104 protein-coding genes, 1 other RNA gene and 1 pseudogene (1 of these 106 only partly in view) are annotated in these 114,951 nt (G+C 67.7%); 45 read left to right on the top strand and 61 right to left on the bottom strand.

Annotated elements, in window-relative coordinates; all coding sequences use genetic code 11:
- The 4 genes and pseudogenes from OXR08_RS02700 to OXR08_RS02715 all read left to right on the top strand — a co-directional run.
- Positions 1–150, top strand: a pseudogene (locus OXR08_RS02700) (molybdopterin molybdenumtransferase MoeA); the annotation flags it as partial.
- 56 nt (positions 151–206) lie between these two features.
- Entirely contained in the window at positions 207–893 is a 687-nt protein-coding gene (lexA, locus tag OXR08_RS02705) for a transcriptional repressor LexA (RefSeq protein ID WP_112382463.1), read from the top strand.
- 193 nt (positions 894–1,086) lie between these two features.
- Positions 1,087–3,441, top strand: a complete 2,355-nt coding sequence (locus OXR08_RS02710) for a TonB-dependent receptor (protein WP_267347477.1) — start codon at positions 1,087–1,089, stop codon at positions 3,439–3,441.
- Positions 3,442–3,517: 76 nt separating this feature from the next.
- A complete protein-coding gene (locus OXR08_RS02715) occupies positions 3,518–3,886 on the top strand; it encodes a DUF4440 domain-containing protein (protein WP_149681652.1) in 369 nt (122 codons plus the stop codon).
- Positions 3,887–3,906: 20 nt separating this feature from the next.
- Here OXR08_RS02715 and OXR08_RS02720 read toward each other — a convergent pair whose 3' ends face one another.
- Positions 3,907–4,665, bottom strand: coding sequence for a molybdopterin-binding protein (locus OXR08_RS02720; RefSeq protein ID WP_112382466.1), 759 nt, complete (start codon positions 4,663–4,665; stop codon positions 3,907–3,909).
- A gap of 52 nt (positions 4,666–4,717) precedes the next feature.
- Here OXR08_RS02720 and map point away from each other — a divergent pair, with 52 nt between their 5' ends.
- Positions 4,718–5,545: a type I methionyl aminopeptidase gene (gene map, locus OXR08_RS02725; protein ID WP_149681654.1), complete on the top strand. Its 828-nt coding sequence runs from the start codon at positions 4,718–4,720 to the stop codon at positions 5,543–5,545.
- A gap of 36 nt (positions 5,546–5,581) precedes the next feature.
- On the opposite strand, the gene glsA is transcribed toward map, so the two are convergent.
- Complete coding sequence (gene glsA, locus OXR08_RS02730; RefSeq protein ID WP_267347478.1) at positions 5,582–6,505, bottom strand: glutaminase A; 924 nt, start codon at positions 6,503–6,505, stop codon at positions 5,582–5,584.
- A gap of 255 nt (positions 6,506–6,760) precedes the next feature.
- On the opposite strand from glsA, the gene purL reads away from it, so the two are divergent.
- Positions 6,761–9,004, top strand: a complete 2,244-nt coding sequence (gene purL / locus OXR08_RS02735; RefSeq protein WP_112382468.1) for a phosphoribosylformylglycinamidine synthase subunit PurL — start codon at positions 6,761–6,763, stop codon at positions 9,002–9,004.
- 44 nt (positions 9,005–9,048) lie between these two features.
- Here purL and nhaA read toward each other — a convergent pair whose 3' ends face one another.
- Positions 9,049–10,428, bottom strand: a complete 1,380-nt coding sequence (nhaA, locus tag OXR08_RS02740; RefSeq protein ID WP_240313471.1) for a Na+/H+ antiporter NhaA — start codon at positions 10,426–10,428, stop codon at positions 9,049–9,051.
- Positions 10,429–10,506: 78 nt separating this feature from the next.
- On the opposite strand from nhaA, the gene OXR08_RS02745 reads away from it, so the two are divergent.
- Positions 10,507–11,730 carry a DUF418 domain-containing protein gene (locus OXR08_RS02745; RefSeq protein WP_267347479.1) on the top strand — a complete coding sequence of 408 codons (1,224 nt, stop codon included), beginning with the start codon at positions 10,507–10,509 and terminating at the stop codon, positions 11,728–11,730.
- Here OXR08_RS02745 and OXR08_RS02750 read toward each other — a convergent pair.
- The 6 genes from OXR08_RS02750 to OXR08_RS02775 all read right to left on the bottom strand — a co-directional run bounded on the left by OXR08_RS02750 (position 11,720) and on the right by OXR08_RS02775 (position 17,079).
- Positions 11,720–12,142, bottom strand: a complete 423-nt coding sequence (locus OXR08_RS02750; RefSeq protein ID WP_267347480.1) for an Hpt domain-containing protein — start codon at positions 12,140–12,142, stop codon at positions 11,720–11,722. The genes OXR08_RS02745 and OXR08_RS02750 overlap by 11 nt on opposite strands.
- Before the next feature lie 115 nt (positions 12,143–12,257).
- Positions 12,258–13,628, bottom strand: coding sequence for a ribosome biogenesis GTPase Der (gene der, locus OXR08_RS02755; protein WP_149681659.1), 1,371 nt, complete (start codon positions 13,626–13,628; stop codon positions 12,258–12,260).
- 75 nt (positions 13,629–13,703) lie between these two features.
- Positions 13,704–15,026 carry a PQQ-binding-like beta-propeller repeat protein gene (locus OXR08_RS02760; RefSeq protein WP_267347481.1) on the bottom strand — a complete coding sequence of 441 codons (1,323 nt, stop codon included), beginning with the start codon at positions 15,024–15,026 and terminating at the stop codon, positions 13,704–13,706.
- Positions 15,023–15,724, bottom strand: coding sequence for a tetratricopeptide repeat protein (locus OXR08_RS02765; RefSeq protein WP_267347482.1), 702 nt, complete (start codon positions 15,722–15,724; stop codon positions 15,023–15,025). The genes OXR08_RS02760 and OXR08_RS02765 overlap by 4 nt, the downstream gene beginning before the upstream one ends.
- A 109-nt stretch (positions 15,725–15,833) precedes the next feature.
- Positions 15,834–16,694: a 3-methyl-2-oxobutanoate hydroxymethyltransferase gene (gene panB / locus OXR08_RS02770; protein WP_267347483.1), complete on the bottom strand. Its 861-nt coding sequence runs from the start codon at positions 16,692–16,694 to the stop codon at positions 15,834–15,836.
- 40 nt (positions 16,695–16,734) lie between these two features.
- On the bottom strand, positions 16,735–17,079 hold the full coding sequence (locus OXR08_RS02775) for an ArsC family reductase (protein ID WP_267347484.1): 345 nt from the start codon (positions 17,077–17,079) through the stop codon (positions 16,735–16,737).
- A 130-nt stretch (positions 17,080–17,209) separates the two neighbouring features.
- Here OXR08_RS02775 and OXR08_RS02780 point away from each other — a divergent pair, with 130 nt between their 5' ends.
- From OXR08_RS02780 to OXR08_RS02815, 8 genes are all read left to right on the top strand, one after another.
- Positions 17,210–17,479, top strand: a complete 270-nt coding sequence (locus OXR08_RS02780) for a hypothetical protein (RefSeq protein ID WP_112382477.1) — start codon at positions 17,210–17,212, stop codon at positions 17,477–17,479.
- A 173-nt stretch (positions 17,480–17,652) separates the two neighbouring features.
- Entirely contained in the window at positions 17,653–19,707 is a 2,055-nt protein-coding gene (locus OXR08_RS02785; protein WP_267347485.1) for an NAD(+) synthase, read from the top strand.
- Between the two features lie 54 nt (positions 19,708–19,761).
- The gene (locus OXR08_RS02790; protein WP_267347486.1) at positions 19,762–20,634 is read left to right on the top strand and encodes a CDP-alcohol phosphatidyltransferase family protein; all 873 of its coding nucleotides are present in this window, start codon (positions 19,762–19,764) and stop codon (positions 20,632–20,634) included.
- Positions 20,631–21,722: an inositol-3-phosphate synthase gene (locus tag OXR08_RS02795; protein WP_112382480.1), complete on the top strand. Its 1,092-nt coding sequence runs from the start codon at positions 20,631–20,633 to the stop codon at positions 21,720–21,722. Before OXR08_RS02790 ends, OXR08_RS02795 begins: the two co-directional genes overlap by 4 nt.
- Positions 21,723–21,727: 5 nt before the next feature.
- Complete coding sequence (locus OXR08_RS02800) at positions 21,728–22,429, top strand: NTP transferase domain-containing protein (RefSeq protein WP_267347487.1); 702 nt, start codon at positions 21,728–21,730, stop codon at positions 22,427–22,429.
- A 93-nt stretch (positions 22,430–22,522) separates the two neighbouring features.
- Positions 22,523–23,170 (top strand): GntR family transcriptional regulator, encoded by a 648-nt coding sequence (locus OXR08_RS02805; RefSeq protein ID WP_149681667.1) that lies wholly within the window; start codon positions 22,523–22,525, stop codon positions 23,168–23,170.
- A 27-nt stretch (positions 23,171–23,197) separates the two neighbouring features.
- Positions 23,198–24,610, top strand: coding sequence for an amino acid permease (locus OXR08_RS02810; protein WP_112382483.1), 1,413 nt, complete (start codon positions 23,198–23,200; stop codon positions 24,608–24,610).
- A gap of 58 nt (positions 24,611–24,668) precedes the next feature.
- Positions 24,669–26,993, top strand: coding sequence for a hypothetical protein (locus tag OXR08_RS02815; protein ID WP_267347488.1), 2,325 nt, complete (start codon positions 24,669–24,671; stop codon positions 26,991–26,993).
- Here OXR08_RS02815 and OXR08_RS02820 read toward each other — a convergent pair.
- From OXR08_RS02820 to OXR08_RS02865, 10 genes are all read right to left on the bottom strand, one after another.
- Positions 26,987–27,529: a hypothetical protein gene (locus tag OXR08_RS02820; RefSeq protein WP_267347489.1), complete on the bottom strand. Its 543-nt coding sequence runs from the start codon at positions 27,527–27,529 to the stop codon at positions 26,987–26,989. The two genes, OXR08_RS02815 and OXR08_RS02820, sit on opposite strands and share 7 nt — an antisense overlap.
- Positions 27,530–27,541: 12 nt before the next feature.
- On the bottom strand, positions 27,542–28,882 hold the full coding sequence (locus OXR08_RS02825; RefSeq protein WP_267347490.1) for a transporter: 1,341 nt from the start codon (positions 28,880–28,882) through the stop codon (positions 27,542–27,544).
- On the bottom strand, positions 28,882–29,571 hold the full coding sequence (locus tag OXR08_RS02830) for a hypothetical protein (protein WP_267347491.1): 690 nt from the start codon (positions 29,569–29,571) through the stop codon (positions 28,882–28,884). The genes OXR08_RS02825 and OXR08_RS02830 overlap by 1 nt, the downstream gene beginning before the upstream one ends.
- Positions 29,568–30,296 carry a C39 family peptidase gene (locus OXR08_RS02835; RefSeq protein ID WP_267347492.1) on the bottom strand — a complete coding sequence of 243 codons (729 nt, stop codon included), beginning with the start codon at positions 30,294–30,296 and terminating at the stop codon, positions 29,568–29,570. Before OXR08_RS02835 ends, OXR08_RS02830 begins: the two co-directional genes overlap by 4 nt.
- Positions 30,293–30,679, bottom strand: a complete 387-nt coding sequence (locus OXR08_RS02840) for a hypothetical protein (protein WP_112382488.1) — start codon at positions 30,677–30,679, stop codon at positions 30,293–30,295. The genes OXR08_RS02835 and OXR08_RS02840 overlap by 4 nt, the downstream gene beginning before the upstream one ends.
- Before the next feature lie 71 nt (positions 30,680–30,750).
- Positions 30,751–32,430 (bottom strand): hypothetical protein, encoded by a 1,680-nt coding sequence (locus OXR08_RS02845; protein ID WP_267347493.1) that lies wholly within the window; start codon positions 32,428–32,430, stop codon positions 30,751–30,753.
- 201 nt (positions 32,431–32,631) lie between these two features.
- Entirely contained in the window at positions 32,632–33,771 is a 1,140-nt protein-coding gene (locus OXR08_RS02850; protein ID WP_267347494.1) for a PAS domain-containing protein, read from the bottom strand.
- Positions 33,772–33,888: 117 nt separating this feature from the next.
- Positions 33,889–35,145 carry a hypothetical protein gene (locus OXR08_RS02855; RefSeq protein ID WP_267347495.1) on the bottom strand — a complete coding sequence of 419 codons (1,257 nt, stop codon included), beginning with the start codon at positions 35,143–35,145 and terminating at the stop codon, positions 33,889–33,891.
- 61 nt (positions 35,146–35,206) lie between these two features.
- On the bottom strand, positions 35,207–35,788 hold the full coding sequence (locus OXR08_RS02860) for an alpha/beta hydrolase (protein ID WP_112382492.1): 582 nt from the start codon (positions 35,786–35,788) through the stop codon (positions 35,207–35,209).
- Positions 35,789–35,849: 61 nt separating this feature from the next.
- Positions 35,850–37,808, bottom strand: coding sequence for a CocE/NonD family hydrolase (locus tag OXR08_RS02865; protein WP_267347496.1), 1,959 nt, complete (start codon positions 37,806–37,808; stop codon positions 35,850–35,852).
- Positions 37,809–37,950: 142 nt separating this feature from the next.
- Between OXR08_RS02865 and OXR08_RS02870 the strand changes: the two genes are divergently transcribed.
- A complete protein-coding gene (locus tag OXR08_RS02870) occupies positions 37,951–38,670 on the top strand; it encodes a DUF4163 domain-containing protein (protein WP_267347497.1) in 720 nt (239 codons plus the stop codon).
- Between the two features lie 68 nt (positions 38,671–38,738).
- On the opposite strand, the gene OXR08_RS02875 is transcribed toward OXR08_RS02870, so the two are convergent.
- From OXR08_RS02875 to OXR08_RS02910, 8 genes are all read right to left on the bottom strand, one after another.
- The gene (locus tag OXR08_RS02875; RefSeq protein ID WP_267347498.1) at positions 38,739–39,359 is read right to left on the bottom strand and encodes a hypothetical protein; all 621 of its coding nucleotides are present in this window, start codon (positions 39,357–39,359) and stop codon (positions 38,739–38,741) included.
- A gap of 134 nt (positions 39,360–39,493) precedes the next feature.
- Positions 39,494–39,820 carry a YnfA family protein gene (locus OXR08_RS02880; protein ID WP_267347499.1) on the bottom strand — a complete coding sequence of 109 codons (327 nt, stop codon included), beginning with the start codon at positions 39,818–39,820 and terminating at the stop codon, positions 39,494–39,496.
- A 109-nt stretch (positions 39,821–39,929) separates the two neighbouring features.
- Positions 39,930–42,956: a TonB-dependent receptor gene (locus OXR08_RS02885; protein ID WP_267347615.1), complete on the bottom strand. Its 3,027-nt coding sequence runs from the start codon at positions 42,954–42,956 to the stop codon at positions 39,930–39,932.
- Between the two features lie 159 nt (positions 42,957–43,115).
- Complete coding sequence (locus OXR08_RS02890; RefSeq protein WP_267347500.1) at positions 43,116–44,747, bottom strand: DUF5597 domain-containing protein; 1,632 nt, start codon at positions 44,745–44,747, stop codon at positions 43,116–43,118.
- Positions 44,744–46,171 (bottom strand): mannitol dehydrogenase family protein, encoded by a 1,428-nt coding sequence (locus OXR08_RS02895; protein WP_267347501.1) that lies wholly within the window; start codon positions 46,169–46,171, stop codon positions 44,744–44,746. The genes OXR08_RS02890 and OXR08_RS02895 overlap by 4 nt, the downstream gene beginning before the upstream one ends.
- The gene (locus tag OXR08_RS02900; protein ID WP_112382499.1) at positions 46,168–47,496 is read right to left on the bottom strand and encodes an MFS transporter; all 1,329 of its coding nucleotides are present in this window, start codon (positions 47,494–47,496) and stop codon (positions 46,168–46,170) included. Before OXR08_RS02900 ends, OXR08_RS02895 begins: the two co-directional genes overlap by 4 nt.
- Positions 47,497–47,725: 229 nt before the next feature.
- The gene (gene manD / locus OXR08_RS02905) at positions 47,726–48,937 is read right to left on the bottom strand and encodes a D-mannonate dehydratase ManD (RefSeq protein WP_267347502.1); all 1,212 of its coding nucleotides are present in this window, start codon (positions 48,935–48,937) and stop codon (positions 47,726–47,728) included.
- Positions 48,938–48,946: 9 nt separating this feature from the next.
- Positions 48,947–51,316, bottom strand: coding sequence for a glycoside hydrolase family 3 N-terminal domain-containing protein (locus OXR08_RS02910; RefSeq protein WP_267347617.1), 2,370 nt, complete (start codon positions 51,314–51,316; stop codon positions 48,947–48,949).
- A gap of 183 nt (positions 51,317–51,499) precedes the next feature.
- Between OXR08_RS02910 and OXR08_RS02915 the strand changes: the two genes are divergently transcribed.
- The gene (locus OXR08_RS02915; protein ID WP_267347504.1) at positions 51,500–53,647 is read left to right on the top strand and encodes an alpha-glucuronidase family glycosyl hydrolase; all 2,148 of its coding nucleotides are present in this window, start codon (positions 51,500–51,502) and stop codon (positions 53,645–53,647) included.
- Positions 53,648–54,939: 1,292 nt separating this feature from the next.
- Here the strand turns inward: OXR08_RS02915 and OXR08_RS02920 are convergent.
- From OXR08_RS02920 to OXR08_RS02935, 4 genes are read right to left on the bottom strand one after another with little or no spacing between them, the layout of a single operon-like run.
- On the bottom strand, positions 54,940–56,313 hold the full coding sequence (locus OXR08_RS02920) for an FAD/NAD(P)-binding protein (protein WP_267347506.1): 1,374 nt from the start codon (positions 56,311–56,313) through the stop codon (positions 54,940–54,942).
- 45 nt (positions 56,314–56,358) lie between these two features.
- A complete protein-coding gene (locus OXR08_RS02925) occupies positions 56,359–58,527 on the bottom strand; it encodes a TonB-dependent receptor (RefSeq protein ID WP_267347508.1) in 2,169 nt (722 codons plus the stop codon).
- A 20-nt stretch (positions 58,528–58,547) separates the two neighbouring features.
- Complete coding sequence (locus tag OXR08_RS02930; protein WP_267347510.1) at positions 58,548–58,709, bottom strand: hypothetical protein; 162 nt, start codon at positions 58,707–58,709, stop codon at positions 58,548–58,550.
- Complete coding sequence (locus tag OXR08_RS02935) at positions 58,706–59,881, bottom strand: PepSY domain-containing protein (protein WP_267347512.1); 1,176 nt, start codon at positions 59,879–59,881, stop codon at positions 58,706–58,708. Before OXR08_RS02935 ends, OXR08_RS02930 begins: the two co-directional genes overlap by 4 nt.
- Before the next feature lie 298 nt (positions 59,882–60,179).
- Here OXR08_RS02935 and OXR08_RS02940 point away from each other — a divergent pair, with 298 nt between their 5' ends.
- A complete protein-coding gene (locus OXR08_RS02940; protein WP_112382667.1) occupies positions 60,180–61,820 on the top strand; it encodes a Na+/H+ antiporter in 1,641 nt (546 codons plus the stop codon).
- Positions 61,821–61,878: 58 nt separating this feature from the next.
- Complete coding sequence (locus OXR08_RS02945) at positions 61,879–63,891, top strand: GDSL-type esterase/lipase family protein (RefSeq protein ID WP_267347514.1); 2,013 nt, start codon at positions 61,879–61,881, stop codon at positions 63,889–63,891.
- 42 nt (positions 63,892–63,933) lie between these two features.
- On the opposite strand, the gene OXR08_RS02950 is transcribed toward OXR08_RS02945, so the two are convergent.
- Both OXR08_RS02950 and OXR08_RS02955 read right to left on the bottom strand, forming a co-directional pair.
- Positions 63,934–65,901: a glycoside hydrolase family 97 protein gene (locus tag OXR08_RS02950; protein WP_267347516.1), complete on the bottom strand. Its 1,968-nt coding sequence runs from the start codon at positions 65,899–65,901 to the stop codon at positions 63,934–63,936.
- A 33-nt stretch (positions 65,902–65,934) separates the two neighbouring features.
- Positions 65,935–66,996 (bottom strand): LacI family DNA-binding transcriptional regulator, encoded by a 1,062-nt coding sequence (locus OXR08_RS02955; RefSeq protein WP_112382505.1) that lies wholly within the window; start codon positions 66,994–66,996, stop codon positions 65,935–65,937.
- 163 nt (positions 66,997–67,159) lie between these two features.
- Between OXR08_RS02955 and OXR08_RS02960 the strand changes: the two genes are divergently transcribed.
- Genes OXR08_RS02960 through xylA form a run of 3 tightly spaced genes read left to right on the top strand, consistent with a single transcriptional unit; the run spans position 67,160 to position 71,073 of the window.
- On the top strand, positions 67,160–68,275 hold the full coding sequence (locus OXR08_RS02960; RefSeq protein ID WP_267347520.1) for a glycoside hydrolase family 43 protein: 1,116 nt from the start codon (positions 67,160–67,162) through the stop codon (positions 68,273–68,275).
- Between the two features lie 34 nt (positions 68,276–68,309).
- Complete coding sequence (gene xylB / locus OXR08_RS02965; protein WP_267347522.1) at positions 68,310–69,749, top strand: xylulokinase; 1,440 nt, start codon at positions 68,310–68,312, stop codon at positions 69,747–69,749.
- A gap of 13 nt (positions 69,750–69,762) precedes the next feature.
- Positions 69,763–71,073, top strand: a complete 1,311-nt coding sequence (gene xylA, locus OXR08_RS02970; RefSeq protein WP_267347524.1) for a xylose isomerase — start codon at positions 69,763–69,765, stop codon at positions 71,071–71,073.
- A gap of 41 nt (positions 71,074–71,114) precedes the next feature.
- Here xylA and OXR08_RS02975 read toward each other — a convergent pair whose 3' ends face one another.
- On the bottom strand, positions 71,115–72,218 hold the full coding sequence (locus OXR08_RS02975; RefSeq protein WP_267347526.1) for an NADH:flavin oxidoreductase/NADH oxidase: 1,104 nt from the start codon (positions 72,216–72,218) through the stop codon (positions 71,115–71,117).
- Between the two features lie 215 nt (positions 72,219–72,433).
- Between OXR08_RS02975 and OXR08_RS02980 the strand changes: the two genes are divergently transcribed.
- Positions 72,434–73,294, top strand: coding sequence for a cell wall hydrolase (locus OXR08_RS02980; RefSeq protein WP_267347528.1), 861 nt, complete (start codon positions 72,434–72,436; stop codon positions 73,292–73,294).
- Between the two features lie 112 nt (positions 73,295–73,406).
- A complete protein-coding gene (locus OXR08_RS02985) occupies positions 73,407–73,628 on the top strand; it encodes a DUF4170 domain-containing protein (RefSeq protein ID WP_112382510.1) in 222 nt (73 codons plus the stop codon).
- Positions 73,629–73,750: 122 nt separating this feature from the next.
- Here OXR08_RS02985 and OXR08_RS02990 read toward each other — a convergent pair whose 3' ends face one another.
- The 4 genes from OXR08_RS02990 to carA all read right to left on the bottom strand — a co-directional run bounded on the left by OXR08_RS02990 (position 73,751) and on the right by carA (position 79,549).
- On the bottom strand, positions 73,751–74,383 hold the full coding sequence (locus OXR08_RS02990) for a rhomboid family intramembrane serine protease (RefSeq protein WP_240313477.1): 633 nt from the start codon (positions 74,381–74,383) through the stop codon (positions 73,751–73,753).
- A 5-nt stretch (positions 74,384–74,388) separates the two neighbouring features.
- Entirely contained in the window at positions 74,389–74,865 is a 477-nt protein-coding gene (greA, locus tag OXR08_RS02995) for a transcription elongation factor GreA (RefSeq protein WP_112382511.1), read from the bottom strand.
- Positions 74,866–74,942: 77 nt separating this feature from the next.
- Entirely contained in the window at positions 74,943–78,275 is a 3,333-nt protein-coding gene (gene carB / locus OXR08_RS03000) for a carbamoyl-phosphate synthase large subunit (RefSeq protein ID WP_267347535.1), read from the bottom strand.
- Positions 78,276–78,355: 80 nt separating this feature from the next.
- Positions 78,356–79,549 carry a glutamine-hydrolyzing carbamoyl-phosphate synthase small subunit gene (gene carA / locus OXR08_RS03005; RefSeq protein ID WP_267347537.1) on the bottom strand — a complete coding sequence of 398 codons (1,194 nt, stop codon included), beginning with the start codon at positions 79,547–79,549 and terminating at the stop codon, positions 78,356–78,358.
- 137 nt (positions 79,550–79,686) lie between these two features.
- Here carA and OXR08_RS03010 point away from each other — a divergent pair, with 137 nt between their 5' ends.
- From OXR08_RS03010 to OXR08_RS03025, 4 genes are all read left to right on the top strand, one after another.
- Positions 79,687–80,139 (top strand): GatB/YqeY domain-containing protein, encoded by a 453-nt coding sequence (locus OXR08_RS03010; RefSeq protein WP_149681692.1) that lies wholly within the window; start codon positions 79,687–79,689, stop codon positions 80,137–80,139.
- A gap of 85 nt (positions 80,140–80,224) precedes the next feature.
- A complete protein-coding gene (dnaG, locus tag OXR08_RS03015; RefSeq protein WP_267347540.1) occupies positions 80,225–82,096 on the top strand; it encodes a DNA primase in 1,872 nt (623 codons plus the stop codon).
- Positions 82,096–84,129, top strand: coding sequence for an RNA polymerase sigma factor RpoD (gene rpoD, locus OXR08_RS03020; protein ID WP_112382514.1), 2,034 nt, complete (start codon positions 82,096–82,098; stop codon positions 84,127–84,129). Before dnaG ends, rpoD begins: the two co-directional genes overlap by 1 nt.
- Before the next feature lie 171 nt (positions 84,130–84,300).
- Positions 84,301–84,942 carry a peptidylprolyl isomerase gene (locus OXR08_RS03025; protein WP_112382515.1) on the top strand — a complete coding sequence of 214 codons (642 nt, stop codon included), beginning with the start codon at positions 84,301–84,303 and terminating at the stop codon, positions 84,940–84,942.
- Between the two features lie 209 nt (positions 84,943–85,151).
- On the opposite strand, the gene rplS is transcribed toward OXR08_RS03025, so the two are convergent.
- A complete protein-coding gene (gene rplS, locus OXR08_RS03030) occupies positions 85,152–85,544 on the bottom strand; it encodes a 50S ribosomal protein L19 (protein WP_112382516.1) in 393 nt (130 codons plus the stop codon).
- 12 nt (positions 85,545–85,556) lie between these two features.
- Positions 85,557–86,237, bottom strand: coding sequence for a tRNA (guanosine(37)-N1)-methyltransferase TrmD (gene trmD, locus OXR08_RS03035; protein WP_267347620.1), 681 nt, complete (start codon positions 86,235–86,237; stop codon positions 85,557–85,559).
- Between the two features lie 149 nt (positions 86,238–86,386).
- On the opposite strand from trmD, the gene OXR08_RS03040 reads away from it, so the two are divergent.
- Positions 86,387–87,295, top strand: a complete 909-nt coding sequence (locus tag OXR08_RS03040; protein ID WP_267347543.1) for an NAD(P)/FAD-dependent oxidoreductase — start codon at positions 86,387–86,389, stop codon at positions 87,293–87,295.
- On the opposite strand, the gene rimM is transcribed toward OXR08_RS03040, so the two are convergent.
- The 4 genes from rimM to ffh are packed head-to-tail and all read right to left on the bottom strand — an operon-like array spanning position 87,285 to position 89,871.
- The gene (gene rimM / locus OXR08_RS03045; protein ID WP_267347545.1) at positions 87,285–87,740 is read right to left on the bottom strand and encodes a ribosome maturation factor RimM; all 456 of its coding nucleotides are present in this window, start codon (positions 87,738–87,740) and stop codon (positions 87,285–87,287) included. The genes OXR08_RS03040 and rimM overlap by 11 nt on opposite strands.
- 10 nt (positions 87,741–87,750) lie before the next feature.
- On the bottom strand, positions 87,751–87,888 hold the full coding sequence (locus OXR08_RS03050) for a hypothetical protein (protein ID WP_235903914.1): 138 nt from the start codon (positions 87,886–87,888) through the stop codon (positions 87,751–87,753).
- Positions 87,889–87,946: 58 nt separating this feature from the next.
- Entirely contained in the window at positions 87,947–88,312 is a 366-nt protein-coding gene (gene rpsP / locus OXR08_RS03055; protein ID WP_112382519.1) for a 30S ribosomal protein S16, read from the bottom strand.
- 56 nt (positions 88,313–88,368) lie between these two features.
- Entirely contained in the window at positions 88,369–89,871 is a 1,503-nt protein-coding gene (gene ffh / locus OXR08_RS03060; RefSeq protein WP_267347549.1) for a signal recognition particle protein, read from the bottom strand.
- Between the two features lie 207 nt (positions 89,872–90,078).
- Between ffh and OXR08_RS03065 the strand changes: the two genes are divergently transcribed.
- Positions 90,079–91,617 (top strand): bifunctional diguanylate cyclase/phosphodiesterase, encoded by a 1,539-nt coding sequence (locus OXR08_RS03065; protein ID WP_267347551.1) that lies wholly within the window; start codon positions 90,079–90,081, stop codon positions 91,615–91,617.
- Here the strand turns inward: OXR08_RS03065 and OXR08_RS03070 are convergent.
- A complete protein-coding gene (locus OXR08_RS03070) occupies positions 91,592–92,113 on the bottom strand; it encodes a DUF924 family protein (RefSeq protein WP_346731886.1) in 522 nt (173 codons plus the stop codon). The genes OXR08_RS03065 and OXR08_RS03070 overlap by 26 nt on opposite strands.
- 52 nt (positions 92,114–92,165) lie before the next feature.
- Here OXR08_RS03070 and mtaB point away from each other — a divergent pair, with 52 nt between their 5' ends.
- From mtaB to OXR08_RS03085, 3 genes are read left to right on the top strand one after another with little or no spacing between them, the layout of a single operon-like run.
- Positions 92,166–93,371, top strand: a complete 1,206-nt coding sequence (gene mtaB, locus OXR08_RS03075) for a tRNA (N(6)-L-threonylcarbamoyladenosine(37)-C(2))-methylthiotransferase MtaB (RefSeq protein WP_267347555.1) — start codon at positions 92,166–92,168, stop codon at positions 93,369–93,371.
- Positions 93,368–94,303, top strand: a complete 936-nt coding sequence (ftsY, locus tag OXR08_RS03080) for a signal recognition particle-docking protein FtsY (RefSeq protein ID WP_112382524.1) — start codon at positions 93,368–93,370, stop codon at positions 94,301–94,303. Before mtaB ends, ftsY begins: the two co-directional genes overlap by 4 nt.
- On the top strand, positions 94,300–94,920 hold the full coding sequence (locus OXR08_RS03085) for a septation protein A (protein WP_240313479.1): 621 nt from the start codon (positions 94,300–94,302) through the stop codon (positions 94,918–94,920). Before ftsY ends, OXR08_RS03085 begins: the two co-directional genes overlap by 4 nt.
- Positions 94,921–94,994: 74 nt before the next feature.
- Here OXR08_RS03085 and OXR08_RS03090 read toward each other — a convergent pair whose 3' ends face one another.
- Positions 94,995–95,609: a superoxide dismutase gene (locus OXR08_RS03090; protein ID WP_149681700.1), complete on the bottom strand. Its 615-nt coding sequence runs from the start codon at positions 95,607–95,609 to the stop codon at positions 94,995–94,997.
- 66 nt (positions 95,610–95,675) lie between these two features.
- Complete coding sequence (gene pspF / locus OXR08_RS03095; RefSeq protein WP_112382526.1) at positions 95,676–96,719, bottom strand: phage shock protein operon transcriptional activator; 1,044 nt, start codon at positions 96,717–96,719, stop codon at positions 95,676–95,678.
- A 9-nt stretch (positions 96,720–96,728) separates the two neighbouring features.
- On the opposite strand from pspF, the gene OXR08_RS03100 reads away from it, so the two are divergent.
- From OXR08_RS03100 to OXR08_RS03140, 9 genes are all read left to right on the top strand, one after another.
- Complete coding sequence (locus tag OXR08_RS03100; RefSeq protein WP_267347563.1) at positions 96,729–97,043, top strand: hypothetical protein; 315 nt, start codon at positions 96,729–96,731, stop codon at positions 97,041–97,043.
- Positions 97,044–97,075: 32 nt separating this feature from the next.
- Positions 97,076–97,741, top strand: coding sequence for a phage shock protein PspA (gene pspA, locus OXR08_RS03105; protein WP_149681703.1), 666 nt, complete (start codon positions 97,076–97,078; stop codon positions 97,739–97,741).
- A 1-nt stretch (position 97,742) separates the two neighbouring features.
- Positions 97,743–98,048: an envelope stress response membrane protein PspB gene (pspB, locus tag OXR08_RS03110; RefSeq protein WP_267347567.1), complete on the top strand. Its 306-nt coding sequence runs from the start codon at positions 97,743–97,745 to the stop codon at positions 98,046–98,048.
- 1 nt (position 98,049) lies between these two features.
- Entirely contained in the window at positions 98,050–98,433 is a 384-nt protein-coding gene (pspC, locus tag OXR08_RS03115) for an envelope stress response membrane protein PspC (protein WP_267347569.1), read from the top strand.
- Between the two features lie 15 nt (positions 98,434–98,448).
- Positions 98,449–98,775: a hypothetical protein gene (locus OXR08_RS03120; protein ID WP_149681705.1), complete on the top strand. Its 327-nt coding sequence runs from the start codon at positions 98,449–98,451 to the stop codon at positions 98,773–98,775.
- Between the two features lies 1 nt (position 98,776).
- Positions 98,777–99,043 carry a hypothetical protein gene (locus tag OXR08_RS03125; protein WP_267347571.1) on the top strand — a complete coding sequence of 89 codons (267 nt, stop codon included), beginning with the start codon at positions 98,777–98,779 and terminating at the stop codon, positions 99,041–99,043.
- A 28-nt stretch (positions 99,044–99,071) separates the two neighbouring features.
- Positions 99,072–99,329 carry a hypothetical protein gene (locus OXR08_RS03130; protein ID WP_235903916.1) on the top strand — a complete coding sequence of 86 codons (258 nt, stop codon included), beginning with the start codon at positions 99,072–99,074 and terminating at the stop codon, positions 99,327–99,329.
- Between the two features lie 11 nt (positions 99,330–99,340).
- Positions 99,341–99,580, top strand: a complete 240-nt coding sequence (locus tag OXR08_RS03135; RefSeq protein ID WP_112382532.1) for a hypothetical protein — start codon at positions 99,341–99,343, stop codon at positions 99,578–99,580.
- Positions 99,581–99,646: 66 nt separating this feature from the next.
- Entirely contained in the window at positions 99,647–100,051 is a 405-nt protein-coding gene (locus OXR08_RS03140) for a SufE family protein (RefSeq protein WP_267347622.1), read from the top strand.
- Here OXR08_RS03140 and OXR08_RS03145 read toward each other — a convergent pair.
- Together OXR08_RS03145 and OXR08_RS03150 are read right to left on the bottom strand one after the other, a co-directional pair.
- Positions 100,042–100,350: a (2Fe-2S) ferredoxin domain-containing protein gene (locus OXR08_RS03145; RefSeq protein ID WP_267347575.1), complete on the bottom strand. Its 309-nt coding sequence runs from the start codon at positions 100,348–100,350 to the stop codon at positions 100,042–100,044. The two genes, OXR08_RS03140 and OXR08_RS03145, sit on opposite strands and share 10 nt — an antisense overlap.
- Positions 100,347–100,898 carry a J domain-containing protein gene (locus OXR08_RS03150; protein WP_211368601.1) on the bottom strand — a complete coding sequence of 184 codons (552 nt, stop codon included), beginning with the start codon at positions 100,896–100,898 and terminating at the stop codon, positions 100,347–100,349. The genes OXR08_RS03145 and OXR08_RS03150 overlap by 4 nt, the downstream gene beginning before the upstream one ends.
- 189 nt (positions 100,899–101,087) lie before the next feature.
- Here OXR08_RS03150 and OXR08_RS03155 point away from each other — a divergent pair, with 189 nt between their 5' ends.
- On the top strand, positions 101,088–102,647 hold the full coding sequence (locus OXR08_RS03155; protein WP_235903917.1) for a SulP family inorganic anion transporter: 1,560 nt from the start codon (positions 101,088–101,090) through the stop codon (positions 102,645–102,647).
- Positions 102,644–103,282 (top strand): carbonic anhydrase, encoded by a 639-nt coding sequence (locus OXR08_RS03160; RefSeq protein ID WP_267347579.1) that lies wholly within the window; start codon positions 102,644–102,646, stop codon positions 103,280–103,282. The genes OXR08_RS03155 and OXR08_RS03160 overlap by 4 nt, the downstream gene beginning before the upstream one ends.
- Positions 103,283–103,330: 48 nt before the next feature.
- On the opposite strand, the gene OXR08_RS03165 is transcribed toward OXR08_RS03160, so the two are convergent.
- The 12 genes from OXR08_RS03165 to OXR08_RS03220 all read right to left on the bottom strand — a co-directional run bounded on the left by OXR08_RS03165 (position 103,331) and on the right by OXR08_RS03220 (position 114,002).
- Positions 103,331–105,310: a hypothetical protein gene (locus OXR08_RS03165; protein WP_112382537.1), complete on the bottom strand. Its 1,980-nt coding sequence runs from the start codon at positions 105,308–105,310 to the stop codon at positions 103,331–103,333.
- 54 nt (positions 105,311–105,364) lie between these two features.
- Positions 105,365–105,761, bottom strand: an RNA gene (gene rnpB, locus OXR08_RS03170) — RNase P RNA component class A.
- 40 nt (positions 105,762–105,801) lie between these two features.
- On the bottom strand, positions 105,802–106,590 hold the full coding sequence (locus tag OXR08_RS03175) for a TSUP family transporter (RefSeq protein WP_149681710.1): 789 nt from the start codon (positions 106,588–106,590) through the stop codon (positions 105,802–105,804).
- Entirely contained in the window at positions 106,581–106,850 is a 270-nt protein-coding gene (locus OXR08_RS03180; protein ID WP_267347583.1) for a hypothetical protein, read from the bottom strand. The genes OXR08_RS03175 and OXR08_RS03180 overlap by 10 nt, the downstream gene beginning before the upstream one ends.
- Positions 106,851–106,857: 7 nt before the next feature.
- Positions 106,858–107,547, bottom strand: coding sequence for an N-acetylmuramoyl-L-alanine amidase (locus OXR08_RS03185; RefSeq protein ID WP_267347585.1), 690 nt, complete (start codon positions 107,545–107,547; stop codon positions 106,858–106,860).
- A 67-nt stretch (positions 107,548–107,614) separates the two neighbouring features.
- Positions 107,615–108,454: a CheR family methyltransferase gene (locus OXR08_RS03190; RefSeq protein ID WP_112382540.1), complete on the bottom strand. Its 840-nt coding sequence runs from the start codon at positions 108,452–108,454 to the stop codon at positions 107,615–107,617.
- Positions 108,454–109,521 carry a chemotaxis-specific protein-glutamate methyltransferase CheB gene (gene cheB, locus OXR08_RS03195; RefSeq protein ID WP_267347587.1) on the bottom strand — a complete coding sequence of 356 codons (1,068 nt, stop codon included), beginning with the start codon at positions 109,519–109,521 and terminating at the stop codon, positions 108,454–108,456. Before cheB ends, OXR08_RS03190 begins: the two co-directional genes overlap by 1 nt.
- Positions 109,522–109,562: 41 nt before the next feature.
- Entirely contained in the window at positions 109,563–109,928 is a 366-nt protein-coding gene (locus tag OXR08_RS03200) for a response regulator (RefSeq protein WP_112382542.1), read from the bottom strand.
- Between the two features lie 76 nt (positions 109,929–110,004).
- Positions 110,005–110,442, bottom strand: a complete 438-nt coding sequence (locus OXR08_RS03205; RefSeq protein WP_267347590.1) for a chemotaxis protein CheW — start codon at positions 110,440–110,442, stop codon at positions 110,005–110,007.
- On the bottom strand, positions 110,442–112,751 hold the full coding sequence (locus tag OXR08_RS03210; RefSeq protein WP_267347592.1) for an Hpt domain-containing protein: 2,310 nt from the start codon (positions 112,749–112,751) through the stop codon (positions 110,442–110,444). The genes OXR08_RS03205 and OXR08_RS03210 overlap by 1 nt, the downstream gene beginning before the upstream one ends.
- A gap of 157 nt (positions 112,752–112,908) precedes the next feature.
- Entirely contained in the window at positions 112,909–113,553 is a 645-nt protein-coding gene (locus OXR08_RS03215; RefSeq protein ID WP_112382545.1) for a histidine phosphotransferase family protein, read from the bottom strand.
- On the bottom strand, positions 113,550–114,002 hold the full coding sequence (locus tag OXR08_RS03220; protein WP_267347595.1) for a M67 family metallopeptidase: 453 nt from the start codon (positions 114,000–114,002) through the stop codon (positions 113,550–113,552). The genes OXR08_RS03215 and OXR08_RS03220 overlap by 4 nt, the downstream gene beginning before the upstream one ends.
- 17 nt (positions 114,003–114,019) lie before the next feature.
- Here OXR08_RS03220 and OXR08_RS03225 point away from each other — a divergent pair, with 17 nt between their 5' ends.
- Positions 114,020–114,951, top strand: the 5' portion of a protein-coding gene (locus OXR08_RS03225; protein ID WP_267347597.1) for an RluA family pseudouridine synthase. It continues 16 nt past the right edge of the window; only the first 932 of its 948 coding nucleotides appear in the window; its start codon is at positions 114,020–114,022; its stop codon lies beyond the right edge, outside the window.

Raw genomic sequence — 114,951 nt, forward strand, 5'->3', positions numbered from 1 at the left:
GAACTCCGCGACGGCCGCGCCTACGCCTCCACCATCCAGGACAGTTCCATGCTCCTGACCCTCGCCCGTTCCACCTGCCTGATCGTGCGTGAGCCACACGCCCCCCCGGCACAGGCGGGCGACTCGGCGGAAATCCTGCCCCTCACTTGACGCAAGCCGAAACGTTCCTTATAAGTTCCACGTCTGTTCTGGACGGAGGTTCCGCGATGCTCACGCGCAAGCAGCACGAGCTGATCTGCTTCATCAATGACCGGTTGACGGAGACGGGCGTGTCCCCGTCGTTCGAGGAGATGAAGGACGCGCTCGACCTCAAGTCGAAGTCGGGAGTCCACCGCCTGATCTCCGCGCTGGAGGAACGCGACTTCATCCGCCGCCTGCCCAATCGCGCCCGCGCGCTGGAGGTGCTGCGCATGCCGGAGCGTCCGGCCGAGCCGAAGGCAGCTGCGGCACCGGCATCGCCCGTCGGCACCACCGCGCCCGCCGCCGCCGCCAGCCCGATCCCGGCCAACGACGTGCTGGAAATCCCGCTGCACGGCCGCATCGCCGCCGGCCTGCCGATCGAGGCGTTCGAGGGGTCCTCGACGCTGGCCGTCCCTGCCGCGCTGCTCGGCTCGGGCGAGCATTATGCGCTGGAGGTATCGGGCGATTCCATGGTCGAGGCGGGTATCCTCGATGGCGACTACGCCCTGATCCGTCGCACCGAAACCGCGCGCGACGGGGAAATTGTCGTGGCGCTGATCGACGACAGCGAGGCGACGCTGAAATATTTCCGCCGCGAGGGCGCGATGGTGCGGCTCGATCCCGCCAATCGCTCCTATGATCCGCAGCGTTATGCGCCCGCGCAGGTGCGGGTGCAGGGCAAGCTGTCCGGCCTTCTGCGCCGCTACGACTGATCGCGACGGCACATGACCGCCCCGGTCCCGCCGATGTCGCACGCATCTCGGGACCGGGGCCGGTCATGCGATTATCGCACGCGCCTTCCCCCGCGTCACGGTTCGGCCGCGCAATTGTAGCGATTCGGTAACCAAATCACGTCACCAGCCCCGCCAAAGGGGCGCAATGTCGCCCCATAGGGGGACGACGATCATGACCGCACATATCTGGCGCGCCGGTGCCGCATCCATCGCGCTTTTCGCCGCGCAGCACGCCACCGCCCAGGTCACCGACACGGCAACGCTGGTCGCCGACGACCCCGCCCCCGGCGGCGACGGACAGGACATCGTCGTCCTCGGCTTCGGCCAGACCCGTCAGGTGCAGACGATCACCGCCGCCGATCTGGAACGCCTGCCGCCGGGCACCTCGCCGCTGAAGGCCGCCGCCAAGCTGCCCGGCGTCAATTTCCAGTCCGCCGACGCGTTCGGCGCCTATGAATGGTCGACGCGCATCTCGCTGCGCGGCTTCAACCAGAACCAGCTTGGCTTCACGCTCGACGGCGTGCCGCTCGGTGACATGAGCTATGCCAACGTCAACGGCCTGCACATCAGCCGCGCGATCATTTCCGAAAATATCGGCAGCACCACCGTTGCGCAGGGTGCGGGCGCGCTCGGCACCGCCTCGACCAGCAATCTGGGCGGCACGCTGCAGTTCGAAAGCCGCGCCCCTGCCGACACCGTCGATCTGGTCGCCTCCGGCACCTATGGCAGCAACGACACGGTTCGTGCCTTCGTCCGCGCCGATAGCGGCGACCTGGGTGGCGGGCTCAAGGGCTATCTGTCCTATGGCTACCTGACCACCGACAAGTGGAAGGGCTTTGGCAGCCAGCGCCAGCATCAGGCGAATGCCAAGCTGGTCAAGGAGATGGACGGGCTCGGCAGCATCACCGGCTTTGTCAATTTTTCCGACCGGCGCGAGATCGACTATCAGGATCTCAGCCTCGGCATCATCGCACGCCGCGGCTTGCGGAACGACAATATCGGCAACGACTATCCGCTGGCGATCCGCATCGCGCAGGTGTTCAACAACCAGAACGCCCGCGCCGCCAACCCCGCCGCCGCACTGCCCTTCCCCGGTGCCGGTCTCGCCCTCCCCACCGGCATCGGCACCGTCGACGACGTCTATTTCAACGCCGCGGGTCTTCGCCGCGACTGGCTGGGCGGCCTCACCTTCGACATGCGCCTCGCCCCCACCCTCACCCTCACCACCACCAGCTACTACCACCACAACAAGGGCCAGGGCTCCTGGATCACCCCCTATCTCGCCACCCCGGCCGGCGCACCCGACGACGCCGGCCAGCCCATCACCGCCCCCGCCCCGCTGTCCTACCGGACGACCGAATATGGCATCGACCGCGCCGGCAACGTCACGCGCCTGGCCTATGACCTGGGCCCCAATCGCTTCGAAGTCGGCGGCTGGTACGAGAGCAACACCTTCCGCCAGGCGCGGCGCTTCTACGGGCTGGCCGGCGGCACCACGCCGAACCGCGACGTGCTTCGCTTCCAGGACAATCCCTTCGCCACCCAGTGGAACGGCAAATATGATACCGAGACGCTGCAATATTTCATCGCGGACTCGCTCGATATCGGCCGGCTGACGATCAACGCCGGGTGGAAGGGGACGCGCGTGCGCAACCAGGCGAACCTCCTGACCGGCACGCTCGTCGCCGGCCGGATCGAGTCCAAAGACTGGTTCCTCCCGCAAGCCGGCCTCGTTTTCCGTCTCGGCTCGGGTGCCGAACTGTTCGGCAGCTATTCGGAGAACATGCGCGCCTTCGTGTCGTCCGCCACCTCCGGCCCGTTCGCGACCACCCAGACCGGCTTTGATGCGATCCGCGGCACGGTGCGCCCCGAAACCTCGAAAACGGCGGAGGGTGGCGTGCGCCTGCGCCGCGGCGGGCTGCAACTGTCGGCGGTCGGCTATTATATCGACTTCTCGAACCGCCTGCTCGTCTTCGCCAACGGGTCGAGCATCCAGGGCAATCCGCCGACGCTCAACAATGCGGGCGACGTCGAAAGCTACGGCGCGGAGGCATCCGCCTTCTACAGCATTCCCACGACGCCCTTGTCGCTGTTCGCCAGCTATTCCTACAACCGCGCCACCTATCAGGACGATGTCCTGAGCGCCGCCGGCACCGTGCTGTCCCCGACCGCCGGGCGTACCGTGGTCGACACGCCCGAACACATGGCCAAGGGCGAGATCGTCTATGACGACGACCGCTTCTTCGCCCGCGCCGGCGTCGACTACATGACCAGGCGCTATTTCACCTATCTGAACGACCAGTCGGTGGGCGCCCGTGCGCTGGTCGATGCCAGCATCGGCTACCGCTTCGCCGACGCGCCCGGCCTCCTGCGCGGCTTCACGATCGAGGCAAGCGTCACCAACCTGACCGATAAGGACTATATCTCCACCATCGGCACCAACGGCTATACCGCCAGCGGCGACAACCAGACGCTGCTCGCCGGCGCACCGCGTCAGTGGTTCGTCACGCTCCGTCGCGGCTTCTGATCGCGGCCGGGGGAGATGCGGGAACGATCCGCCTCCCCCGGCGCTGTTGGCCGGAACGCCATCAGGAGAGAAGGCCATGGAAGACAATCGCGTGTGGAGCTTCGAGGAAAGCCTCTGGACCGCCGACCATGAACATTATGCCGAGTCGATCGACGACGAATGCCTGATGGTGATCCCGCAGCCGCCCTATGTGGTCACCGGCGCGCAGGCGGTGGAGGCGGTGTCCAACACCCCGCGCTGGAACAAGGTCGCCTTTTCCAACCAGCAGATCGCCCGCCCGCAGGAAGGGCTGATCGTCATCGCCTATCACGTCCGTGCCGAGCGCGAGGGTGAACAGCCTTACGAGGCACATTGCACCAGCACCTATCGCCGTCTGGCGCATGAGGACTGGAGCGTCATCCAGCACCAGCAGACGCCGCCCCTCGCCGCCAGCGTCGAGCAATAGGCCTCCACCGCCGGGGGGTGTCAGATCCCCCCGGCGATCACCACCCGTCCCTCGGCCTCCAGCGCGGTGGTCAGGTCTGCCAGGCACCGGTCGACCAGCGCCGCATCCGGGCTGCGTACGACGAAATTCGCCCCCGTCCGCCCTTCGCGGAAGAAGGGATAGCTGCCGATCGATACGCCCTCATGGGCCTTCTCGGCGCTGCGCAGCATGTCGGCGACCTCGCTTTCCGCCACCCAGCAGCCGATCGTCCCCGACACCACCGGCCGCCCGCCCTCCAGCGTGCCCGTCAGCCGGTCGAGCATACCCGCGGTGATGTGCGGCACTCCGGCCATGATGAAGATGTTCTCGACATGGATGCCCGGCGCGCCCGACACCCGGTTCTCGATCAGCGTCGCACCGTCCGGCACCCGCGCCATCCGCGCCCGCGCCTCGGTCAGCCCGCCGCGGGTCGCGTAATAGGCCTCCAGCACCGCCATCGCTTCCGGGTGGTGGACAACGCCCACCCCCAGCGCTTCGGCGATCGCATCCACCGTAATGTCGTCATGCGTCGGCCCGATCCCGCCGGTGGTGAACAGATAATCGTTGCGCGCACGCAACGTATTTACCGCCTCCACGATCGCCTCCGTCCGGTCGCTCACCACCCGCACCTCGGCCAGCCGGATGCCCTGCACGTTCAGCCAGGTCGCGATCTGCGCGACATTGCGGTCCTGCGTGCGGCCCGACAGGATTTCGTCGCCGATGACGACCAGTGCCGCCGTCCAGATGCGTTCTTGGGTCATGGCCCCTGCCATAGCCTCGCAAAAGCGTCGCCGCCACGCTATATCGCGCGCCATGACCGACTATGTGACCGTCTCCCCCGATGCGCCGGAAGGGCGCACCGGCGCGATCAAGCTCCATGGCCCCGCCGCTTTCGCCGGCATGCACAAGGCCGGGCGCCTTGCCGCCGAAACGCTCGACATGCTGGTGCCGCACATGGTCCCCGGCGTCACCACCGGCGAGATCGACCGGCTGATCTACGACTTCGTCACCGCCAATGGCGGCTATCCGGCGACGCTCGGCTATCGGGGCTATACGCACTCCACCTGCATCTCGATCAACCATGTCGTCTGCCACGGCATCCCCTCGGAAAAGCCGCTGAAGTCGGGCGACATCGTCAATGTCGACGTCACGCCGATCGTCGATGGCTGGCACGGCGACACCAGCCGCATGTACCTGATCGGCGACGTGCCGCTAAAGGCGCGCCGGCTGGTCGAGATCACCTATGAATGCCTGATGCTCGGGATCGAGCAGGCCCGGCCCGGCAACCATATGGGCGACGTCGCCCATGCCATCCAGCGCCATGCCGAGCGGCACCGCTACGGCGTCGTCCGCGATTTCTGCGGCCATGGCCTGGGCCAGCTCTTCCACGACGCGCCCGAGGTCGTCCATGTCGGCCGCCCCGGCACCGGCCCCGAACTGCGCCCCGGCATGATCTTCACCATCGAACCGATGATCAACATCGGCCGCCCCGACGTGAAGCTGCTCGACGACGGCTGGACCGCGGTAACCCGCGACCGCTCGCTGTCCGCGCAGTTCGAACACTCGATCGGCATCACCGAAGAGGGTTGCGAGATCTTCACCCTCTCCCCCGCCGGCCACACCATGCCGCCTTACGCCTGAAGCCCCCTCTCCCCCTTGGGGAGAGGGGCTTACCCTCTAATCAAACCCCCTCCCGAACACCGACCACCCCGTCCGCCGCGCGATCATCTCCAGGGCGCGCACGCCCAAAATGCTGTTGCCATGCTGGTCCAGGTTGGACGACCACACCGCGATCGCCGCGGTGTCGGGCACGATCGCCAGGATGCCGCCCCCGACCCCGCTCTTGGCCGGCAATCCGACGCGCAGGGCAAAGTCGCCCGATCCGTCATAATGGCCGCACGTCATCATCAGCGCGAGCACCTTGCGCATCCGCTGCGCCTCCGCATCCGCCGCATCGTCGCCCCGCACCCGCGCGTCATGTGCCAGGAACAACCCGGCCCGCGCCAGCGCGCCGCAATCCAGCGAGATGGCGCATTGACGGACATAGGCCTCCATGACGTCATCCGGTTCCGACTTCAGGTTGCCGTGATGCCGCATGAAGCTCATCATCGCCCGGTTCAGGTCACCGCCCTCCTCCTCGCTGGCCATGACCTCGTCGTCCAGCGGCACGGCATCCACGCCCAGCTGCCGCGCGACCAGCGTCTCGGCCCGCTCGACATCGCAGTCCACCAGCATGTCCACCACCACCAGCGCGCCGGCATTGACGAAGGGGTTGCGCGGCAGGCCCTTGGTCCGCTCCAGATCGATGATCGAATTGAACGGATCACCCGAAGGCTCGCGCCCCACCCGCTCGAACACCCGGTCCCCGATCGCACACAGCGCGCGTTCCAGTGCGAACACCTTGGCGATGCTCTGGATCGGAAAGCGCGTATCCGCCGCACCGGCGGTCAGCACCGTGCCGTCCAGCGTCGCGATCGCCGCCCCGAACGGGCCGGGCTCGGCACCGTCGTCCTTGGCGTCCGCCGATGCCTCGATCTCGGCGGCATCCCGCGTGATCTCCTCGGCGACTTCGCGCAGCATCTCGTTCAACCCGTCGTGCAATCATCATCTCCTGACTGACCATGTTCCTCAACCAGCGACGCCACCTGCCGGGTCCAACAATCATCCCCCGCCGCTGTCCTACAGGGCCGGCTTCGGCTATCCTCCCGCCATGTCCCGAACCGCCCATCTGCCTCCTGTTGCGATTGCAACAATAGTAAGTGGACACGCGCTCTGGGGCGCTAGTGTCCACTTCCGCAAAATCTGCCCCTCGCGCCGGGGTGACGAACGCCCACGGCCCCGCTAAAGGCGCGCTCCATGACTGAGATCACTGCAGAGATCGTCGCCGAACACGGCCTGTCCCCCGAGGAATATGAGCGCGTCCTCCACGCGCTCGGCCGCGAGCCCAATCTGGTCGAACTCGGCATCTTCTCGGTCATGTGGTCCGAGCATTGCAGCTACAAGTCGAGCCGCATCCACCTGAAGAAGCTGCCGACCGAGGGCCCGCAGGTCATTTGCGGCCCCGGCGAGAATGCCGGCGTGATCGACATCGGCCCGGGCCCGGACGGGAAACCGCAGGCGGCGATCTTCAAGATGGAGAGCCACAACCACCCCTCCTATATCGAGCCCTATCAGGGCGCGGCGACCGGGGTCGGCGGCATCCTGCGCGACGTGTTCACCATGGGCGCGCGGCCGGTTGCGAACCTGAATGCGCTGCGCTTCGGCCGTCCCGACCACCCCAAGATGCGCCACCTGATCGCCGGCGTCGTCCACGGCATCGGCGGCTATGGCAATTGCGTCGGCGTGCCGACGGTGGGGGGAGAGGTGAACTTCCACCCCGCCTATGACGGCAACATCCTGGTCAATGCGATGACCGTCGGCGTCGCCGACACGGACAAGATCTTCTATTCGGCCGCCAGCGGCATCGGCAATCCGATCGTCTATGTCGGGTCGAAGACCGGCCGCGACGGCATTCACGGCGCCACCATGGCCTCTGCCGATTTCGGCGAGGATGCCGATGCCAAGCGCCCGACCGTACAGGTCGGCGATCCCTTTACCGAGAAGCTGCTGATCGAGGCCTGCCTCGAACTCATGGCATCGGACGCGATCGTCGCCATCCAGGACATGGGCGCCGCCGGCCTTACCTCCTCCTCGGTCGAGATGGCGTCCAAGGGCGGCGTCGGCATCGAACTCATTATGGACGACGTGCCGCAACGCGAAACCGGCATGACCGCCTATGAGATGATGCTGTCGGAAAGCCAGGAGCGCATGCTCATGGTGCTGAAGCCCGGCCGCGAGGACTTCGCCGAAGCCATTTTCCGCAAATGGGAACTCGACTTCGCCGTCATCGGCCGGGTCACCGACACCGGCCACATGGTGCTGCGCCACAAGGGCGAGGTGGTGTGCGACATCCCGCTCGCTCCGCTCGCCGACGATGCACCGCTCTACGATCGCCCGCACGTCCCCACCCCCAAGCTGCCCGAACTGACGGGCGTGCCGAGCTGCAAGGACCCGGCGGCCGACCTGCTGACCCTGATGGGCTCGCCCGACATCGCCTCGCGCCGCTGGATCTGGGAACAATATGACCACATGGTCGGCGCCAACACCGTGCAGCGCCCCGGTGGCGACGCCGCGGTGGTGCGCGTGCACGAGACGAGCAAGGCGCTGGCGATGACCACCGACTGCACGCCCCGCTACTGCTTCGCCGACCCGGTCGAGGGCGGCAAGCAGGCGGTGGCGGAGGCGTGGCGCAACCTGACCGCGGTCGGCGCGACGCCGCTGGCGATCACCAACTGCCTCAACTTCGCCAATCCGCAGCGGCCCGAGATCATGGGCCAGATCGTCGGTTGTCTCGACGGCATGGCGCAGGCGTGCCGCGCGCTCGACTTCCCGATCGTGTCGGGCAACGTCTCGCTCTACAACGAGTCCAAGGCGACCGGCGGCGGCTCGGCGATCCTGCCCACCCCCGCCATCGGCGGCGTCGGCCTGCTCCAGAATTGGGAACAGTCCGCCACGATCGCGTTCAAGGGCACCGGCGACGTCATCGTCCTGATCGGCACCCCCAAGGGCCATCTCGGCCAGTCGCTCTGGGTGCGCGAGATCCACGGCCTTGATGGCAAGGATGCGGGTCCGCCGCCCCCGGTCGATCTCGCCGAGGAACGCCGGGTGGGCGACGTGGTCCGCGCCGGCATTCTCGCCGGCCATCTGACCGCCGTTCATGACGTGTCCGATGGCGGTCTTGCCGTCACGCTCGCCGAAATGGCGCTGGCCGCAAATATCGGCGCGCTGATCCAGCTGCCCGAGCGGGGCGAGGCCTGCCGCCAGCTCTTCGCCGAGGATCAGGGTCTCTACGTCGCGACCATCGACGACGCCGCGCTGCTCGACTTCCTCACCGCCGCGCACGCCGCCGGCGTCGAGGTCGAACGCATCGGCCGCACCGCCGGCAGCCGCCTGATCTTCGAGCGCGAGGACGGCGACTTCGTCGTCAAGCTGGACGACCTGCGCACCGCCCATGAAGGCTTCTTTCCCAAACTCATGGGCGCCGATGCCGCCCTGGCCTGAACGCTGAACCACCCTCTCCCCTCTGGGGAGAGGGTCCGCTGCCCTCAAGCCGTCCCGGTCTCCGCCACCTTGTTCGCATCCCGCCTCAGCACGGCATAGCCCACCGCGGCCGACACCAGCGACGCGATCAGCACGCCCAGCGATGCCGTCTCGCGCATCTCGCTATCCCCGAACGCCAGCCCGGCGATGAACAGCGAGATGGTGAAGCCGATCCCCGCCAGCGCGCCGATCGCCGCCACCATCGGCCACGTCACCTTGTCCGGCCGCTCGGCAAAGCCCAGCAGCGACGCGATCCAGGTAAAGCTCATGAAGCCCAGCGGCTTGCCGACCGCCAGCCCCGCCACGATGCCCAGCACCAGCGGCGACGTCACCGCGCCCATCAGCTCGGCCGAAAAATGGATGCGGACGTTGGACAGCGCGAACAGCGGCAGCACCACATAGGTCACCCACGGGGTCAGCGTCTCGATCACCCGGCCGCTCGTCACGTTGGTCGCGCTGGTCATCTCCTGCAGATAGCCCAGCCGGTCCTCGGCCTTTTGCTGCGCCTCCATCGCCTCGTCCTGATCGTCGCTTTCCTCGGCGGTGCGATGCGCCTTCTGGAACTCGTCGATGCGGCGCTGCACCCGCTCGGCGAACTTGCCCTGGTCCAGCCGCGGCGTCACCGGCACGGTCAGGCCGATCAGCACGCCCGCGATCGTCGCATGCACGCCCGATTCGAATACCCCGCCCCACAACACCATCGCCAGCACCACATAGGGCACCGACGATACCCAGCCGAGCCGCCGCAATCCGATGATCCCGCCGAGCGCGCCCGCCGCCACCACCAACCCGCGCCAGTCGATCGACTCGGTATAGGCAAAGGCGATCACCAGCAGTCCGCCGACATCGTCCACCGCGGCAAAGGCCAGCATCAGCGCGCGGACGCCGGCCGGCAACCGGTCGGAAAACAGCGCGATCAGCGCCAGCCCGAACGCGGTGTCCATCGTCACCACCGTGCCCCAGCCCACCGCCTCCGGCCGGCCATGGGTAATGGCCAGGAACAGCAGCACGGGCACGACCATGCCGCCGATCGCGCCCGCCAGCGGAAACGCCGCGGTCCGCCACCGCGAGAGCGCACCGCCGACGATCTCTCGCTTCACATCCGCACCGATGATGACGAAGAACAGCGGCAACAGCGCATGGTCGATCCACTCGGCCAGCGAATGCGACACGCCGCTACCGCCAAAGGCCAGTGTGAAATCGGTGTCCCAGAAATTCTCGAACGTGCCGGCAAAGGCGGTGTTGGTGCAGATCAGCGCGACCAGCGTCGCCACCGCCAGCGGCCCGCCCGTCACCTCGTGCCCGGCAAAGAACGGCCCGACCTTGTGCAGGAACGCCGCCGCCGCCGGTGAATGATGCGCGCGGGCGGTGGTGCGCCCGGTCATGCGAGGAGACAATCCCATGGCAACCGAATGCCTTGGACGGCCATAGAGTTGCATGCGCCACTCTGCCATGGTCGCTCGATGCCCGAAGCTGCCACCGCCAATCGATTACTGTCGCTGGATGTGATCCGCGGCGTCGCGGTCATGGGCATTCTGGTCGCCAATCTGCCCGCCTTCGGCCTGCCGGAGCCGGCGTATTTTTCCCCGCTCGCCTGGGGCGGCACCGCGCCCGCAGACCTCTTCGCCTGGTTCGTCACCTTCGTCTTTATCGAAGGCAAGATGCGCGGCCTGTTCTCCTTCCTGTTCGGCGCCTCGATCCTGCTGGTCACCGACGCAGCGGAGCGCCATGGGAACAGCGCGGCCGCCACGCATTACCGGCGCATGACGACGCTCTTCCTGATCGGCTGCGCGCACCTCTACCTGATCTGGCTGGGCGACATCCTCGCCCATTATGCGCTCGTCGGCGGCATCGCCTTCCTGTTTGCCGGGCTGTCGGTCCGCTGGCTGATCGCCACCGCACTACTGCTTCTGACCTATGCCACCATTTCCAGCGCGCTCGGCGCCGTCATCCTGTTCGACAGCGCGGCGCAGGACAGCCCGCACGCGGTCGCCATCTGGAACAGCTTCGCCATCGCCTTCGGCGTCCCGCCGCGTGCCGACATGCTCGCCCAGATCGACGCGATGCGCGGATCATGGGCCGATGCGGTGGCGTGGCGCTGGCACCACGCGGCCGACCCGCTCACCGTGCTGCCGGTCCTCGCCCCCGAAACGCTCAGCGCCATGCTGCTCGGTATGGCCGGCTATCGCAGCGGCTTTCTGACCGGTGCATGGTCCCGCGCCCGCTATCGCCGCTGGGCCGCGCTTTGCCTCGGGGTGGCGCTTCCCGCCTATGCCCTGCTGGGCATGGTCACCATGCGCCACGGCTTTGCGATGCCCTGGGTCTATCTGAACGCCATGGTTCTGGCGGAGCCGCTGCGTACGCTGGGCTTGGTCGGCTATGCCGCTCTGCTGATGCTGGCCCTGCGCCCCGGCGGATCACTTACCACCCGCATCGCCGCGATCGGCCGCACCGCCTTTTCCAACTACCTTGGCACCAGCCTGTTGATGGTCGCCGTCTTCAACGGCTGTGCGCTGTTCGGCGCATTGTCACGCGCCCAGCTTTATCTGCTCGCCCCGCCCGTCTGGGGGCTGATGCTGCTCTGGTCGAAACCCTGGTGCGACCGCTTCCATCACGGCCCGCTCGAATGGCTCTGGCGCAGCGCTGCGCGAGGGGAATGGCAGCCGATGCGTCGGATCAGCGGCTGACGCGTCGCCCGAACCCGCCACCCGCGACCGGTCGGCGGGGCACGACCGGGCTCGCCTCGCGCTCCAGCAGCGTCAACGTATCCTCGAACAGCCGGCGCAGCCGCGCGACATGCTCCAGCGCCTCGTCCGGCGTGTCCTGCTGCTCGACACTGTCGCGCGCGATCCCCTCAATCGTCTCCGCCAGCGTTGCCAGCGGCTCCGCCCCGAACTGGCGGGCCTCACCCTTCAGCGTATGGGCCGGGATGACCATCGCGGCCGCACTGGTGCCGCGCATCGCGCCCTCGATCGCGGATACCGACTTGTACCCGTCCTCCCGGAAATAGCCCAGGATGCGGACAAAGCCTTCACCCAGCTCCCCGCGCGCCTGTTGATAGGCGTGCCAGTCCACCAACGTGCTACCCTCGAACGACACAACAGCCCCTTTCGCGCGCCCCCAGCGCCCAGATCGGGCACCCTGATCGCATCATCGGGTAAACAGTCGGTAACGGCGAGCCGGGAAATTCCCTGTGCCGCGAAGTATTTCGGCGTCAGCGGTCCTTGTCGTAAGGATTTTTCGGCGCGCGCAGGGTCAGGCGGATCGGCACCGCGCCGAAATCCAGGTCGCGCCGCATCGAATTGACCAGATACCGCTCATAGCTGGCGGGCAACTGATCGACACGCGTACCGAAGATGACAAAGCTCGGCGGCCGGGTCTTCACCTGGGTGACGTAGCGCATCTTGATCCGCTTGCCGCCGGGGGCAGGCGGCGGGTTTGCCTCGATCGCGCGTTCGAACCAGCGGTTCAGCTCGCCCGTGCCCACGCGGCGCGACCAGGCCGCCCGCGTCTCGAACGCCACCTGGAGCAGCGTGTCCAATCCCTTGCCGGTCGCCGCCGACACGGTCAGCAGCGGCACCCCCTTCACCTGGCTGAGCCCGTCCTCCAGCGCCTTTTTCACGCCGTTGAACAGCGAAGACGGCCCCTCGGCCACGTCCCATTTGTTCAGCGCGATGACCAGCGCCCGGCCCTCTTCCAGCACCCGGTCCGCGATGCGCAGGTCCTGCGCCTCCAGCCCCAGCGTCGCATCGAGCAGCAGCACCACCACCTCGGCAAAGTCCACCGCGCGCAGCGCGTCGGCGACCGACAGCTTTTCCAGCTTGTCCTGCACCTTGGCGCGCTTGCGCATGCCCGCCGTATCGATCAGCCGCACCTGACGCTCGGCGCCCTTGCCATCGGTCCAGGTCCAGTCGATCGCGATCGAATCGCGGGTGATGCCGGCTTCCGGCCCGGTGATCAGCCGATCCTGCCCCAGGAAGCGGTTGACCAGCGTCGACTTGCCCGCATTCGGCCGCCCGACAATCGCCAGCTTCAGGATCGCGTCGGGGCTTTCGTCATCCTCCTCGGGTTCGTCCACCTCCTCGCGGTCGATATAGGGCAGCAACGCTTCGAACAGGTCGCCGATGCCCTCGCCATGCTCGGCGGACAACTGCACCGGATCGCCGAAACCCAGCGCCAGTGCCTCCAGCACGCCCTGCTCCGCCGCGCGCCCCTCGGCCTTGTTGACCGTCAGCACGATCGGCGTGTTCGATCCGCGCAGCCAGCGGGCGATCTCCTCGTCCAGCGGCACCACGCCGGCGCGCCCATCGACCACGAACAGCGCGACATCGGCATCCGCCACCGCCGCCTCGGTCTGGCGCCGCATCCGGCCGGGCAGCGTGTTGGGATCCTCGTCCTCGTAACCGGCGGTATCGATGATCCGGAAATCGAGGCCGAGCAGATGCGCGTCGCCTTCGCGCCGGTCGCGGGTCACGCCGGGGCGGTCGTCGACCAGCGCCAGCTTCTTGCCGACCAGGCGGTTGAACAGCGTCGACTTGCCGACATTGGGGCGGCCGACGATCGCGACCACGGGGAGTTTAGCCATGCCAGCGCGTTAGCGAAGCGCGAGCGTTTCGTCACGCCCGCGCTTCGCCTTCGTCACACAATGGATCGGCCGGCGTCACCGATAGGCGACGATATGCCCCTTCACGTCCAGCGTATAGAGCGTCGAATTGGCGACGATCGGCGGCAGGGTGAACTGCGTCTTGGCCTCGATCGTCGTCTGCACCGCACCGTCGCCGGGATTGGCGTAGACGATCTCGCCCTCGCTGTTGGTCAGGATCAGGCGGTTGCCCGCCAGCACCGGACCGAACCAGGTGATCGCGCCCGACTTCTTCTTCTCGTTGCGGAAGCGCGGCAGTTGCGAGATCCAGCGCACCTTGCCGCTGGCGCGCGACAGCGCCACCAGACGGGCATCGTCGGTCACCAGGAACAGCCACTCGCCCGCGATCCACGGCGTCTCGATGCCGGCGAAGTTCTGCTCCCACAGCCGCTGGCCGGTGGACAGCTCCAGCGCCACCATGCGCCCGCCCTGCCCGACCGCATAGACGCGGCCTTCATCGATCACCGGCGCTGCGTCGATATCCGACAGGCTGGACACCGAGGTCGAAATGGTGGTGCGCGAAAGTGCGTCCTGCCACAGCACGCGGCCATTCTCGTAGCGATAGGCGTTCAGCTCGCCGCTGGAGAAGCCGACCACCACCGAGCCCTGGCTGGCCGCCGGCGCCGCGACGCCGAACACGCCCTGCGTTTCCAGCGTGCCCTGCTGCGCCCATTGCACCTTGCCGTCAGCCTGGCTGATCGCGAACAGCTGATTGTCCTGCGACAACACATAGACGACGCCGTTGGCGACCGTCGGTGCCCCGCGCAGCGGCCCGCCCGGCTTGGCCCGCCACTGGATGCTGCCGTCCGCGGCATTCACCGCCACCACGTCGCCCAGCCCGTCCGTCGCATAGACCCGGCCATCGTCGAAACTGGCGCCGCCGCCGAAGCGCGCCGGACGATTGGCATCGCCCTCGGTCAGCTTGGCGGACCAGAGGGGCGCACCCGTATCCGCGGCAAAGGCATGCAGCACGGCGGCCACGTCCACCACGAACAGCTTGCCGTCCGCCACCACCGGCGCCGCGGCCAGCGGCTCGCGCACCGATCCGCCGTTGATCGTCGCTTCCCACAACCGGGCCGGCTGCTCGCCGAGCGCCAGCTGGCCCATCGACTTGGCCGCATTGCCACCCGGCTGCGCCCACGCGTCGTTGGGTGCGGGCGCGGGCAGCGTCACCTGCACGTCGGCGATCGTCTGATCGGCCTCGGCCCCGGATTCGGACGCCAGGATCGGCACGCGGTTGCCCACGGTCGGCGTCTTCTTCGGCGCGCCCTTGAAGATGCCGCACGCGCTCAAGGCCATGAGCGCCGCCAGCATCACGGGCGTCCGGAACTGCTTCGTCATTGCGTCTTGGTGTCCTCGTTACGGGTAACGGCGTCCACGCCCAATACACCGGCCATCTGAACCGCACGTTGCCGCAGCGTGTCGGGTACGTCCTTGTCCTGTGCAATCTGACCGAACAGGCGGCCCGCCTGATCGCGGCGGTTCATGCGCAGATGCGCCACCGCCACCATCTCGCCAGCGCTCCCGAAATAGGGATTGCCGGGCACCGCGACGGCGCGCAGCCGCTCGACCACCACCTGCGGCTTCAGCGTGTCATATTCCGCCGCGGTCTGGCGGATCAGCGCCAGGTCGCGGAACGGCGGGGCCAGCGACGTATCGGCCGCCACCGCGGCGAACTTGGCCGCCGCACCCTTCAGATCGTCCTTCTGCAACAGGATGTCGGCCTGGGTGAACTGCGCCAGAACGCGATAGCCGTCGCGGTCGGAGGTGGCGAGCGGTGCCAGCTTGGCACTGGCGCCCTTCACATCGGCCGCGGCCAGCGCATCATAGGCCGCCTGCAACTGCTCGCCCTCGGCGCCGGCCGCCTCGCGCTGGCGATGCTGCCAGAACAGATAGGCGCCGAACAGGGCCAGCCCGATCACGATCGCGCCGATCACCCACAGGCCCCAGCGCGTCCAGAAGCTGGTCATCTGGTCGCGACGCAGCTCGTCGTCCACCTCGCGCATGAAGGCTTCTTGGGATTGGGGCGTGAGGGCCAAGACGGGCTCCAGAGAAGAAACGGATCGATGAAGCCGCGACCTTTAGCCGCGACCGCGCCCAAACGGAAGCGCGTCGATCTTCCGGGCGTTATGCGCGGTGGTGCCGCGTTCAGTCCCTAGCGGGGTAGAGCTGTTCCGAACCGGGAAAGGCCCGCGCCTTCACCTCGCCGGCATAGGCCTCTGCCGCCGCTGCGATACGCCCGCCCAGATCGTCGTAACGCTTCACGAAGCGCGCGGTGCGCTCGAACATGCCCAGCATGTCGTCCACCACCAGCACCTGCCCGTCGCACTGCGCCGAGGCACCGATGCCGATCGTCGGGCACGCCACCGTTTGCGTGATCGCCACCGCGATCGGCTCCACCACGCCCTCGATCACGATCGCAAAGGCACCGGCTTCCGCCACCGCGCGCGCATCCGCGACGATCTTGGCGGCTTCCTCCGGCGTCCGCCCGCGTGCACCATATCCCCCCAGCACGTTCACCGCCTGCGGCGTCAGGCCGACATGCCCCATCACCGGGATCCCGCGCTCGACGAGGAAGCGGACGGTCGGCGCCATCGCCTCGCCCCCTTCCAGCTTCACCGCCGCCGCGCCGGTTTCCTTCAACAGCCGCGCCGCACTGGCAAAGGCCTGTTCCGGGCTCGCCTCATAACTGCCGAACGGCATGTCGATGACGACCAGCGCGTGATAGCTGCCGCGCACCACCGCGGCCCCGTGCGCCGCCATCATCTCCAGCGTGACCGGCACCGTCGACGGCAGGCCGTAGATCACCTGCGCCAGGCTGTCGCCGACCAGCAGCATGTCGCAATGCGGGTCCAGCAACTGTGCGGTGCGCGCGGTATAGGCGGTCAGCATCACCAGCGGCTCGCCCCCCTTGCGCCGCACGATCGCGGGCACCGTCATCCGCTTCATCGGCACGGGCGTCGGGGTGGCGCGACTCGTCGCGGTGTCGAGGGTATAGGTCGTGGACATGGCCACCGTTTAGCGCGCCGCGTCCGCGACCTCCACCCGGTCAGCCGAAGATCGCCGCGTAACGCTCCGGCTTGAACCCGGCCTCCAGCACCTCGCCATGCACCAGCATCGGCCGCTTGATCATCGATGGCTGCGCCACCATCAGCGCCACCGCCCTGTCCGCATCCATATCCTGCCGCGCTTCCTCGGGCAGCTTACGAAACGTCGTACCCGCGCGGTTCAGCACCTTGTCCCATCCCAGCCGCTCGACCCAGTCCCGCAGCAGCGCCGCGTCGGCCCCGGCCGCCTTGTAGTCGTGAAAGTCGTAGGCGACCCCTGCCTCCTCCAGCCAGGCCCGCGCCTTCTTCATCGTGTCACAGGCCTTGATCCCGTACAGCCGCGTCATCGTCGCTCCCCATGTTGCATCGGTAATGCCCCCTGTAGGGCGAGATCGTGCCTGTTCGGGAACAAAGAAATTGGCCGACGATTATCTCCCCCTGACTCTTTCAGTCGTGAAACAAATGGGGTGAACCATAATGAAGAAAATGATCGTTCTCGGCGTCGCCGCTGGCCTCGTCTCGCTTGCCGCGTGCAATTCCACCCCGCGCGAGCAGGCCGCCGAGAATATCGAGGCGAATGCCGAGGCGCTGGCCGACAACCTCGAAGAGGCGGCGGACAACGCCACCACCGAGGCTGGTGAAGATCGCCTCGAGAACCGTGCCGATGCGGTGCGCGAGATGGGCGAGAACCGCGCCGAGGACATGCGCACCAACGATCCCGACACCAACCTGTCGAACGGCATCTGATTTCGGCGGACAGACCGAGTTGCTCCCAAGCGCAAATCGGACTGGAGGGGCGTTCAAGGCGACTTGGACGCCCTTTTCCGTTGCAAAGGCTATTGCTGGCGCCCGGTGCGCATCTACCATAACGCCCGGCGCCCAACGCTCTGTTTTGCGTGCCATTCGTGGATGATACGACCATGACCGCCCATCCCTTCTATGCGATCCACCGGCACGGCATGGTCCGCGTCGCCGCCGCCACGCCGGTCGCCACCGCCGGCGATCCGCTCGCCAATGCGGATGCCGCGCTGCTGCTCGCCCGCCAGGCCGATGCGCAAGGGGTCGATCTGGTCGTCTATCCCGAACTCAACCTCACCTCCTACGCGATCGACGACCTCCACCTGCAAAGCGCGCAGCACCGTGCGACCCTCGCCGCCCTCGCGCATGTCGCGGCAGGCAGCGCCGATCTGGCGCCGCTGCTCCTGATGGGCGCCGCGTTGCCCCGCAACGGCCGCCTCTACAACTGCGCCGTCGCGATCAGCCGCGGGCGTATCCTCGGCGTCGTGCCCAAGACCTTCCTGCCCAACTACCGCGAATATTACGAGAAGCGCTGGTTCGCCAGCGGCGCCGGGCTGACCGGCCTCACCATCGATCTGGGCGATATCGGCGCGGACATACCCTTTGGCACCGATCTGCTGTTCGCCGCGACCGACCTGCCCGGCTTCGTCGTCCATGCCGAGATCTGCGAGGATTACTGGGCGCCGAACCCGCCCTCCACCGCCGGTGCGCTCGCCGGCGCGCTTATCTGCGCCAACCTGTCCGCCTCCAACATCGTCATCGGCAAGGCCCGCGAGCGCGCACTCCTGTCCGCGGCGCAATCGGCCCGCGCGGTGTGCGCCTATATCTATTCGGCCGCCGGCATCGGGGAGAGCACTACCGACCTCGCCTGGGACGGTCAGGGCATGATCTACGAACTGGGCGAAATGCTCGCCTCGTCGCAGCGTTTCGTCCACGCCCCCACCCTCACCACCGCCGACATCGATGTCGAGCGCATCGCGCAGGAACGGCTGCGCTTCGGCACCTTCAACGATGCCGCGCGCGAGGCGGGGCACCCGGAAACCCGTTTCCGCCGCATCGCCTTCGACCATCGGCCACACTGCGCCGACATGGGTCTGGCGCGCGACATCCGCCGCTTCCCCTTCGTCCCCAACGATCCCGACAAGCGCGACGCGGACTGTTACGAGGCGTTCAACATCCAGGTCGAGGCGCTGGTCAAGCGCCTGTCCGCCGCGCGTGCCGAAACGCTGGTGATCGGCGTGTCCGGCGGGCTCGACTCGACGCACGCGCTGATCGTCGCGGCCAAGGCGATGGACCGGCTCGAAAAGCCGCGTTCCGCGATCCTCGGCTTCACCATGCCGGGCTTCGCCACCGGCGAGGGTACCAAGGCCAAGGCGTGGAGCCTGATGCGCGCACTCGGCATCACGGCGGACGAGATCGACATCCGCCCCGCCGCGCGCCAGATGCTCGCCGACATGAGCCACCCCTTCGCCGAAGGGCAGCCGGTCTATGACGTGACGTTCGAAAACGTGCAGGCGGGCCTGCGTACCGACTACCTCTTCCGCCTCGCCAACCAGCGCGGCGGCCTCGTGCTCGGCACCGGCGACCTGTCCGAACTGGCGCTCGGTTGGTGCACCTACGGCGTGGGCGACCAGATGAGCCATTATGCGGTCAATGCCGGCGTGCCCAAGACGCTGATCCAGTTCCTCATCCGCTGGTGCATCCGCACCGGCCAGTATGATGCGGAAACCGATCAGGTGCTGACCGAGATACTGGCGCAGGAAATCTCGCCCGAACTGGTCCCGGCCGACGAGAGCGGCGCGTTGCAATCCACCGAGTCGATGATCGGCCCCTACGCGCTCAACGACTTCTTTGCGCACTACGTCATCCGGCACGGTCTGGCGCCGTCCAAGATCGCGTTTCTGGCCTGGCACGCCTGGCGCGATGTGGAGGCGGGACGCTGGCCGGCCGACTTCCCCGCCGACGCCCGCGTGGCCTACGACCTCGCCACCATCCGCCACTGGCTGGAACGCTTCCTCGTCCGCTTCTTCCGCACTAGCCAGTTCAAACGCTCCGCCCTTCCCAACGGCCCCAAGGTCTCCGCCGGCGGCGCACTCTCCCCCCGCGGCGACTGGCGGGCCCCCTCCGACGGCGTCGCCGAACCGTGGCTACAGGAACTCGTCGCAAACATGCCGTGACGCCGCGCGCGCAATATTGCCAAATCGGCCTCGCAAGCGCATTATGACCGGCCTATGACAGTGCCTCCACCGGATGGATCGCGCGATCGCCGGATCGAGGACCCATCGAATCTTTGGATAATCCACCCCGCGGGGCGGCGGCTGCTGCCGTTCGCGCTGCGGGCGGGCGTGTCGGCGAACAGCGTGTCGGTCGCCGGCCTGTGCCTGGGCACCGCCGCGGCGCTGGCCTATGCGCAATATGAACGGCCGGCCTTTGCCGTGCTTGGCCTGTTGCTGTCGGTCGGCTGGCTGATCGCGGACGGGCTGGACGGCATGGTCGCGCGCGCCACGCGGACCTCCAGCGCCTTTGGCCGTTTTCTGGACGGGCTGTGCGACCACGGCGTCTTTACCCTTCTCTATGTCGCGCTCGCCGCGTCGATGGGCACGGCGGAGGCCTGGGTCCTCGCCATCGCCGCCGGGGTGGCGCATGCGGTGCAGTCCAGCCTTTATGAGGGTGAGCGCGCCCGCTTCCATCGTCGTGCCCGCGGGGTCGGCCTCGCCGCGCCGCCCCGGCCCACCGGCGGGGCGCTTGTCCGCCTCTACGACCATGTCGCAGGCAGCCTCGACCGCATCGCCATGCCGTTCGAACGAACGCTGGCCGCCGCCACCGATCCTGCCGCGCTCGGCCGGACCTACGGTGCACGCGCGGTGCCGCCGATGCGGCTGTTATCCCTTCTCACCGCCAATGTCCGTGTCGCCGCGATCTTTGTCGCGACGCTGGCCGCCGATCCGCGGCTCTTCTGGTGGTTCGAAATCGTGCCCCTCACGGCCGTCGCCGTGATCGGTATCGCCTGGCATCGCCGGGTCGAGCATGCGCTGGCCGCCCAGGGCGCCACCGCCGGCCGACCGGCCTCTTCGTTTATCGTAAAGGAACAGAAACAGTCATGAACAGCATCCGGATCGCCGTCGTCGGCATCGGCAACTGCGCGAGCTCGCTGGTGCAGGGGCTGGAGCATTATCGCGAAGGCGCCAACGACATGATCGGCCTCATGCATTATGAGGTCGGCGGCTATCGTCCCAGCGACATCAAGGTCGTCGCGGCGTGGGACGTCGATGCGCGCAAGGTCGGCAAGGACGTGGCCGAGGCGATCTTCGCCAAGCCCAACTGCACCGCCGTGTTCGCCGCCAATGTGCCCGCCACCGGTACGATCGTGAAGATGGGCGCGGTGCTGGACGGCGTCGCCGACCACATGGCCGATTACAAGGAAGAGCGTACCTTCGTCGTCGCCAACGACACGCAGCCCAGCAAGGAAGACGTGATCGCCGACCTGAAGGCATCCGGCGCCGACGTGCTGATGAACTATCTGCCGGTGGGCAGCCAGCAGGCCACCGAATTCTACGCCGAATGCGCGCTTGAGGCCGGCGTCGCCTTTGTCAACAACATCCCCGTCTTCATCGCGTCCAACCCCGTCTGGGCCAAGCGTTTCGAGGACGCCGGCGTGCCGATCATCGGCGACGACATCAAGGCGCAGCTCGGCGCCACCATCGTCCACCGCGTGCTGACCGACCTGTTCGCCAAGCGCGGCGTGAAGCTGGACCGCACCTACCAGCTCAACACCGGCGGCAACACCGACTTCCTCAACATGTCGAACCACCGCCGTCTGGAATCCAAGAAGATTTCCAAGACCGAGGCGGTACAGTCGGTCGCCGCCGAGCGGCTGGACGACGACAACGTCCATATCGGCCCGTCCGACTACGTGCCGTGGCAGAACGACAACAAGGTCTGCTTCCTGCGCATGGAAGGCCAGCTTTTCGGCGGCGTGCCGATGAACCTGGAACTGCGCCTCTCGGTCGAGGACTCGCCCAACTCGGCGGGCGTCGCGATCGACATGATCCGCTGTGCCAAGATCGCCAAGGATCGCGGCCTTGCCGGCGTGGTCGACCCCGCATCGGCCTATTTCTGCAAGCATCCCCGCAAGCAGATCACCGACGACCTGGCCAAGCAGGAAGTCGAAGCGTTCATCGCAGCCGCCTGAACGCGATGATCCGCACCGCGATCATCCTGGCGGCCGGCGAAGGCAGCCGGCTTCGGCCGGCCGCCCCGTTCAAGCCGCTCTGTCCCGTCGCCGGCCTGCCGCTGATCGACCATGCCCTGTCCGGGCTGGCGGCGGCGGGGCTGACGCGGGCGATCGTGGTGCTGGGCTATGGCGGCGACACGATCGAGAGGCACCTCGCCGCCCGGTCGCAGCCGCTGCGCGTGGAAACGGTGCATAGCGACCATCGCGAGCCCAACGGCGTCTCCGCGCTTGCCGCCGCCCCGCTGCTGCGCGGCGAGGAGGCGCTGCTCGCCATGTGCGACCATCTCGTCGATCCCGCGCTCTACCGCCGCCTTGCCGCCATCGGCGCGCAAGGGGGGCTGACGCTGGGCATCGACCGCCGCCTGGGCCATGACTGGGTCGACCCGCTCGACGTCACCGCCGTGGCGACGCAAGGGGACCGCATCGTCGCGATCGGCAAGGGGCTGGAACCGCACGATGCCTATGACACCGGCGTCTTTGCGATCGGTCCTGCCCTGTTCGCCGCACTCGGCAGCCTGGGCCATCCCTCGCTGACCGACGGGGTTCGCCTGCTCGCCGGTGAAGACCGCGCATTCGTCGCTGATTGCAGCGACTTGGCCTGGATCGACGTCGACGACGCACCGGCCCTTGCCAAGGCGGAACAGTGGCGCGCGCTGGCTGCGTGATCGCGATTGTAATCCCGCCGCTTTTCTGAATAGTATACCGTAGATGGCCGATCGTTCGGACCATCGCCCCTTTCACGCGCGTGCAGGAGCCGCATGAGCCTCATCGTCCGCACCTTGTCCGAACAGATTTTCGCGATCGTCCGTGAACGGATCATCAGCGGCGTTCTGCCCCGGGATACGCCAATCCGTCAGGACGCCCTCGCCACCGAACTGGGCGTCAGCAAGATACCCTTGCGCGAGGCGCTCGCGCGGCTCGAACAGGAAGGGCTGCTGACCAGCCAGGCCAATCGCGGCTTCTTCGTCCGCCCGATGAGCGCGACCGAGGCCGAGGAAATCTACGAACTGCGCCTCGCGCTGGAGCCGGAGGCCGCCGCGCGCGCCTGCCTGCTCGCCACGGAGGATGACCAGCAGGCCGCGCGTGAGGCCTTTGCCGATCTCGACATCGCCGCGCACGAGGCGCTGCACGACGTCGCCGTCTGCAACCGCGCCTTCCATATCGCGCTCGTCGCCCCGCTCGGGCGTCCCCTTACGATGCAGCTGGTCGAGCGCCTTCAGGTGCTGGCCGAACGCTACGTCATCACCCATCTCGAACCCGCCGGCCGCGACGACCGTGCCCACCGCGAACATCACGACATCCTGGAGGCCTGGCTGGCGCGGGACGCGGATCGCACCGCGCACCTTCTGACCGGTCACCTGAACGGCACGCTCACCGATCTGCGGGCGCAACTCGCCACCGACTGACAATGACATAAAAACAAAGGGGATATCATGGGGGTGTTTGGACCGCGCAAGGCTATGGAGGGGGGCGCCGGCATGGCCGGCCACCAACTGGCCAAGACGCTTAGCTGGCCGCATCTGATCGCGCTCGGGGTGGGGGCGATCGTCGGCACCGGCATCTATACGCTGACCGGTGTCGGGGCGGAGCGCGCCGGGCCCGCCGTCATCCTCGCCTTCGCGATCGCCGGTGCGGTCTGCGCCTGCGCCGCGCTCGCCTATGCCGAAATGGCGACGCTGATCCCCGCCGCGGGCAGTGCCTATACCTTCAGCTACACCGCGATGGGCGAGGTCGTCGCCTGGGTCGTCGGGTGGAGCCTGATCCTCGAATATTCGCTCGCCTGCTCGACGGTCGCCGTTGGCTGGTCGGGCTATCTGGTCGGCTGGATACAGTCGGCGGGCATCCATCTGCCGCCTGCCCTTCTCTCCGGGCCTCATGCCGGCGGCGTCGTCAACCTGCCGGCGGTGCTCGTCGCGCTCGGCGTCATGGGCATGCTGATCGCCGGCACCCGCGAAAGCGCCACGCTGAACATCATCCTGGTGGTCATCAAGCTCATCGCGCTGACCATCTTCATCGCCATGGCGCTGCCCGCCTTCAACGGCAACAATCTCGAACCCTTCATGCCCTATGGCTTCGCCGCGACCGAAATCGACGGGCAGAAGCGCGGCGTGATGGCCGCCGCCGCGATCGTCTTCTTTGCCTTTTACGGCTTCGATGCGGTCGCGACCTCGGCAGAGGAGGCCAAGAACCCCGGACGCGACCTGACGATCGGCATCGTCGGATCGATGGCGGTGTGCACGCTGATCTACATGGCGGTCGCGGTCGCCGCGATCGGTGCTACGCCGTTCACGACGCTCGCAAATTCGCCCGAGCCGCTCGCTCTCGTCCTCCGCCAGCTCGGCCAGCCCACCGCCGCCTACCTGATCGCGCTGGCCGCCATCGTCGCGCTCCCCTCGGTCATCCTCGTCATGATGTACGGCCAAAGCCGCGTCTTCTTCGTCATGGCGCGCGACGGCCTGCTCCCGCGCTCGCTCTCGCGCGTCAGCAAGCGGACCGGCGCGCCGACCACCATCACGCTGCTCACCGGCATCGCCATCGCCGCCGTCGCCGGCTTCTTCCGGCTGGACGAGATTGCCGAACTGGCCAATGCCGGCACGCTGATCGCCTTTATCGCGGTCGGCGCCTGCCTCATGATCATGCGCCGCCGCGCGCCCGATATGCCGCGCCTGTTCCGCTGCCCGGCGCCCTATCTGGTCGGCACGCTGGCGATCCTGGGTTGCCTGTATCTGTTCTTCAGCCTCCCCGCCTCCACCATCGCCCGCTTCGTCCTGTGGAACGCGCTGGGCCTCGTCTTCTACTTCGCCTACGGCCGCCGCCACAGCTTGGCCCGAATTACGAAGGAATAAGGGGCCGGCGGCATGATAAGGGGGTATGTCGCCGGAACCGGAAGGACGTGCCGCCCTGATGAAGTGTCTGATTGCCGCCCTCTTCGCGCTGGTCTGCGCCGTCGCCGCTCCGGCGACGGCGCAGACCGCACCGTTCGACCTCACCGGCCCGTCGCTGCGTATTCAGGTTACCCATGCCGGGCAGACGCTGCCCATCTCGCGGGTGCCGAACCTCTCGGCGGGCGATCGCCTGTCGATCAAGGCGGAACTCCCCGCTGACCAGTCCGCGCATTATCTGCTCGTCGCCGCCTTTCTACGCGGCGCCACCAATCCGCCGCCAAAGGACTGGTTCTTTCAGGCAGAGACCTGGACGAAGAAGGGGCGGGACGGGCTCAGCATCACCGTGCCGGCCGGTGCACGCCAGATCATCCTGTTTCTGGCACCCCAGACCGGTGGCGATTTCAAGACGCTGGTCGATGCCGTACGCGGCCGCCCCGGTGCATTCGTCCGCGCGGCGCAGGATCTCAATCAGGCCGCGCTCGACCGCGCCCGTCTCGATAGCTTCCTTGGCGCCATCCACCGCTTCGATCCCGGCGACCCCGCCCGGTTCGAGGCGGTTCCGCCGCTTCTCGCCCGCAGCCTCGCGATCAAGCTCAACACCGACTGCCTGCAACGTCAGGTCGATCTTCAGGCCGCCTGCCTGACGCAGAACCGCGACTCGCTGGTCCTGTCCGACGGCCACAGTGCGACGATAACCGAGGCGTTGGCCGGCACCCCGGCCGATCTCGCCATGCAGATCGCTGCGACGCCGCAGGGCGGTCTTGGCTATTACAGCCCCTATATCGCGGTGGTCCGCGATGTCGTGCGCATCCTTGGCGCGTTCCAGACCGCGCAGTATCAATATATTCCCGCGCTCGGCCTGATCCGCGATGACCTGATCGGCCTGCTGCTGAACGCCGCGCCCTCCTTCCATTCGCCTTATTCGGTTCTCGTCACCGCGCTGCCCATGGTCGATGCGCCGCAAATCCCGCCCCTGCGCGCCGCGCGTCCCGACCCGCTATGTATCGCCGCCCCCGGGCTGACGCTGCCGGTGGAGGGCGCCCCCCTCGTCTATGCCACCCCGTTCGCGCACAACATGGCGCTGCGGCTGAAACGGCGCGACGGCACGACCATCGACCTGCCGGCCCGCGCCGATGCGGAGGCCGGCGGCTACCGTATCGACACCGCCGGTCTCGATCTCGCCACCCTGCCGCCCACGGCACAGGGCGTCCTGCACGGCCGCTGGGGGTTTACCGCCTTTGACGGTCCCGCCTTCCGGCTTCAGACACCCACTGGCTGGAGTTGGTCCCCCGGTGGCGGCTCCGCGGTGGTGGGCCGCGTGGACGCCGTAACGCTGGCCGGGGGTGCCGCCACCTGTGTGGAGGGCGTCTCGCTTCGCCATCCCTCGGGCCGCATCGAACCCGTCACCTGGTCCGCGAACGCTGCGGGCGACCTGACGATCAAGCTCCCGCTCGAAAAGGCCCGCCCCGGCACCGCGACGCTGCTGATCGCCACCACCGGGCAGGCGACACCCGCCACCCTGCCGCTGACCCTGTTCAACGAGGCGAGTGCGATCGACGCGCTCACGCTGCGTCCCGGCGACATGGAGGGCGAGCTTACCGGCGCCCGCCTGGACGCGGTTGCGCGTGTCACGGTCGGCGATCTCGCCTTCACCCCCGGCGCGCTCACCCGCCGCGACGGTCGCGATCATCTTATTTTGGCGACGCCGGCACCTGTCTCCCTGACACAAGGCCAGACCGCACCTGCCAAGGTGACGTTGAAGGATGGCCGGGTTCTCGCCACCACCGCCACCATCGCCGCACCGCGTCTCCGGCCCGAGGTGATCGCACGCACCGTGGCGCGTCCGCCCTCGCTGCTGACCCTGGCGGATGAAACCGCTCTTCCCCACGACGCCACGCTCACCTTCTCGTTGCGCGCCGACCATTTCGATGGGCGTGAAACGATCGAGGTCGCCAACGCCGATGGCACCGCAGTGACCACGCTGGTACCGGGTACGGATATCATGCTGCAAAATGCGCGCACCTTGGTCGCCACCCTGGCGCCGGCGCGTGTATTCGGACCCTCCATCTACGGCCCGCTGCGCTACCGCGTGATACAGGCCGGAACACCCAGCCCGTGGCAACCCCTTGCCACCCTGGTGCGCCTGCCCGACATCACCCGCGCCGCCTGCTCGCCAGATGGCTGCGCGATCACTGGGGCCCGCCTGTTCCTGATCCACTCGGCCGGCGCCCTGACCGTACCGGAGGGCTTTACCGGTACCAGCCTGAGCGTCCCCACCCCTCTGCTACACCTGTCCGACGCTCCCGCAATCTCCGCAACGCTCCACCAAACACCCGCTCAATAGGCTGGCGGATCGCTCGCGGGAAAGCTTTCGTCGGACCCTTGATCGACGCGGTCCCAATCCCCTTGTGCATCACGTATCCGGTCCTGTCCGGCGCCCCGTACCTGAACCACGCTCTCGGCCGGTCCCTCCTCCACCACGAACGCCACCGGCACACCCCGCCGCACCACCCGCCCCCGCCCGAGCAGGAACCCAGCCAGGAAAGAAAGGCCAATTACGACAGGCGCTTGCCACCCCGAGGACGCAGTGCCGCGCGATTTTTTAACGGGCGTCGCCACCATCCCCTTGGTTTCGGCAAAGACAACGCCAGAGGCTTCTTCCACCTCGACAACCCGGCCATTTTCCACTGCGATTTGATGCCGGAAGCCGTTCTCGACGTCGCCGGAACCTTCGCCGCGCATACCGCCGTCGGGCGTGCCCTGCTTGTCCTCTGTCTCGGCCCCTCCATAAACCCGAACACCCATAAATCCTCCATCTCTTTGCCCCGCGAAACGCGTCGATGCAGAACTTGGGTCCAGCTTATCTTCATGAATAATCACGCAATATCTCGATCAACTACCTCTGAGCAGAACCGTCGGAATGCGTAAAACCGTACGTAGGTCGGTCGCGTCGTCCGTCGCGCCGACCTCGACGGACCAGTTGACGCTGGCGCGATCGGTTACGCGGTAGGTTACGCCGAAGAGCAGGCGTCCGATCTGCAGGTCGCGGGAGCGGGTCATGCGCTGTCCGGGCCAGGCGGCTGTCGGCTCGATCAGGCTGGTGAGCGTCTTGGTGCCGAAGGCCCAGCTGTGGGCGTAGCCGAAGTTCATGGTGGTGCGCTGGTTGAAGGCGATGCCGATGCCGGCGTTGGCGGAGAGGGCGTCACCGGGGTCGACATAGTCGATGATGACGGGGGGGATGCGGGTGTCGACGTTCTTGCCGAGGTTGAAGGTGTAGGCGAGGGTGGTGAAGAGGACGGGGGGGTCGGTGGGGAGGATGGCGGTGAGGCCGGGGGTGAGGCCCCAGAAGCCGGCGCCGGTGCTGGCTCGGGTGGGGCGGCCGAGTTCGTCGCGGGGGATGGCGAAGGGGTCGGAGCCGGTGGGGATAACGCCCTGCAAGTTCGCGATAACAAAGGGTAATCCCGCCCGCCCATCGATCAACTGATAGCGCGCGGAAAGTTCGATATCACCGATGCCGCGACCCGAAACCGAGCTGTCCAGCGTCGCAGCGGAGTCGTTGGGCGTACTGCCCGCAATGGGCGCGACGACCGATGCATCGGAGCGGTAGACGAACGGGACCCGCATGCCGAGTTCCAGCCGATCGGTCAGGCCGTAACGAAGCGCGGCGGAGGCGGTCAGCACGTCCTGTCGGCTTTCGTTGATGTCGAAGACGCCGACCAGCACCGCCTCCACCAGTTCGATGCCGCGAAAGATCGCGCGGTTGCGATCGGCGCGCGCATAGTCGAACTGCAATTCGCCGGTAAGCTGACCCTTTCGCGTGACGACGCTGCCCTGCGCATCGAGCACGGCCAGCTCGATCGGCCGATCCTCGTCCTCCGGCGCCTGGCCGACGCGCTCGAGCGGCGCGAGCGGCGGTTGCAGCACGCCGGCGGGATCGCCGGGCGCACCGGGCGCGGCCGCCTGCGCGGCAACCACCGCGGGCGGACGCACCGGGCCGATCGGGGGAAGCGGCGCGGTGGCCGCCGCCTCACCCGCATCCACCCGCTCGCGCAATCGGGCGATCTCCGCCGATTGGGTCTGCAACTGCTGGCGCTGCGCCTCGATCAGCGTCATCGCCCGGTCGAGTTGCGCCTGGAGCGACGGGCGGCGCTGACGCTGGGCGGCATCGGCGGGCGCGGCGAGCAGCAGCGGCAAACCCGCCCCGGCGAGCAGCAGTGCGCGTACCCCCCGCATCAATTGGCGGCCCGCATCATGGCGGCCTCGATCCCCACATTGGCCGCACGGAACATCGCGGAGCCAAGGACGTCCGGCCCGGCATTGGCCAGCGCGATGCTGACGCTGGTCTGCGTATCGATCGCGCGGTCGTCGCCGGTATTGAGGATGAGCGAGCCGAACCCGGCCCCGGCGAAATGGGTGATGCTGAGATCCTGCCCCTCCAGCGTCGCGGTGCGCGTGGCACCGGCGGTCGCCTGACGCAGCCAGCCGGCATCGGTGGCGGCGCTTGCATCGCCCACGCGCTGGAGCCCGGCCGCAAGCGACTGCGCCGAGGCGGCACCGCCGGTGATGGTGACGCCGGGCACCGCCGCGCCGCGCGTGACATGGATGCCGGTGGCGCGATCATAGCTGATGACCGGCGTGGTCGCGGGCGCACCCCCCTGCCCGCCATCGCCGCGCGCCGCCACGGTTTCGCCGGGACGCGGAGTGTAGACGGCAAAGGACGGGCCGGCATCCTCGGTCCGGAAGACGGTGCGCAGCACGACCGCGCCGTTGATCGCCGTCTGCGTCTGCACGGTCAGCGCGACATCGATGCCGCTGGGCAGGCGGAAGCCGCCGCGTTGCTCGGCCAGTTCCGTATCGGCCACCGGCGCCGCCGCGAACGGCGCCCCTTGCGCGATCAGCATCATCACGACTGCCCCCATCATGATATGTCTCCGTAAAATGGCGCGGTGATCGACAGCGCCTGCTGGCTGACCGGCTCGGCAAAGCGCGCGCCCAGCGGCGCCCGCGCATAGGCCGACCATTGCGACGCCCGGTTGAAGCGGTTGCGTGCCAGTTGCTGGTCGGCGGCGAGCACGAAATAGATGCCGTTCCACGCCGCCTGGAACGCGGCCCGCGGCATGACGGTGATCCCCGATGACGGATCGCCGAGCAGCACCTCGTCCCCCCGGACACCCTTCACCACCACGAAATGGCGGTAGTTGCGGACCGCGATCAGTGCGATGCCGGGTATGCCGGTATCCGCCACCCGGTCGAGCGGCACCTTGTAGCCATCCGCCGCCAGCCCGCGACTGGCGAGCCACCGCTTCATGTCGAGCAGCGAAAAGCCGAGGCGCCGGATCTGCGCACGGTCGCCGCGCGCCCACATGCCGCGAAAGGCCACCTCCTCGCGCACGTCGAGGTCGTAATGGTAGCGAAGCAGCGTCGCGAGCGCCGCCGACCCGCAACTGAAATCGAATTTCTGGCGGACGATGCCGGCGAAACGCTGATCGGCCACCGAGCGGACGGGCACCGAAAAATCGCCGACGGGCGTCCCGGACGTAACAAAGCGCGCGCGGTCGGACACCGTCCCCCCGCACGCGCCCAGCAGCAGCGGCAGCGCCATTCCCGTCGCGACCGCCACGCCCCCGATGCCCCCCCGCCCTGTCATGGAGCCGGTGCGATGGCGATATTGACGTTCATCGCCGCATTGATCGCGACGTTGTTGCCGGTGTTGATGTTCACGATCGACAGGCCGGACAGGTTCTGAAACGCGTTGTCCGCAACGCTGGCGTCGCCGGTGCGAACGTGATCGCCGACACTGTTGTTCGCAACCCCCGCCGCCTGATCGGCCAGCGCCGCCTGGCGCGTATCCTGTCGCCCCGCGATCGCCGCCAGCACATCCTCGTCCAGCGCGGATGTGCCGAACAGCATGTCGCTTGCCGGCAGCGTCACCGGTTGCGCCTCACCCCGATCCAGTACCTGAGCGGCAAGCGGCGCCGGAGCAGCGATGCACAGGATCAGGGCGGCGGTGGTCATGGGCAGGATGGTCATCGAAATCTCCCCAGGCGAGAAAGGAAGAAGCGGCGGCAGGGGAACTGCCGCCGCTTCGTGACGCCCCCGCCTTAGAAGGCGACGTCGCCGGTGGAGACCGCCACACTGACATTGGCGTTCTGCGATGCCGCGACCCCGGTATTCTGGTTCAGCGCCTGCATGCCGGCGAAGTTCTGGAAGGCACTGCCGTCATTGCTGATGCTGTTGTCCACCGCGGGCGTATCGCCATCATAGCCACCGAAGGTGACGCTGACGCCGGTGACGTAGCTGGACAGCGTGGAGCTGGCGACCAGCGCGCCGTCGCCGAACACGTTCGAGGACGAGGCCGTCCCCGTACGGGTCGAATAGTCCAGCGAATTGGTCGAATTGTCGTTGCCGCTGTCGGCGATCATCACCGAATTGTCGTTGGTGGAGTTGTCCGAATTGTCCGTCTGCGAGTTGTCGTTGCCGCTATCGGCGATGTCGACGGAATTGTCGGTGGTCGAGTTGTCGGAGTTGTTCGAATTGTCATTGCCGCTGTCGGCGATGGCGACCGAATTGTCGGTGGTCGAATTGTCGTTGCCGCTATCGGCGACGTTGGTCGAGTTGTCGGTCTGCGAATTGTCATTGCCGGAGTCGGCGATGTTGGTCGAATTATCCGAGCTGTCGTTGCCCGAATCCGCGATATTGGTCGAGTTGTCCGAGCTGTCATTGCCCGAGTCCGCGATGGCGACCGAATTGTCGCTGTTGTCGCTGTTGTCGGTCACCGTGCTGCCATTGTTCGCCGCGAAACGACCGCCCGATACCGAGCTGTTGTCCGAGCTGTCGCTGTTGCCGCTATCGGCGATGGCGACCGAGTTGTCGGTGGTCGAGTTGTCGTTGCCCGAGTCGGCAATGTTGGTGGAGTTGTCCGAACTGTCGTTGCCGCTGTCGGCGACGTTGGTCGACGCATCGGTGGTCGAATTGTCGTTGCCGCTGTCGGCGATCGACACCGAATTGTCGGTGTTGCCGCTGTCGGCGACGTTGGTGGACGCGTCCGTGGTCGAATTGTCGTTGCCGCTGTCCGCGATCGAAACCGAGTTGTCGGTGGTGGAACTGTCGTTGCCACTGTCCGCGACGTTGGTCGATGCATCCGTCGTCGAATTGTCGTTGCCGCTATCGGCAATCGACACGGAATTGTCGGTCGTGGAACTGTCGTTGCCACTGTCCGCGACGTTCGTCGAATTATCGGCGTTGCCGCTATCGGCGATCGAGACCGAGTTGTCGGTCGTGGAACTGTCGTTGCCGCTGTCCGCGACGTTCGTCGAATTGTCGGCATTGCCGCTGTCGGCGATCGAGACCGAATTATCGGCATTGCCGCTGTCGGCGACGTTGGTCGAGGCATCGGTGGTCGAGTTGTCGTTGCCCGAGTCCGCGACGTTGCCCGAGTCCGCGACATTGGTCGAGTTGTCGGTTTGCGAGCTGTTGTTGCCGCTGTCGGCCACGTTCGTGGAATTGTTTGTCTGCGAGTTATCGTTGCCCGAGTCCGCAACGCTGGTCGAATTGTCGGAACTGTCGTTGCCGGAATCCGAGATCGTCTGCGTGGCTTCCGCCGTCGATTGATCGTTGAGGTTGTAATCGTAGGACGAGGAAGAAGAACCGTCCTGCGCCACGTTGCGACCGGCCTGTGCGTCGTTCTGGGTCGTAGGTTCGGTGGTCTGTGCATCGGCGACTGCCGCCGCGCCGACGAGCAGCGCCACCGCGGAGCACGAACGGAAGAGATGGATCTTCATGATCTGCATTCCTCTCTGACGAGATTCACATCGCATCCGTCCCCCCTGTTTCGCGGCGGATCACATGCGAAGTGGCGCCGACATTCGGCGCTGACCCAGATATTCACCTGTTGTTCATGTTGTTCGCCCCCGGCTTGCGGTGTTTCCCCACCCCCGACCGGGGGGCGCGACAGCCCCCATTCGGGGGGAGCGCTCGGCAGGTCACACATAATGGGTGCGGCACCCGGGCGCGGTGCGCACCGCGCTTTTGAGCATCAGCCAGACCAGTTCGGCCTGTCGGTTGGTATCCGTCTTCAGAAAAATCTGTTTCAGATAGGAGCGTGCGGTCTGTTCGCGGACATGCATCGCCGCGGCCGCCGCGTTCAGGCTGAGGCCGTCGGCCAGCAGACAGGTCAGCCGCGCCTCCACCGGCGACAGGCCGTACAGCTTGCAGGCGGGCTCGACGACGCGGCGCAGATCCTGTTCGGGATCGAAGACGTAGATCACCGCGCTTTCGCCGCCCTGGCCGGCCGGACCGGTCTCACCCGACATGATCGCGGCGAGCAGCGGGCGACGGCCTTCACGGGTGAGCGCAACGACCGGGGCATCGCCGGGCCCCGCGGGTTCGCCGGCCCCCAGCACATGCTCGATCGCGGCCTGCAGGCGCAGGGTATCCGCCAGCCGCCGTCCGGCAACCAGGCCGCCGTTGCGACGCAGGCCGTCTCCGGCGGCGATCATCGCCTCCGCGGTGGCGTTGGCGAACACGCATTGGCCATCGCGATCGACCAGCAGGATGCCGACATCGCTGGTGTTGACCGCCGCCGTCAGGCCGCGCAACCGGGTGAGCGCCCGCAGCCGCCCGGCCCATAGACGCGACACCGCCTGTACGATGGGCAGCCAGCGGGTGGCGGCGTCGCGCGCCGGGCTGCGCGCGGCGATGCCGATGCGGCGGAACAGCGAGGTGATGGTGACGGTGCCGCCGTGCGCGGCGATGCTGGTGGTGAGCAGACCGCCGGTGGAGGCGTCCTCCAGCGCGCGCCACTGGCCGGGCATGGCGGGATCGATCCCGGTGGCGGCGCGCAGGGCGCGGTCGGTTATCTCGTCACGGGTGTGACGCTCCTCGGCACAGGCGCCGCCTGCGAACAGCAGCACCGGCGCGCGGTCGCGATCATGCCATGCGACCAGCACCCCGTCCGCGGCGATGGCCGTGGCCATCTCGCGCATGACCGCGGCGACCGGGGCCAGGCCGTCTTCGTCCTGCGCGGGCCCGATGGCCGCGCCGTCGGTAGCGGGGGACAGGAGGGCGTATCCCGGCACATGCCGGTCCCGCGCATGCCCGGCCGGCTGCACAATCGTCGCCATCGCCACCACCTCCTCCGCAGGCGACGTCCCTCCTCTCTCCCGCGCGCCCGAGCGGGCGCTGCCGGGGGGCGGATCGTCGCCCGAACCCGTCGCGGCGTACCGCGGCAGGTCGATGGCTTATGGTGTGCCCGGTGGCAGGGGTCGGGGCAATTCGGCCGGAATGGCTACGCCCATGCTATCCGCAAGGGTGCGGGAACCATCCGCCGGCGCGCGCAGCAGCGACCAGCCGGGGGGCAGATAGTCGAGCGCCATATAGTAATAGAGGGTGCAGGTGCCGTCACCGCGGTAGCTGCCGCCCTTGACGATGCCGAAGGCGGTGGTGCCGAGGAAGACCGGGCCGCCGCTGTCGCCGCTGCGGCAGGTGGGGCCGCGCACGGCGACCCAGGTGGGGGTGCAGCCGCCGCCGCACAGGTCGCCGGCAGGGGCGAAGTCGACGAGTTCGACCGTGGCGCAGCTATAGCCGGTGCGTTCGCCGCGGTGGCAGACGGTGTCGCCGGCGCGGGTGGCGTCCCGGGAGCGGGACGCGGTCACGGTGCGGGTCAGCGTCTTGGCGGTGTCCGAGAAGAAGCGGGCGGCGAGCGGCTGCGCGCTGACATGGACCTGTACGTCCTGATAGCCCCAGCCCCATTGGCCGGCAAATTCCAGCGGCGTTTCGCTGCGGTCCGGCTCGACATAGGACAGCGCATCGGGGCAGTGGGCGGCGGTGACCACCCCGCTGCGCGCGCCGTCGGTGACGACGAAGCCGGTGGTGCAGGCGTAGCGACGGCCGTCTGCGGGATCGACGCCGACGAGGCGGGCGCCGCCCTCCGCCGACAGGTTCGCGGCGACATCGTCGAGGCGGGCGATGCGGACGGGCACGCCGGTCAGCGCCGCCAGGCGCGCGCGCAGCTCGCCGGGGGCGTAGAAACCGGCATCCCCCTCGCCCACCATCACCACCAGCTCGCCGGTGCGCGGGTCGACGCCCATGGCCGGGGGGCGGGACAGCATGTTGCGGATCTGCGTCTGGTAAAGGGCGATCGCGGTGACCAGTTGCGCGCGGGTCGCGGCGGCGCCGGTCCGGTAATGAATGGGGACGGACAGGCCGCCGGCGCGCACGGTTTCGTCGGCGACCGGATCGGTGCCGGTCAGGAGGACGACGATGCGCCAGACGGGTTCATGCTCGATCGCGATGCCGGCCAGCCGGTCGGCGAAGCGGGCGCGGATCGCCTCGGTGGCGGCGACGCTCTCCTCCTGCGCGGCGAGGCGCTGGACCGCGATGTCGAGGGATACGCCGTGCGCGGTGGCATATTCGGCGGCGTCCTGCGCGAGTGCGGCCTCCGGCGCCTGTTGCGCGACCGCACCCGCCCCGATCATCATCAGCAGCAACGCTGCCACCCAGCTTCGTCTTCTCACACGGGCGATCTAGACGGACGCGGTGATATGCCGCCTGAACGGATCAGCGCTCCGGCGGCGCAAAGGCGTGGATGACGCGCATGTCATATTCGACGATGCCCGCCGCGACCCGCTCGATCATGCGCTGCGCGTGGCGCCACATGGTGGGCTGGCGAGGCTCGGCCGCATGGGGCACGGCGAGCAGGCGGCTGCCGCAGGAGCGCGCGAAGGAGGCCATCGCGTCCTCCCCCTCCCGCTCGGTCACCACCACCGAGGGAAAGGGCAAGGGCGCGGCGGGAGAGGCGAACAGCGTGTCGCGACCGTCCGCGCCGTCGGGCATGAACAGAAAGGCACCCGCCACCCGGTCGACATATTGACTGGGCGAAAGCCGGGCCCACCAGGCAGCGGCGGCACAGCTTGCCCCTTGCGCGACGAGCAGGACCGCGCGGTCCGCCTGCGCCACCGCCTCGTCCAGCCGCGCGGCCCACAGATTGCGCTGCGCCGCGCTGGTGGCGGTGAAGGGCAGTTCGGCATCGCCCCGGACCGGCCAGGCGAGCAGCCGGTCCCAGGCGGGCGCGCCCGCCTCACCGCCGCCGGGCAATGTGATGATCGAGAACGGATCCCTGGTGGTCAACGCCAATGCCATGTCGCGACTCCGCCTGCCTGACCGTTCAAGGTAAGCGAATGCCCGGCCGCCGCAAGCGGCTTCAGCGCGCCATGGCGGCGGACTGGTCCACGGGCACGACCGGCAACCACACCCGGCTGGGTTTGGCCCCGCCCTGTTCGATCGTCACCGTCGCCGCCCGGTAATCCTCTTTCTTTGCCAGGAAGATATTGGGCACGAACGTTTGCGGATTGCGATCATAGAGGGGGAATTGCGACGATTGCACCTGCACCATGATGCGGTGGCCGGGGCGGAAGACATGGTTCACCGTCGGCAGGCGGAAGCGATATTCCTGCACCTTGTTGGCCGGGATTGCGGAGGGTCGCGCGAAGCTGTCGCGGTAGCGGCCGCGGAAGATGTCCTGCGAGACGGCGAGCTGATACCCCCCCATCGACGGTTGCGACGCATTCTCCTCGGGCAGCACGTCGATCACCTTGACCACGAAATCGCCATCGGTGCCGGTGGTGCGCGCGAACAGATCGGCGATCGGGGCGCCGGACACGCGCACCGCCTGCGTCAGCACCGGCGTGGTATAGGTCAGCACATCGGGCCGCCCGTCCACCCCGCGCTGGTCGCTGACCAGCCAGTCGCCCCAGCGACCATCATCGAAATTCACCGGTCGCGGCAGATGCGGCACCGGCTTCGTCGGATCGGAGACATAGGAGGTGGACGACGCCCCCGGCTTTTCGAAACCGAGGCTACCCTCCCCGCCCAGATAGAGCGGGGTGAGCGGCGCCGCGCACCCCTTCTCGCATGCCAGCGGCCAGGTGGCGAACCGGTCCCAATGATTGTCGCCGGTATTGTAGATCGCGGCCTGCGGCAGATTGGCGGCAGGCCCATCCTTCAGATACTGGTTGAACAGCGGCAGCACCATCTGTTCGCGAAACTGCGCCGCGGTATCGCCATTCCATTGGAACGGCCCCAGCGAACGCCCCTCGCGGTTAATCTGGCTGTGCCGCCACGGTCCCATCACGAGGAAGTTGTTGCCCGTCTTGCCGGCCGCCTTCAGCGCCTCCCACGACATGATCGCGCCGTACATATCCTCCTGATCCCACAGGCCCTGTTCCCAAATAGTGGGAAGGTTGGACGGATTGGCGGCGATCAGCTTGTCGAGCGCCTGTCCCTGCCAATAGGCGTCGTAGGACGGGTGGCTGACGAAGCGCTTCCAGAAGGGCAGCTGGTCATAGCCGGACTTTCTGGCCCAGTCGCCCGCCGAGCCGGCGAGGAAATTCTGGTAATCGTCATAGCCGCCGCTGGGCGGTGCCTTGCCCGCGCCCTTGTAGCCGGTCTGCGAGCCGATCCAGCCGATATTGGCGAGCCGGAACGCGCCGTGGTGGAACCAGTCGTCGCCCATCCAGCCATCGATCATCGGGCTTTCGGGTGCGGCGACTTTCAGTGCAGGATGCGGGTTCAGCAGCGCCATGACGACGGTGAACCCTTCATAGGACGAGCCGATCATGCCGACGCGGCCGTTCGATTCCGGCAGGTTGGCCTTGTTCACCAGCCAGTCGATCGTGTCATAGGCGTCGGTGGTATGATCGACCTTGGTCGGGTTGAGCGGTCCGATCGGCGGACGGGTGACGACATAGTCGCCCTCCGACCCGTATTTGCCGCGAATGTCCTGATAGACGCGGATATAGCCGTCCTTGACGAAGATCTCGTCGGCCAGCGGCAGCGCGTTCAGCATGCGCGGGCTGTCCATGCGGCTGGCGCGGCCGGCGGCGTTATAGGGCGTGCGGGTAAGCACGATCGGCGCGTTCGTCGCGCCCTTGGGGACGACGATGACCGTGTAGAGGCGCGTGCCGTCCCGCATCGGCACCATCACCTCGCGCTTGTCATAATCATAGCCGATGCGCGGCGGGCTGAACTTCTGCGGGATGTCGCCCGTCGCCCCCTGCGCTACCGCCTGCCCGTCCTTCGGCGCGGGCGTCGCCTCCTGCTGGGCAAGGGTGGGCGACAGGGCGAAGAGTGCGGTGGCGGCGAACAGCAACGGCTTTATCATCGATGGCCTCGAAATAGGTGTCGGCGGCATCGTGGCGATACGCGCCGCCATGCGCAATGGGATAGTGTATCACGGGACGGTGGACAGCGTGGGTACAGCTAGCCCCGTCTAGCGTTTTCGCCCGGAACAAGGAGGATGTGCGATGCGAAGCCTGATCGGCATGACGGCGATGATGGCGGTGGGCGGGATCACGGGCGCCGCGGCCCCTGCCGCCGAGAAGACCGCCGATTACAGCTTCGACTATAGCTATCCTCAGGAGGCGGCGCGCATTCCGGCGCTGCGCGCCTGGCTGGAAGCGGACAAGGCGCGGTTGCGCACGCAGACCGCGCGCGACGCGGCGCAGGAGCGGGTTGAGGCGCGCGACGGCGGCTATCCGTTCCGGCCCTATGATACGCAAAAGACGTGGAAGCTGGTGACGGATACGCCGCGCTTCCTGAGCCTGTCGGGCGACGTGTACAGCTATACCGGCGGCGCGCACGGCACGCCGGGGTCGATGGGACTGTTGTGGGACAAGGCGGCGGGCAAGAGGATCGCGCCCAAGCTGGTCTTTTCCTCGTTGCCCGCGGCGCAAGGTGTGATCGGCCCGGCCTTTTGCGCAAAGCTGAAGGCCGAGCGGCGGCGACGGATCGGGGCCGCGGCGGCGAGCGACGGCATGTTCGCCACTTGCCCGACGCTGAAGGATTTGACGGTGCTGCTGGGATCGTCCGGCGGCGGGCGGTTCAACCGGATCGGCCTGATCGCCGACCCTTATGTCGCGGGGTCCTATGCCGAGGGGGCCTATGAGGTGACGCTGCCGGTGACGCGGGCGCTGATCGGCGCGGTGAAGCCGCAATATCGCGCGGCGTTTGCGGTGGGGCGGTAGATAGCGGACGTGGGCGTCGTGGCCGGGAACGCCAGACCGCGGGCGATGTTTACCGGCCCGTCATGGGCTCATCCTCCAGAGCCCGGCGCCACCGTGATCGAAGATGACAAGGTGCTCCAGAGCATCCAGACAGAAAGGATTGTGAGCGCAACCCAGTGCAGCTTTTTGCTTTTGGCGAAGAAAAGGAGAGCAAATGCGATGCCGGCGGGCAGAAACATCAACGGCAAGACTGTCACCGCTGTAAATCGCGCGATCTGGGCGACCGTAGCGCCGGATGCGTATGCGTTATCCGCACTGCGCAGCCAGTCGAGCAAGGTTATCGCCGAAAACAATGGGACCCAGAGCCGCCTTTCCCCTTCGAAGAATGCGGACAGGTCTTTTGCATTTTCCGATACATCGCTGGGTAAGGCAGAGTAAGCCAGAACAGCAAAAAGCGACGGTATGGTCAGCAGCCATAGCAATCGCGGCATTGTCACTTCCGTCACGGACAAGTTCAACCACAAAGAGAAGAACTCTGACACGAGCGCTACGAATACGATTGCGGCGAATATGATTGGCCGGGCATCCCATTGCACGTGCCGTCGGGCCTGAATGAGAACGCTGGCGCTCTGGAGTATGTTGGTGAGTGCGAGAGCGAGAACTATCGTCACGAAGGCCGACAAATACGAAAACAGCTCGGCCTTACCCATCTTCGGCCCCTATGCGCGTCAAGAAACGCACTGTGATAGGGCCGAGTAGGCGGTGCGGCAACGTGCCCTTTCCAGCGAAAATTCGGACATGTCGGCCCGGCCGCCGCCACAGACTTCACACTTGCGTTCCGGCATCAGCCACGATGCGGCCCGAAGAAGATCACCGCCGCACCAATCAGGCACAACGCCGCGCCCGTCAGGTCCCAGCGATCCGGGCGGACGCCCTCGGCCAGCCATAGCCAGAGCAGCGCGGACGTGATGTAGATGCCGCCATAGGCCGCATAGGCCCGCCCCGCCTGTGCAGTATCGACCAGCGTCAGCAGCCACGCGAAGATCAGCAGCGATGCGGTGCCCGGAATCAGCCAGAGCGGCGACCGGCCCATGCGGGCCCAGGCCCAGAAGGCGAAACAGCCGGCAATCTCCGCCAGCGCCGCGCCGATATAAAGGATCGCCGATTGCACCGGGCGATCCTAGCGCGGCATGGGCATGGTGCCGACGAAAAAAATCGGGCCGGTCCAAGGGGGAAGGACCGGCCCGAGGCTCGGGGAACCGGGGCAGAAAGGATGGGCGTCAGAAGCGCGCGCGCAGGCCCACCAGCACCTGACGGCCCGGATAATAGACGCTGTAGGCGGCATTATCGTAGCCGAAGGTGGTGCGGATCGGCTCGTTGGTGATGTTGAGCACGTCGAGCGTCAGGCGCACGCCATTGTCGAGGAAGGGCAGTTGATAGCCCGCCGACAGGTCGAGCTGGCCGCGCGAGTCCGCGCGCAGCGGCAGCGGCAGGTTGTTCTGCGGCGCATTGGCCGCGATCACTCCGCCCTGCCAGACATAGTTCAGGCTGAGCGACAGGCCGTGATCCTCGTAATAGCCCTGCACGTTATATTGCCAGCGCGGCACGCCGGAGGCGACCAGCGTCTGTGGGCTGCCATTGACCAGCACCGGATCGGAATCCTGGGTGATGTGCGTGCCGTTCGCCTGGAAGCCGAGGCCCTTGATCGCGAAGTCGAGCGGCTGGTTCCAGGTGACCTCGACGCCCTTGATGATCAGGCTTTGCAGGTTGATCGGGCGGTTGACGGTGATCGGCACCGCCGCGATCGCCGCTGCGGTGGCACCCGCGCCGCCGGCCCGGTCGACCAGCGCCTGACGCTGCGTCGCCTGGAGCGAGTCGAGCGGGATGTTGAGGTCGCCGAAGGCGGTGGGCTGTTGCACGGTGACGGTGAAGCCCTGGATGTTCTTTCGGAAGAGGGCGACGCCGATATAGCCGGCGCCGCCGGTGTAGAACTCGCCGCCGAGGTCGAGATTGTCCGAGGTGTAGGGCTGGAGTTGCGGATTGCCGGCGGTGGCGATCTGGGCGGAGGGGTCGGAGAAGGTGATGCCCGGCAGGATCGAGCCGGCATCGGGGCGGGTCAGCGCCTTGGAGGCGGCGAAGCGCAGCTTGAGGTTGCGCGCGACGTCATAGGTGAGGTTCAGCGAGGGCAGCACCTCCTGATAGGAGGAGTTGGCCGTGATATCGACGATGGTGCTGCCGATCTGACTTGGGCCGACGACGCGCTGGTCGGTCCAGACATAGCGGAAGCCGGCATTGGCGCGCAGCTCGCGGCCGAAGATCTCCGACACGCCGTTCAGCTCGAAATAGCCGCCATAGACTTTCTCGAACACGTCGCCGGTGGCGCCGCCGGTCACCGACCCGCGCGCCTCGGGCGCGGTGTCGCGGAACTGGGCGTAGTTGGTCGCCTGGGCGAGACGGGCGATGTCGGGGACGATGAAGCTGGTGACGCCGAAGCGCCCGCGCGACAGGTGGCCGAAATTGTCGACGCCGGTGCGGTTCAGATATTGCGGGATCGCGCTGGTCGGCACGGTGCCGGTGTTGCCGGTGCACGGATTGCCGCAGACCGACAGCTGATAGGCGTTGGTGTTGTCGAAGGCGCGGACGCTGCGCGCCGCCTCGTCATAGGCGGCGCCGATCTTCACGTTGAGCGTGTCGTCGCCGTAATAGATGTCGAGATGCGCGCCCTTGGTCTCGGTCTCGCGGCGGACGTTCTGGACGTTCACGCGGTACCATTGCCAGCCGAGATTGGGATCGCCCAGGTCGCGGTTCGCCGAGATGATCGGCTGCGGGCTGTCCGTCGTGTTGTCATAGGTGACCTCGACCCCCGAATTGGGCGCGGTCTGGAAGGCGAAGGTCGGCTGTTCACGGAAGAAGTTGCTCTTGCCCCAGTTGCCCGACAGGTCGATCTTCAGCCGCTCGTTCGGGCGCCAGCTGATGCTGGGGTTCACGTTCCAGAATTCGGTATCCTGGTTGAAGATGCTGTTTTCGGAGAAGAAGGACGAGTTGGCGAAGGTGCCCGAGGTGACGACGTTGTTCTGGTCGACCTGGATGTCGAACGGGACCATGCCGCCGGTCGATTGCGGCGAGGTGCCGGGGCCGGAGTTGCGGACCTGCCAGTTCATGTTGGAGCGCAGATAGTCGCGGCGCGACTTGGCGTAGATGCCGTCGACCACCAGGTGCAGCGCGTCCGACGGGCGCCATTCGGCCGAGCCGACCGCCGAGATGCGCTCGCGCGTGCCGGTGGTCAGCACCGGGCGGCCGAGGCGGGGAATGATCGCCTTGGACAGTTGCGAAAGGGACAGCCCCGAGGTGGCGGCGAGATCGAGCGGCTGGCCGGTGGTGAAGCCACGACCCAGGTTCGCAGGGGCGGTGCTGGCGAAGACGAAGCCGTTGCTTTCCGGCGGCGAGGCGTTGCAGCCGGGGCCGCAGGGCAGGTTCGCGTCGGTGAAGCCCACCGTGTCGTAGCCGTCGATGCGCAGCTTCTGATGCACGCCGGCAACGCCGAGCAGGATGCCGAACGTGTCGCCAAAGGTGTGGCTGGCGACAAGCGCGCCGCGCGGGCCGATGCGGTCGTTGCTGTCGGTATAGGCGCCCTGGGCGACGACGGTGACGTGCGTGCCCGGATTGTCGAAGGCGCGGGCGTTGCGCAGATTGACGGTGCCCGCGATGCCGCCTTCCAGCATGGAGGCGACCGGGCTCTTGTTCACGTCGAGCCGGGTGAAGAGTTCGGACGGGAAGAAGTCGAGATCGACCTCGCGATTGCCGCCGCCGGTGCCGTTCGTGCCGCCATCGGATGCGACCGCGAACTGCGCGCCGTTGAGCAACACCTTGGAAAAGCTGGGGCCGAGGCCGCGGATCGACACCTGCGTGCCCTCGCCGCTGATGTCGCGGTTCAGGCGGACGCCGGGGATGCGGTTCAGCGTTTCGGCGAGGTTGGTCGCCGGCAGCTTGCCGATATCCTCGGCAAAGATCGAGTCGCCGAAGGCGACGGCGTTGCGCTTGGCATTGGTCGCGCTCTGTAGCGAGCCGCGGATGCCGGTAATGACGATCTCCTCGGTCTCGCCCTGGCCGACCGACGGATCGGTGACCGAGTCGGTCTGCGCGGGTGCGGGATCCTGCGGCCCCTGCGTGGGAGCAGGCTGCGCGGTGATACCGAGCGACGGGTCGGGCGCGGTTTGCGCGGCGAGCGGTGCGGCGATGGCGAGGACGTTGAAGGCGGCGGCGCCGAGCAGCGCGACGCGGATGGCGGGACGACGGGCGATGGTCATCATTCTTCCCCTCCTTGATCAAAGGACCGGCCCCGCTTCATCTGGCTGGGTGCCGCGAACGCTTCTAATCTGATAGCGCTATCATCATCTGACCACGTTACGCCGGATTGGTCAAGCCTATCTATGTGGTCATAAGGCCACTATCCGACACCAAATCGCCTATCGGTAGCGATAGAGGCGCACCCGCTGGATACCCCATGTCCCGGCGGGCAGGCGGATATGCCGCCCCTGATGCGTCTGGTCGCCATTCAGCAGCCGGCCCGGCTTCCAGTTGCCGGCAGCATCGAACACGCCTTCATGCGCACGATCGATCCCGGCGAGCCCCGGTCCGTCGCCGATCGGCTTGAAGGTGACGGTGATCCCCTGCCCCGCGACCAGATAGTCGTCCTCGCCGGTCTGGATGATGAGACCGCCATAGCCGGCGGTGTCCGGCGTCATCGTCGGCCGCTGGATATCGGCATAGGCGATGGTGAAGCGGTAGCCGCCGATGTCGCGCACCTGTGGCTCGTAATCCACCGTCTCGTCGTAGCGCTGGCGGGGCTTGAACCCGGCCATGCGGCCCGTCCCCTGCGCATCGAGGATCACCGGGCGAAGCTGGTCGAGCACCGCATAGGCGTCCTTCAGCGCGCCGGGTGCTTCATCGATCGAGTCGATCGAAAACGGCCCGAAGCCGAGCGCATCATGCTCGCCGATCGCATAAAAGGCGTTGGCGGGAACGATCGGATTGTCGGCGTTGTGCGCCTCGGGGATGAACAGGGGATTGTCCGGCCGCTTGTAGCGATCGACGATCTGGGTGAAGTTCGGGAAGTAGATGTCGGGCGCCAGGAAATCGAGGCTGGGGGCGCCGGCCTTCCACACGTCGATCAGGTGGGGAAGCGGCCCGCCGCTGGGATATTCGCCGGGAATACGCCCCGGACGATTGAGCGCGACGTTGACGTACATCGGCATCGGATAGGCCGCCTTGCCGGCCGCGGCGAGACCATCGGCGAAGCGCGCATAATGCCAGGCGGCGAACACCTCCGCCGCGGCATCGCCGGGGCCGAACAGCTCCTCCCAGCTGCCAGCGGTCTTGGCGCCCCGCTCCGCCCACATCGCCTTCATCTCGGGGACCAGCGTGTCGCGGTGCGCGACGAGATAGTTGACCAGTTCGGGCGGCACCGGTTGCCGGAAGGCGGCGTCGGCGGGCGCGCTGTAATCGCGTGCGACGGGCAGCATGCCGATCTCGTTCTCGACCTGGAGCATCACCACCGTGTTGTCGCGGTCGTCCACCGCCTTCAGATGCGCCATCAGCGCGGCCAGCGCACGCTGGTCCGCGCGCAGCGTATCGGCGCCGAAGGTGGACAGGATTTCCACCCCCTGCCCGTTCGGCAGCTCCGCACGCGGGAAGCGGGCCTGATCGCGCTTCACCCAGGACGGCACATAGGTGGACATGGAGTTCTTCCACGCCCCGAACCACAGGATGACGAGCTTCAGGTCGTTGGCGCGCGCCGCCTTCAGCATCGTATCGACCGAGGACCAGTCATAGCGCCCCTCCACCGGCTCGATCAGTTCCCACGAGACGGGCGCAAGAACGGTGTTGAGATGCATCGCGCGCAGCCGTGCCCAATGCGGCGCCATGTAATCGGCGCTGGAGGCGGCGGAGTTGGACAGCTCGCCCGCGATCATCAGCATCGGCTTGCCATTCACGACGAGCTGCGTCGCGTCCCCCTTCTTCACCAGCCGTGGCGGATCGGCGAGCGCGGGCGTGGCGAGGCCGAGCGCGGCGCTGGCGAGCAGCAGGGTGCGGATCATTGCGAAGCCTTCAGCAATGTTCGGATGGCGCCGTGCGCACCCGATCGTTCGAGGTTGGTCAGGTGTGCCGCGATCAGATCGTGAACCGCCGGCTCGACGCGCGTGCCGAGCAGCGCCAGCGTCGCGGTGACGGGATCGTCGCTGCGTGCCGGCACGGCAAGGCGGTCGGCGAGCGGATCATCGACCGTGAACGTCTCACCGGCATCGGTCCGCCCCGATTGCCAGCGTATCCAGGCGGCGACGCCGAGCGCCAGCGCATCCCCCTGTCCGGCCACCAGCGGCGCAAGCAGGCGCTGCGGCAGCTTCTGCGACCCGTCCATCGCGATCTGGCGGGTGCGATGCTGAAGCGCCGGATTGGCGAAACGCGCCATCAGCGCGGCGCGGTAGGCGGCAATGTCGAGGCCGGGCGGCGGGTTCAGCGTGGCGGCGGCCTGATCCCAGAGCCGCTCGACAAAGACCCGCCCCTCTTCGCGCGCGACGAATTCGTGAACAAAGGCGTCGCCGATCAGCCCGCCGAGATAGGCGATGCTGGAATGGGCGCCGTTGAGCAGGCGCAGCTTGGCATCCTCCCAAGGCGCGACATCGGCGGTCAGCTGCACCCCGGTGAAATCGGGGCGCGGGCCGCAAAAGCGATCCTCGACCACCCATTGCAGGAAGGGCTCGGTCTTCACCATCGCCTGATCCTCGACACCGAGGCGGGTGGCGAGCGCGGCAATGTCGTCGGGGGTGGTGGCCGGCACGATGCGATCGACCATCGACCCGGGGAAGGCGCCCTCCGCCGCAATCCAGTCGGCAAGATCGCCATCATGCGCGCGGGCCATTTCGAGCACGGCGGCGCGCAGCAGGGCACCGTTATGCGGCAGATTGTCGCAGGACAGCACGGTGAAAGGCGGCAGCCCGGCGGCACGGCGCGCGGCGAGGCCGGCGACGAGGAAACCGGGGGCGGTGCGCGGTGCGGCGAGATCGGCCAGGTCGTGCGCGATATCAGCGTCGTCCGCCAGCAGCGTGCCCTTCGCCCGGTCCAGCTTATAGCCCTTTTCGGTCACGGTGAGCGTGACCAGATGCGTGTCGGGATGGGCCAGCGCCGCGACGACGGCGGCGGGGTCCTCCGGCGCGACCAGCACCTCCAGCACCGCGCCCATGACCTGCGCGCGCTCCCCCGCCCCGTCGCGGACGAGAAGCGTGTAGAGCCCGTCCTGCGGGGCCATCTGGTCGCGGACGGCGGCCGAGCGGAGCGATACGCCGGTGATGCCCCAGCGCAGATCGCCCGATGCCAGTGCGGCCTCGAAGATCGCGGCCTGATGCGCGCGGTGAAAGGCGCCGATCCCCAGATGCACGACGCCGCGGCGAACGGCGGCACGGTCATAGGCGGGGCGGGCAATGTCGGCGGGCAGATGCGCCAGCGCGGCGTCGGAAAGTCTCAAGCCTTGGCCTCCGTGATGATGCGGACATTCTGATAGCGCGGATTGAGCAGGTGGAAGACCAGCAATGCGAGCAGATAGGCCAGGCCGCAGGCGATAAAGAAGGGTTGGTAGCTGCCCACCCGGTCGAGCAGCAGGCCGAGCGACTTGGACGCGATGAAGCCACCCACCGCGCCGGCAAAGCCGCCAAGGCCGATCAGCGTCCCTTGCGCGAAGCGCGGGAACTGGTCGCCGGGCAGCGCGAACAGGTTGGTGGAGAAGCCCTGATGCGCGGCACACGCCAGCCCGATCAGCGTCACCGCGATCCAGATGTTCGACGCCTGCGCCGCGAACATGACCGGCACCGCGAACAGCGCGCAGGCGAACATCGCCCGCTTGCGCGCGGTGCCGGCAAAGACGCCGCGCTTCAACAGGTGCGACGAATACCAGCCCCCCGCGATCGCGCCGAAATCGGCCAGGATATAGATGGCGACGAGCGGCGGGCCGAAGCTTTTCAGGTCATAGCCGTAGCGGGTGTTGAAGAAGTCCGGCAGCCAGAACAGGAAGGTCCACCAGACCGGATCGATCAGGAAGCGCCCGGCCATATAGGCCCATGCCGCGCGGTGGCGCAGCACCGTCAGGAAGCCGGCACGGCCGCTGGTGTCGGCCGGCTCCGCCTCGATCCAGCGGCGCTCCTCGGGCGTGATCGCCGCATGCTCGTGCGGCGCGCGGTAGAAGCGCCACCAGACGAACAGCCAGACGAGGTTGAAGCTGCCGGTGATCAGGAACGCCCAGCGCCAGTCGAACAGCAGCCCGGCGACGATGAACGACACGAGCAGTGGGGTGATGATCGCGCCGACATTGGCGCCGGCGTTGAAGATGCCGATGGCGAGCGCGCGTTCCTTTTGCGGAAACCACTGCGACGCGGCGGCGAGCGCGGATGGATAAGTGCCCGCCTCGCCGAATGCGAGCGGGATGCGCGCGATGACAAAGCCGGTGGTGGAGGTGACCAGGATCTGCGCGAAATGGCCGAGCGTCCAGCTTCCCATCGCCAGCAGATAGCCCAGGCGCGGACCGATGCGGTCGATCGCCCAGCCGAACAGCAGAAAGCCGATGCCGTAGAAGACCTGGAAATAGCCGGTGATGTCGCCGTAGCCGGTGTTGGTCCAGCCATAGAGCGCGGTCAGTTGCGGCTTCAGCACGCCCAGCACGAGCCGGTCGATATAGCTCAGGACCACGGCGGCGAAGAGCAGCGCGCAGATCGCCCAGCGAATGCGGCCGCGCGGGCGGGGAACGGCGTGCGCGGCGGTTTCCGGCGCCTCGGCGGCGGTTTCGGTGAAGTTGCTCATACGTCGGCCCTCTCCCCTCCGGGGAGAGGGAGGGGCCCCGCGGCATAGCCGTGGGGAGGGTGAGGGGTTGCCAAGCAGTGCTCCGCCCGCGGCAGCCCCTCACCCTTCCCACTGCCTGACGGCAGCGGGCCCCTCCCAGCATCAGGTCGCCCATGCCCCCGGCACTGGCTGAACAGCGCGTAGCGCTGTTCACCGGATGCTCCCCGGAGGGCAGAAGGCGTGACGTGGCTCACCAGCTCCATAGCGTGCCGTCCTCCAATCGGTTTACGGGCAGGAAGGCGCGCTTGTATTCGTAGGTCGCCGCCAGATCCTCAACGATGTCCACGCCCAGCCCCGGCGCGTCGCCCGGATGCATCATGCCGTCCGCGAAGCGGTAGCCATGGGGAAAGACCGCATCGGTCTCGGCGGTGTGGGGCATGTGTTCCTGAATGCCGAAATTGGGCACCGACAGGCCGAAATGCAGCGCGGCGGCCATCGTCACCGGCGACAGGTCGGTGGCGCCGTGGCAGCCGGTGCGGACCTGATACAGCTCGGCCAGCGCGGCGATGCGGCGCAAGTGCGTGATCCCGCCGGCATGGACGATGGTGGCACGGATATAATCGATCGACTGCGTCTCGATCAGCGCCTTGCAGTCCCAGATCGAATTGAAGACCTCGCCCACCGCAAGCGGCGCAGTGGTGTGCTGGCGGATCAGGCGGAACGCGTCCTGGTTCTCCGCCGGCGTCGCATCCTCCAGCCAGAAGGGGCGATAGGGCTCAAGGTCGCGGCCGAGCCGCCCCGCCTCGATCGGGGTGAGGCGGTGATGGATGTCGTGCAGCAGATGGATGTCCCAGCCCAGCGCCTCGCGGGCGGCGGCGAACAGTTCGGGCACGATGCGCATGTATTTCTCGGTCGACCACACCGCCTCGGTCGGCAGGTCGCCATCGGCCGGCTCGTAGCGCTGGCCCGTCTTGGCGACGCCGTAGGTGGAGGCAAGGCCCGGCACGCCGCATTGCAGGCGGATCGCCCGGTATCCCTGGTCGCGGTGGCGGATCGCCTCGGCGATGGTGTCCTCGATGGTGGTGCCGTTGGCATGGGCATAGACCATGCAGCCGTCGCGCACCGCGCCCCCGAGAAGCTGGTAGACGGGCAGGCCCGCAACCTTGCCCTTGATGTCCCACAGCGCCATGTCGACCGCGGCGATCGCGGTCATCGTCACCGGGCCGCGGCGCCAATAGGCGCCCTTGTAGAGATATTGCCAGATATCCTCGATCCGGTGGGCGTCGCGGCCGATCAGGCAGGGGATGACATGGTCGGTAAGGTAGCTGGCGACGGACAGTTCGCGGCCGTTCAGCGTGGCATCGCCGAGGCCGGTGGTGCCGTCGTCGCATTCGATGCGGAGCGTGACGAAATTGCGGCCCGGACAGGTGACGATGACGCGGGCGGAGACGATCTTCGGCATCGTGGTCCTTCAGGCGATGTCTAGGGTGACGGACTGGAGATCGCGGCTGTTGGCGCCGGTCATGATGTGGAACTGGCCGGGTTCGACCACCTCCTCCATGTCGAGATTCCACAGCGCGAAGGCGTCGGGGCCGAGGGTGAAGCGCATGGTGCGCCGCTCGCCGGGCTTGAGCGAGACGCGCTGGAAACCCTTCAGCGCCTTGATCGGCTGGGTGACGCTGGCGACCAGATCATGGACGTAGAGCTGGACGACCTCGTCCCCCGCCCGCGTGCCGGTGTTGGTCACGTCCACCTCGACCTCGACGCTGGCCGCGATACCGATGCGGGTGGCGGACAGGCGCGGCGGGGAAAGCTGGAAGGTCGTGTAGCTGAGGCCGAAGCCGAACGGGAACAGCGGATCGGTGGTGTCGAACAGATAGCCGCGCCGCGCCGATGGCTTGGCATCGTAGAACACCGGCAACTGCCCGACATGGCGCGCGACGGTGACGGGCAGCTTGGCGCCCGGATTGACGTCGCCGAACAGCGCGGCGGCCATCGCATGGCCCCCCTCCTGCCCCATATACCAGCATTCCAGCACGGCGTTCGCGCCCCCCGTCACGGTCGGCCACGACGGCGGACGACCGTTGATCGCGAGCACCACGACGGGCTTGCCGGTCGCCTTCAGCGCGAGAAACAGCGCGTTCTGCTCGCCGAGCAGGTCGAGGTCGGTGCGGTCGCCGAGATGGTTCTTCGCATAGCCCTCGCGGCTGGTCTGTTCGGTGTCACCGATGGCGAGCAGGACGATATCGGCGGTGTTCGCCACCGCCACCGCCTCGGCGATAAGCTGGCGGTTCTTCGCGGGATCGGCGAGCAGCACCTCGTTGGCGGAGCGATCCTCGCTCTGCGTGATGAAGACGCCCTGCGCATGGACGACCTCGGCACGGCCGGCGAGGCGCTGGCGGACGCCGTCGAGCAGCGAGACCGGCGATTTCGGGATGGACGAATAGCCGCCCAGCCGTGCGACCGCGGCATTGGGGCCGATCACCGCCACGCGCCTGTGCCCGCCCGGCGTCAGCGGCAGGGTGCCGTCGTTGACGAGCAGCGCGATCGACTTTTCCGCGGCCTCGCGGGCAAGCGCCCTCGCCTCGTCATTCGCGGTCAGGCGGGCGGCGGCGCGAGGATCGACGGTGGCACCCTCGAACAGCCCGGCGCGGAACTTCAGCGTCAGCATGCGGCGGCATGCGGCATCGACCGCGGCGAGCGAGACCTTGCCGGCGCGAACCTGATCGGCGAGCGAGCGGAAGGCCTGTCCGTCGGGCAGGTCGCTGTCGACGCCGGCGGCGAGCGCCAGGCGGGCGGCGCCGTCCATGTCGGCCGCGACATGGTGGAAGCTGGCGAGTTCGGGGATGGCGGCATAATCGCTGACGATCGCGCCGTCGAAGCCCCATTCGCCGCGCAACACCTGCGTCAGCAGCCAGCGGTTCGCGTGGCTGGGAACGCCGTCGATCTCGTTATAGGAGGGCATGACCGCGCCAATGCCGGTCCGCTTCACCACCTTGCGGAAAGGCGGAAAGAAGCGTTCGCGAAGCTCGCGCTCGGCGATCGGGGCGGGCGCGACATTCTCGCCGCTTTCCGGCTGGCCGTGGCCGGTCATGTGCTTGAGCGTGGCGAAGACCTTGCCCGGTGCCAGCGTCTTGCCCGGCCCCTGCAGGCCCAGCACCGCGGCGACCCCCATCTCTCCGCACAGATAGGCGTCCTCGCCGAACGTCTCCTCGATCCGGCCCCAGCGCGGGTCGCGGGCGATATCGACGACGGGCGACAGGGCCAGCACGGTGCCGTGCGCCCGCACCTCGCGCGCGATGACCGCATTGACGCGCTCGACCAGATCGCGGTCGAAGCTGCCGGCGAGCGCGATCGCCTGCGGAAAGCTGGTCGCCTCTGGCGCCATATAGCCGTGCAGCGCTTCCTCATGGAACAGGATCGGGATGCCGAGGCGGCTGCGCTCCACCGCCCAGCCTTGCGCCGCGTTGACGAAGGCGATCGTGTCGGCGGGTGCGCGCCAGCGGCCGGTGACGTCGGTGCCGGTGTTGTTCGCGGTCGCCGCACCGCCCCGGTCGGACGGCCGCGCGATCTGGCCGATGCCGTGGGGATAGGCGGCATCCGCCCTGCCCGGATCAAAGGCGCGCGCATCGTTCATCACGTCACGCTTGGAGGTGGAAAGCGTGATGAGCTGCGCCACCTTCTCGTCCAGCGTCATCCGGCCCATCAGGTCGCGGACGCGCAGGTCCACGGGCGCGCGTGCATCCTTGTAGAGCGGCGCGGCGGGACGGGCGGCGGCAGGCAGGAAGGCGAGCGCGGAGGCCGACACCGACCAGCGCAGCAGATCGCGGCGGCTTGCCATCATTGCACGGCCCCGACAGGGTGGAACGACGTGGCAGATTGCATCCTGACCTCTCCTGAAATTGGTCAGACGCCACATTCTTCTTGATGCGGTCGCTGATAGCGTTACCAATGACCTAGCCGACGGGGACTTGTCAATTACCCGCGGGATCGCCCGGTAAAATGGGGAAAGGTGAGGATGGCCATGATGCGATGGAAAGCCCTGATTTCTGCGGCTCTGGCGAGCGCGTCCCTCCCTGCGGTCGCCATGGCCGAGGATGGATATGCGCTCTGGATGCGCTACCAGCCGCAAGCGTCACTACAGGGCGAAGTGGTCAGGCAACCGGTATCGATCGTCGTCCCGAACGCCACGCCCACCCTGACCCGCGCGGCGGAGGAATTGCGACGCGGGCTGTCCGGCTATGCCGCCGAGCCGGTGGCGACGGCGCCGTCCGTGCGCGCCGGATCGGTGATGCTGGCGGTCGCGAGCGACCCGGCGGTGGCGAGCCTGCACCTCCCGACACGGTCGCTGGCCGACGAAGGCTATCTGGTGCGATCGGTCACGATCGGCGGAGCGCCGGTGACGCTGGTGACGGGCAATAGCGACCGGGGCGTACTCTACGGCGCCTTTGCGCTGCTCCGCCATCTGGGCACCGGCGGTACGCTGGCCAGGGTCGACCTGACCTCCACCCCCAAGGTGAAGCTGCGCGTGCTGAACCATTGGGACAATCTGGATGGCTCGGTGGAGCGTGGCTATGCCGGCCAGTCCATCTGGGACTGGTGGAACCTGCCCGACCTGAAGGACCCGCGCTACACCGACTATGCGCGCGCCAACGCGTCGATCGGGATCAACGGCACCGTCCTGAACAACGTCAACGCCAAGGCGGACAGCCTGACCGCGCCCTATATCGCCAAGGCGGCGGCGCTGGCGGACATATTCCGTCCCTGGGGGATCAAGGTCTATCTGTCGGCCCGCTTTTCCGCCCCGATCGAGATCGGCGGGCTGAAGACCGCCGACCCGCTCGACCCGCAGGTCGCGGCATGGTGGAAGGCGAAGGCGGACGAGATCTACCGCGCCATTCCCGATTTCGGCGGCTTTCTGGTCAAGGCCAATAGCGAGGGTCAGCCGGGTCCGCGCGATTACCATCGCAGCCATGCCGACGGCGCGAACATGCTGGCCGCCGCGGTCGCCCCGCACAAGGGCATCGTGATGTGGCGCGCCTTCGTCTATGCCGACACCGATCCCGACGACCGGGCGAAGCAGGCCTATACCGAGTTCAAGCCGCTGGACGGCACGTTCGCGGACAATGTGCTGGTGCAGGTGAAGAACGGCGCAATCGACTTCCAGCCGCGCGAACCCTTCCACCCGCTGTTCGGCGCGATGCCGAAGACGCCGCTGGTGATGGAATTCCAGATCACCAAGGAATATCTCGGCTTCGCCTCCCACCTCGCCTATCTCGGGCCGTTGTTTCAGGAGGTGCTGGACGCGCCCACCGGCGTGAAGCGCGGTCAGACGGTGGCCGATGTCGTCGACGGATCAGCGGAAGGGCACAGGCTGACGGGCATGGCGGGCGTCGCCAATATCGGGCGCGACCGCGACTGGACGGGATCGCCGTTCAACCAGGCCAACTGGTATGTCTTCGGCCGCATGGCCTGGGACCCGGAGGCGGATGCCGACACGATCGCGCGCGAATGGGCGGCGCAGACCTTCACGCCCGACCCGGCGGTGGTCGATCCCGTGGTCGCGATGATGATGGGGTCGCGCGAGGCGGTGGTGGATTACATGACGCCGCTGGGCCTGGCCCATCTGATGGCGACGGGGCACCATTACGGGCCGGGGCCGTGGGTGTCGGACCTTGCCCGGCCGGAATGGAACCCGGCTTACTATCACCGGGCGGACAAGCAGGGCATCGGCTTCGACCGGACCAGAAGCGGCAGCAACGCGGTCGCGCAATATGCGCCGCCGGTGGCCAAGCGCTTCGCCGATGTCGGCACCGTGCCGGAGCGCGACCTGTTGTGGTTCCACCATGTCGGCTGGAACCGGCGCATGGCATCGGGCCGGACCTTGTGGGAGGAGATGGTGCGGCATTACGATGCCGGCGTCGCCTATGTCGCGGGGATGCGCCGACAATGGGATGCGCTGCGCCCGCGGATCGATGCCGAGCGGTGGCAGAAGACCGCGACCCTGCTCGGCGTGCAGGAGCGCGAGGCACGGTGGTGGCGGGATGCCAGCCTCGCCTATTGGATGTCGGTCAACGGATTGCCCCTGCCGGCGGGAGCGGCGGCACCGGCGCATGATCTGGACTGGTACAAGGCGCAGAACTTTCCGCGGGCGCCGGGGCATACGGGGTGATTTGATCACGCGAAGACGCGAAGACGCGAAGAAGAAAGAACGGGTTCACGCGGAGGCGCGGAGGCGCGGAGATTGCGTTGGTAGCCCCGTCTCGCGTCAGCGAGACCTTCCACATGCCTGCTCGCCATTGCATGAGCCGCCGCTGGCGGCTCGGGGCATGAACCTCGGGCGGAACATCCTCCGCGTCTCCGCGCCTCCGCGCCTCCGCGCGAACCACCTTCTTCCTTCTTCGCGGCTTCGCGTCTTCGCGTGAAAACCTAAGGCCCCTCGCCCCCACCCACTGCGCATGGGACAGCCGCCGCGCGAAGTCCCAGACCTGCTGGCGCCGGGGCATACGGCGTGATTTGATCACGCGAAGACACGAAGACGCGAAGAAGAACGGGTTCACGCGGAGACGCGGAGACGCGGAGACGCGGAGATTGCGTCAGTGGCCCCCGTCTCGCGTCAGCGAGACCTTCCACACTCCTGCTCGCCATTGCATGAGCCGCCGCTGGCGGCTCGGGGCATGAACCGCGGGCGGAACATCCTCCGCGTCTCCGCGCCTCCGCGCGAACCACCTTCTTCCTTCCTCCTTCTTCGCGGCTTCGCGTCTTCGCGTGAAAACCTAAAGCCCCTCGCCCCCACCCACTGCGCGTGGGACAGCCGCCGCGCGAGGTCCCAGGCCTGCTGGCGCCGGAGCATACGGCGTGATTTGATCACGCGAAGACGCGAAGCCGCGAAGAGGAAGGGGTTCACGCGGAGACGCGGAGACGCGGAGATTGCGTTGTTGGCCCCGTCTCGCCTCAGCGAGACCTTCCACATGCCTGCTCGCCATTGCATGAGCCGCCGCTGGCGGCTCGGGACATGGGCCGCGGGCGGAACATACTCCGCGTCTCCGCGTCTCCGCGCGAACCACCTTCTTCCTTCCTCCTTCTTCGCGGCTTCGCGTCTTCGCGTGAAAACCTAACGCCCCTCGCCCCCACCCACTGCGCATGGGACAGTCGCCGCGCGAGGTCCCAGACCTGCTGGCGCCGGGGCATACGGCGTGATTTGATCACGCGAAGACGCGAAGCCGCGAAGAGGAAGGGGTTCACGCGGAGACGCGGAGACGCGGAGATTGCGTCGGCGGCCCCCGTCTCGCGTCAGCGAGACCTTCCATAACCCTGCTCGCCATTGCATGAGCCGCCGCTGGCGGCTCGGAACATGGGCCGCGGGCGGAACATCCTCCGCGTCTCCGCGTCTCCGCGCGAACCACCTTCTTCCTTCTTCGCGGCTTCGCGTGAACCGAAATTTTCGCGTCTTCGCGTGAAAACCTAAAGCCCCTCGCCCCCCACCCACTGCGCATGGGACAGCCGCCGCGCGAGGTCCCAGACCTGTTGGCGCAGATCGGGCACCGCAACCGCCTCCCACAAGCCACCCCGCGTCATCGGGCCGATGCAGTAGAGCCGGTCCTGCGCCTCACCACCCGCATCGATCGCGCGCGACTGGCGATCGACCTCCAGGCCGAGGCGCAAGGGGTCGGGACGAATCGCGCCCTCAACCAGCAAATGACGGATCAGCGGCTCGTCCGAGCGCAGCAGGTCGCCCTGCGGCCCGGTACAGTTGACGAGGCGCGCGGCGGGCGTGCGCTCCACCCGGTCCGTTCCGCGCGGGCGCCAGTGCAGCGTCAGGCCGGTCGATGCGGCCTCGGTCGCGACCGACTTGCCCGCAACGAACCGCAAGCGCCCACTGTCCACGAGCGCGTCGACCCGATCGGCCACCTGCGGCGCGAGGCGGTGGCGGTGGACGTCCCAATAAGGGCGCAGGTGGCGGAGGAAGCGGCGGCGATCGGCATCGTCGGTCGCGCCCCACAGCATCTGCGTCACCGGGCGCAGCTCGTCCACCGCACCGCGCCAGCCGATCTCCTGCGCGCGCGCGCGGACGGTGGCGACCAGCGCGGAGGGACGCCCCTGCGGCCGGTCGCGCAGGCCGGGGACATGGGCGCCCTCGGCATGGCGGCGCGGGGCAAGGCCGCGACGGGACAGGGCGAGGATCTCGCCGCGAAAGCCGCGCGCATCGAGCAGGAGCGCGGCATCGATCGCGGTCAGGCCGGTGCCGACCAGAATGACGCGGTCGTCGTCCGCCAGCCCTTGCGCGATGTCCGCGCTCCACGGATCGGGGCAATAGCCGGGGACCGCCGGGTCGATGCCGGGCGGGGTGTGCGGCGGCAGGTTGCCCAGCGCCAGCACCGCGACGTCGGCGGCGATCCTCGTACCATCGGCCATGGCCAGCGTGACGCCAGAGCCGGGACGGTCGATCGCGCAGACCTCGCCCGTCACCAGTCGCAGCCGCCCGCCCGCCTGTGCGGTGGCGGCATCCAGCATGGCGCGCAGATAGGCGCCGTAGATGCGCCTGGGCACGAAGCTGTGGCGATCCCCCTTGCCCTCGCGCGCCAGCCATTCGACGAAATGGCCGGGTTCGTCGGGCAAGGCGCTCATCCGCTCGGCGCGGACGTTGAGCAGGTGATCGGGATGCGCCGCGCTATAGGCGACGCCGCGCGCCAGTTGCTCGGGCCGCCGCTCGACCAGGGTCACGCGCGGCCCTTGATGCCGGAGCAGGTTGATCGCGAGCAGGGTGCCCGAGAAACCGGCGCCGACGATCACGACATGATCTGCGTCGGCGGCGAGAAGCAGGTCGGATTGGGCCATCGCCGCACAGACTAGGCGATGGCCCCCGCCATGGCTACCGCTCGCTCACAGGTCGATCGAGGCGGACAGCTTGAAGGTGCGCGGGGCGCCCTGCAACAGCGCCTGCGACGACGTATCGAAGGCCGACGCCCAATAACGGCGGTTGGCGACGTTATCGACCGCGAAGCGGAAGGTCAGCGGCATCTCGCCGATCACCGCGACATAGCGCGCGCCCAGGTCGAAACGCGTCCAGTCGCCGATCAAACGCGTGTTGGCCGCATTCACCTGCTGCTCGCCGGTGTGCACGACACGGCCGGTCAGCGTCAGACCGGGGACGAAGGACAGGTCCCATTCGACATTGGCGTTGGCCAGCCATTCGGGCACGCCGGGGGCGGTATTGTCCTCATTGGCGACCAGCGCCTGGTCGCGCAGTTCGGTATCCAGCACCGAGACGCCCGAGATCAGCCGCAGCCCGCGGGTCAGCTCGCCGCCCAGCGTGAATTCCAGCCCGCGATTGCGCTGCTTGCCGAACACGCCGAAACGATTGAACCCGGTCCCTTGCGGATCGGGGATCGCATAGGCGCTGGGCAGATCGGTGGTGAAGGCGGCGAGGCTGGCGTTGATCGCACCGATCGCGAACTTGGCGCCGACCTCATACTGCACCGACTTGAACGGCGCAAAGATCTCGCCGGGGTTGATCAGCGTCGTATCGGTGGTCGACGCGGTCGGCCCCTGCTGCAACCCCTCGATCCGGTTGGCGTAGACCGACAGGGTCGGCGTCGGCTTGAAGACGATGCCGACCACGGGGGTGATCGCATCCTCGTCATAGCGGGTGGCAAGTGCGCCGTTCGTGATCGCATAGCCCTTCACCGCGATCGTCTGGAGGCGCAGGCCCGCGGTCACCAGCAGCCGATCCTCGAAGAAGCCCAGCATGTCGGACGCGAAGACGCTGCCCAGCCGGGTGCGGCTGACCGGGAAGGGATCGTCGAGATTGCCGCCGACCAGTGTCGAGCTCGGGATGGTGGCGACCGGCGTGTCGTACAGGTTGGTGGCGAACCCCGCGAAGCCAGGGCCGTAGAGGAAGTCGTAGGCGTTGCGATTGACCTGCCAGATATGGCTGCCGCCGACATTGATCTCGTGGCTGATCCCGGCGCCGGCCAGCTTGACGCGCAGTCCGCCCTGTGCCGCCTCGTTGTTCGCGGTCAGCGGCACGAACAGCGCGGTGCCGGTGGCCGCGCCGGTCGCGGCGTCGTTGATGGTCAGACCGCTATACAGCCCGCGCTCCGACCCGTCGCGCGCCCCGGCCTGCGCCCACAGCATCGCACCGTCCGCCAAATCCCACTCACCCCGCACCGTACCGAACACGTCGCGCAGCGTCGAATAGGTCCAGGGTTGCGCGTAATTGGCATCGGCGTCGGGCACCGCCGGGATCGCCGCACCGGCACCGATCGTGACCTTGGGGCGCAGGCCGCGGATCCTGACCCGCTGATAGCCGAGGTCGGCGGACAGGCGCACCGCCGCGCCCCGGTAGTCGATCGCGCCGCCGATGACGTAGCTGCTGCGGAACTCGTCCTCGATCGCGACGTCGCCGCTGCGCCCCGCACCGTTGATCCGCACCCCCCAGGCGCCGTCATCGCCGAAGCGGCGCGACACGTCGAAGCTGCCGCCGAAATGGCTGTCGGAGGTGTAGTTGCCCGTGATGCGGGTCAGCGGCGCATCCCCCGCCCGCTTGGCGATCAGGTTGACGCTGCCGCCGATGCCGGTGCCGCCGGGCGCCGCCCCGTTCAGGAAGGCGGTGGCGCCGTTCAGCACCTGCACCTCCTGATAGAGCTCCGGCGCGATCAACTGGCGCGGGGTGATGCCGTACAGCCCGTTCAGCCCGACATCGTCGCCGTAGAGCGTGAAGCCGCGGATGACGAACTGTTCGGCGGCATTGCCAAAACCATAGGTGGTGCGGATCGTCGGGTCATTTTCCAGCACCTGCCCCAGCGTCTGGGGCTGCTGGTTGAGGATCAGCGCCTCGTTATAGCTGCGGATGCTGAACGGCACGTCCTCGCCGCGCTTGTCGCCCAGCACGCCGACCGAGCCGGCGGACACGACCTGCGTCGCATTCTGCCCCTGCGCGGTCACCAGGATCTCGTCGTCACCGGCGCGGTCCTGAGCGGTGGCGGGGACGGCGTGGAGGGCACTGGCGCCGGCCAGCAACACGGCCAGGCGACGGGTGGAAACGTTCATCGATCTTCCTTTGGTACGGATCAGGTGCGGCGGCGCATCGCCCAGCCGACCGCGACGATCGGCAGCGCGAGCGCGGCGCAGGAAAGGACATCACGCGCGCCGTCACCGGTCAGCGCGACGACGAGCCCCAGGATGCTGGCGAGCGCGAGCAGGACGGGCATGGCAAAGGTCGAGCGGATCATACCACCACCACCACCACGGGCGCCGCGACGATGCCGCCCGTCTCGACCTCGCGCACCCGCGCCTCCAGCGGTGCGCGGCGGCGGCCGAGCCAGAGATAGATGCCCGAGCCGAGCACGACGACCGTGAAGCCGGTCAGCACCGCCCACAGGATCTTGAGCGGCAGGCCGCCATAATTGCCGAAATGGAGCGGCTGCGACAGCAGCAGCATCTTCACATACCAGGGCAGCGGGCGACTGTCGGTTAGGCGGCCCGTCTCGGCATCGACCAGCGCCGGGATCAGCAGCCGCTCGGTCAGCGGCGTGGTACCCTGCAGGAACACCGCATAATGGTGCCGGCTGCTATAGGGAGTGCCGGGAAAGGCAATGAACTGCGGTGCGCTGCCCGGCGCCGCCAGCCGCGCCGCCGCCATCGCGCGGTCGAGCGAGCCGTAGCGCGACGGCGGCAGCACGGCACGCCCCGCATAGGCCTGCGTCATCTCCGCCAGCGCGCCGACCCGCCACAGGTCGATGATCGGGCTGGCGAGCGCGTTGATGACGCCGGTCGCCCCAACCACGGTCATCCAGGCGAGCGCGACGATGCCGAGCAGATTGTGATAGTCGAGCCACTTGATCCGCCGGCTGCGACCGGTGCGCAGCGTGCCGAAGTCGAGCTTGCGCATGAACGGCGCATAAAGAACCACGCCCGACACGATCGCGACGACGAACAACAGCCCCATCGCGCCCAGGAAGAACATGCCCGGCAGCCCCAGGAACATGTCGCGGTGCAGTTGCAGCAGAAAGTCCATCACGCCGCCGCCGGCCTCCTGGCCGACCTCGCGACCCGTCGTGCGATCGAAGAATCGCAGCGTCATCTGCTCCACCGCCGCGCCCGCCCGCGGCCCGGTGGTGACGGTGACCATCGGCGAGGCATTGTCGAACGCCATGTAGAGCGGCACCGCACCGGGACGGGTGGCAAGCGCGCGCGCCATGACGGTATCCAGCGGCAACAGTCCGGCCCCCTCCCCGGACGAGGCCGGACCGACCAGCGGCGGGGCATGACCGGTCCAGCGATCGATTTCCTCATGGAAGATCAGCGGCAGCCCGGTCAGGCACAGCATCAGCAGGAACAGCGTGCAGATCAGGCTGGTCCATTTGTGGACCAGATACCATGCGCGCACCGTCCGCCGGGTCATCGCCGGACGGCCCGCCGGGCATAATTGCGACGCATTATCATGGTTTGCCGCTATGCGCGATTGCCCGGCCCGTTGCAAGGCGATCGCATTTTCGTGGTAACTGGCCGCTGACCGCCGCCGGCCGATCCCTGCCGCGGCACGGGTCCATTGCACGTCAGCCATACCGAATGGGGTGCGCCGTGGCGCATAGCTCCACGCTTTTCACGCCATCTGCCTAAAAAATCAGCATTCGGGGTGGAGCATTGCCTCCCGCTGCGCCATGTATTGGCCGACCCCGTTCGAAAAGGAGATGCCCGGTTTGGAAATCGTGACCCTGTGCCTTGTGCTGTTGCTCGCCGTCGTGGTGAGCGGCATGATCTCCCGCCTGCTGCCATCGGCTTTGCCCCGGCCGCTCGTCCAGATCGGCTTGGGCATCGCCATCGGTTCCATCGCGCATGTCCGGGTCACGCTCGATCCTGAACTCTTCTTCCTGCTGTTCGTGCCGCCGCTGCTGTTCCTGGATGGATGGCGCATTCCCAAGGACGAATTGTTCAAGGACCGTGGTGCCGTGCTGGGACTGGCGCTGGGCCTCGTCTTTCTGACGGTCCTTGGCATGGGGTGGTTCATCCACTGGATGATCCCGGCCATGCCCTACGCCGTCGCCTTCGCACTGGCCGCCGTGGTGTCGCCGACCGATCCGATCGCGGTGTCGGCCATCGCCGCCAAGGTCCCGATCCCACGCCGGATGATGCACATCCTGGAGGGGGAATCGCTGCTGAACGACGCATCGGGTCTCGTCTGCCTGCGCTTCGCCATTGCGGCGGCACTGACCGGCACCTTCTCGCTCGGCGAGGCGGCGCTGACCTTTGCATGGATGGCGCTGGCGGGCGTTGCGATCGGCGTCGGCTGCACATGGGGCATCACCGCGGCCAAGGGCTGGTTCGCGCGCCGCTTCGGCGACGATTCCGGATCGAACATCCTGGTCAGCCTGCTCATCCCGTTCGCGGCCTATCTTGCGGCGGAGCATGTCCATGCCTCGGGCGTGCTGGCCGCCGCCGCCGCCGGCCTGTCGATGACCTTTACCACCGCCTGGGCCAGCGTGATGGCGGCGACGCGCATCCGCCGGCGGGCGGTGTGGGACATGCTGCAATTCACGCTGAACGGCGTGATCTTCGTGCTGCTGGGCGAACAGATGCCCGAGGTGTTCGCCGCCGCGCGCGACACCGTGGTGTCGACCGGGCATGACAGCCCGTGGTGGCTGGGCGTCTATGTCGCCGCGATCGTCGGCGGGCTGGCGCTGCTGCGCTTCGCCTGGGTGTGGGTGTCGCTGCGCTTCACGCTGTTCCGCACACGGCGCCGCGACGGCACGCATGTCAGCCCGCCGCGCCGCATCGTGGCCGCGATGTCGGTGGCGGGCGCGCGCGGCGCGATCACGCTGGCCGGTGTGCTGACGCTGCCGCTGGCGATGAACGACGGCAGCCCCTTTCCGGCGCGCGACCTGGCGATCTTCCTCGCCTCGGGCGTGATCCTCGCCTCGCTGGTGATCGCCAGCGTCGCGCTGCCGCTGCTGCTGCGCGGGCTCGACCTGCCGCCGGAGCATGGCACGGAGGCGGAGCGCGACCGGGCGCGGCGCATCGGCGCGCAGGCGGCGATCGCGGCGCTGGAAAAGGAACAGCACCGGATGAGCGAGAACAGCGAGGATGCCGACCATTATGTCGAGATCGCCGCGCGCCTGATGGATGGCTATCGCGACCGGATCGACAGCCTGTCGGACGACACCGAGACGAAGCGGCAGGACGAATGGGAAGGCACGGAGCGCATCATGCGCCTCGCCGCGATCCGGGCCGAGCGCAAGGCAATCTTCGACCTGGCGCAGACGCGCGAGATCAACATGGACACCGCAAGCCGGCTGGGGCGCGAACTGGATCTGCTCGACGCCCGGCTTTCCACCGCGCGCTGATCCTTGCCCCCGGTCGCGCGAGACGCTTAGGTAGCGCGATCGATATGCAGGAGGGGCGATGCGGCAGGGTTTGGCTTTGGCGGCGGGCGTGCTGGCCGTGCTTGCGGCACCGGCAGCGGCGGCCGATCGCTGGCAGGGAAGCTGGGGTGCCGCACAGGTGGCGACGGGGGGCGACACTGCGTGGCCGGCCACCCGGTCCCGCGACGTCACGCTGCGCCAGATCGTGCGCGTCTCGGCCGGTAGCAGGCGGATGCGCGTGCTGCTGTCCAATGTCCATGGCACCGAACCGCTGACCATCGATGCCGCGGCGGTGGCACTGGCCCCTGCCCCCGGCACGCCGCGCGCGAGCGAGGCGCGGCCGCTGCGCTTCTCCGGCAAGGCCTCCGTCACCATCCCGGCCGGCCAGGAACGTTGGTCCGACGCCGTTGCCATGACCCTGCCGCCCGCCGCCGATGTTGCGGTCAGCCTGTACCTACCCCGCGTGCCGGCGCCGCAGACCGGTCACCCCGGCGCGCGCGCCACCAGCTTCCTGAGCATTGGCAACCATGTGACGGACGTCGACCTGCCGGGGGCCGAGGCGGTGACGCGCTGGTACTGGCTGGCCGGCATCGACGTGGAGGCGGCCCGTCCCGCCGCGATCGTCGCGGTGGGGGATTCGATCACCGACGGCTACGGCGTGAAGCCGGAGCGTAACAGCCGCTGGACCGATGTGCTGGCCGCACGCTTACGCGGCAACGCCTCGACCCGGACGATCGGGCTGGTGAATGCCGGGATCGGCGGCAACCGCGTGTTGAACGACGGCAGCGGGTCGCGATTGATCGACCGTTTCCAGCGCGACGTGCTGGATCGCAGCGGCGCGCGCTGGGCCATCCTGCTGGAGGGGGTGAACGACCTCGGCACGTTGACGCGTGATGCTCCGGCGACGCCCGCCGCGCATGCCGAACTCGTCCGGCGGATCACCGCCGCTTTCACCGACATGGTCGCCAAGGCGCATGCCCGCGGCATCCGCGTGATCGGGGGCACGATCATGCCGATGGGCGGCAACGACTATTACCATCCCGGACCGGAACTGGAGGCCGACCGGCAGGCGATCAACCGCTTCATCCGCGAAAGCGGCACGTTCGATGCGGTGGTCGATTTTGACGCGGTGATGCGCGATCCCGCCGCGCCCGACCGGCTGGCCCCGCAATATGACTCCGGCGATCACCTCCACCCGTCCGAGGCGGGTTATCGTGCGATGGGCGAGGCGGTGCCGCTGGGGCTGTTCGCGCCTGCCGCGGCAACGCCGATGGCGCTGACCTTTGACGACCTGCCGGCGCATGGCCCCCTGCCGCCGGGCGCCTCGCGGACAAAGGTGGTGGAGCAGATCGCCGCGGCGCTGGCGGCGGAAAAGGCACCGGCATTCGGCTTCCTCAACGGCGGCTTCGGCACGGATACGCCGAAGGACAGCGCCGCCGCGATCGCCGCCTGGACCGGTGCGGGACTGGCGCTGGGCAGTCACGGCTATGCGCACGCCGCGCTCGACACGCTGGGCGCGGCGGGGTTTGCGGCCGACCTCGCGCAGAACGAGGCGGTGCTGAGGCGCGTGGCGAAAGGCGACTGGCACTGGTTCCGCTATCCCTTTCTGAACGAAGGGCGTGACCCGGACGTGCGCGAAGCGGCGCGCCGATCGCTTGCCAGAGGCGGCTACCGGATCGCGGCGGTCACGACGAGCTTTGCCGATTATGACTGGAATGCGCCTTACGCGGCATGCGCGGCAAAGGGTGATGCCGGCGCGGTGGCCCGGCTGGAGGCGGCATATCTGGCCGACGCGCGCGCCTCGGCGGCGGCGGCAAGGGCTGCCGGGGGTGAAACGCCGCAGGTGGTGCTGATGCATGCCGGTGCGTTCACCGCCCGCATGCTGCCTCGATTGCTGGCGATGTACCGCGCCATGGGCTTCCGCTTCGCACCGCTGGCCGAGGTGGAGCGTGCGCCCTTCTACGCCGCGGCGGTCGATCCCTCTCGGCCCGGACCTACCGCCTCCTTGCCGATGCCCAAGCCGGCAGGGCCGCCTGCGGGCATCTGCCAATAGCTCCCGCAGAGGCGCGAAGAACGCGCCTCTGCGCGAACCATCCTACCCCGCCGGCGTCAGGCGCACGGCGGCGCCCCCCGAAGGCGCCAGCAGCAGCGACAGGCTGTCCTCCGCGGAAACGGTGCGGTCGCTGCGCACCGCCCGGTCGGCGGCGGCCCCGTCCTGCCAGATCTCCGCTTTGAACCGCCCCTTGCCGAGGAAATTGAGCGGCAGGGTGACGGGGCGGCCCTGTTCGGTTGTCATCGCGCCGATATACCAGTCCCGTCCCTTGCGCCGGGCGATGACGACATGGCTGTCGATGTCGCCGTCGAGGAAACGGGTTTCGTCCCACACGGTGGGCACCGCCTGGATGAAGCCGAATTCCGGCTGGCCAGCATAGGCGTCCGGGCTGTCGGAGACCATCTGCAGCGGGCTTTCCCAGACCACATACATGGCAAGTGCCGCGCCGCGCGTCGTCTGCACCTGGGGCGGGCTGTTGACGATCTGGAAGTTGGCCGGCGTGCGGTTGCGAAAGCCCCCCGGCGTATAGTCGAGCGGGCCCAGCACCATGCGCGTAAAGGCGAGATTGACGTTGTGCCGCGCGGTGATGAGGCGCGACCATTTGTTATATTCCGCCCCCATCACGCCTTCCTGCGTGACGAAGTTGGGCCAGGTCCGCGCCAGACCGGTCGGCGGATAGGCGCCGTGCAGGTCGACCATCAGGTGCCGCTTGGCCGCCGCCGCCAGCACGCGGTGATAATAATTCACCATCGGCTGGTCGTTGCGATCCATGAAGTCGACCTTGATGCCCTTGATCCCCCAGCGGGCATATTGATCGAGCGCTTCCTCCAGCCGCTGATCGAGCTGGCTCCATTGCAGCCAGAGCAACAGGTCGACGCGCCGCGCCTTTGCATAGGCGACCAGCTCGGGCATGTTCAGGCTGCTTTGCGTCTTCGTGATGTCGGTATCGGGCGGCGCCGAGCCGCCGACGCCCGAGTTCAGTGCCCATCCCTCGTCGACCAGCAGATAGGGCAGCCCCGCCTGACCGGCAAAGTCGATCAGCTTCTTCAGGCCGGTCATGGTCATCGGCCCGGGCGCCTGACCGGGGAAATATGGCCCGGACCACCAGTCCCAGGCGGACTTGCCCGGCTTTAGCCACGACCAGTCGCCGCTCGCCTGCGGATTGAGGTTGCCGATCGTGTTCGACGCGATCAGGTCCCCTGCCTTGTCCGCCATCAGCACCACGCGCCACGGCGTTACCACCGCCTGCCCCGCTGCCTTGCGCACCGCCGTCCGCAACTCGCCCGGCAGCATCGCCTGCACCACCTCGACCCCCAGGCCGCCATCTCCGCGCCCGGCAAAGTAACTGCCCGGATAATCGGTCAGATCAGCCTCGGTCAGCATGAAGTTGGTCGCGCCGCTGGGCGTGCGGCACAGCAGCGGATTGTCGTACAGGTCGGTCGGTCGAAGCTGGCTGATCGTCAGAGGGTCATAATAACCCTCATGGCTGGAGGTGAAGCGGCCGACGTTCAGGCCCCAGCATTTGTCGTCGGTCGGGAAGGAGAAACCGGTCCGCTCGACGCGGATCTCGGTGGGCTTGGCACCGCCCGGCATGGTGTAGCGAAAGGCGATGCCGTCGTCATAGGCACGCACCGTCACTTCGATGGCCGCGCGGGCACCGGCCGGATCGGCAAGCGCCACGACCATCTCGTTATAATGGTCGCGCGCCCTGGCCGCTTTGGTCGCGACCAGCGGCAGCATCCGGTCCGCGGTCGAGCGGCGCAGTTCGCGTGCGCTGAGCGCGTCGGTGCGGGAGCCGTCGGTGAAGTTGAAGCCGAGGGGGGACGGGGCGATGACCGGTTCGCCGCGGCGGGCGACCTGGAATTGCGGGGGACCGCCGGTGCTGCCGTTCAGGGAGAAGACGATGGTCCCGTCGGGCGAGGCGAGCGTCAGCGCCTGTTGCGCGGCGGCGGGCGATGCGCCGGCCAGACACGTGGCGGCGAGCAACAGCCCATGGCGGATGTTCGTCATGCTAATCCCCTTTTGATACGATTGTTGCGTGCGTCAGCCGAGCCGCGCGGGCGGACGCCGCCTGGGTGCTGCGTCCGACTGGCGCCGGATCAGGCTGAAATCGAGCAACCGGTGCGGCTCCGCCGCCCCCGTCTGCCGGCGGATCGCCGAGACGAGCAATTCGACGGCGGCGCGGGCCATGTCGGCGATGGGCTGGTGGATGGTGGTCAGCTCGGGCCAGATGGCGGTCGCCAGCGTGGTATCGTCAAAGCCGACCACGGTCAGGTCGCCGGGCACGTCCAGCCCGCGGCGATGCGCCACCGCGACGGTTGCGGCGGCCATGTCGTCGTTGGAGGCGAAGATCGCCGATGGCGGATCGTCGCGCTCCAGCAGCCGTTCGGCCGCGTCCAGCCCGGAGCGATAGGTATAGAGCCCCTGCGTCACCAGCCCCTCGTCAAAGGCGATCCCCGCCTCGTCCAGTGCCGCCCGGTACCCCTCAAACCGCCGGTCGCTGGCTGTGAGATTGGGATTGCCGCGGATGAAGCCGATACGCTGGTGACCCAGCGCCATGATGTGGCGCGTCATGTCCAGCGCGGCGGTACGGTCGTCGATGCGCACCGCCAGCATCGCCTCGCACGGCTCGCCGCTGGCGACCAGCACGGTGGGGATGCGTGCCTGGTTGAGCGCGGCGAGTACCGCATCGGCCTCGCACAAAGGAGGCGGCAGCACGATGCCGTCGATGCCACCCTCGATCAGGTGGCGGGCGACCTCCACCTCATGCTCGCCGATCTCGCATTTCTCGACAATGATCTGCACGTCGGAACGCGATGCCTGGTCGAGGCTGCCGAGCAGGAATTCGCTGAGAAAGCCGGCACTCGGATTGCTGTAGAGCATGCCGATCCGGATCTGCGCCGCGCCGGCCAGGCTGCGTGCCGCCGGGTTGGGCGCGTAGTTCAGCGCCGCGATCGCCGCGTTCACCGCCTCGCGGGTGGCGGGTCGGACATTGTTCTCGCCATTGATGACGCGCGACACGGTCATCAGGGAAACGCCGGCAGCCTTGGCAACGTCGCTGATTGTGGGAGCGCTACGGGTACGGCGCGTCGGTTTCTGGCTCATGCTCCCCTAGCTTCCACGATCGCGCGGCGAGCGCAATCAGCCGCGCAAGTTTTGCTGCCGATGATCCGGTCATATTGTGCTTGCACGACATGTAAGGCCAATTCTATGATAGCGCTATCGCAAATGGTCCCGGCAAGAGGACCGTCATTAGGAAGGACGTCGAATGCGCCGCATCCGATCGCTGTCTGTCGTGCCCGCGCTGGCACTCGCCATCGCCATCGCCGCCTGTTCCCCCGCCGGTCCGGACGGCAATGCCGCCGCCGCGAACGAGAGCGCCGCCAATGCGAAAGGACAGGCCAAGCGTTACCTGTCGCAGCCGCTGGTCACCGACATCTATACCGCCGACCCGTCCGCGCATGTCTTCGGCGGCAAGATCTACGTCTATAACAGCCACGATATCGACGGACCGACGCCCGAGGACGATCTGGGCGCCCATTTCGAGATGCGCGACTACCGCGTGCTCAGCATGGACAAGATCGGCGGCCCGGTGACGATCGGCCCGGTCGCGCTGGACGTGTCCCAGGTGCCTTGGGCCGAAAAGCAGATGTGGGCGCCAGACGCGGCGTACAAGAACGGCACCTATTATCTCTATTTCCCCGCCAAGGACCGGCAGGGCGCGTTCCGGATCGGCGTGGCCACCTCGAAGAACCCCATGGGTCCATTCAAGCCCAATCCGCAGCCGATCAAGGGCAGTTTCTCGATCGACCCGGCCGTCTTCACCGATGATGACGGCAAGTCGTACATGTATTTCGGCGGCATCTGGGGCGGGCAGCTTCAGCGCAATACCAGTGGCACCTATGATCCGAACGGATCGAAGACCGACCTGCAGGCGGATGACAAGCCGGCGCTGGCCGCCAAAGTCGCGGCGATGGACCCCGGCATGACCGAATTTGCGGAAAAGCCGCGCGACGTCGTCATCCTGGATGAGCGCGGCCAGCCGCTCAAAGGTGGCGACCATGACCGTCGCTTCTTCGAAGCGTCGTGGATGCACAAGTACAAGGGCAAATATTACTTCAGCTACTCGACCGGCGACACGCACTACCTGGTCTATGCGATCGGCGACTCACCCTATGGTCCCTTCACCTACAAGGGCCGGATCATGGAGCCGGTCGAGGGGTGGACGACGCATCATTCGATCGTCGAATGGGACGGCCGCTGGTGGCTGTTCTACGCCGACACGCAACTGTCCGGCCAGACCCGGCTGCGCAACGTGAAGGTGACGGAGATGTTCTACAATCCCGACGGCACCATCAAGACGATCAACCCGGTCCTGAAATAACCCCTGCCCCCCGAGCGGGGATAAGGAAGCGCGCATGTTCCTGGGTATCGATATCGGCACGTCCGGCGTGAAGGCGGTGGTGCTGGACGCGGGTGGCACGGTGGTGGCGCAGGGTACCGCCCCGCTCGGCGTGCAGCGGCCGCAGGCGCTGTGGTCCGAACAGGCGGCGGATGCCTGGTGGGACGCGACCTGCGCGGCGGTCGAGGCGATCGATGCCGACGTGCGGCGCGGCGTGCGGGGCATCGGGCTGGCCGGGCAGATGCACGGCGCCACGCTGCTGGGCGCCGACGACCGGCCGCTCCGCCCCGCCATCCTTTGGAATGACGGGCGCTCCTACGCCGAATGCGAGGAACTGGAGCGCGCCGCGCCCGACCTCCACACGGTGGCGGGCAATCTGGCGATGCCCGGCTTCACCGCGCCCAAATTGCTGTGGGTGCGCCGTCACGAACCCGACGTGTTCGCCGCGACGCGCACCGTGCTGCTACCCAAGGACGACGTTCGACTGCGGATGACCGGTGAGAAGGTTTCCGACATGTCCGACGCCGCCGGTACGCTGTGGCTGGATGTCGGTGCACGCCGGTGGAGCGATGATCTGCTCGCGGCCACCGGCCTTGGGGTCGGACAGATGCCGCGGCTGGTGGAAGGATCGGCGATCTCGGGTGTGTTGCGTGCCGAAGTCGCAGCGCGCTGGGGCATGGCCCCGGTGCCCGTCGCCGGCGGCGGTGGCGACAATGCCGCCGGTGCGGTCGGCGTCGGGGTGGTCCGCGACGGCGATGCCCTGTTGTCGCTGGGCACCTCGGGCGTGATCTTCGTCGCGAACGACCGCTTCAAACCCTATCCCCAAGGGGCGGTTCACGCCTTTTGCCATTGCCTGCCCGGTATGTGGCATCAGATGAGCGTGCATCTGTCGGCGGCGGCGTGCATCGACTGGGTGGCGCGGCTGACCGGTGCGCCGGGGGCGGCGGCGGTGTTCGAGCAGGCCGAGCGCGCCGGTCCGGCATCCGGCCCGGAGCTTTTCCTGCCCTATCTGTCGGGCGAGCGGACGCCGCATAACGACGCGCAGGTGCGCGGCGGCTTCCTGCGCCTCGACCATGACACCGGCCCCGAACGGCTGTCGCAGGCGGTGCTGGAGGGGGTCGCCTTCGCATTGGCGGACGGCGTCGGCGTACTCCGCGCCGCGGGTACGACGATCGATCGGCTGGCGGTGATCGGCGGCGGTGCGCGGTCGCGCTACTGGGGTCGAACGCTCGCCGCCGCGATGCAGGTGCCGCTGGTCTATCTGCAGGGCGGCGAGGTCGGGCCGGCGCTGGGCGCGGCACGCCTGGCGCAACTGGCGGTCGACGGCGGCGATCCGGCGGACGTCTGCATAGCCCCGCCCGTGTCCCACATCGTCGAGCCGGAACGCGACCTGATCGACCGGCTCGCCCCGAAATACGCCGCCTTCCGCGACGCCTATCCCCGTATCAAGCCCTGAACAGGAGCAGCCAATGGCCACCGACTTCTTCGCCGACGTGCCGACGATCCGCTATGAAGGTCCCGATACGGACAATGAACTCGCCTATCGCTGGTACGACAAGGACCGGATCGTGCTGGGCAAGCGGATGGAGGACCATCTGCGCTTTGCCGCCTGTTTCTGGCACAGCTTCTGCTGGCCGGGGTCGGACGTGTTCGGCGGCGGCACCTTCGACCGGCCGTGGCACCGCGGCGCGAACGACAGCGCGGCGGCGGCGAGCAAGCGCGAGGTGGCGTTCGACTTCTTCTCCAAGCTCGACATACCCTATTACTGCTTCCACGATGTCGACGTGATGGCCGATGCGCACGGCGTCGCCGAGCATCGCCGCCTGTTCGCCGAAGCGGTCGATCATCTGGAGCAGCTGCAAGGATCGTCCGGCCGCAAGCTGCTGTGGGGCACGGCGAACCTGTTCGGCCATCCGCGCTTCGCGGCGGGCGGCGCGACCAATCCGGACCCGGAGGTCTTCGCATTCGGCGCGGTGCAGGTGCGCGACGCGCTGGAGGCGACGCATCGCCTTGGCGGCGCGAACTATGTGCTGTGGGGCGGTCGCGAAGGCTATGAAACGCTGCACAACACCGATCTCGGTCGCGAGCTGGACAATCTCGGCCGCTTCCTGACGCTGGTGGTGGAACACAAGCACAAGATCGGCTTCAAGGGCACGATCCTGATCGAGCCCAAGCCGCACGAGCCGACCAAGCACCAGTACGACTTCGACACCGCCACCGTGTACGGATTCCTGAAGCGCTACGGGCTGGAGGACGAGGTTCGCGTCAACATCGAGGCGAACCATGCGACGCTTGCCGGCCATACCTTCGAACACGAGATCGCGACCGCGGGTGCGCTGGGCATCTTCGGGTCGATCGACGCCAATCGCGGCGATCACCAGAATGGCTGGGACACCGACCAGTTTCCCAACTCGGTCGAGGAGATGACGCTGGCGATGCTGGAGATCCTGCGCGCGGGCGGCTTCACCACCGGCGGCTTCAACTTCGACGCCAAGGTGCGGCGCCAGTCGATGGAGCCGGTCGACCTGTTCTACGGCCATGTCGGCGGCATCGACACCGTCGCGAAGGGCCTGCTGAACGCCGCCGCGCTGATCGAGGACGGCCGGCTGGATGCGATCAAGGCGGAGCGCTATGCCGGCTGGGACGGCGAATTCGGACAGGCGATCGCCGCCCTCGACCTCGCCGGGATCGCCGACCTGGCGGAAGCGCGCGCGATCGACCCCCGCCCCCGCTCCGGCCGACAGGAGCGGATCGAAAACCTGCTCAACCGCTTCCAGTAAGCCGAACCGGCGGCGCCCATGACGGGGCGCCGCCGCCTTCCTTATTCGCCGAACAGGTCCTTGAACCGGCGCGGCTGCGAGCGGAGATATTGCGGCGCGGCCTTGACCTGCGCGCCCAGCTCGGCCGCGGCATGCCACGGCCAGCGCGGATCGTAGAGGATGGTGCGGGCCAGCGCGATCATGTCCGCGTCGCCGGTCGCCACGATCGCCTCGGCCTGTTCGTAGCCGGTGATCAGGCCGACCGCGACGACGGGCATGGTCGTCGCCTGCTTCACCGCGCGGGCCAGCGGCACCTGGTAATTGGGGCCGACCGGGATCTTCTGGTCGGGGTGCAGGCCCCCGCTCGATACATGGATCGCGGCACAGCCGCGCGCTTCCAGCGCCTGTGCAAAGGCGATGGTCTGTTCGACATCCCAGCCGCCTTCCACCCAGTCGGTGCCGGACACACGCATCGTCACCGGCTTGTCCGCCGGGAAGGCCGCGCGCACCGCATCGAACACCTCCAGCGGGAAGCGCATGCGGTTCTCCAGCGAGCCGCCATAATCGTCGTCGCGCCGGTTCGACAGCGGCGACAGGAACTGGTGGAGCAGATAGCCATGCGCGCCGTGCAACTGCACCGCATCCAGCCCCAGCCGCGCCGACCGCTTCGCCGCCTCCGCAAAGGCGTCTCGCACCCGCGCCAGTCCGTCGCGATCCAGCGCGACCGGCGACACTTCATGGGCTTCGAACGGCACCGCCGAGGGGGCGACCGTCTGCCAGCCATGCGCGTGATCCGGGGCCAGTTGCGCGCCGCCGTCCCAGGGCCGCTCGGTCGAGGCCTTGCGCCCGGCATGCGCCAGCTGGATCGCGATCGGCATGTCGGACCAGCGGCGGACACTCTCGATCACGCGGGCCATCGCCGCCTCGGTCGCATCGTCCCACAGGCCGACATCGGCCCAGGTAATGCGACCTTCGGGGACGACCGCGGTCGCCTCGATCGTCAGCAGGCCGGCACCCGACAGGGCAAGCTGGCCGAGATGGATCAGGTGCCAATCGGTCATGCAGCCGTCCTGCGCCGAATATTGGCACATCGGGGCGATGACGATGCGGTTGGGCAGCGCCATGCCGCCAAGCGACAGGGGCTGGAACAGGGCGGGATTGGCCATGCGGGTCTCCGATGATTGCACTGCGCCGGATGGTTCGGCCGGTCGCTTCCGCGCCACAACCGTTCAGGGCCGGCGGACGTTGCGATAGGCCCGACACGGCCGGCCGCGCCTTAACCTCGTTCTAACCGGCTGGAGAATAAGGCGGGCGGGTGAGGCACCGCCATCTTCCGTCCCTTGCGCGCGCCGGGGTCCTGCTCGCGGCCGCCACCTCGTGCGTGCCGCAGCCACGGGCGGCGCGCGACGCGGCGGCGGCGCCCGCACCGCTCGCCGCGCAGCCGCTGCTGCGCGAACTGGCGCTGGACGTACCCGCCGATGCCGTCGCACCCGAAGCCGCCGCGCTGCCCGCAGCGGCGCTCGCCCCCGCCCCGCCCTTCGTGGCGCAGGCGGCGAGCGCGGACGATGCGGCGCGCGCCGCCGACTGCCTGACCGCCGCGGTCTATTACGAGGCACGCTCCGAACCCGTCGACGGCCAGCGCGCGGTGGCGCAGGTGGTGTTGAACCGGGTACGCGACCGGGCCTTCCCGCGCAGCGTCTGCGGCGTCGTCTATCAGCGCTCTTCGCGCGGATGCCAGTTCAGCTTCGTGTGCGACGGATCGATGGACCGGCGGCGCGAGCCGGGTGCCTGGGCCAGAGCCGAGGCCGTCGCACGCGGGGCGCTGGCGGGTCTGGTCTATGACCCGGTCGGCTCGGCCACCTTTTATCACACCAGCGCGATCCTGCCCTGGTGGGCCCCCAGCCTGTCGCGGATCGGCACGGTGGGCGCGCATATCTTCTATCGCTGGCGCGGCGGCATGGAGCGCGCGCTGGCCTTTCGGCAAAGCTATGCCGGCGTGGAGCCGGGCAGCACGCCGCCCCTCCTGACGCCAGCGGCGGAGCCGCAGATCGCCACCGTGCTGGCCGAGGAGGTCGAGCGCACCGGCGGCGTCACCATCCATCGTGGTGGCCAGACGCTGGTCGCCCAGGGCAAGGCTCCCGTCCAGCAGAGCGGCGGCGTGCGCATCCATCGCGGCGTCCCGGCGCCGGCCGCGATGCAGGATGCCGGGGCCGTGATCGGTGAGGAGGAAAGTCCGACCTGAGGCCGGACGCCTCGCCGGCAACCACGGTCATCGGCGCATTTGCGACAGACTCTAGGCCCTTCAATCCGCCGCCCCTTGCCGCTAGGGAAGCCGCAATCATCAGGAGATACATGTGAGCAAGCTGCATCTCGTCTTCGGCGGCCGCGTCAGCGACCCCCAGACGCTCGATTTCGTCGATCCCTCCAAGCTGGAAGTGGTCGGCATCTTCCCCGATTATGCCAGCGCCGAAAAGGCATGGCGTGCCGCGGCCCAGCGCACCGTCGACGATGCCGAGATGCGTTTCGTGGTCGTCCACCTCCACCGCCTGCTGGAGCCGCAGCTTCCGCTGGCGTAAGGCTTCGCGCTTGAACGTGAACCGTTCGTGTTGAGCGAAGTCGAAGCACGGCCACCAGCGCTTGGCCCTTCGACTTCGCTCAGGCCGAACGGATATATGCGTCAGATTTCACGCATGATCCGTCAGGCCCCGCGATAGCGCCACAGCAACAGCGGCCGGGCGAGCGCCAGTCCGGCGATGAAGCCCCCGATATGCGCGCCGATCGCGATCGTCGTGCCGCCGAACCCGGCCAGCCCGACGAGCAACTGGATGCCGATCCACGCCGCGGCCAGCCACAGCACATGCACCATATCCGCCGACACGCCCGCCACCGCCTGCGCGCGGCGCTGGCCATAGAGCAGCGCATAGGCGCCGACGACCGCGGAGATCGCGCCGCTCGCCCCGATCATCGGCACATGCGACACCGGGTCCATCAGATATTGGCCGAGTGCCGCGGCAAACGCGCCGGCAACGTACAGCAGGACGATCCCGCGCGCACCCACCGCCCGCTCCGCCTGCCCACCGCAATAGACCAGCATCAGCAGGTTCAGCGCGACATGCGCGAACCCGCCATGGATCAGGGTGGCCGTCAGCGGCGTCAGGATCGCCGGCACCGGAAAGCCCGCATCGGGCGGCACGGCGGCGTCGAAGCGCAGCGGAATGAAGCCACCGCCCACCGCCGCCTCCGGCAGCAGGTTCATCGCCAGGATGAGCAGCGACGCGACCAGCGTGACGATGGTGATCGTCGCGGTGGCGCGTGCCTGGCTCCAGTCCACCGCGTTCAGATGAAGTCGATCTTGGATACGAGGTAGTAGCGCTCGCCCGCGGGCACCGACACTTCCACCTCGTCATCCACCTTGCGGCCGATCAGCGCGCGACCCAGCGGCGAGTTGTAGCTGATCCGCCCGGTCTTGGCGTCCGCCTCGGTCTGGCCAACGATCTGGTACGTCACCGGCTTGTCGTCCTCGTCCAGCAGCGTCACGGTCGCGCCGAACACGACCTTGTCGCCCGAAAGCTCCTTGGGGTCGATGATCTGCGCCCGAGCCAGCTTGTCCTCGATATCGCTGATCGTGGCTTCGTTCTGGCCCTGCTGTTCCTTGGCGGCGTGATATTCGGCATTTTCCGACAGATCGCCGTGCGCACGTGCTTCCTCGATCGCATCGACGATCAGGGGGCGTTCGGCTTTCAGACGCTTCAGGTCCGCGGTGAGCTTTTCATAGCCCTCCTGGAGCATCGGCATCTTTTCGACGGTCGCCATAATACTAGTCCCCAATTCCTATATCCCCGAGCGGACCCCCGCGGGGTCCGCTCGCACATCATCGTCTCATGTCGGGATCAGTTGTGCGAAGGAGGATAGTAGGATTGCAGGGGGCGCACTTCAAGGCCACCCGAATCGCCCGCGCGAATCGCGCGCGCGGCCTGCACGCTGGCCGGTGCGGTGGTGAAGTACGGGATGCGCTGGCCCAGTGCCGCCTCGCGGATCGGCTTGGAATCCTTCAGCGATTGCCAGCCCTCGGTGGTGTTGAAGATCAGGTCGATGCCGCCGTCCTTGATCCGGTCGACGATATGCGGCCTTCCTTGCGCCACCTTGTTCACCCGCTCGACCGGCAGGCCGGCACGTTCCAGATAGTCCGCGGTGCCACCGGTCGCGACGATCGCGAAGCCCGCCTCGACCAGATCGCGGACCGCGCCGACGATGTGCGGCTTGTCCGTGTCCTTGACGCTGACGAACACCGCGCCACCCTTGGGCAGCACTGTACCCGCACCGAGCTGCGACTTGGCGAAGGCGGTGGTGAAATCGGGATCGATCCCCATCACCTCGCCCGTCGACTTCATTTCCGGCGACAGCACCGGATCGACGCCGGGGAAGCGGGCAAAGGGGAAGACCGCCTCCTTTACCGCATAATAGTCGATATGCCGGTCGATCTTCGGCAGGTCGGCCAGCTTCTCGCCCGCCATCACGCGCGCGGCGATCTTGGCGATGGGCGTACCGATCGCCTTGGCGACGAAGGGCACGGTGCGGCTGGCGCGCGGGTTCACCTCGATCAGGTAGACCTTGTCGTCCTTGACCGCGAACTGGATGTTCATCAGGCCGCGCACGTTCAGGCCGCGGGCCAGTGCCTCGGTCTGCCGCTCGATCTCGGCGATGATCTCGGCCGACAGGCTGTAGGGTGGCAGCGAGCAGGCGCTGTCGCCCGAATGGACGCCCGCCTCCTCGATATGCTGCAACACGCCCGCCACGACGACATCGTCGCCGTCGCACAGCGCATCGACATCGACCTCGATCGCGTCGCGCAGATACTGGTCGATCAACACCGGCGCCTCGCCGGACACCTGCACCGCCGTCTGGATATAATCCTCAAGCTGTGCCGGGCCGTCGACGATCTCCATCGCCCGGCCGCCCAGTACGAAGCTGGGGCGCATCAGCACCGGATAGCCGACGCGGTCGGCGACGATCAGCGCCTCCTCGCGGCTGCGGGCGATGCCGTTGGCCGGTTGCAACAGGCGCAGCCGGTCGACCAGCGCGGCAAACTGCTCGCGGTCCTCGGCCAGATCGATCGCGGCCGGGCTGGTGCCCAGGATCGGGATGCCGGCCGCTTCCAGCCCGCGCGCCAGGTTGAGCGGCGTCTGCCCGCCGAACTGCACGATCACGCCAACCAGCTCGCCGCGGCTCTTCTCGACGTCCAGGATCGCCAGCACGTCCTCGGTGGTCAGCGGCTCGAAATACAGCCGGTCGGACGTGTCATAGTCGGTCGACACCGTTTCCGGATTGCAGTTGACCATGATCGTCTCATAGCCCGCATCCGCCAGCGCGAAGCAGGCGTGGCAGCAGCAATAGTCGAACTCGATCCCCTGCCCGATCCGGTTCGGGCCGCCGCCCAGGATCACCACCTTGCGTCGGTCGGAGGGCTGCGCCTCGTCCTCGGGCTCGCCAAAGGTCGGCGCCTCATAGGTGGAATACATGTACGGCGTCTTGGCATCGAACTCGGCGGCGCAGGTGTCGATCCGCTTGAACACGGGGCGCACGCCCAGCTTCTGGCGATGCTCGCGCACTTCCTCTTCGGTAACGCCGCCGGTCATTGCCTTGACGACCTCGTGGATCAGCCCCGATCCGCGCGCGATGCCGCGCGTCATGCCGCGTAGATTGGCCGATTGCAGCGCCAGCCACGCCAGCCGCTTGTCCGAAAAGCCCATCGCCTTCAGGCGGCGCATGCCGGGTGCGTCGATCGGCAGGCCATGCTCCATCACCTCGGCCTCCGCCGCGACGATCTCGGCGATCCGCTCCAGGAACCACGGATCATATTTGGCGATCGCGTGCACCTCGGCGACGGTGAAGCCTTCGCGCAGCGCCTGCGCCGCGACCAGCAACCGGTCGGGCGTCGCGCGGGCCAGCGCCGCCTCGATCTCGGCGCGCGGCGCGCCGACCAGATGCTCGACATGGTTGAAGCCGGACAGGCCGGTCTCCAGCCCGCGCAGGGCCTTTTGCATCGATTCGTGGATGTTGCGGCCGATCGCCATCACCTCGCCCACCGACTTCATCGCGGTGGACAGGATCGGTTCGGCGCCCTTGAACTTTTCAAAGGCGAAGCGCGGGATCTTGGTGACCACATAGTCGATCGTCGGCTCGAACGACGCGGGGGTCGCCCCCGTGATATCGTTCTCGATCTCGTCCAGCGTATAGCCGACCGCCAGCTTGGCCGCCACCTTGGCGATCGGAAATCCCGTCGCCTTGGACGCCAGCGCCGAAGACCGCGAAACCCGCGGATTCATCTCGATGACGACCAGACGGCCGTCCTTGGGATTGACCGCGAACTGGACGTTCGATCCGCCCGTCTCCACGCCGATCTCGCGCAGCACCGCGATGCTGGCGTTGCGCATGATCTGATATTCCTTGTCGGTCAGCGTCAGCGCGGGCGCGACCGTGATGGAATCGCCGGTATGGACGCCCATCGGATCGATATTCTCGATCGAACAGATGATGATGCAGTTGTCCGCCCGGTCGCGGACCACCTCCATCTCATATTCCTTCCACCCGAGCAGCGACTCCTCGATCAACACCTCGGTCGTCGGCGAAGCATCCAGCCCCGCCCGCGCGATCGCCAGGAATTCCTCCCGGTTATAGGCGACGCCGCCGCCGGTGCCGCCCAGCGTGAAGCTGGGGCGGATGATTGCGGGCAGGCCGACCTTTTCCAGCGCTTCCAGCGCCTCGGCCTCGCTGTGCGCGATGGCGGAGCGGGCGCTTTCCAGCCCGATCTTGGTCATCGCGTCCTTGAACTTCAGCCGGTCCTCGGCCTTGTCGATCGCCTCGGCATCGGCGCCGATCATCGTCACGCCGAACTTTTCCAGCGTGCCGTCATGGAAAAGTGCCAGCGCGGTATTCAGCGCGGTCTGGCCGCCCATCGTCGGCAGAACGGCGTCGGGCCGCTCCTTCTCGATGATCTTGGCGACGATGGCGGGCGTGATCGGCTCGACATAGGTCGCGTCGGCCAGATCCGGATCGGTCATGATCGTCGCCGGGTTCGAATTGACCAGGACGATACGATAGCCCTCTTCCTTCAGCGCCTTGATCGCCTGCGTGCCCGAATAATCGAACTCGCACGCCTGACCGATGACGATCGGCCCCGCGCCGATGACGAGGATGGAGGAGATGTCGGTGCGTTTTGGCATGAGTGCCCCTTCAACGGCGGTGGGCCGCCGATTATTCCGATGATGGTCGACCGTTCAGGCCGGAAAGCTGCGCAACCGGATCAGCCCCGATCGCTCCGCAACGACCCCACGAACCGCTCGAACAGATAGAAGCTGTCCTGCGGCCCCGGACTCGCCTCGGGGTGATACTGCACTGAGAACGCCGGCCGGTCGGTCAGCTCCAGTCCCGCGTTCGACCCGTCGAACAGCGACACATGCGTCTCGCGGGCATTGGCGGGCAGCGTCTCGCGCTCGACCGCAAAACCGTGGTTCATGCTGGTGATCTCGACCGCGCCGTCGGACAGGCGCTTGACCGGATGATTGGCGCCGCGGTGGCCCTGGAACATCTTGGTGGTCTTCGCGCCCACCGCGAGCCCCAGCAACTGGTGGCCCAGACAGATGCCGAACAGCGGCTTGCTCGTTTCCAGCAACCGCCGGATCACGGGCACGGTATAGTCGCCGGTCGCCGCCGGATCGCCCGGGCCATTCGACAGGAAGATGCCGTCCGGCTCAAGCGCCATGATCTCGTCATAGCTGGCGGTCGCCGGCACCACCGACACCTTGGCGCCGGCCTGAACCAGATTGCGGAAGATGTTGTGCTTCGAGCCATAGTCGATCGCGACCACGTGCGGGCGATCCGCGTCTTGGATCCCGCCATAGCCGAAGCCCAGCCGCCACACGCCACCCTCGCGCGTCTCGCCCCAGCCATAATGCAGCTCGGTCGACACGCCCTTGGCAAGGTCCATGCCCTCCAGCCCCGGCCAGCCCTGCGCCATCGCCAGCAGCGCGTCGAGGTCGAACACGCCCGCGGCCGAATGGGCGATCACGCCGGTGGGGGCGCCGCCGCCGCGAATGCGCCGGGTCAGCGCGCGCGTGTCGATGCCGGCCAGGCCGATGCGCGTATGCCGCGCCATCCAGCCGGACAGGTTCTCCATCGCGCGGAAGTTGGACGGCGCAGTCGGATCCTCGCGCACGATCATGCCGAGCGCGTGCGGCGCATCCGCCTCGATATCGTCGGGGTTGGCGCCGACATTGCCGATATGCGGAAAGGTGAAGGTGATGATCTGCCCGGCAAAGGACGGATCAGTCATGATCTCCTGATAGCCGGTCATCGCGGTGTGGAAGCAGACTTCGCCCACCGCCTCTCCTTCGGCGCCGAAGCCGCGGCCCCACAACACCTCACCGGATGCCAGAACGAGGACCCCGGTCGCGCCCTCGGGCTTGTCGGGCATGGCAAAGGGCTTGGCGTCGGCCATGATCGGCGGGCACTCCATGTTGGTTGGTCGGCGATGTCGCTAAGTGCCGCCCGCTAGACCCCATCGGCCCCCACGTCAACCGGTTCACGGGGCGGGCCCGCCCGGCTATCGTCCGCGTTTTGGCGAAAGACGAGACGATGATTCGCGACGACATCAAGGCCGCGCAGGTGGCCGCCATGAAGGCCGGCGACAAGGAAAGCCGCGCGGCGATCAGCCTGATCCAGGCCGCGATCAAGAACCGCGACATCGAAGTCCGCACCGGCGGCGCCCCCGCCGACGACGATACGCTGGTGATCGAGGTGCTGCAGAAGATGGTCAAGCAGCGCCGCGAATCGATCGCCATGTACGAAAGCGGCAACCGCCAGGAACTCGCCGACGCCGAGCGCGCCGAGGTCGCGGTGATCGAACGCTTCCTGCCGCAAACGCTGAGCGAGGACGAGACCCGCGCCGCGATCGAGGCGATCAAGGCGGAGATCGGCGCGACCGGCATGAAGGACATGGGCCGCGTCATGGCCGAGCTGAAGGCGCGCCACGCCGCCGTCCTCGACATGGCGAAGGCCAGCGGGCTGGTAAAGGCGGCACTGGCGTAAGGCCGCGCAAAATCGCGCCGATCGAGGGGGCATCGCCGCTTGCCCCCTCCCACCAAAAGGGGCATGATATAATCAGCGGGCTGCCATGAGCCTGACCCCGCAATTCCTCGACGAGCTCCGCGCCCGGACGACCCTGTCCGCGCTCGTGGGCAAGAGCGTCAAGCTTCACAAGGCGGGGCGGGAGCATAAGGGCTGCTGCCCGTTCCACAATGAAAAGACGCCCAGCTTCTACGTCAACGACGAGAAGGGCTTCTATCACTGCTTCGGCTGCTCCGCGCATGGCGATGCCATTCGCTGGATGACCGACCAGCGCGGCCTGCCCTTTATCGATGCGGTCAAGGAACTGGCGCAGGCGGCCGGGCTGGAGATGCCGGCGCAGGATCGCCGCGCCGCCGAAAAGGCCGAGCGCGCGCGCGGGCTGCACGATGCGATGGGCGACGCTGCGACCTGGTTCACCGAGCAACTGGGCGGCCTGTCCGGATCGGAAGCGCGCGGCGTGCTGGACAAGCGCGGCATCCGCCCCGACACCGCGCGTGCCTTCGGCCTGGGCTTCGCGCCGGACAGCCGTGGGCAGCTGAAGGCCGCGCTCAAGGATTATGGCGCGCCCGCGCTGATCGAATGCGGCCTGCTGATCAGCGTCGAGAACAAGGAGCCTTACGACCGTTTCCGCGGCCGGCTGATGATCCCGATCCGGGACCAGCGCGGCCGGGTGATCGCGTTCGGCGGCCGGATCATCGGCGATGGCGAGCCGAAATATCTCAATTCCCCCGACACGCCGCTCTTCGACAAGGGGCGCACGCTCTACAATCTCGATCGCGCCGCGCCTGCGGTGCGCAAGTCCGGCCGCGTGCTGGTGGTCGAGGGGTATATGGACGTGATCGCGCTGGCGCAGGTCGGCATCCATGAGGCGGTGGCCCCGCTCGGCACCGCGCTGACCGAACACCAGCTGGAAAAGCTGTGGCGCATGGTCGAGGTGCCGGTGCTGTGCTTCGATGGCGACGCCGCGGGTCAGAAGGCCGCGATCCGCGCCGCGCACCGCGCGCTGCCCCTACTCCAGCCGGGGCGCAGCCTGTCCTTCGTCACTCTGCCGCAGGGGCAGGACCCCGACGATCTGGTCCGTGCCAGGGGTGCGGGCGCGATGGAGGAACTGCTGGCGAGCGCCCAGCCGCTGGTCGACCGGCTGTGGCAGAGCGAGATGGCCGCCGAACCGCTCGACACGCCCGAACAGCGCGCCGGGTTGAAGCAGCGCCTGTCCGAACTGGCCGGCATGATCGCCGACCAGGGTGTGAAGTTCGAATATCTCTCCGAATTCCGCCGCCGTGCCGACGAGCATTTCCGCCCGGCCAAGAAACCGTTCGTGCCGTTCCAGAAGCGCACCGGCCCGTGGAAGCCCCCGCCCCTGCCCGTGACCGAGGATGCCAAGGCGTTTCGGGCAGCGGGGATCGACCGGGTACTGGCCAAGGCGGTGCTGGCCGGGTTGATCCGCCATCCGGCGGAGATCGCCCGGCACATGGAGGTGCTGGGATCGCTGCGGCTGGTCGACGGTGCGCTGGGCCGATTGTTCGAAGCGGTGGTCGATGTCGCGCTGGAGGATCAGCGCGGACAGGACCCGCTTGATAGCGGGCGGCTCGTCACCATATTGGCGCGGTCCGGTTTCGAGACAGTCGCAAGCGAACTGCTGAGGGCCGATACGATGCCATATTCGTTTACGCAGCGATCCGCCGACCACGACCGTGCCCGTGCCGACCTGGACGAAGCCATTGCGATCCTGATCGCACGGCCCGAGGTCGACACGATGCTGGCGGAGGCGACGCAGGCGATGCAGTCCGAATTCACCGCGGACGCATTCGAACGGCAGGTGGCATTGGTGAGGGAAAAACAGGCGTTGGAGGATCGGCTTGCAAATCTGGTGCAGTCGAACGAAGACGCCCGTGCGATGGGATCCGAGGGCAATTGATGGCGAAGGCGAATATGGCGGCGGACACGACCGACACCACGGAAACGGGCGATGCGCCGCTGATCGACCTGAACGATGCGTCGGTCAAGAAGCTGATCGCGCGCGCGAAGAAGCGCGGTTACATCACCTATGACCAGTTGAACGAGGCGCTGCCGCAGGACCAGATGTCCTCCGACCAGCTTGAGGACATCATGTCCGCCTTGAACGAGATGGGCGTCAACATCGTCGAGAACGAGGAAGCCGGCGAAGACGGCGAGGCCGAGGAGGATTCCGCCGACGAGGCGGAGGCCGTCGACGGCGAGTCCGATGGTGCCGCGCCCGCGCTCGAAACCAAGAAGAAGGAAACCGTCGATCGTACCGACGATCCGGTCCGCATGTACCTGCGCGAGATGGGAGCCGTCGAGCTGCTGTCGCGCGAGGGCGAGATCGCGATCGCCAAGCGGATCGAGGCGGGCCGGGACACGATGATCCTGGGCCTGTGCGAATCGCCGATCACCTTCAACGCGATCATCGACTGGTCGACCGCGCTCAACGAAGGCACGATGCAGCTTCGCGAGATCCTCGATCTCGACGCGATGCTGTCCAAGGATGCCGGCCCCGGCGACCTGTCCGACGACGAGGACGACGACTCGGGCGAGATCAGCGCCAAGAACGCCGGCCCGCAGTTCAAGGAAGAGGAAGAGCCCGAAGAGGTCTCCTCCGACGATGACGACGACATGACCGAACGGCGCGCGCCGCGCCCCTCGGACGACGAGGAGGAGGACAACACCCTCAGCCTCGCGCAGATGGAGGAAACGCTCAAGCCGCAGGCGCTGGAGAAGTTCGCCAACATCACCGCGCTCTACAAAAAATTTTCCAAGGTCCAGCAGAGCCGCCTCGACGCCATGGCAGGCGGCGACGACCTGTCCGCGGCCGACGAGAAGAAGTATCACAAGCTGCGCGAGGAGCTGACCGCCGAGGTCGAGAGCGTGCAGTTCCACAACCAGAAGATCGAATATCTGGTTGACCAGCTTTATGCCTATAACCGCCGCCTGACCGCGCTGGCCGGGCAGATGCTGCGCCTGGCCGAGCGTCACAAGGTCAACCGCAAGGACTTCCTGGATCGCTATCTCGGCCATGAGCTCGACGAGAGTTGGCTGGATGCGGTGCGCGGGCTGGACAAGAAGTGGGGCAATTTCGCTGCCAACGAGGCCGCGACGGTGGACCGCATCCGCTCGGAAATGGGCGAGATCGCGCAGCAGACCGGCATGGCTCTCACCGAGTTCCGCCGCATCGTCAACATGGTGCAGAAGGCGGAACGCGAGGCGCGTATCGCCAAGAAGGAAATGGTCGAGGCGAACCTGCGCCTCGTCATCTCCATTGCCAAGAAGTACACGAACCGTGGCCTTCAGTTCCTGGACCTGATCCAGGAGGGCAATATCGGCCTGATGAAGGCGGTGGATAAGTTCGAATATCGCCGCGGCTACAAGTTCTCCACCTATGCGACGTGGTGGATCCGGCAGGCGATCACCCGCTCGATCGCGGACCAGGCGCGGACCATCCGCATCCCGGTCCACATGATCGAGACGATCAACAAGCTGGTCCGCACCAGCCGCCAGTTCCTCCATGAGCAGGGTCGCGAGCCCACGCCCGAGGAAATGGCGGAGCGCCTCTCCATGCCCTTGGAGAAGGTGCGCAAGGTGATGAAGATCGCCAAGGAGCCGATCAGCCTCGAAACGCCGATCGGCGACGAGGAAGACAGCCACCTGGGCGACTTCATCGAGGACAAGAACGCGGTGATCCCGGTGGACGCCGCGATCCAGGCGAACCTGAAGGAAACGGTCACCCGCGTCCTGGCCTCGCTCACCCCGCGTGAAGAGCGCGTGCTGCGCATGCGCTTCGGCATCGGCATGAACACCGATCACACGCTGGAAGAGGTCGGCCAGCAATTCTCGGTGACCCGCGAGCGCATCCGCCAGATCGAGGCCAAGGCGCTCAGGAAGCTGAAGCACCCCAGCCGCAGCCGCAAGATGCGGTCGTTCCTGGACCAGTAAGCTGCACTACTCCCTCTCCCCTCCGGGGAGAGGGCCGGGGTGAGGGGCCGCCAAGCCGTGCCATGCTGCTGGGTACCCCCTCACCCTTCCATCGCTGCGCGACGGGCCCCGCCATTTCCCCGGAGGGGAGAGGGGTTTTTCTCCCGCCCCCACCCCGCTACGGCGCTCCTCATGAAGCGCATCCTCCTCGCACTCCCCCTGCTGCTGGCATCCGCCGCCACGCCCACCAACGCCCCGAAGCCCGGCTTCGTCCGCGTCCAGATCAACACCACCGAGGGGCCCATCGTCGTCGCCCTCGACATGCGCCGCGCCCCCGCGACCAGCGCCAATTTCCTCGCCTATGTCGATGACGGCCGCTTCGACGGCACCACCTTCTACCGCGCCGCACGCGGCAAGGCCGATCCGAAAAAGGGCTTCGTCCAGGGCGGCATCCGCACCGATGCCCGCCGCATCCTGCCCCCCTTCCCACTGGAGACGACCGCCAAGACCGGCATCCGCCACACCGATGGCGTGATCTCCATGGCGCGTGGGCAGACCCCGGCTTCGGCCGGCGGCAATTTCTTCATCACCGTCGGGCCGGCGCCCGCGATGGACGCCCGCCCCGGCTATGCGGGCTATGCCGCGTTCGGCCATGTGGTGGCGGGCATGGAGACGGTGAAGCGCATCCTCGCTAAGCCGTCCGGCGGCGGCATGGATGCCTTCAAGGGGCAGATGATCCTGAAGCCCGTCGGCCTCGTCTCCGCCAAACGGCTCGACGGGCGGCCGAAACCGACCGGCCAGCCCAAGCCCTGGCTCATCAACATCGGCGGTTGATGATAATGTGCTGAGTTCACCCCAACACCCGTCCGTACTGAGCGCAGTCGAAGCAGGGCCACCCGCGCTTCGCCTTCGACTATGCTCGATCCGCCTGGACGGGGGTAAACCAGTCTCAGCATAGTCTGCCCTGAACGCGCCCACGAAAAAGGGCGCGGAAGCCGAAACTTCCACGCCCCTTGACGTTCAGGCCAAGGCCTGCGCCGGGATTACTCCGCGGCGGCAGTGCCCTTGGCAGGACGCGTGTCGCGACGCTCGGCGATACGCGCCGACTTGCCGGTGCGGCCACGCAGATAATAGAGCTTGGCACGACGAACCGCGCCCTTGCGGACGACGTCGATCGAATCGATGTTCGGCGAGTAGAGCGGGAAGACGCGCTCGACGCCCTCGCCGAAGCTGATCTTGCGCACGGTGAACGACGAGCCCATGCCCTTGTTCGAACGCGCGATGCACACGCCTTCGTAGTTCTGGACGCGGGTGCGCTCGCCCTCGACCACCTTCACGCCGACCTTCAGCGTATCGCCGGGGCGGAATTCGGGGATCTTCTTCGTCTCGTTGAACTTGGCGATCTGCTCGGCTTCGAGCTGCTGGATCAGGTTCATAAACAAACGTCCTCAATCATCGCCGCGCGCCAGAGGGCGACCGACCCGAGCGCCCTCATGACGCTCCCAAAGGTCCGGCCGCCGTGACCGTGTATCGTCGCACGCCCTGGTATGGCGCCAGGCGGCGATCTTCGCATGATCCCCCGATCGCAGCACTTCGGGGATCGTGCGCCCTTCCCACATGGCGGGCCGGGTGTACTGCGGATATTCGAGGAGGCCGCTTTCGAAGCTTTCCTCGTCTCCGCTCGAAGCCGCGCCCATTACCCCTGGAAGCAGCCGAACGCAAGCGTCGAGCAGCACCAGCGCGCCCATCTCGCCGCCCGACAGGACATAGTCGCCGATCGACACCTGCTCGATGTCGCGCGCCTCGAACAGACGCTCGTCGAACCCCTCGAACCGCCCGCACAGGATCGTGACCCCCGGCCCCGCCGCCAGACTGCGCACGCGCTCCTGGTTCAACGGCCGCCCCCGCGGCGTCATCGCCAACACCGGCCGCGCGTCCGCCACCGCATCCACCGCCGCGGCCATCACATCGGCCCTCAGCACCATCCCCGCCCCGCCCCCCGCCGGCGTATCATCCACCGACCGATGCCTGTCCGTCGCAAAATCCCGGAGTTGCACGGCATCGCATGCCCAACGCTCTTCGCGCAGCGCACGCCCGGCCAGGCTATGCCCGAGTGGTCCGGGAAACATCTCGGGATATAGTGTCAGGATGGTGGCGCGAAAAATCGGGGTCACGGCGTTCGTTTCAGGCAGGAAAGGTCGACAGGCAGATCATGCGTGCCATACATGGACGCCGTATAACAAGGAACGATGATCCCGCTCCGGCGCTTTGGCCCGCCATGGACGATTGCATCATCATCGGCGCCGGACCGGCCGGCCTGACCGCGGCGATCTATCTGGCACGGTTCCATTTATCGATCCGCCTGTTCGACAGCGGGTCGAGCCGTGCGGCGATGATTCCGTGCACGCACAACCATGCCGGCTATCCCGACGGGATCAGCGGCAAGGACCTGTTGGCCGCTATGCTGGCACAGGCGGAGCGTTACGGCGCCCGGCGGGAAGCGGCGCGGGTAACGGCCATCGAACGGGACGGCGCGGGGTTCTGCGTGGTAACCGATCAGGGGGCCTATGGGGCGCGTACCGTTCTTCTGGCGACGGGGGTGGTGAACCATCGTCCGAAGAGCCTGCTGCCCGAGGTGCACGATCCGGCGCTGGAGCGTGGCTTGCTGCGCTATTGCCCGGTGTGCGACGGGTATGAGGTGACGGACATGCGTGTCGCGGTGATCGGGACTAGCGATCATGGCATGCGCGAGGCGCTGTTCCTGCGAGGGTTCACCCGGGACGTTACGCTGATCGCGCCGGAGGCGGAGCATATGCTGGACGAGGCGTGTGCGCGGGCACTGGACGAGGCAGGGGTCGTTCGGGTGGACGGGCCATGCGGCGGCTGGGCGATCGAGGGGGAGCAGCTGGCGCTGGATACCGCGGCCGGGCGGATGCGCTTCGACAGCATCTACCCCGCGCTCGGCAGCCGCATCCGGTCGCATCTGGCCGTCGCAGCCGGCGCGCGCGCCACCGACGAAGGCTGCCTGGAGGTGGACGATCATCAGCGCACCACCATCCCCGGCCTGTTCGCGGCGGGCGATGTGGTCAAGGGGCTGGATCAGATCAGCCACGCCATGGGCGAGGCCGGGGTCGCGGCAACGACGATCCGCAACCTGTTGAGCGAGCAGCGCCCGATCAGGCGATAAAGGCGCGCGTGACGATCAGGCGGTTCGCGTCCCATTCGGGCACCGCCTCGACCTTCATCGGCACCATGAAACGGCGGCCATCGGGCCATTCGATCTCGATCACGTCGCCCGCGCCGAAATCCTCGATCGCGACAACATGACCCACCGCCTCGCCATCGTCGGCGACGACCGGCAGGCCGAGCAGATCGGTGTGGTAATATTCACCCTCCTCCAGCGGAGGCAGGGCGTCACGCGGCACCGTCAGTTCGGTACCGCGCAAGGCCTCTGCGGCATTGCGATCGCTCACCTGCGCGAAGCGGGCGATCGCGCCGTTCGAACCATGCCGCAACGACTTCAGCGTCAGCGTGCCATCGTTGAAGGTGGTGAAAGCAGACATGTCGTCCGCAAACACCTTCAGCCGGACCTCGCCACCGATGCCATGGGCACCGATGACGACGGCCAGCACGACGGCACCGTCAGGCCTGGGGCGAGCCGGTGTCGCCGTCGGGGGCGTCGTCGCCGCCTTCGGCTGGGTCCGTCGTGGAGACGCCTTGGTTGGTGGCATCTTCGTCGTCATCGCGGTCGGTCCGGGGATCAGGGTCGATCATGGTCATGCGCTTTTCCTCTCACACGAAGGGAAGAGGCAAACGCATGACCATGGCAAACCGATGCTTATGCTTCGGCGGTGGCTTCTTCAGCAGCCTTGGCCTTCTCGGCACGCTCCTCGGCGCGCTCCTTGGCCTTCTCGCCCGGCTCACCCTTCTTCGGGTTGCTGCGCGCGGCGCGCTCCTTCACGCCGGCCACGTCCAGGAAGCGGGCGACGCGGTCGGTCGGCTGCGCGCCATTGGCCAGCCAGTGCTTCGCACGCTCGGCGTCGAGCACGATACGCTTCTCGTCGTCCTTGGCGAGCAGCGGGTTGTAGTTGCCGATCTTCTCGATGAACTTGCCGTCGCGGGGGCTACGCGCATCGGCCACGACGATGCGGTAATAAGGGCGCTTCTTGGAGCCGCCGCGCGACAGGCGAATGGAAAGTGCCATGATGTTCGTCCTTCGTTTCTAACTGGATGATGATGGTGATCCGGCCGAGGCCGGGGTTACTTCTTCTTCAAGAGGTTCTCGAAACCGGCGGGGAGCTTGGGCATGCCATCCGGGCCGCTGCCCATGCCGCCCGGGCCACCCAGACCCGGCAGGCCACCGCCCGCCTTGGTCATCATGTCGCCCATCTGCGGGCCGCCCAGCGCATTGCCGAGCCCGCCAAGGCCGCCCTTGCCGAGCATCGACATCATGCCCTTCAGGCCGCCCATCTTCTTGATCTTCTTCATGGCGGTGGACATTTCCTGGTGCATCTTCAGGAGCTTGTTCACCTCCTGCACCGTGGTGCCCGACCCCTTGGCGATGCGGATCTTGCGCTTGGCGTTGATCACCTCGGGCTTGGCGCGCTCCTTCACCGTCATCGAGGTGATGATCGCGTCCATGCGCACCAGGATCTTGTCGCCACCGGCATCGTTCAGCGCGCTCTGCGCCTTCTTCATGCCCGGCATCATGCCGGCCAGCGCCCCCAGCCCGCCCATGCGGCGCATCTGGGCCAGCTGGCCGCGCAGGTCGTCCATGTCGAACTGACCCTTGGCCATCTTCTTGGCCATGCGCTCGGCATCTTCGGCCTGGATCGATTCGGCCGCCCGCTCGACCAGGCTGACCACGTCGCCCATGCCCAGGATGCGACCGGCGACACGCTCGGGATGGAAGCCCTCCAGCGCGTCCAGCTTTTCGCCGGTGCCCGCGAACTTGATCGGCTTGCCGGTGACCGAGCGCATCGACAGCGCCGCGCCGCCGCGCGCATCGCCGTCCATCCGGGTCAGCACGATGCCGGTCAGCGGCACCTGTTCGGAGAAGCTGGTCGCGACGTTCACCGCGTCCTGACCGGTCAGCGAGTCGACCACCAGCAGGATTTCCTGCGGACGGGCGATCTCGGCGACCGACTTCATCTCGTCCATCAGCGCCTGATCGACGTGCAGGCGGCCCGCGGTGTCGAGCATCAGCACGTCGAAGCCCTGCAGCTTGGCCGCCTGGATCGCGCGCCGCGCGATGTCGACGGGCTGCTGGCCCTGGATGATCGGCAGCGTCGCCACCTCGACCTGGGTGCCCAGCGTCGCCAGCTGCTCCTGCGCGGCCGGGCGATTGACGTCGAGCGACGCCATCAGCACCTTTTTGCGCTCGCGACCCGACAGGCGCTTGGCGATCTTGGCGGTGGTGGTCGTCTTGCCCGAGCCCTGCAGGCCGACCATCATCACGATGGCGGGCGGCGTGACGTCCAGCGCCAGCGAGGATTCGTCCGCGCCCAGCATCGCGACCAGCGCGTCATGGACGATCTTGACGACCTGCTGGCCCGGCGTGACCGAGCGCAGCACGTTCTGGCCGATCGCCTGTTCGGTGACCTTGTCGACGAATTCGCGCGCGACGGGCAGCGCGACATCGGCTTCCAGCAAGGCCACGCGCACTTCGCGCATCGCGGTGCGGACATCCGCCTCCGTCAGCGCGCCACGGCCACGCAGACGGTCGAAAACGCCGCCAAGCCGGTCGCTCAAGCTCTCGAACATCGCCTACTCCAATCCAAATATCACCAAACGCAAAAGCGCCGGCGGGCGAAACCTCGCCGGCCAGCGTGCACCCTTGGGCGCGCAAATTCGCATTCCGTGACGGAACGTGGCCGGCCATCTACGCCAAAACACGGGTCGGCGCAAGCGAGGCGGGGGACACCAGCCGGTTAACCTCTTCTACATCGCTGACGTGCAAGGAAAACCGGCGTGGGAGACGAACCGATCATCGTGGCCGATACGGCGCATGGCCCAGCGCGGATCTTCGCCGCCGGGCTGGCGACGGGCACGGCGCTGCTGGCGATTGCGGTATTTTGCGCGGTGAGCGGCTATGGTGGCCTGGCGCTGATGGTGCTGATCGCCGCTGCCATTGGCCTGGGCCTCGTCTATCGATCGATGCCGGCAAGCGTGCCGCGCCTCCCCTCGTTCCACCGGACGAGCCCGACCCCGGATCGCGACGCGTTCCGCACCGGTGCCGCCGCCCTGATCGATGCCGCGCGCCGCCGCCGCAAGGTGCCGACGCTGCTTCGCCTGGATATCGACCGGGTGCGGGCCATTTCCGGGCCGCAGGGGCGCGAGGCGCATGATCTGGCGCTGCGCCATGTTGCAGCGCTGCTGGACGACGAACTGCCGCGGTCCGCGCTCGTCGCGCGGCTGGAGGGGGATCGCTTCGCCGCGGTGATGGCGTTCGCCCCCGGCGACGCGGCGCGTGTCGAGCGCATCGTCGATCGCCTGGCGGTACGGCTGGTGCAGCCGATCCGCCGCGACGGCATGGAGGTACAGGCCAGCGTCACCTTCGGGCTGGCGCGCGACACCGGCCAGGAGTCGCTCGACACGCTGCTCCGCCAGGCGGACATGGCACTGACCGCATCGGCACAGGGAACGCGTGGCCAGCCCTGGTTCACGCCCGAGATCGAGCGGGCGCTGGGTGACCGCGCCGCCTTTGTCGCCGCACTGCGTGCCGGGATCGAGCGCGGCGAGATCGTGCCGCATTTCGATCCGCAGGTCGATCTGGGCAATGGGCGTCTCGTCGGTTTCGAAGTGCTGGCGCGCTGGCACCATCCCGAGCGCGGCATCCTGCCGGCCCGCGAGTTCCTCGGCATCGCGGAGGAGACGGGGCTGATCTGCGACCTGTCGCTCGCCGTGATGCGTCAGGCCTTTGCCGCCGCGCGCGACTGGGACCCTTCGCTCAAGCTGGCGATCAACCTGTCCGCCACGCAGTTCCAGGATGCCTGGCTGGCGCAGAAGATCATCAAGATCCTGACCGAAACCGGCTTTCCCGCCCACCGGGTCGAGGTGGAGATTACCGAGCGCGCGCTGCTTGCCGACCTGCCGCTGGCTCAGTCGATCGTCGCCAGCCTGAAGAACCAGGGCATTGGCCTGGCGCTGGACGATTTCGGCACCGGCTATTCCAGCCTGGCGCATCTGCGCGCCCTGCCCTTCGACCGGATCAAGATCGACCGCACCTATGTGCAGGCGATGGGCGCGGATGCGGAGCGCGCCGCCATCGTGCAGGCGATCGTGCAACTGGGGGACAGCCTGAACCTGCCGACCACGGCCGAGGGGGTCACCGATGCCGATCTGGCCGAGCGCCTGCGCATGCTGGGCTGCGTCCAGGCGCAGGGTACGCTGTATGGCGAGCCGATGGCGCTGCCCGATATCCGCCGGCTGCTGGCCGAACGGCATCTGCTGTCCCGCGCGGTGGTGACGCCGGGGCCGGGGCTTACCAGCCCGCGCCTGGCTGGCTGAGATAGGCCTGTTCCTCAGGCGTCGATCCGCGGCCCAGCGCCGCATTGCGGCTGGGGTAGCGGCCGAACCGGGCGATCACGTCGCGATGCTCGACCGCGAAGCGCAGATTTTCCTCCACGCCCAGCGCCTCGAACTTGCGGACGCTCAGATGCTGCACGGCCAGCGATTCGGCATGCATCAACGGCATGTAGAGAAACACGCGCCTCTCCGGTGGCAGGCGCATGTCCCAGCCCTTGTCGATCGCCTCCATGGTCAGCGCCAGCGCCAGCGTGTCGCCGTCATAGGCGCGCGCATCGCCCCGGTGCATGTTGCGCGACACCTGATCGAGCAGGATGATCGCCGCCAGCAAGGTTTCCGGGTCGCCCCGCCACTCCGCCGCGCTGTCCGCCAGCACGGCATCGCGCAGCGCGCCGAACCGCTCGGTCAACGCCGCGTCCAGCTCCGCATCCTTGCCGAAATGCTGTTCCGGCGTCAGCGCGAACCAGAATGCCAACACGCTTTGCGCGTCTTCATGGACTATTGCGCCGCGCGCTCCTAGATCGCCATCCATGTCCGCTTCTCCTGCGCCCGAGGTCGTCAGCCTGGGTTGCCGACTCAACATCGCCGAGAGCGAAACGATCCGTGCGCTGCTCGGCGCGACGGAGGACACCGTCGTGGTAAATAGTTGTGCCGTCACGAATGAAGCCGTCAAGCAGACGCGTGCCGCGATCCGCCGCGCCGCCCGCGCGCGGCCGGGCGCGCGCATCGTGGTGACGGGCTGCGCGGCCGAGATCGACCCGCACAGCTTCACCGCCATGCCCGAGGTATCGCGCGTGGTGCGCAACCCGGACAAGCTGCGCCCGGAAAGCTGGGGCGCCCTGCCCTCCGCGACCCGGCCGGTGGCCTTCGGCCAACACGCCCGCGCCTTTGTCGAGGTGCAGAATGGCTGCGACCATGCCTGCACCTTCTGCATCATCCCCGCCGGGCGCGGCCCCAGCCGCTCGCTGCCGGCGGGCGGCGTGGTGGACCAGATCGCGCGTGCGGTGGATGCCGGCCATAACGAGGTCGTGCTGACCGGCGTCGACCTGACCAGCTATGGCCATGACCTGCCCGGCCGGCCGACCCTGGGGTCGCTGGTCGAACGTATCCTGACCTTCGTGCCCGCCCTGCGCCGCCTGCGGCTGTCGTCGCTCGATTCGGTGGAGATCGACGATCGGTTGTTCGATCTGGTGACGGGCGAGGCGCGGGTGATGCCGCACCTGCACCTGTCGCTGCAGGCCGGCAACGACCTGATCCTGAAGCGGATGAAGCGCCGCCACAGCCGGGCCCAGTCGGTGGAGATCGTCCAGCGACTGCTCGCCCGCCGGCCGGAAATCGCGATCGGCGCCGACCTGATCGCCGGCTTCCCGACCGAGGATGACGCGATGGCGGCGGATACGCTGGCACTGGTCGAGGATTGTCGCATCGTCCATGCCCATATCTTTCCCTATTCCGCGCGCACCGGCACGCCCGCCGCGCGCATGCCGCAGGTGCCGCACGATCTGCGCCGCGCGCGTGCCGCCGCCTTGCGCGACGCCGCGGGCCGCGCGCGCGCGGCATGGCTGGCGGCACAGGTCGGCAGCCGGCAGGAGGTGCTGGTCGAACGCCCCGGCACCACCGGCCACACGCCCGGCTTCGCCACCGTGCACCTCGATTCCCCGGCCCCGCCCGGCACCATCGCCCCGGTCCGCGTGACCGGCGCCACCGACACCCATCTCATCGGAACGCGTCTATGAGCACATCCCCCTCCTGGCACGAAAAGCTGCTGGGCGGCTTTCGCCGTACCTCCGACCGGCTGGTCGGCAATCTCGCCGGGCTCGGCGGCGCGCGCCTGGACGAGCCGACGCTGGACGATATCGAGGAGGCGCTGATCGCTTCCGACCTGGGGCCGGAGACCGCCGGCCACATCCGCCAGCGGCTGGCCGAGGGAACGTTCGAGCGCAACATGGAGGATCTGGGTATCCGCCTCGTCGTCGCCGAGGAGGTGGAGAAGGCGCTGGCGAAGGTCGCCACCCCGCTGGAGATCGACGCGTTTCCGCGCCCGCAGGTGATCCTCGTCATCGGCGTCAACGGATCGGGCAAGACCACCACCATCGCCAAGCTGGCGCATCTGTTCATGGAGCAGGATTACGGCGTGATGCTGGCCGCGGGCGACACGTTCCGCGCCGCCGCGATCGGCCAGCTGGCTACCTGGGCGGCGCGCGTGGGCGTGCCGATCGTCTCGGGCAAGGAAGGCGGCGACGCGGCCGGCATCGTCTATGAGGCGGTCAAGCAGGCCACCGCGACGGGCATCGACGTGCTGATCGTCGATACCGCCGGGCGCCTGCAGAACAAGCGCGAGCTGATGGACGAACTCGCCAAGATCCGCCGCGTGCTCGGCCGCCTGAACCCGGAGGCGCCGCACGACATCGTCCTCGTGCTCGACGCGACGACGGGCCAGAATGCGCTCAATCAGATCGAGGTGTTCAAGGACGTGGCGGGCGTGACCGGGCTGGTCATGACGAAGCTGGACGGCACCGCGCGCGGCGGCGTGCTGGTGGCGGCGGCCGAGCGTTACGGCCTGCCCATCCATGCGATCGGCGTCGGTGAAGGGATGACCGACCTGCGCCCGTTCGACGCCAGCGAAGTCAGCCGGATCATTGCCGGCATCGAAGGAGGCCGCAAGTGACCGCGCCGCGCGACGCCGCGCCTGATCGGGCCGGGCTGAAGCTGGGGCTGGAATATGGGCCGCTGCTGCTGTTCTTCGCGGTCAACTTCCTCGCCCCCGCCGGGCCGCTGACCCGCGTGCTGATCGCCACCGGCGTGTTCATGGCGGCCACCGTGGTCGCAATGATCGTCAGCCGGATCAAGCTGGGCCGGGTGTCGACCATGCTGTGGCTGTCGGGCGCGCTGGTGCTGCTGTTCGGCGCGCTGACCCTCTATTTCCGCGACGAGCGCTTCATCAAGATGAAGCCGACCATCGTCTACACCGCCTTTTCGGCGATCCTGACCTATGGCCTGATCACCGGCCGCCCGCTGCTCGAAGCCTTGCTTGGTTCGGTCTATGCCGGGCTGACCCAGACCGGCTGGCGCAAGGTGACGCGCAACTGGGCGATCTTCTTCGCCTTCATGGCGGTTTTGAACGAGGTGGTGTGGCGCTCCAGCACCTGGGACTTCTGGGTGGGCTTCAAGCTGTGGGGCGCGATCCCGCTGACGCTGGGCTTCGCGCTCGCCAACATCCCGATGCTGATGCGCAACGGCCTGAGCGCAGGCGAGAAGCCGGTCGGCGACATTCCGCCCGAATAAGGAAAAGGGGGCGCACAGGTGATCCTGTACGCCCCCTTCCCACCCCTCCCGCCGGAGCGGGAGGGATGTCGACGTCAGGCGCCCGCCGCCTCGAAGCGCTTCGACACCTCGTTCCAGTTCACCACGTCCCACCACGCCTTCAGATAGGCGGCGCGGTCGTTCTTGTAGGTGAGGTAATAGGCGTGTTCCCACACGTCGTTGCCCAGGATCGGCGTGCCCTTGTCGGCCACGTCGTCCATCAGCGGATTGTCCTGGTTCGGGGTCGAGGTCACCTTGAGCGCGCCCGAGCCGTCGACGATCACCCACGCCCAGCCCGAGCCGAACTGCCCGGCGCCCTTGGTGTTGAAGTCTTCCTTCAGCTTGTCGAGGCCGCCATAGGCGTCGATCGCCGCCTGCAGCTTTTCCGACGGCTGGCCACCGGTGCCCGGCTTGGAAAGGATCTTCCAGAAGAAGTCGTGGTTCCAGTATCCACCGCCATTGTTGCGCACCAGCGGCGGCTGCGACGAGATCTGGCCGAGAATGTCCTCGATCGACTTGCCCTGCAGCGACGCGTCCTTTTCGACGCCTTCGTTCAGCTTGTCGGTATAGGCCTTGTGATGCTTGTCGTGGTGGAAGGTCATCGTCTCCTTGGAGATCACCGGCTCCAGCGCGTCATAGTCATACGGCAGCGGGGGCAGTTCGAACGCCATTTCTTTGTCTCCTTGGGGATTTGCCATGGCAAACGCGAGGCGCCCCAAATGGCTCCCCCGGCCTGATTACGCAACCGTACCGATCAGGTCATGACGACGAAGCGCATGACGAAGCTGGTCATAGGACAGGCCGAGCGCATCCGCCGTCGTCCGCTGGTTGAACCGGTTGTCCGCCAGCGACTTGGCCAGCAACTCCCGCTCGAACCGCGCCACCCGGCTCTTGAAGTCGGACGGCCCCACTTCGCAGGCCGCAACCTCGTCTCCCGATGACGGCTCCTCCCTTGCCGGCGTCGACGGCGCGGCGGAGGCGGATGCCGCGGGCGACTGTCCCTTGGGCCGGAACGGCGACTGGAACGGATCGATCTCGATCGCATCCACCGGCCCCTCCCGCTCCCACCGGTACACCGCGCGCTCCACCACGTTCCTCAACTCGCGCACATTCCCCGGCCAGCGATGCTGCATCAACGCATCGACCGCCGCCGGCCCGAAGCCTGGCCAGCGATCCCAGCCGATCTCCGCCGCCATCCGCCGCCCGAAATGATCGGCCAGCACCATGATATCGGCCTGACGCGCCCTGAGCGGCGGCAGCGTCACCACCTCGAACGACAGCCGGTCGAGCAGGTCGGCGCGAAACTCGTGCGCCTCCACCTTGTCGGGCAGGTGCTCGTTGGTGGCGGCGACGATGCGGACATCGACGCGCATCGGCCGCGACGCACCGATCCGGGTTACCTCGCCATATTCGACCGCGCGCAGCAATCGGTCCTGCGCCGCCATCGACAGCGTGCCGAGCTCGTCCAGGAACAGCGTGCCGCCATCGGCCTCCTCGAACCGCCCGGCGCGCGTCTTAGCGGCGCCGGTGAACGCACCCGCCTCATGCCCGAACAGCTCCGCTTCGATCAGCGTTTCGGGAAGTGCCGCGCAGTTCATGACGACCAGCGGCTGGTCCCAGCGCGGCGACAGGCGGTGGAGCCGTTCGGCCACCAGTTCCTTGCCCGTTCCCCGCTCGCCGATGACGAGCACGGGCCGGTCCAGCGCCGCCGCCCGGCTGGCGCGTTCCAATGCGTCGAGGAACGCCCCCGACTGACCGATCACCTGGCTCGTCCGTTCCATGGCCAATTGGTGGCGGATTTCACCAAGGCTTGGCAAGCGGGAATATGGGTTAGGCGTGCAACGATCGGCAAATCGCACGGAAATCCGCCATTTCTGAAACTGGCACGGGTCCTGCAATGCTGTTGGTATCCCGCCGATCGGCGGATCACCAAGGTTCAGAAAAAAGGGATTTCCACCATGTTCACCACTGAGATCAGCCGCAAGTTCGCCACCGTCGCCTGCACCATCCTGATGAGCGCCACCTGCCTGTTCGGCGCGCTGGCCCCGGCGACGACGTCCCACACCGAAACCCCCGTTGCGGCGGCGACCGGTCCGGTCGCATAATCGCCGCAACCTGTTTCCCCAAGGAGTACCCGATGGGCATTTTCTCCCGCACCCGCGATATCGTTGCCGCCAACTTCGCCGACCTGCTCGACAAGGCGGAGGACCCCGCGAAGATGATCCGCATGATCATCCTCGAAATGGAGGAAACGCTGGTCGAGGTGCGCGCCTCCGCGGCCCGCACGATCGCGGACCAGAAGGAGATGCGCCGCCACATCAGCAAGCTGGAGCAGCTTCAGGCAAGCTGGACCGAAAAGGCGGAACTGGCCTTGTCCAAGGACCGCGAGGACCTGGCCAAGGCCGCCCTGGTCGAGCGGCAGAAGGCGGCCGACATGGCCGACCAGTTGTCGGTCGAGGTGCAGGTGCTCGACGATGCGCTGCGCGCGTCGGAAGAGGACATCACCAAGCTGCAGAACAAGCTGCGCGAGGCCCGCACCAAGCAGAATGCGGTGCAGACCCGACTGGAAAGCGCCAACACCCGCGTCCGCCTGCGCGAGATGTGGAACGGCCCCAAGACGCACGACGCCTTCAGCCGCTTCGACGTGCTGGAACGCCGGGTGGACGAGGCCGAGGGCCGCGCCGACGCGCTGGGCCTGGGTGTCGCCAAGACGCTGGAGGAGGAGATTGCCGAGCTGCGCACCTCCGACAAGGTCGATGCCGATCTCGCCGCCCTGAAGGCGCGCATGAAGAAGGAGGGCTGAGATGAACTTCGAGGGCGTACTCGCCATCTTCCTCGCGCTGATCGGCCTGCCCTGGCTCATCTTCCACTATGTCACCAAGTGGAAGCAGGCGCCCAAGATCACGCATGAGGACGAGCAACTGCTCGACGAGCTGCACATGCTCGCCCGCCGCCTGGAAGACCGGGTGAACACGGTCGAACGCATCGTCGCCGCCGACAACCCCAACTGGAAATCGGGCCCCGACTGGAAACCGGGCATCGCCGCCCCGGAATGGCAACCCGAACCCCGCCTGACCAAGGGCGACTACGCACCCGATCGGAGGAACTGACATGTCCGCCAGCCGCACGCAATTCTACCTCGACAAGCAGAACGCCAAGTTCAAGGGCGTGTGCGCCGGGATCGCCGACTATACGGGGATCGACGCGCTGTGGGTCCGGGTCGCCGCCGTCCTGCTCACCGTATCGGGCGTCGGCATCCCCTGGGTTCCCCTTGCCTATGTCCTCGTCGCCTGGATGGCGGTGGCCAAGCCGATCGACCTGTATCAGACCGATGACGACGCCAAGTTCTGGCAGGGTGTCCGCTCGAACCCGAAGCGTTCGACCGCCGAGGTCCGCTCCAAGTTCCGCGACATCGACCGCCGGCTCGCCGACATCGAGCTGCACTATACCAGCCGCAACAGCCGCCTGGCCGACGAGATCGACAGCCTGCGCTGACCGGAGGATAAGACCATGTCCCCTGACAAATTCGCGACGATACAGGCCCTGTTCCCCTTTATCGCGATCATGGCGTCGCTGGGGATCGGCGGCTGGGTGCTGACCACCTGGATGCGCATCAAGAACGGCTACCCGCTGGACGGTGCCTGGGGTCAGGCGATCTATCCCAAGACCGATCAGGAGGCCGCCGAGCGCATCCGCCTGCTCAGCCAGGAAAACGCGCAGCTCCGCGCCGAAATGGGCGCGGTCAAGGACCGGCTGGCGGTGGTGGAACGCATCGTCACCGACGGCAGCCACCGGCTGGATCACGAGATCGAGCAGCTTCGGCACAAGGCGAACTGACATGAGCCCGCTGATCATACCCGTTATGGGCATCTGTTGCGGACTTCTCGCGATCTTCGGCGGAACGTTTGTAAAGCCATGGCTCGCCTATCGGCACCGTCGGATGGAACTGGAAGCCTCGATGATCGCCGAAAAGGCTGCACAATATGCAGCGCAGACCGAGCGTCTGGAACAGCGGGTGCGCGTGCTGGAACGCATCGTCACCGACAGGGGGATGGATCTGTCGGACGAGATCGAGCGGCTGCGCGACGAGCGTCCGCTCAACTGAAAGCCAAAAGATACAAGGGAGATGAAAGATGAGCGGCGGACAGGTGATGGTCGTCCTGATCGTGATGATCGTGATGATCGCCAGCGTCGTCAGGGGTAAGCATCGGCGATCGCCCGGGCTCGACCTGATGGACCGGAGCCATGGCGAGCAGGACGGCGAAACCCGCGCGATGCGCCAGGAAATGCAGCAGTTGAAGGAGCGCATCCAGGTGCTGGAGCGCGTGATCACCGACAACCACAAGACCGTCGACCTCGACCGTGAGATCGACCGGCTTCGCGACCGCTAAGGGAGGCGGACATGACGGACCCCGATTTCTACATCACCATGGCCGCCGCCGGGCTCGTCGGGCTGGGCATGACCACCGCCGCCGCGCTGGCCGGATGGCGCGGCTGGCTGCAGCTCAAGAACCGCGAATATGACCGGGCGCACGACCTGCCCTTCACGTCCCCGGCCAATGCGGGCGCCCGCATCGAAATGGCGGACCTGAAGGAGCGCATCCGCAAGCTGGAGGCGATCGCCGCGGGTGTCGACCTCTGAACCGGGCAAGGGGCGTTTTGCCCCCGGCGGTTGCTCCCGGGGGCCCGAGGCGGTAGCGCGATGGGTATGCGCAGCTTCAACGACATCCACGAAGAATTAGCCTTCCTCGAAGGCGATGATCGTCACATCGCCCTTCGAGAGATTGGAGAATCGCTGGAACCAATGCCGGCGGCCCTCAAAACCGATGCGACTTTAGTAAGGGGGTGCGCTTCTAAGGTTTGGGCCTATCCAACCTTGCAGAGCGATGGAACGTTGCACTTCCTTGCGGATGCGGAAGCAATGCTCCCTAAAGGGGTGATCGGCGTCATCCTGTCTCTTGTTCAAGACCAACATCCGAGCGTAATCTTGGCGACGGACATCGAAGGTAAACTCGCTCCTCTGGGTCTCGAGCGATACCTGACCAAGCAGAGAACGAATGGCATACCGGGAATGATCGCGCTGATCCGCGACACCGCCACGCGCTACGCCTGAGGGGTACCCCGCCCCAAACGCATGGCGATTTCCGCCACCGGCTCGCCGGGCGACACCACCAGCCACTCGCCCGGCCGCGCGGTATCGACCAGGGTGACGGCGTTCCTGGGGCACAGCTTCAGGCACCTGGTCTCGATCACGCCCAGCGGTGCCTTGCGGCCCTTGCCCCCGATCAGCTTGCGCAGCACCTTGGCGAGCGGCGTCCTGCCCTTCGGGCCGAATCCGCCACCGACCTTCTTGGAACATTTGCCGCAGACCAGCACGACGCCGGTCCACTCCGCCTTTGCACGCCGGATCATGCGCGCTGCGTGCTCCGCATCTCCTCGGCGGCACGCAGCACCTCATAGGCGGCCTGCACTTGCTGGAACCGCGTCGCCGCATCCGGATCGTTCGGGCGGACATCGGGGTGATTCGCCTTGGCCAGTCCGCGCCACGTCGCGCGGATCAGGTCGAAGGTAGCGTCCGGCTCCAGCCCCAGCACGTCCAGCGCGCGCATCTCGTCACGCGACCGGCTGCCGTCGCCCGATCCTGCCCAGCCATGATGGCGCGATTGCGCATAGCCGGCATTGGTCCGCCGCTCGCCCGCTTCGCGCGCCGCCGCTTCCTCGGCGTCCAGCCCCTGAAAATAGTCCCAGCCGCGATTATACTCGGCGGCATGGTTGGTGCAGAAGTACCAACGATCGGGATTGTTGGGAGATTTGGGTGCCGGACAATTGCCCGGCTCGTCACAGCCGTGCCGGTCGCAGATCCGCACGGGCTTGGCCTCGCGGCCCGAGCCATAGCCTCGCCAGCGGGGAAAGCCCCAATCGTTCGATCGTGTAGTCGGTCGCGCCACAGGAGCGGACATAAGGCGATGCGCCGCCGGTGCAAGACGTGGCACGCGCACGAAAGGTGCCATGCCGGCCGTAACCCCTTGACCGTCGCGCCTGCCCTGCCATCATGAACATGTCATAAAAGCTCTCATGTCCGAAGAAAACGGACAGTGGTGCCGATGCTTTAGCGAGTAGGATCAATGGTGCCGACTTCCCGTTCCTTTATGGCCAATCTTCGGGCGGATGTCCCGGCCTCGATCGTGGTGGCGCTGGTCGCCCTTCCCTTGTGCCTGGGCATCGCACTGGCATCCGGGGCGCCGCTCTTCTCGGGCCTGATCGCGGGGATCGTCGGCGGGCTGGTCGTCGGCTTCGTGTCGAAATCGCCCCTGTCGGTCAGCGGGCCGGCGGCCGGGCTCACCGTGATCGTGCTGGAAGCGATCGAGCGGATGCCCAGCTACCAGATCTTTCTGGTCGCGGTGATGCTGGCCGGCGTGCTGCAACTGGGTTTCTCCTTCACCCGCGCCGGCATCCTGGCGGAATTCGTCCCCTCCTCCGTGATCACCGGCATGCTGGCCGCGATCGGCCTGATCCTGATCCTGAAGCAGGTGCCCCACCTCGTCGGCTATGACGGCGATTTCGAGGGCAGCTTCGAGTTCGCCACCGCATCGGGCGGCAACACCTTTACCGACCTGTGGACCAGCGTGACCAGCGACGTCACGCCCGGCGCGATCGTCATCGGCGTCGTCTGCCTGCTCTTCCTGTTCACCTGGGACGCGTACCGCCCCAAGCAGGGCCCGCTGCGCTTCGTGCCCGGCCCGCTGCTTGTGGTGGTGATCGGCGTCGTCGGCAATGCGCTGCTCGGCGCGACCGTGCCGGGCTGGCAACTGGGCGCAAAGCATCTGGTGCAGGTGCCCGTCGCGGGCAGCCCGGCGGAGTTTGTCGGCCTGTTCCGCATGCCCGATTTCAGCGGGCTGACCATGGGCGTGGTGTGGACCAGCGCGGTGACGCTGGCGATCGTCGCCAGCCTGGAATCGCTCCTAAGCGTCAAGGCGGTGGACGAGATCGACCCGCGCCGCCGCACCACCGACAAGAACTGGGAGCTGATGGCGCAGGGCAGCGGCAACATCGTGTCCGGCCTGCTCGGCGGCCTGCCCGTCACCTCGGTGATCGTCCGCTCCTCGGCCAATGTCGATGCCGGCGCCGAAAGCAAGCTGTCCGCGATGCTGCACGCGCTGTGGCTGCTCCTGTCGGTCGCGCTGATCCCGGTGATGCTGAACCTGATCCCGCTCTCGGCGCTCGCCGCGGTGCTGATCGCCACCGGCTACAAGCTGACCAAGCCCAAGCTGTTTACCGAACGGTTCAAGCAGGGCTGGACGCAGTTCGTGCCCTTTGTCGCCACCGTGCTGGCGATCCTGTTCACCGACCTCCTGATCGGCATCCTGATCGGCCTGGCCGTCGGCTTCGTCTTCGTCGTCGCCCGCAACTTCCGCACCGCCATCACCTTCGCCTGCGAAGGCGAAGACTGCCTGATCCGCGCCCGCCGCAACCTGTACTTCATCCACAAATATGAACTGCAACAGCAGCTTGCCCGCGTGCCCGATGGCGCGAACCTGCTGATCGACCTGTCCTCCACGTCGTATGTCGACCTCGACAATGTCGACATCATCAACGCCTTCATCAAGGGCGCCGCCTACCGCGACATCGACGTGATCGTCCGCGGCGACATCGCCGAGCGCAGCGCGCCGCTCATCAACGCCCCCATCGCCGGAGTGCGCTTCGCATGAGAGAATACAAGCAACTCCTGCTCGCCAACAAGGCGTGGGCGACCGAACTGATCGAGGAAAAGGCGGACTTTTTCGAACGCCAGACGGCGGGGCAGAAGCCCGATTTCCTGTGGATCGGCTGTTCGGACAGCCGCGTCACGCCCGAGCGGATGACGATGACGCCCCCGGGCGGCATGTTCCTGCACAGGAACATCGCCAACCTCGTCCATGACGACGATCTGAACCTGCTGTCGGTGGTGCAATATGCCGTCGACGTGCTGAAGGTCCGCCACGTCATCCTGTGCGGCCATCATGGGTGCGGCGGGGTGCAGGCGGCCCTGTCGGGCGGGACCAGCGGCCCGGTCGATACCTGGCTGGGCAATGCCCGCGACGTGCTGCACCGCCACCGTGCCGAGATCGATGCCGAACCGACCGAGGACGGCAAGGTCAACCGCCTGGTCGAGTTGAACGTCCGCGACCAGTTGATGCATCTCGCGCGCATCGACATCATCCAGAACGCCTTCCGCGAAGGCCGCGAACTTTGGCTGCACGGCTGGGTCTACGACATGCGCGACGGCCATATCAAAACGCTGATGGAAATCGATGCCAGCACCGAATTGAGCGCGGTCGGCAACCCCGACAAGGTCCTTGTGTAGTCCGGTCAGCCACCGTCAGGCGGTCACGCCCGACGGTGGCTTCCCACTTCACCCCGGCAACCGGAAGTTCACGCGCTGCGTCGTCGCGCCGCACCCCAGGCTGCCATCGGGCCGATAGGTCTTGGCATAGCGTGCCGCGCTGAACATCTTCGTGCCCGCCTTTGAAAAGACGAAGGGCGGATAGCTGAGCAGCGTGCGAGCATTGGCCACACTGCCGTCCGCCTTCACGTCATATTGCAGCTGCGTCCATCCCTCGAACCCCCAGCGCAGTGCGTCGGTCGGAAAATCATTGGCGCCAAAGCTGGAGAGTTGCTTGGGCGGTGCATCCATGATGCTGCACTGGTTCGCCGACAGCCCCGTGCGATCGAATGCCGCCCTTGCCGCCGTCCCGTCGCCACGCGCCTGCGCCAGCGAGGCGAGGCGAACCAGCGCCCCCACCTTCAGCGGGTCATTGGCCGCCAGGGCGCCATCGTCGGCCACCTGCCGCAACAGCGGCTCGCTTTCCGCGCCCCTCTTGCGATCGCGATCGGCGATCATCAGCCGCAGCGCGGCGCGCGCCTGTGGGTCACCGGCATAGACGGGGTCGGTCAGCATCGGCTCGACCGCACGCCGGAAGCGGCCGGGCTTCCACAGATCGGGTGCGTCGGCGGTCAACATCGTCATCGCATAGTTGAGCCTGACCGGGGCCGGCGCGCCCGCCGCCGTCGCGATCGCCAGCGCACGGGTGGCCAGCGGCTTCTTCTCCGCGTCCGGCACCATGGCGTTGGTGAGCAGCGCCTGGATCGCGCCCAGCGCCGCCAGCGACTCCGCCCCCTTGCCTGCGTCTGCCTGGCGCAACGCCTCGCGCTGCGCGGCCAGCGTGGCGGGGCCCGGCCGCTCCGGATCGGGGGCCACCGTCACGCCCTTGCCTTCCAGCCACGCCACCGCTTCGCTATCCAGCTCTCCCCCGATCGAGGGCCGCGAGAAGGCGGTCGAACACCGCATCTCGACGCGCATATTGTAGCGGTAAAAGGCCGGCAGCGTCTTGATCTGCTCCGGATTCCACCACCAGTCCTGGACGATCCGGGCAAAGGCCAGTGCCTTTTCTCCGCCGCCCGAGGCGTAGATGGGCGTGGCCTGGATCACCGTGCCGTCGTCGCCGATGCTGAATTCCACGACGCCGACATCCTCGGGGCGCAGGTCCGCCTCGCCGCCGCAGTCCGGGGCCTTCATCTGGGCACCGGGCGAGAACTCGCCCTTGGTGGAGCGCCCGGCGCCGGTATAGGCGAGATATTCGCGCGCTTCCTCCTCGTGCCCGCCAAGCAGCGCGGCGATCGCCGTATCGGACCGGGCGGACACGTCCAGCAGGTCGGTGCGATTGGTGATCCCGCCCAACAGTTGCACCGCGGCCTTGCCGTCGCGGCGTGCCACCTCGAAATCACCCTGGTTCATGTGCAGCATCGCCCGGCGCCGCATGAACAGGGCACGCGAGGCATTGTCGACCGACGCGGTCTTCAAAACCGCATCGGCCCGGTCCAGCGTCGCCCCGGCGGCGGCCGGATCGGTGAAAATCTGCGCCTGGGACAGTCCGAGCAACGCGATCAGCATATCGGCGGGGACGACCGCATTCTTCTCCGCCTTTGCATATTCGGCGGCGGCGCCCGCATAATCGAACGCATCGGCGGCGATCCGGCCCAGCATCGCATGCGCCTTGGATCGATCCTCCGCCAGCGAAGCGTCATCGGTGGGCAAGCCTGCCAGCCCGGTGCGGATCATCGCCAGCGCCTCGTCCCGCCGCCCGAGGCGGAACAGCGCGCCGCCCCGGCGCACCTGCACGATCGCCCGGCTGCGGCTGCCCGGCTTGGTGCGCGGCTCCAGCTTTTCCCAGGCCGCCAGCGCCGCGGCATTGTCCTTGCCCGCGTCGAGCGCGGTGGCCGCGTCGTAATCCTGCTGGACACTGCCCGTCGCCGGCTGCTGTTGCGCGGAAACCGCGCTGCCCGTGAGCAGCGCTGCTGCGATCAGCGCGCGCGCGGTGGTGAAATCGTGCATCCCCCATGGCCCTCCCAAACCTCGTCGCCCGAGGTCTGAACCATTCGAAAGGATAATGCCAGAGGGTCTGTAAGCCGGGTTCTGTCCACCGGCCACAAGGCCGGATGGGCGACCATTCGTCTAGGACGACGCTTGCGCGCCGCCTCAAGCAACCAACCCGGACGGCGGGCGGGAACACGCCCCGGACCATGAAGGTCCATGCCATCCCTATTCGGTCTTGCTCCCGGTGGGGTTTGCCGTGCCGTCCCTGTTACCAGGGCCGCGGTGCGCTCTTGCCGCACCCTTTCACCTTGACCTGCCCGAAGGCTTCGTCCCGAAGGATTGGGTCGTCTGCTCTCTGTTGCACTGTCCCTGGGGTCGCCCCCGCCGGGCGTTACCCGGCACCGTTGTTTCGCGGAGCCCGGACTTTCCTCGCCTCCATCGCTGGAGCCGCGGCCGCCCGACCCTCTGGCGGGGCGGGCTGTAGCGGCATGAGGGCGCGCTGACCAGAGCTATCCGACCAGCGCCGCGATCCAGCCCCGTGCCGGGTTGGCGGGATCGGCGAGCAGCTTGATCGTCAGCGCGATCGACATGACGACCAGCAGCGGCCGCACCCCCCGCCCGCCGAAGCGCATCGCCAGCCGCGCGCCGATCTGGTTGCCCGCGACATTGGCCGCCGCCATGCCCAGCCCCAGCATCCACAACATCTGCCCGCCCGCGATCATCGCCAGCACTCCGGCAAGGTTGGTCGCCAGGTTCAGGAACTTGGTATTGGCGATCGCGCGCACCAGCCCCAGCCCCCCCAGCGCGACAAGCGCGGTCGTGATGAACGATCCCGTGCCCGGCCCGAAAAAGCCGTCATAAAAGCCGATGACACTCACCACCCCGGTCAGCCCGATCCGCCCCAGCCGCGCATGGCGATCCACATCGCTCATCGGCGGCGACAGCAGGAAGTAGAGCGCCATCACGATCAACAGCACCGGCACCAGCCCGGCAAGGAAGCCGGGATCGATATGCTGCACGGCGGTGGCCCCGGCGACCGACCCGGCAAAGGCGCCGATCGCCGGCACGGTGAAGCGGTGCAGATCGACATGCCCGCCGCGCCGGTAGGCGAGAAACGCCGAGCCCGTCCCGATCGCGCTCTGCAGCTTGTTGGTCGCCAGCGCGGAAACCGGCGGCACGCCCGCCGCCAGCAGCGCCGGAATGGTCAGCAGCCCCCCGCCCCCGGCCATTGCGTCGATCGTGCCGGCGAACAGCGCGACCGTCATCAGGAACAGGACGGCGTCCAGCGTCAGGTGCATGGGGGTTCGCGCGTCCGTTCCAGTTCGGCGATCTCGAAATCGTAGCGGGTCCAGCCACGCTGGCGGGCGGCGTCGGCGGCGGCCGCCTGCTTGCCACGTGCTTCGGCCAGCGTCTTGGCGTGGCCCCAGAACACCTCGGTCTTGCCGTTCTGCAACACCGCCACGATGCGCCAATAATGGCTGAAAGCAGCGTTGGTCGGCCCGATCGTCTTCACATAGCCATCGGGCATCGTGGCCGTCAGGTAGAATTTGCGGGCCATGGGCGCGTCAGTCGTCGCCCTGCGGCCGGGGCAGCAGCAGCGCGAGCAGGATCATCCGGCACTCGGCATCGATCTCGCCGTCCACCAGTTCGGGGCGGAAACGGCGCTGAAACGCCATGATCGCCGCCATCCGGTCGGTCACGTCATAGCCGAAGCGTTCCAACGCCAGGCAGAAACCGGCCTCCGTCCACATCGGATCCATCAGGTTCCTGGTCGGCCGCGGCAGGGCCAGGCGCAACCGCGCGAGTTGGCCCCACGGAAACAGTTCGCCCGGATCGCGCTTGCGCGCGGGCGCGATGTCGGAATGGCCGACGATGTTGCCGCGGGTGATCGCGTACCGGTCCTTCAGGTCATGGACCAGGGCGATGACCGCGGCGATCTGCTCGTCGGGGAAGGGACGATATCCCCAGTCATGGCCGGGATTGACGATCTCGATGCCGATGCTCGCCGAGTTGACGTCGTCGACGCTGCGCCAGTGCGAGCGACCGGCGTGCCAGGCGCGCTTGTGGTCGTCCACCATGCGCAGGACCGTGCCGTCCTCCGCCACCAGATAATGGCACGACACCTTGGCCTCCGGATCGCGCAGCCGCTCGATCGCGGACTGCGCATCCTGCATGCCGGTATAATGCAGCACGATCATCGTGATGGGCAGCGAGCGCTCGTCAAAATTGGGCGACGGCGTGTCGATGATCGTCATCAGGCTTTCCCCGGCCACGCGCCTTGACCACGCGAGGCCCCGCGCATCGCGGGAATGGTGCGCGGCGTCAAGCGGCCTTGGCGGCGCTCCGTCCCCCGCCGGAGCAACCCTCGGCCGGTTGATAGAATCCGCGAAAGCGTCCGCTTGGCTCGAACCGGTCGGTCTGGCCGATCACCGTCTCGCCCGCGCCCAGCACCAGCAGCCCGCCCGGCGCCAGCGCATGGGCCAGCCGGTCGAACGCGCCGGCCTTTGGCACCGGGTTCAGGTACAGCATGACGTTGCGGCACAGGATCAGGTCGAATGCGCCGCCCGGCGGGCGATCGGCGACCAGGTTGATCTGGCGAAACGCGATGTGGCGCAGGAGTTCGGGGCGCGCGGTCCACTCGCTGCCGTCGCCCTCGAACCAGCGCATCATCCGCCGGATGGGCAGGCCGCGCTGGATCTCGAACTGCGAAAACCGACCCGATCGCGCGCGGGCCAGCGCGGCGGTGGAAATGTCGCTGGCGACGATCTCGGGCATGGGCGCGCCGGTCGCCTCCTGCCGCTCGGCGAACAGCATCGCCAGCGACAGCGGCTCCTGCCCCGTCGAGCATCCGGCGCTCCAGATGCGCACCCGGCGCCCCTGCTCTTCGGCGGCGGCGACCGCCTCCACCATCATGTCGAACACCGCGGTGTCGCGAAAGAACGAGGTTTCCTGATTCACCAGCGCATCGACGATATGCCCGGCCAGCGCCGGATCGCGCCCGTCGAGCAGGCGCGCGACCAGATCGTCCAGCGTGTCGAGCCCGCGCGCGCGCATCAGCGGCGTCAGTGCGGCGTCCATCCGGGTCGAACGATGGCTGGCGGTATGCTGGCCGGTGCGCACCTCCAGCAACGCGGCCAGCACGTTGATCGCAGAGGCCGACATCACGGCCTCCGCCGGCTGGCGATCAGCGCACCGATCGCCTCGGGCGGCAGCACGGCGTCGGCGCCGCCATGATTGGCGACCGCGCCCGGCATGCCCCACACGACGGAGCTGGCACGGTCCTGCACCACCACCGCCCCGCCCGCCGCGCGCACCGCGCCCGCACCCTCGGCCCCGTCCCGCCCCATGCCGCTCAGCACGACCGCCATCGCGCGCTCGCCATAGACCGCGGCAAGCGAGTGGAGCATCGGATCGACCGAGGGCATGCAGCCGCTGGCGACCGGCTCGTCGCTCAGGCGGATGGCCATGCCCCCCTCGCCGAGGCTGACGCAGTTGATATGGGCGTCGCCCGGTGCGACGATCAGGCGGCCGGGCCGGATGCGCATCCGGTCGACCGCGACATCGCACGGCCGGCCCGCCAGGACCGAGAGTTGCGCGGCGAAATAGGGAATGAACGACGCCGGCAGATGCTGCGTGACCAGCACCGGCAGGTGAAAGGATGCGGGCAGCGCACGCAGCACATGGCTGAGCGCATGGATGCCCCCGGTCGATGCGCCGATCGCGACGATGTCATAGGCATCCGCCCGCCCGGCCCGCGGCGTGACCGGGGCGGCGGCTGCGATCCGCGGCATCGGCTGCACGGTGCGCTGGCGCAGGCCGATCAGCCGCTCGATCAGCATCTCCGCGAAACGCCCGGAGAGCGCATGGCTGTGCGGCTTGACCAGCGTATCGGCCGCCCCCAGCGCCAGCGCCTGCACCGTCGCCACCGCGCCCTCGGTCGCCGCCGACGACACGATCAACACCCGTGCCCCCTGCCCCGCCACCAACAAATCCGGCAACGCGGTCAGCCCGTCCACGCCGGGCATCTCCAGGTCGAGCAGGATGACGTCGACGCGATTGGTCGCCAGAAACGCGCGCGCGGCGGCGGCGTGCGGCACCGATCCGGCCACCTGGAACGCGGGGTGCGCCTCCAGCAGCCGGCCGATCACCGCCCGCGCGACGGCGGAATCGTCCACCACCAGCAAGCGGGTGGGCGGCTCGGCGCTTGAGGAAATCGGATCGGACGCCATGGCGGATCGCTCAAGGAAAAGAGGAAGCCCTACAGCCCGGTTCAGGCCATACCGACGATCTGCAGCTTGCTTTCCAGCGTGTCGCGGTCGAACGGCTTCATGATATATTCGTCGGCACCCGCCTCGATCGCGGCACGGATATGGGCCATGCCGTTCTCGGTCGTGCAGAACACGACGCGCGGACGCGGCCGGACATCGGCCTCACGCAGCGCACGCAGGAAATCCATCCCGCTCATCACCGGCATGTTCCAGTCGAGCAGCACGACATCGGGCGCCGCGGCCATGCAGGCGTCCAGCGCCTCGCGCCCGTCCGCCGCCTCGCGCACGGTGAAATCCAGCGTCTCCAGGATGTGGCGGGCGACCTTGCGGATCACCTTGGAGTCATCGACGACGAGACAGGTCTTCATGGAAACGCCCTATAGGAGAAGGAGTACGCGTAGCCGCACGATAGAGCGGCAAGGGTAAGGACCGGGTTAACCCCGTTCAGGCCGCCTGCGCCGCGGGCGCCATGCTCGCCGGGATCAGCCGCGCCAGATCGAGGATCAGCAACGGCTCGCCGTCGCGCACCACTAGGCCCGATCCCGCGCGCGCCCAGCCCTGACGCAGCGCCAGGCCGGTGGACAGCGGCTGGCGCTCGAACAAGGCGATATCGTCCAGCGCATCGACCAGGATGGCGTAGAAATGCCCGTCCTGCTGCGTGATGACGGCGCGGCGCGCGGTGGCCGGCGTCGGGTCGAGCCCCAGGGCGATACCGGTATCGATCACGGTGACCACACGGCTGCGCAGGGCGGCAAGGCCGCGCACCGCCGCCTCCACCCGCGGCACCGCGACGACATCGCCGATATCGACAACCGAATCGACCTGGTCGGCATCGATGGCGATGCCCTTGCCGGCGACATAGGCGATCAGGAAAAGCTGCATCAGCGGGCTCCCGCACGGGCGCTGTGATCCGCCAGCGCCGCGATCAGCGCGGGGCGGTCGTAGCGATAGATGCTATTGGCGGAGGCGCCCACCGCCTCGCGCTCGCGACGCAGGCGCAGGACGGGGGTGTCGCTGGCGGCGGCCGGCGCCTCGCCATCCTCCATCACCAGCGCGACCACCGGCCGTTCGCCCGGTGCCAGCCGGCTGGTGCAGCGATAGCCTTGCGCCTCCAGCGCGGGCCGGAGGAACGTGTCCATCCACGGCGATCCGTCGCCCTGCAACAGGCACAGGGGCGCGGCGCCCGTGCCCACATCGATATCGGCGAACAGCGCCAGCGGGTCGATCACCTCCACCTGCTCGCCCGCGATCACGGTGACGCCGAGCACGGGACCGGCCGCGCCGCGCGCCGGCGCGATCTCGGCCTGCAACTGCACGATCTCGATCGCCTCGGCGATGGCATAGGCGGTTTCGGCATGGCCGTCGGTCAGGCGCAGCACCGCGACCTCGCCCAGCCCGTCCAGCGGCGCGATATGGTGCAGCGGGATCAGCGTGTCGCCCAGCGCCAGCCGCATCCGCCCGGCCGTGCGCCGGATGGCGGAGGTGGGCACGGTATCGACCCGGTCGATCGCGCCGAGCGGGATGGCGCGGCGTGCCCCGTCCAGATCGTCGAACAGCAGGGCGCTCACCCCTTGCGCGGCGGCATCGGCATTCTCGGTTTCCACGGCCACCGCCCGGTGGAAGCGCAGGCCCGCGACGGTCGCCAGCCCGGCGCTGTCCAGCAACAGCATCGGCAGGCCGCTGTCCGGCAGCGTCTGCCCGGCATACAGCCCGGTCGCCATCACCACCGGCGCGGCAGGCTTCACCACCACTTCCTCGGCGTCCAGCACCGAATCGATGCCCAGCGCATAATCGCCGTCGCGCGTCGCGACGATTGCCAGCGAGGCAAGCTGCCCGCCCTCGATCCCCAGGAAATCCGCCAGCGGCAGCAGCGGCAGGCGCCGGCCGCGCACGGTGGCGACCGCGGCATCGCCCACCATGTCGATCCTGACCTGGTCGCCCCGGATCGCCACGATCTCCTCGATCGCCTGACGCGCCACCGCAAAGCGCTGGCCGCCGGCGCCCAGCACGATGGTGGAGATGATCGACAGGGTCAGCGGCACATGGATCACCAGTCCCAGCCCGCGCCCCGGCTGGTTGTTGATCGAGATGCGCCCGCCGATATGTTCGATATTGGCGCGCACCACGTCCATGCCGACGCCGCGACCCGACACGGCGGAGGCCACGTCCCGGCTCGACAGCCCCGCCTCGAAGATCAGCTCCAGCCGCTGCGCCTCGTTCATGGCGGCGATCTCGGCCTCGCTGCGGATGCCGCACGCCACCGCCTTGGCGACGATGCGGTTCAGGTCGATGCCCGCGCCGTCATCGGTGATCTCGACCAGGATCTGGTTGCCCGACTGGCGCGCGGCGATGACGAGTTGCCCGGTCTCCGGCTTGCCCGCGGCGCGGCGTCTGGCCGGCGCCTCGATGCCGTGGTCGATCGCGTTGCGCACGATATGCGCCAGCGGATCGCGCATCAGCTCGATCATCTCGCGGTCCAGTTCGACATCGGCGCCGTCGATGCGCAGCGCCACCGCCTTGCCCAGGTCCGCCGCGGTATCGCGCACCATGCGCGGCAGGGCGGAGAACAGCGCCTCGATCTTTTGCATGCGCGTGCGCGTCACCGTGTCGCGCATGTCGGCGACGGTCAGCGACAGCCGGTCCAGCGCCGCCTCCAGCCGCGGGTCCAGCGTCTCGTCGCGCAGCCGCCGCGCCAGTTCGTTGCGCGCCAGCACCATCTCGGACATGCCGCTCATCATCCGGTCGAGCAGATCGACGTTCAGGCGCACGCTGCGACTGGCGGTTCGCTGGCCGCTCGGCTGGCCGGCCGCCGCCACCGGCGCCACCTCCCCGCTGAGCGCCGCGATCAACAGGTCTTCCGACGAATCGTCCAGCCCGGCGCCGGCGTCGATCGCCTCGACGATCTCGCCGATCCGGTCGACGATCGCCAGCACGGCGTTCACCAGATGCGTGTCGGGCACGCGCGTGCCGTCGCGCACCGCGGCCAGCACGTCCTCGGCCGCATGGCTCAGCCGGGCGAGCCGCGGCAGGTCCAGAAAGCCGCAACTGCCCTTTACCGTATGGACGAAGCGGAAGATCGCATCGAGGCGCGCCCGGTCCGTGGGCGCCGCTTCCCAGGCGACGATCTCGCCCGACAACGCCTCCAGGGTTTCGCGCGTCTCGGCGATGAATTCCTGCAACAGGTCGTCCATGGGTCCTCGGTCAGCGCCTTGATCGCCAACGCTGTGGACCGCGACCCGTTAAGAGGCGGTTTAGGCGCGAAACCTGTCAGGATCTGTGCGGAAACGTGCCGAGGCACGGCTGGCGGTGCCCCGAAACGCGCTCTTTTGCGCGTTTTCAGCCAAACCCTCAGACCGCGCGCATCGCCGCGCCCAGGATCATCACCCCCTCGGCGGGCTCGGACACCAGCACCTGCCCGCTCGCCTCGGTCGCCAGCGTATGCACCAGGAACGCCGCCGCCCCGCGCGACGTCACCTCGCCGCTACCCTCGCCCTGCACCAGCGTCCGGCGCAGATCCGGGTCCAGCACGATCCGTGCGCCCTCGATCTTCACCACGATCTCGATCGCGGTATCGTGCACCTCGGCCCCCACATCGATGCGCCCGCCGCGCACCAGCGCCTCGACCCCGATCAGCGCCAGGTTCAGCAGGATCTTGACCGCGGGCTTGGGCAGCTGCGGCTCCTCCACCACCCAGCCCAGCGTCGTGCGACGATTGTCCGCCAGCAGCCCCTCGATCGCGGCACGCGCCTCGCGCATGTCGACCATGTCGCCAAAGCCGCCCGCCGCTCCGAACGCCAGGCGGAAGAACTTCAGCTTGTTGGCCGATGCCCGCGCGCTTTCGGCAAGCAGGTCCATGCACCGTGCGCGCATCGCCGGATCGGTTTCATCCGCCAGCAACTCCAGACCGTTGTTAAGCGCACCCACCGGGGACAGGAGATCGTGGCACAGCCGCGAACACAGCAGGCTCGCGAAATCCACCGGACTGACGGTCATGAATAATCCTTCCAACAGGATTGCCTATCTGACGGAGCCGCGGGGTCTTCGCAAGCGAGTGTGACGCGTGTGAACCGCCCATGCCGCTCACCTGCCGCCACCGCGCGCCAGGCGGTGACGGTCTCGCCCGCCACCAGCAGCCACAGCCGCCCGTCGGGCAGCGCATCCTCGGCATCGCGCGGCGACGGCTCGGCATGCCCGCTCGGGTGCGAGTGATAATGGCCGAGCACCGCCGGCCCCCCGCCGCGCGCTCCGCGATAGGCGGCGAGCAGCGCGGCCGGATCGATCTCGAACCGGGTCGCGGGCGTCGCGCTCACATTGTCGCACGCGCGTGCCTCCCGGATATGCGCACCCTCGCCCAGCAACAGGCCGCACACCTCGACCTTTGGGGATGCTGCCGCCGCCGCCCGGATTCTTTTCAGCGTATCGCTTGAAATCGTTACGGTCATGCGCACATCGGTACGGTATGGACCGGGGGGTTTCCATCCTTGAAGCGACGATCGCGCCTGCGGCTGACGGCTGGCGGCTGGATCGTGCGCTGGCGGACGCGGTGCCGACATTGTCGAGAGAGCGCCTGAAGGTGCTGATCGCGAGCGGGGCGGTATCGCGTGACGGCGTGCTCGCCCGTGATCCCGCCAAGCGCGCCAGCAGCGGCGACCTGTTCCACGTCACGATCCCCAATCCCACCCTGCCGCATAACGAGGCGCAGGATATTCCCCTCGTCGTCGCCTATGAGGACGAGCATCTGATCGTCATCGACAAGCCGGCCGGGCTGGTCGTCCATCCCGCGGCCGGCAATCTCGACGGCACCTTGGTCAACGCGCTGCTCCATCATTGCGGTGGATCGCTGTCGGGCATCGGCGGCGTCGCGCGGCCCGGCATCGTCCACCGCATCGACAAGGACACCTCCGGCCTGATGGTCGCGGCCAAGACCGACCGGGCACATGAGGGACTGGCCAAGCAGTTCGCCGCCCATTCGATCGACCGCCGCTACCGCGCGATCACCGGCGGCGTGCCGCGGCCGGCCGAGGGTTCGGTCGACGCCCCACTGGCGCGCAGTCCGCAAAACCGCAAGAAGATGGCGATCGTGCCCGGCGGCAAGCGCGCGGTGACGCACTACCGGATGATGGAGCGGCTGCGCGACGCCGCCCTGGTTGAATGTCGGCTGGAAACGGGGCGCACGCATCAGGTGCGCGTGCACATGGCATCCATCGGCCACGCCTTGCTGGGCGACCCGGTTTATGGTAGAACAAAAGGTACACAGAAAGGGCTGCTCGAAACGCTCGGTTTCCGCCGACAGGCCTTGCACGCGGCGCATCTGGGGTTCATCCACCCCGTGAAATCTGTCGCTTTGGCGTTCGAAAGCCCGATGCCTGCCGATATGCAGGAACTGTTCAG

Origin of the sequence: Sphingomonas sp. GM_Shp_2, assembly GCF_026540875.1 — a bacterium.
Lineage (GTDB): Bacteria > Pseudomonadota > Alphaproteobacteria > Sphingomonadales > Sphingomonadaceae > Sphingomonas > Sphingomonas carotinifaciens.

Coding starts and splice junctions, on each gene's coding strand:
- lexA (WP_112382463.1), top strand. CDS start 207: ATGCTCACGCGCAAGCAGCACGAGCTGATCTGCTTCATCAATGACCGG.
- OXR08_RS02710 (WP_267347477.1), top strand. CDS start 1,087: ATGACCGCACATATCTGGCGCGCCGGTGCCGCATCCATCGCGCTTTTC.
- OXR08_RS02715 (WP_149681652.1), top strand. CDS start 3,518: ATGGAAGACAATCGCGTGTGGAGCTTCGAGGAAAGCCTCTGGACCGCC.
- OXR08_RS02720 (WP_112382466.1), bottom strand. CDS start 4,665: ATGACCCAAGAACGCATCTGGACGGCGGCACTGGTCGTCATCGGCGAC.
- map (WP_149681654.1), top strand. CDS start 4,718: ATGACCGACTATGTGACCGTCTCCCCCGATGCGCCGGAAGGGCGCACC.
- purL (WP_112382468.1), top strand. CDS start 6,761: ATGACTGAGATCACTGCAGAGATCGTCGCCGAACACGGCCTGTCCCCC.
- nhaA (WP_240313471.1), bottom strand. CDS start 10,428: ATGACCGGGCGCACCACCGCCCGCGCGCATCATTCACCGGCGGCGGCG.
- OXR08_RS02745 (WP_267347479.1), top strand. CDS start 10,507: ATGCCCGAAGCTGCCACCGCCAATCGATTACTGTCGCTGGATGTGATC.
- der (WP_149681659.1), bottom strand. CDS start 13,628: ATGGCTAAACTCCCCGTGGTCGCGATCGTCGGCCGCCCCAATGTCGGC.
- OXR08_RS02760 (WP_267347481.1), bottom strand. CDS start 15,026: ATGACGAAGCAGTTCCGGACGCCCGTGATGCTGGCGGCGCTCATGGCC.
- panB (WP_267347483.1), bottom strand. CDS start 16,694: ATGTCCACGACCTATACCCTCGACACCGCGACGAGTCGCGCCACCCCG.
- OXR08_RS02775 (WP_267347484.1), bottom strand. CDS start 17,079: ATGACGCGGCTGTACGGGATCAAGGCCTGTGACACGATGAAGAAGGCG.
- OXR08_RS02780 (WP_112382477.1), top strand. CDS start 17,210: ATGAAGAAAATGATCGTTCTCGGCGTCGCCGCTGGCCTCGTCTCGCTT.
- OXR08_RS02785 (WP_267347485.1), top strand. CDS start 17,653: ATGACCGCCCATCCCTTCTATGCGATCCACCGGCACGGCATGGTCCGC.
- OXR08_RS02790 (WP_267347486.1), top strand. CDS start 19,762: ATGACAGTGCCTCCACCGGATGGATCGCGCGATCGCCGGATCGAGGAC.
- OXR08_RS02795 (WP_112382480.1), top strand. CDS start 20,631: ATGAACAGCATCCGGATCGCCGTCGTCGGCATCGGCAACTGCGCGAGC.
- OXR08_RS02800 (WP_267347487.1), top strand. CDS start 21,728: ATGATCCGCACCGCGATCATCCTGGCGGCCGGCGAAGGCAGCCGGCTT.
- OXR08_RS02805 (WP_149681667.1), top strand. CDS start 22,523: ATGAGCCTCATCGTCCGCACCTTGTCCGAACAGATTTTCGCGATCGTC.
- OXR08_RS02810 (WP_112382483.1), top strand. CDS start 23,198: ATGGGGGTGTTTGGACCGCGCAAGGCTATGGAGGGGGGCGCCGGCATG.
- OXR08_RS02815 (WP_267347488.1), top strand. CDS start 24,669: ATGAAGTGTCTGATTGCCGCCCTCTTCGCGCTGGTCTGCGCCGTCGCC.
- OXR08_RS02825 (WP_267347490.1), bottom strand. CDS start 28,882: ATGCGGGGGGTACGCGCACTGCTGCTCGCCGGGGCGGGTTTGCCGCTG.
- OXR08_RS02830 (WP_267347491.1), bottom strand. CDS start 29,571: ATGATGGGGGCAGTCGTGATGATGCTGATCGCGCAAGGGGCGCCGTTC.
- OXR08_RS02835 (WP_267347492.1), bottom strand. CDS start 30,296: ATGACAGGGCGGGGGGGCATCGGGGGCGTGGCGGTCGCGACGGGAATG.
- OXR08_RS02840 (WP_112382488.1), bottom strand. CDS start 30,679: ATGACCATCCTGCCCATGACCACCGCCGCCCTGATCCTGTGCATCGCT.
- OXR08_RS02845 (WP_267347493.1), bottom strand. CDS start 32,430: ATGAAGATCCATCTCTTCCGTTCGTGCTCCGCGGTGGCGCTGCTCGTC.
- OXR08_RS02850 (WP_267347494.1), bottom strand. CDS start 33,771: ATGGCGACGATTGTGCAGCCGGCCGGGCATGCGCGGGACCGGCATGTG.
- OXR08_RS02860 (WP_112382492.1), bottom strand. CDS start 35,788: ATGGCATTGGCGTTGACCACCAGGGATCCGTTCTCGATCATCACATTG.
- OXR08_RS02865 (WP_267347496.1), bottom strand. CDS start 37,808: ATGATAAAGCCGTTGCTGTTCGCCGCCACCGCACTCTTCGCCCTGTCG.
- OXR08_RS02870 (WP_267347497.1), top strand. CDS start 37,951: ATGCGAAGCCTGATCGGCATGACGGCGATGATGGCGGTGGGCGGGATC.
- OXR08_RS02875 (WP_267347498.1), bottom strand. CDS start 39,359: ATGGGTAAGGCCGAGCTGTTTTCGTATTTGTCGGCCTTCGTGACGATA.
- OXR08_RS02885 (WP_267347615.1), bottom strand. CDS start 42,956: ATGACCATCGCCCGTCGTCCCGCCATCCGCGTCGCGCTGCTCGGCGCC.
- OXR08_RS02890 (WP_267347500.1), bottom strand. CDS start 44,747: ATGATCCGCACCCTGCTGCTCGCCAGCGCCGCGCTCGGCCTCGCCACG.
- OXR08_RS02900 (WP_112382499.1), bottom strand. CDS start 47,496: ATGAGCAACTTCACCGAAACCGCCGCCGAGGCGCCGGAAACCGCCGCG.
- manD (WP_267347502.1), bottom strand. CDS start 48,937: ATGCCGAAGATCGTCTCCGCCCGCGTCATCGTCACCTGTCCGGGCCGC.
- OXR08_RS02910 (WP_267347617.1), bottom strand. CDS start 51,316: ATGGCAAGCCGCCGCGATCTGCTGCGCTGGTCGGTGTCGGCCTCCGCG.
- OXR08_RS02915 (WP_267347504.1), top strand. CDS start 51,500: ATGATGCGATGGAAAGCCCTGATTTCTGCGGCTCTGGCGAGCGCGTCC.
- OXR08_RS02920 (WP_267347506.1), bottom strand. CDS start 56,313: ATGGCCCAATCCGACCTGCTTCTCGCCGCCGACGCAGATCATGTCGTG.
- OXR08_RS02925 (WP_267347508.1), bottom strand. CDS start 58,527: ATGAACGTTTCCACCCGTCGCCTGGCCGTGTTGCTGGCCGGCGCCAGT.
- OXR08_RS02930 (WP_267347510.1), bottom strand. CDS start 58,709: ATGATCCGCTCGACCTTTGCCATGCCCGTCCTGCTCGCGCTCGCCAGC.
- OXR08_RS02935 (WP_267347512.1), bottom strand. CDS start 59,881: ATGACCCGGCGGACGGTGCGCGCATGGTATCTGGTCCACAAATGGACC.
- OXR08_RS02945 (WP_267347514.1), top strand. CDS start 61,879: ATGCGGCAGGGTTTGGCTTTGGCGGCGGGCGTGCTGGCCGTGCTTGCG.
- OXR08_RS02950 (WP_267347516.1), bottom strand. CDS start 65,901: ATGACGAACATCCGCCATGGGCTGTTGCTCGCCGCCACGTGTCTGGCC.
- OXR08_RS02955 (WP_112382505.1), bottom strand. CDS start 66,996: ATGAGCCAGAAACCGACGCGCCGTACCCGTAGCGCTCCCACAATCAGC.
- OXR08_RS02960 (WP_267347520.1), top strand. CDS start 67,160: ATGCGCCGCATCCGATCGCTGTCTGTCGTGCCCGCGCTGGCACTCGCC.
- xylB (WP_267347522.1), top strand. CDS start 68,310: ATGTTCCTGGGTATCGATATCGGCACGTCCGGCGTGAAGGCGGTGGTG.
- xylA (WP_267347524.1), top strand. CDS start 69,763: ATGGCCACCGACTTCTTCGCCGACGTGCCGACGATCCGCTATGAAGGT.
- OXR08_RS02975 (WP_267347526.1), bottom strand. CDS start 72,218: ATGGCCAATCCCGCCCTGTTCCAGCCCCTGTCGCTTGGCGGCATGGCG.
- greA (WP_112382511.1), bottom strand. CDS start 74,865: ATGGCGACCGTCGAAAAGATGCCGATGCTCCAGGAGGGCTATGAAAAG.
- carB (WP_267347535.1), bottom strand. CDS start 78,275: ATGCCAAAACGCACCGACATCTCCTCCATCCTCGTCATCGGCGCGGGG.
- carA (WP_267347537.1), bottom strand. CDS start 79,549: ATGGCCGACGCCAAGCCCTTTGCCATGCCCGACAAGCCCGAGGGCGCG.
- OXR08_RS03010 (WP_149681692.1), top strand. CDS start 79,687: ATGATTCGCGACGACATCAAGGCCGCGCAGGTGGCCGCCATGAAGGCC.
- dnaG (WP_267347540.1), top strand. CDS start 80,225: ATGAGCCTGACCCCGCAATTCCTCGACGAGCTCCGCGCCCGGACGACC.
- rpoD (WP_112382514.1), top strand. CDS start 82,096: ATGGCGAAGGCGAATATGGCGGCGGACACGACCGACACCACGGAAACG.
- OXR08_RS03025 (WP_112382515.1), top strand. CDS start 84,301: ATGAAGCGCATCCTCCTCGCACTCCCCCTGCTGCTGGCATCCGCCGCC.
- rplS (WP_112382516.1), bottom strand. CDS start 85,544: ATGAACCTGATCCAGCAGCTCGAAGCCGAGCAGATCGCCAAGTTCAAC.
- trmD (WP_267347620.1), bottom strand. CDS start 86,237: ATGTTTCCCGGACCACTCGGGCATAGCCTGGCCGGGCGTGCGCTGCGC.
- OXR08_RS03040 (WP_267347543.1), top strand. CDS start 86,387: ATGGACGATTGCATCATCATCGGCGCCGGACCGGCCGGCCTGACCGCG.
- OXR08_RS03050 (WP_235903914.1), bottom strand. CDS start 87,888: ATGACCATGATCGACCCTGATCCCCGGACCGACCGCGATGACGACGAA.
- rpsP (WP_112382519.1), bottom strand. CDS start 88,312: ATGGCACTTTCCATTCGCCTGTCGCGCGGCGGCTCCAAGAAGCGCCCT.
- ffh (WP_267347549.1), bottom strand. CDS start 89,871: ATGTTCGAGAGCTTGAGCGACCGGCTTGGCGGCGTTTTCGACCGTCTG.
- mtaB (WP_267347555.1), top strand. CDS start 92,166: ATGTCCGCTTCTCCTGCGCCCGAGGTCGTCAGCCTGGGTTGCCGACTC.
- ftsY (WP_112382524.1), top strand. CDS start 93,368: ATGAGCACATCCCCCTCCTGGCACGAAAAGCTGCTGGGCGGCTTTCGC.
- OXR08_RS03090 (WP_149681700.1), bottom strand. CDS start 95,609: ATGGCGTTCGAACTGCCCCCGCTGCCGTATGACTATGACGCGCTGGAG.
- pspF (WP_112382526.1), bottom strand. CDS start 96,719: ATGGAACGGACGAGCCAGGTGATCGGTCAGTCGGGGGCGTTCCTCGAC.
- pspA (WP_149681703.1), top strand. CDS start 97,076: ATGGGCATTTTCTCCCGCACCCGCGATATCGTTGCCGCCAACTTCGCC.
- pspB (WP_267347567.1), top strand. CDS start 97,743: ATGAACTTCGAGGGCGTACTCGCCATCTTCCTCGCGCTGATCGGCCTG.
- pspC (WP_267347569.1), top strand. CDS start 98,050: ATGTCCGCCAGCCGCACGCAATTCTACCTCGACAAGCAGAACGCCAAG.
- OXR08_RS03120 (WP_149681705.1), top strand. CDS start 98,449: ATGTCCCCTGACAAATTCGCGACGATACAGGCCCTGTTCCCCTTTATC.
- OXR08_RS03125 (WP_267347571.1), top strand. CDS start 98,777: ATGAGCCCGCTGATCATACCCGTTATGGGCATCTGTTGCGGACTTCTC.
- OXR08_RS03130 (WP_235903916.1), top strand. CDS start 99,072: ATGAGCGGCGGACAGGTGATGGTCGTCCTGATCGTGATGATCGTGATG.
- OXR08_RS03135 (WP_112382532.1), top strand. CDS start 99,341: ATGACGGACCCCGATTTCTACATCACCATGGCCGCCGCCGGGCTCGTC.
- OXR08_RS03140 (WP_267347622.1), top strand. CDS start 99,647: ATGCGCAGCTTCAACGACATCCACGAAGAATTAGCCTTCCTCGAAGGC.
- OXR08_RS03145 (WP_267347575.1), bottom strand. CDS start 100,350: ATGATCCGGCGTGCAAAGGCGGAGTGGACCGGCGTCGTGCTGGTCTGC.
- OXR08_RS03150 (WP_211368601.1), bottom strand. CDS start 100,898: ATGTCCGCTCCTGTGGCGCGACCGACTACACGATCGAACGATTGGGGC.
- OXR08_RS03155 (WP_235903917.1), top strand. CDS start 101,088: ATGGCCAATCTTCGGGCGGATGTCCCGGCCTCGATCGTGGTGGCGCTG.
- OXR08_RS03160 (WP_267347579.1), top strand. CDS start 102,644: ATGAGAGAATACAAGCAACTCCTGCTCGCCAACAAGGCGTGGGCGACC.
- OXR08_RS03165 (WP_112382537.1), bottom strand. CDS start 105,310: ATGCACGATTTCACCACCGCGCGCGCGCTGATCGCAGCAGCGCTGCTC.
- OXR08_RS03175 (WP_149681710.1), bottom strand. CDS start 106,590: ATGCACCTGACGCTGGACGCCGTCCTGTTCCTGATGACGGTCGCGCTG.
- OXR08_RS03180 (WP_267347583.1), bottom strand. CDS start 106,850: ATGGCCCGCAAATTCTACCTGACGGCCACGATGCCCGATGGCTATGTG.
- OXR08_RS03185 (WP_267347585.1), bottom strand. CDS start 107,547: ATGACGATCATCGACACGCCGTCGCCCAATTTTGACGAGCGCTCGCTG.
- OXR08_RS03190 (WP_112382540.1), bottom strand. CDS start 108,454: ATGTCGGCCTCTGCGATCAACGTGCTGGCCGCGTTGCTGGAGGTGCGC.
- cheB (WP_267347587.1), bottom strand. CDS start 109,521: ATGGCGTCCGATCCGATTTCCTCAAGCGCCGAGCCGCCCACCCGCTTG.
- OXR08_RS03200 (WP_112382542.1), bottom strand. CDS start 109,928: ATGAAGACCTGTCTCGTCGTCGATGACTCCAAGGTGATCCGCAAGGTC.
- OXR08_RS03205 (WP_267347590.1), bottom strand. CDS start 110,442: ATGCAGCTTTTCCTGATCGCCTATGTCGCCGGCAAGGGCATCGCCATC.
- OXR08_RS03210 (WP_267347592.1), bottom strand. CDS start 112,751: ATGGACGACCTGTTGCAGGAATTCATCGCCGAGACGCGCGAAACCCTG.
- OXR08_RS03215 (WP_112382545.1), bottom strand. CDS start 113,553: ATGACCGTCAGTCCGGTGGATTTCGCGAGCCTGCTGTGTTCGCGGCTG.
- OXR08_RS03220 (WP_267347595.1), bottom strand. CDS start 114,002: ATGACCGTAACGATTTCAAGCGATACGCTGAAAAGAATCCGGGCGGCG.